Annotated in this window: 99 protein-coding genes and 2 pseudogenes; 62 read left to right on the top strand and 39 right to left on the bottom strand. The window is 69.1% G+C overall.

Annotated elements, in window-relative coordinates; translation table 11 throughout:
- The first annotated feature begins 378 nt into the window (after positions 1 to 378).
- The 3 genes from ACFSNB_RS08605 (at position 379) to ACFSNB_RS08595 (ending at position 1,204) form a co-directional block, all read left to right on the top strand.
- Entirely contained in the window at positions 379 to 558 is a 180-nt protein-coding gene (locus tag ACFSNB_RS08605; protein WP_377315763.1) for a hypothetical protein, read from the top strand.
- Positions 559 to 642: 84 nt separating this feature from the next.
- Complete coding sequence (locus ACFSNB_RS08600) at positions 643 to 924, top strand: BrnT family toxin (protein ID WP_377315762.1); 282 nt, start codon at positions 643 to 645, stop codon at positions 922 to 924.
- A complete protein-coding gene (locus ACFSNB_RS08595; protein WP_377315761.1) occupies positions 911 to 1,204 on the top strand; it encodes a BrnA antitoxin family protein in 294 nt (97 codons plus the stop codon). Before ACFSNB_RS08600 ends, ACFSNB_RS08595 begins: the two co-directional genes overlap by 14 nt.
- A 71-nt stretch (positions 1,205 to 1,275) precedes the next feature.
- Here the strand turns inward: ACFSNB_RS08595 and ACFSNB_RS08590 are convergent, their stop codons facing one another.
- Together ACFSNB_RS08590 and ACFSNB_RS08585 are read right to left on the bottom strand one after the other, a co-directional pair.
- Positions 1,276 to 2,106 (bottom strand): 2-oxoacid:ferredoxin oxidoreductase subunit beta, encoded by an 831-nt coding sequence (locus ACFSNB_RS08590; protein WP_377315760.1) that lies wholly within the window; start codon positions 2,104 to 2,106, stop codon positions 1,276 to 1,278.
- Position 2,107: 1 nt separating this feature from the next.
- On the bottom strand, positions 2,108 to 3,838 hold the full coding sequence (locus ACFSNB_RS08585) for a 2-oxoacid:acceptor oxidoreductase subunit alpha (protein WP_377315759.1): 1,731 nt from the start codon (positions 3,836 to 3,838) through the stop codon (positions 2,108 to 2,110).
- 341 nt (positions 3,839 to 4,179) lie between these two features.
- On the opposite strand from ACFSNB_RS08585, the gene ACFSNB_RS08580 reads away from it, so the two are divergent.
- The 3 genes from ACFSNB_RS08580 (at position 4,180) to ACFSNB_RS08570 (ending at position 6,457) form a co-directional block, all read left to right on the top strand.
- Positions 4,180 to 4,419 carry a YfhL family 4Fe-4S dicluster ferredoxin gene (locus ACFSNB_RS08580; RefSeq protein WP_377315758.1) on the top strand — a complete coding sequence of 80 codons (240 nt, stop codon included), beginning with the start codon at positions 4,180 to 4,182 and terminating at the stop codon, positions 4,417 to 4,419.
- 119 nt (positions 4,420 to 4,538) lie between these two features.
- Positions 4,539 to 5,174: a 2-hydroxychromene-2-carboxylate isomerase gene (locus tag ACFSNB_RS08575; RefSeq protein WP_377315757.1), complete on the top strand. Its 636-nt coding sequence runs from the start codon at positions 4,539 to 4,541 to the stop codon at positions 5,172 to 5,174.
- Between the two features lie 137 nt (positions 5,175 to 5,311).
- Positions 5,312 to 6,457 carry an FkbM family methyltransferase gene (locus tag ACFSNB_RS08570; RefSeq protein ID WP_377315756.1) on the top strand — a complete coding sequence of 382 codons (1,146 nt, stop codon included), beginning with the start codon at positions 5,312 to 5,314 and terminating at the stop codon, positions 6,455 to 6,457.
- A 245-nt stretch (positions 6,458 to 6,702) separates the two neighbouring features.
- Here ACFSNB_RS08570 and ACFSNB_RS08565 read toward each other — a convergent pair whose 3' ends face one another.
- A complete protein-coding gene (locus ACFSNB_RS08565; protein ID WP_377315755.1) occupies positions 6,703 to 7,470 on the bottom strand; it encodes a LexA family transcriptional regulator in 768 nt (255 codons plus the stop codon).
- Positions 7,471 to 7,556: 86 nt separating this feature from the next.
- On the opposite strand from ACFSNB_RS08565, the gene ACFSNB_RS08560 reads away from it, so the two are divergent.
- From ACFSNB_RS08560 to ACFSNB_RS08510, 11 genes are all read left to right on the top strand, one after another.
- On the top strand, positions 7,557 to 8,087 hold the full coding sequence (locus ACFSNB_RS08560) for a hypothetical protein (protein WP_377315754.1): 531 nt from the start codon (positions 7,557 to 7,559) through the stop codon (positions 8,085 to 8,087).
- Positions 8,038 to 8,610, top strand: a complete 573-nt coding sequence (locus ACFSNB_RS08555; RefSeq protein ID WP_377315753.1) for a hypothetical protein — start codon at positions 8,038 to 8,040, stop codon at positions 8,608 to 8,610. Before ACFSNB_RS08560 ends, ACFSNB_RS08555 begins: the two co-directional genes overlap by 50 nt.
- Entirely contained in the window at positions 8,607 to 9,218 is a 612-nt protein-coding gene (locus tag ACFSNB_RS08550; protein WP_377315752.1) for a hypothetical protein, read from the top strand. Before ACFSNB_RS08555 ends, ACFSNB_RS08550 begins: the two co-directional genes overlap by 4 nt.
- A 116-nt stretch (positions 9,219 to 9,334) precedes the next feature.
- A complete protein-coding gene (locus ACFSNB_RS08545) occupies positions 9,335 to 9,775 on the top strand; it encodes a hypothetical protein (RefSeq protein WP_377315751.1) in 441 nt (146 codons plus the stop codon).
- On the top strand, positions 9,775 to 11,106 hold the full coding sequence (locus ACFSNB_RS08540) for a KGGVGR-motif variant AAA ATPase (protein ID WP_377315750.1): 1,332 nt from the start codon (positions 9,775 to 9,777) through the stop codon (positions 11,104 to 11,106). Before ACFSNB_RS08545 ends, ACFSNB_RS08540 begins: the two co-directional genes overlap by 1 nt.
- On the top strand, positions 11,099 to 12,574 hold the full coding sequence (locus ACFSNB_RS08535) for a hypothetical protein (protein WP_377315749.1): 1,476 nt from the start codon (positions 11,099 to 11,101) through the stop codon (positions 12,572 to 12,574). The genes ACFSNB_RS08540 and ACFSNB_RS08535 overlap by 8 nt, the downstream gene beginning before the upstream one ends.
- A 147-nt stretch (positions 12,575 to 12,721) precedes the next feature.
- Positions 12,722 to 15,028 (top strand): tetratricopeptide repeat protein, encoded by a 2,307-nt coding sequence (locus ACFSNB_RS08530; RefSeq protein WP_377315748.1) that lies wholly within the window; start codon positions 12,722 to 12,724, stop codon positions 15,026 to 15,028.
- A 74-nt stretch (positions 15,029 to 15,102) separates the two neighbouring features.
- Complete coding sequence (locus ACFSNB_RS08525; protein WP_377315747.1) at positions 15,103 to 15,993, top strand: ROK family protein; 891 nt, start codon at positions 15,103 to 15,105, stop codon at positions 15,991 to 15,993.
- The gene (locus ACFSNB_RS08520; RefSeq protein WP_377315746.1) at positions 15,990 to 16,721 is read left to right on the top strand and encodes an HAD family hydrolase; all 732 of its coding nucleotides are present in this window, start codon (positions 15,990 to 15,992) and stop codon (positions 16,719 to 16,721) included. Before ACFSNB_RS08525 ends, ACFSNB_RS08520 begins: the two co-directional genes overlap by 4 nt.
- 122 nt (positions 16,722 to 16,843) lie before the next feature.
- Complete coding sequence (locus tag ACFSNB_RS08515) at positions 16,844 to 18,655, top strand: YXWGXW repeat-containing protein (RefSeq protein WP_377315745.1); 1,812 nt, start codon at positions 16,844 to 16,846, stop codon at positions 18,653 to 18,655.
- Between the two features lie 221 nt (positions 18,656 to 18,876).
- Positions 18,877 to 19,899 carry a hypothetical protein gene (locus ACFSNB_RS08510; protein ID WP_377315744.1) on the top strand — a complete coding sequence of 341 codons (1,023 nt, stop codon included), beginning with the start codon at positions 18,877 to 18,879 and terminating at the stop codon, positions 19,897 to 19,899.
- A 91-nt stretch (positions 19,900 to 19,990) separates the two neighbouring features.
- On the opposite strand, the gene ACFSNB_RS08505 is transcribed toward ACFSNB_RS08510, so the two are convergent.
- The 5 genes from ACFSNB_RS08505 to ACFSNB_RS08485 all read right to left on the bottom strand — a co-directional run bounded on the left by ACFSNB_RS08505 (position 19,991) and on the right by ACFSNB_RS08485 (position 24,279).
- Entirely contained in the window at positions 19,991 to 21,589 is a 1,599-nt protein-coding gene (locus ACFSNB_RS08505; RefSeq protein WP_377315743.1) for a hypothetical protein, read from the bottom strand.
- 233 nt (positions 21,590 to 21,822) lie between these two features.
- Positions 21,823 to 22,902, bottom strand: a complete 1,080-nt coding sequence (locus ACFSNB_RS08500; protein ID WP_377315742.1) for an AbrB family transcriptional regulator — start codon at positions 22,900 to 22,902, stop codon at positions 21,823 to 21,825.
- Between the two features lie 71 nt (positions 22,903 to 22,973).
- Positions 22,974 to 23,228 (bottom strand): protealysin inhibitor emfourin, encoded by a 255-nt coding sequence (locus tag ACFSNB_RS08495; protein WP_377315741.1) that lies wholly within the window; start codon positions 23,226 to 23,228, stop codon positions 22,974 to 22,976.
- Complete coding sequence (locus tag ACFSNB_RS08490) at positions 23,225 to 23,779, bottom strand: M4 family metallopeptidase (protein ID WP_377315740.1); 555 nt, start codon at positions 23,777 to 23,779, stop codon at positions 23,225 to 23,227. Before ACFSNB_RS08490 ends, ACFSNB_RS08495 begins: the two co-directional genes overlap by 4 nt.
- Positions 23,776 to 24,279 carry a hypothetical protein gene (locus ACFSNB_RS08485; protein ID WP_377315739.1) on the bottom strand — a complete coding sequence of 168 codons (504 nt, stop codon included), beginning with the start codon at positions 24,277 to 24,279 and terminating at the stop codon, positions 23,776 to 23,778. The genes ACFSNB_RS08490 and ACFSNB_RS08485 overlap by 4 nt, the downstream gene beginning before the upstream one ends.
- Positions 24,280 to 24,454: 175 nt before the next feature.
- Here ACFSNB_RS08485 and ACFSNB_RS08480 point away from each other — a divergent pair, with 175 nt between their 5' ends.
- A complete protein-coding gene (locus ACFSNB_RS08480; protein WP_377315738.1) occupies positions 24,455 to 25,171 on the top strand; it encodes an AraC family transcriptional regulator in 717 nt (238 codons plus the stop codon).
- 63 nt (positions 25,172 to 25,234) lie between these two features.
- Here ACFSNB_RS08480 and ACFSNB_RS08475 read toward each other — a convergent pair whose 3' ends face one another.
- Positions 25,235 to 25,885 (bottom strand): trypsin-like peptidase domain-containing protein, encoded by a 651-nt coding sequence (locus ACFSNB_RS08475; RefSeq protein WP_377315737.1) that lies wholly within the window; start codon positions 25,883 to 25,885, stop codon positions 25,235 to 25,237.
- A 206-nt stretch (positions 25,886 to 26,091) separates the two neighbouring features.
- Between ACFSNB_RS08475 and ACFSNB_RS08470 the strand changes: the two genes are divergently transcribed.
- Positions 26,092 to 27,027, top strand: a complete 936-nt coding sequence (locus tag ACFSNB_RS08470) for an alpha/beta hydrolase (protein ID WP_377315736.1) — start codon at positions 26,092 to 26,094, stop codon at positions 27,025 to 27,027.
- 14 nt (positions 27,028 to 27,041) lie between these two features.
- Here the strand turns inward: ACFSNB_RS08470 and ACFSNB_RS08465 are convergent, their stop codons facing one another.
- Positions 27,042 to 27,296, bottom strand: a complete 255-nt coding sequence (locus tag ACFSNB_RS08465; protein WP_377315735.1) for a hypothetical protein — start codon at positions 27,294 to 27,296, stop codon at positions 27,042 to 27,044.
- Between the two features lie 261 nt (positions 27,297 to 27,557).
- Here ACFSNB_RS08465 and ACFSNB_RS08460 point away from each other — a divergent pair, with 261 nt between their 5' ends.
- The 3 genes from ACFSNB_RS08460 (at position 27,558) to ACFSNB_RS08450 (ending at position 29,892) form a co-directional block, all read left to right on the top strand.
- Complete coding sequence (locus ACFSNB_RS08460; protein ID WP_377315734.1) at positions 27,558 to 28,367, top strand: cell envelope integrity EipB family protein; 810 nt, start codon at positions 27,558 to 27,560, stop codon at positions 28,365 to 28,367.
- A 34-nt stretch (positions 28,368 to 28,401) separates the two neighbouring features.
- A complete protein-coding gene (locus ACFSNB_RS08455) occupies positions 28,402 to 29,313 on the top strand; it encodes a hypothetical protein (RefSeq protein WP_377315733.1) in 912 nt (303 codons plus the stop codon).
- A gap of 132 nt (positions 29,314 to 29,445) precedes the next feature.
- Complete coding sequence (locus ACFSNB_RS08450; RefSeq protein WP_377315732.1) at positions 29,446 to 29,892, top strand: DUF2501 domain-containing protein; 447 nt, start codon at positions 29,446 to 29,448, stop codon at positions 29,890 to 29,892.
- Between the two features lie 92 nt (positions 29,893 to 29,984).
- Here the strand turns inward: ACFSNB_RS08450 and glk are convergent, their stop codons facing one another.
- From glk to ACFSNB_RS08435, 3 genes are all read right to left on the bottom strand, one after another.
- On the bottom strand, positions 29,985 to 30,944 hold the full coding sequence (glk, locus tag ACFSNB_RS08445) for a glucokinase (RefSeq protein WP_377315731.1): 960 nt from the start codon (positions 30,942 to 30,944) through the stop codon (positions 29,985 to 29,987).
- Positions 30,941 to 32,407, bottom strand: a complete 1,467-nt coding sequence (gene glgA / locus ACFSNB_RS08440) for a glycogen synthase GlgA (RefSeq protein WP_377315730.1) — start codon at positions 32,405 to 32,407, stop codon at positions 30,941 to 30,943. The genes glk and glgA overlap by 4 nt, the downstream gene beginning before the upstream one ends.
- A 101-nt stretch (positions 32,408 to 32,508) precedes the next feature.
- A complete protein-coding gene (locus tag ACFSNB_RS08435; RefSeq protein ID WP_377315729.1) occupies positions 32,509 to 33,474 on the bottom strand; it encodes an ABC transporter ATP-binding protein in 966 nt (321 codons plus the stop codon).
- A gap of 65 nt (positions 33,475 to 33,539) precedes the next feature.
- Between ACFSNB_RS08435 and ACFSNB_RS08430 the strand changes: the two genes are divergently transcribed.
- Positions 33,540 to 33,743 (top strand): zinc-finger domain-containing protein, encoded by a 204-nt coding sequence (locus ACFSNB_RS08430; protein ID WP_377315728.1) that lies wholly within the window; start codon positions 33,540 to 33,542, stop codon positions 33,741 to 33,743.
- Complete coding sequence (gene polA / locus ACFSNB_RS08425; protein WP_377315727.1) at positions 33,740 to 36,574, top strand: DNA polymerase I; 2,835 nt, start codon at positions 33,740 to 33,742, stop codon at positions 36,572 to 36,574. Before ACFSNB_RS08430 ends, polA begins: the two co-directional genes overlap by 4 nt.
- 58 nt (positions 36,575 to 36,632) lie before the next feature.
- On the opposite strand, the gene ACFSNB_RS08420 is transcribed toward polA, so the two are convergent.
- Positions 36,633 to 37,061: a hypothetical protein gene (locus ACFSNB_RS08420; protein WP_377315726.1), complete on the bottom strand. Its 429-nt coding sequence runs from the start codon at positions 37,059 to 37,061 to the stop codon at positions 36,633 to 36,635.
- Between the two features lie 115 nt (positions 37,062 to 37,176).
- Complete coding sequence (locus ACFSNB_RS08415) at positions 37,177 to 38,079, bottom strand: DUF1848 family protein (protein WP_377315725.1); 903 nt, start codon at positions 38,077 to 38,079, stop codon at positions 37,177 to 37,179.
- A 103-nt stretch (positions 38,080 to 38,182) separates the two neighbouring features.
- Here ACFSNB_RS08415 and ACFSNB_RS08410 point away from each other — a divergent pair, with 103 nt between their 5' ends.
- A complete protein-coding gene (locus ACFSNB_RS08410) occupies positions 38,183 to 38,644 on the top strand; it encodes a cupin domain-containing protein (protein ID WP_377315724.1) in 462 nt (153 codons plus the stop codon).
- Positions 38,645 to 38,665: 21 nt separating this feature from the next.
- Here ACFSNB_RS08410 and ACFSNB_RS08405 read toward each other — a convergent pair whose 3' ends face one another.
- From ACFSNB_RS08405 to pgmG, 4 genes are all read right to left on the bottom strand, one after another.
- Entirely contained in the window at positions 38,666 to 38,992 is a 327-nt protein-coding gene (locus tag ACFSNB_RS08405) for a hypothetical protein (RefSeq protein WP_377315723.1), read from the bottom strand.
- 378 nt (positions 38,993 to 39,370) lie between these two features.
- Positions 39,371 to 40,630 carry a tyrosine--tRNA ligase gene (gene tyrS, locus ACFSNB_RS08400; RefSeq protein ID WP_377315722.1) on the bottom strand — a complete coding sequence of 420 codons (1,260 nt, stop codon included), beginning with the start codon at positions 40,628 to 40,630 and terminating at the stop codon, positions 39,371 to 39,373.
- Positions 40,631 to 40,861: 231 nt separating this feature from the next.
- Complete coding sequence (locus ACFSNB_RS08395; RefSeq protein ID WP_377315721.1) at positions 40,862 to 42,544, bottom strand: methyl-accepting chemotaxis protein; 1,683 nt, start codon at positions 42,542 to 42,544, stop codon at positions 40,862 to 40,864.
- Positions 42,545 to 42,830: 286 nt separating this feature from the next.
- Positions 42,831 to 44,201 carry a phosphoglucomutase/phosphomannomutase PgmG gene (gene pgmG / locus ACFSNB_RS08390; RefSeq protein ID WP_377315720.1) on the bottom strand — a complete coding sequence of 457 codons (1,371 nt, stop codon included), beginning with the start codon at positions 44,199 to 44,201 and terminating at the stop codon, positions 42,831 to 42,833.
- A 202-nt stretch (positions 44,202 to 44,403) separates the two neighbouring features.
- On the opposite strand from pgmG, the gene ACFSNB_RS08385 reads away from it, so the two are divergent.
- The 3 genes from ACFSNB_RS08385 to ACFSNB_RS08375 all read left to right on the top strand — a co-directional run bounded on the left by ACFSNB_RS08385 (position 44,404) and on the right by ACFSNB_RS08375 (position 45,306).
- Complete coding sequence (locus ACFSNB_RS08385; RefSeq protein ID WP_377315719.1) at positions 44,404 to 44,655, top strand: type II toxin-antitoxin system Phd/YefM family antitoxin; 252 nt, start codon at positions 44,404 to 44,406, stop codon at positions 44,653 to 44,655.
- The gene (locus ACFSNB_RS08380; RefSeq protein ID WP_377315718.1) at positions 44,652 to 44,918 is read left to right on the top strand and encodes a Txe/YoeB family addiction module toxin; all 267 of its coding nucleotides are present in this window, start codon (positions 44,652 to 44,654) and stop codon (positions 44,916 to 44,918) included. Before ACFSNB_RS08385 ends, ACFSNB_RS08380 begins: the two co-directional genes overlap by 4 nt.
- Positions 44,919 to 45,012: 94 nt before the next feature.
- Complete coding sequence (locus ACFSNB_RS08375; RefSeq protein WP_377315717.1) at positions 45,013 to 45,306, top strand: YciI family protein; 294 nt, start codon at positions 45,013 to 45,015, stop codon at positions 45,304 to 45,306.
- A 21-nt stretch (positions 45,307 to 45,327) separates the two neighbouring features.
- On the opposite strand, the gene ACFSNB_RS08370 is transcribed toward ACFSNB_RS08375, so the two are convergent.
- Complete coding sequence (locus ACFSNB_RS08370) at positions 45,328 to 46,545, bottom strand: benzoate/H(+) symporter BenE family transporter (protein WP_377315716.1); 1,218 nt, start codon at positions 46,543 to 46,545, stop codon at positions 45,328 to 45,330.
- Positions 46,546 to 46,980: 435 nt separating this feature from the next.
- Between ACFSNB_RS08370 and ACFSNB_RS08365 the strand changes: the two genes are divergently transcribed.
- From ACFSNB_RS08365 to ACFSNB_RS08350, 4 genes are all read left to right on the top strand, one after another.
- A complete protein-coding gene (locus tag ACFSNB_RS08365) occupies positions 46,981 to 50,961 on the top strand; it encodes a Pls/PosA family non-ribosomal peptide synthetase (protein ID WP_377315715.1) in 3,981 nt (1,326 codons plus the stop codon).
- Entirely contained in the window at positions 50,958 to 51,203 is a 246-nt protein-coding gene (locus ACFSNB_RS08360) for a ribbon-helix-helix domain-containing protein (RefSeq protein ID WP_377315714.1), read from the top strand. The genes ACFSNB_RS08365 and ACFSNB_RS08360 overlap by 4 nt, the downstream gene beginning before the upstream one ends.
- Positions 51,200 to 52,669 (top strand): hypothetical protein, encoded by a 1,470-nt coding sequence (locus tag ACFSNB_RS08355; protein WP_377315713.1) that lies wholly within the window; start codon positions 51,200 to 51,202, stop codon positions 52,667 to 52,669. The genes ACFSNB_RS08360 and ACFSNB_RS08355 overlap by 4 nt, the downstream gene beginning before the upstream one ends.
- Positions 52,670 to 52,860: 191 nt before the next feature.
- Positions 52,861 to 53,526, top strand: coding sequence for a pyridoxamine 5'-phosphate oxidase family protein (locus ACFSNB_RS08350; protein ID WP_377315712.1), 666 nt, complete (start codon positions 52,861 to 52,863; stop codon positions 53,524 to 53,526).
- Between the two features lie 379 nt (positions 53,527 to 53,905).
- On the opposite strand, the gene ACFSNB_RS08345 is transcribed toward ACFSNB_RS08350, so the two are convergent.
- Positions 53,906 to 54,814, bottom strand: a complete 909-nt coding sequence (locus ACFSNB_RS08345) for a hypothetical protein (protein ID WP_377315711.1) — start codon at positions 54,812 to 54,814, stop codon at positions 53,906 to 53,908.
- A gap of 14 nt (positions 54,815 to 54,828) precedes the next feature.
- Entirely contained in the window at positions 54,829 to 55,815 is a 987-nt protein-coding gene (locus ACFSNB_RS08340; RefSeq protein ID WP_377315710.1) for a DGQHR domain-containing protein, read from the bottom strand.
- Positions 55,816 to 56,055: 240 nt separating this feature from the next.
- Between ACFSNB_RS08340 and ACFSNB_RS08335 the strand changes: the two genes are divergently transcribed.
- Positions 56,056 to 56,376, top strand: coding sequence for a type II toxin-antitoxin system RelE/ParE family toxin (locus ACFSNB_RS08335; RefSeq protein WP_377315709.1), 321 nt, complete (start codon positions 56,056 to 56,058; stop codon positions 56,374 to 56,376).
- A 7-nt stretch (positions 56,377 to 56,383) separates the two neighbouring features.
- Positions 56,384 to 56,689, top strand: coding sequence for a HigA family addiction module antitoxin (locus ACFSNB_RS08330; protein ID WP_377315708.1), 306 nt, complete (start codon positions 56,384 to 56,386; stop codon positions 56,687 to 56,689).
- Positions 56,690 to 56,747: 58 nt separating this feature from the next.
- Here ACFSNB_RS08330 and ACFSNB_RS08325 read toward each other — a convergent pair whose 3' ends face one another.
- The gene (locus tag ACFSNB_RS08325) at positions 56,748 to 56,978 is read right to left on the bottom strand and encodes a tautomerase family protein (protein WP_377315707.1); all 231 of its coding nucleotides are present in this window, start codon (positions 56,976 to 56,978) and stop codon (positions 56,748 to 56,750) included.
- The gene (locus ACFSNB_RS08320; RefSeq protein ID WP_377315706.1) at positions 56,978 to 59,599 is read right to left on the bottom strand and encodes a bacteriohemerythrin; all 2,622 of its coding nucleotides are present in this window, start codon (positions 59,597 to 59,599) and stop codon (positions 56,978 to 56,980) included. Before ACFSNB_RS08320 ends, ACFSNB_RS08325 begins: the two co-directional genes overlap by 1 nt.
- Positions 59,600 to 59,855: 256 nt before the next feature.
- Here ACFSNB_RS08320 and rpsF point away from each other — a divergent pair, with 256 nt between their 5' ends.
- The 5 genes from rpsF (at position 59,856) to dcd (ending at position 62,758) form a co-directional block, all read left to right on the top strand.
- Complete coding sequence (gene rpsF, locus ACFSNB_RS08315; RefSeq protein ID WP_377315705.1) at positions 59,856 to 60,284, top strand: 30S ribosomal protein S6; 429 nt, start codon at positions 59,856 to 59,858, stop codon at positions 60,282 to 60,284.
- Positions 60,284 to 60,559, top strand: coding sequence for a 30S ribosomal protein S18 (gene rpsR / locus ACFSNB_RS08310; RefSeq protein WP_465264562.1), 276 nt, complete (start codon positions 60,284 to 60,286; stop codon positions 60,557 to 60,559). The genes rpsF and rpsR overlap by 1 nt, the downstream gene beginning before the upstream one ends.
- Before the next feature lie 37 nt (positions 60,560 to 60,596).
- Positions 60,597 to 61,550: a hypothetical protein gene (locus ACFSNB_RS08305; protein ID WP_377315704.1), complete on the top strand. Its 954-nt coding sequence runs from the start codon at positions 60,597 to 60,599 to the stop codon at positions 61,548 to 61,550.
- Between the two features lies 1 nt (position 61,551).
- Positions 61,552 to 62,106, top strand: coding sequence for a 50S ribosomal protein L9 (gene rplI / locus ACFSNB_RS08300; protein WP_377315703.1), 555 nt, complete (start codon positions 61,552 to 61,554; stop codon positions 62,104 to 62,106).
- 100 nt (positions 62,107 to 62,206) lie between these two features.
- Entirely contained in the window at positions 62,207 to 62,758 is a 552-nt protein-coding gene (gene dcd / locus ACFSNB_RS08295) for a dCTP deaminase (RefSeq protein WP_377315702.1), read from the top strand.
- Positions 62,759 to 62,834: 76 nt separating this feature from the next.
- On the opposite strand, the gene ACFSNB_RS08290 is transcribed toward dcd, so the two are convergent.
- Entirely contained in the window at positions 62,835 to 63,368 is a 534-nt protein-coding gene (locus tag ACFSNB_RS08290) for a hypothetical protein (protein ID WP_377315701.1), read from the bottom strand.
- Between the two features lie 483 nt (positions 63,369 to 63,851).
- Here ACFSNB_RS08290 and ACFSNB_RS08285 point away from each other — a divergent pair, with 483 nt between their 5' ends.
- From ACFSNB_RS08285 to ACFSNB_RS08275, 3 genes are all read left to right on the top strand, one after another.
- Positions 63,852 to 65,678: a potassium/proton antiporter gene (locus tag ACFSNB_RS08285; protein WP_377315700.1), complete on the top strand. Its 1,827-nt coding sequence runs from the start codon at positions 63,852 to 63,854 to the stop codon at positions 65,676 to 65,678.
- Entirely contained in the window at positions 65,679 to 66,761 is a 1,083-nt protein-coding gene (locus ACFSNB_RS08280; RefSeq protein ID WP_377315699.1) for an ankyrin repeat domain-containing protein, read from the top strand.
- A gap of 144 nt (positions 66,762 to 66,905) precedes the next feature.
- Positions 66,906 to 67,352, top strand: coding sequence for a hypothetical protein (locus tag ACFSNB_RS08275; protein ID WP_377315698.1), 447 nt, complete (start codon positions 66,906 to 66,908; stop codon positions 67,350 to 67,352).
- Positions 67,353 to 67,437: 85 nt separating this feature from the next.
- Here the strand turns inward: ACFSNB_RS08275 and ACFSNB_RS08270 are convergent, their stop codons facing one another.
- Entirely contained in the window at positions 67,438 to 69,972 is a 2,535-nt protein-coding gene (locus tag ACFSNB_RS08270; protein WP_377315697.1) for an EAL domain-containing protein, read from the bottom strand.
- A 225-nt stretch (positions 69,973 to 70,197) separates the two neighbouring features.
- Between ACFSNB_RS08270 and ACFSNB_RS08265 the strand changes: the two genes are divergently transcribed.
- On the top strand, positions 70,198 to 70,974 hold the full coding sequence (locus ACFSNB_RS08265; RefSeq protein WP_377315696.1) for a response regulator: 777 nt from the start codon (positions 70,198 to 70,200) through the stop codon (positions 70,972 to 70,974).
- A gap of 305 nt (positions 70,975 to 71,279) precedes the next feature.
- Positions 71,280 to 72,062 (top strand): outer membrane protein, encoded by a 783-nt coding sequence (locus ACFSNB_RS08260; RefSeq protein WP_377315695.1) that lies wholly within the window; start codon positions 71,280 to 71,282, stop codon positions 72,060 to 72,062.
- Between the two features lie 110 nt (positions 72,063 to 72,172).
- Here the strand turns inward: ACFSNB_RS08260 and ACFSNB_RS08255 are convergent, their stop codons facing one another.
- On the bottom strand, positions 72,173 to 72,295 hold the full coding sequence (locus ACFSNB_RS08255; RefSeq protein WP_377315694.1) for a hypothetical protein: 123 nt from the start codon (positions 72,293 to 72,295) through the stop codon (positions 72,173 to 72,175).
- 524 nt (positions 72,296 to 72,819) lie between these two features.
- Here ACFSNB_RS08255 and ACFSNB_RS08250 point away from each other — a divergent pair.
- Positions 72,820 to 73,305 (top strand): hypothetical protein, encoded by a 486-nt coding sequence (locus ACFSNB_RS08250; protein WP_377315692.1) that lies wholly within the window; start codon positions 72,820 to 72,822, stop codon positions 73,303 to 73,305.
- Between the two features lie 36 nt (positions 73,306 to 73,341).
- Here the strand turns inward: ACFSNB_RS08250 and ACFSNB_RS08245 are convergent.
- Positions 73,342 to 73,515, bottom strand: a pseudogene (locus tag ACFSNB_RS08245) (transposase); the annotation flags it as partial.
- A 33-nt stretch (positions 73,516 to 73,548) separates the two neighbouring features.
- On the opposite strand from ACFSNB_RS08245, the gene ACFSNB_RS08240 reads away from it, so the two are divergent.
- From ACFSNB_RS08240 to ACFSNB_RS08215, 6 genes are all read left to right on the top strand, one after another.
- The gene (locus ACFSNB_RS08240) at positions 73,549 to 73,833 is read left to right on the top strand and encodes a ShlB/FhaC/HecB family hemolysin secretion/activation protein (RefSeq protein ID WP_377315690.1); all 285 of its coding nucleotides are present in this window, start codon (positions 73,549 to 73,551) and stop codon (positions 73,831 to 73,833) included.
- Between the two features lie 355 nt (positions 73,834 to 74,188).
- Entirely contained in the window at positions 74,189 to 75,367 is a 1,179-nt protein-coding gene (locus tag ACFSNB_RS08235) for a phosphoserine transaminase (protein WP_377315688.1), read from the top strand.
- A 69-nt stretch (positions 75,368 to 75,436) separates the two neighbouring features.
- A complete protein-coding gene (gene serA / locus ACFSNB_RS08230) occupies positions 75,437 to 77,017 on the top strand; it encodes a phosphoglycerate dehydrogenase (RefSeq protein WP_377315686.1) in 1,581 nt (526 codons plus the stop codon).
- Between the two features lie 193 nt (positions 77,018 to 77,210).
- Entirely contained in the window at positions 77,211 to 78,287 is a 1,077-nt protein-coding gene (tcuB, locus tag ACFSNB_RS08225) for a tricarballylate utilization 4Fe-4S protein TcuB (RefSeq protein ID WP_377315685.1), read from the top strand.
- Positions 78,277 to 79,029, top strand: coding sequence for a cobalt-precorrin-6A reductase (locus ACFSNB_RS08220; RefSeq protein ID WP_377315683.1), 753 nt, complete (start codon positions 78,277 to 78,279; stop codon positions 79,027 to 79,029). The genes tcuB and ACFSNB_RS08220 overlap by 11 nt, the downstream gene beginning before the upstream one ends.
- 337 nt (positions 79,030 to 79,366) lie before the next feature.
- Positions 79,367 to 79,519 carry a hypothetical protein gene (locus ACFSNB_RS08215; protein ID WP_377315682.1) on the top strand — a complete coding sequence of 51 codons (153 nt, stop codon included), beginning with the start codon at positions 79,367 to 79,369 and terminating at the stop codon, positions 79,517 to 79,519.
- Positions 79,520 to 79,602: 83 nt separating this feature from the next.
- Here ACFSNB_RS08215 and ACFSNB_RS08210 read toward each other — a convergent pair whose 3' ends face one another.
- From ACFSNB_RS08210 to ACFSNB_RS08170, 9 genes are all read right to left on the bottom strand, one after another.
- Positions 79,603 to 80,310 carry a hypothetical protein gene (locus ACFSNB_RS08210; protein WP_377315680.1) on the bottom strand — a complete coding sequence of 236 codons (708 nt, stop codon included), beginning with the start codon at positions 80,308 to 80,310 and terminating at the stop codon, positions 79,603 to 79,605.
- Positions 80,311 to 80,392: 82 nt separating this feature from the next.
- On the bottom strand, positions 80,393 to 82,624 hold the full coding sequence (gene parC / locus ACFSNB_RS08205) for a DNA topoisomerase IV subunit A (RefSeq protein ID WP_377315679.1): 2,232 nt from the start codon (positions 82,622 to 82,624) through the stop codon (positions 80,393 to 80,395).
- Positions 82,625 to 82,716: 92 nt separating this feature from the next.
- A complete protein-coding gene (gene recO, locus ACFSNB_RS08200; protein ID WP_377315677.1) occupies positions 82,717 to 83,409 on the bottom strand; it encodes a DNA repair protein RecO in 693 nt (230 codons plus the stop codon).
- 108 nt (positions 83,410 to 83,517) lie between these two features.
- Entirely contained in the window at positions 83,518 to 84,459 is a 942-nt protein-coding gene (era, locus tag ACFSNB_RS08195; protein ID WP_377315675.1) for a GTPase Era, read from the bottom strand.
- Positions 84,456 to 85,142 carry a ribonuclease III gene (gene rnc / locus ACFSNB_RS08190; protein ID WP_377315673.1) on the bottom strand — a complete coding sequence of 229 codons (687 nt, stop codon included), beginning with the start codon at positions 85,140 to 85,142 and terminating at the stop codon, positions 84,456 to 84,458. The genes era and rnc overlap by 4 nt, the downstream gene beginning before the upstream one ends.
- Positions 85,143 to 85,147: 5 nt before the next feature.
- Positions 85,148 to 85,891: a signal peptidase I gene (gene lepB, locus ACFSNB_RS08185; protein WP_377315672.1), complete on the bottom strand. Its 744-nt coding sequence runs from the start codon at positions 85,889 to 85,891 to the stop codon at positions 85,148 to 85,150.
- 200 nt (positions 85,892 to 86,091) lie between these two features.
- Entirely contained in the window at positions 86,092 to 86,496 is a 405-nt protein-coding gene (acpS, locus tag ACFSNB_RS08180; RefSeq protein WP_377315671.1) for a holo-ACP synthase, read from the bottom strand.
- Positions 86,493 to 87,251, bottom strand: a complete 759-nt coding sequence (locus ACFSNB_RS08175; protein ID WP_377315670.1) for a pyridoxine 5'-phosphate synthase — start codon at positions 87,249 to 87,251, stop codon at positions 86,493 to 86,495. The genes acpS and ACFSNB_RS08175 overlap by 4 nt, the downstream gene beginning before the upstream one ends.
- 56 nt (positions 87,252 to 87,307) lie before the next feature.
- Positions 87,308 to 89,461: a RelA/SpoT family protein gene (locus tag ACFSNB_RS08170; protein ID WP_377315669.1), complete on the bottom strand. Its 2,154-nt coding sequence runs from the start codon at positions 89,459 to 89,461 to the stop codon at positions 87,308 to 87,310.
- Positions 89,462 to 89,678: 217 nt separating this feature from the next.
- On the opposite strand from ACFSNB_RS08170, the gene motA reads away from it, so the two are divergent.
- The 4 genes from motA to ACFSNB_RS08150 all read left to right on the top strand — a co-directional run bounded on the left by motA (position 89,679) and on the right by ACFSNB_RS08150 (position 93,005).
- Positions 89,679 to 90,539, top strand: a complete 861-nt coding sequence (gene motA, locus ACFSNB_RS08165) for a flagellar motor stator protein MotA (protein WP_377315667.1) — start codon at positions 89,679 to 89,681, stop codon at positions 90,537 to 90,539.
- 49 nt (positions 90,540 to 90,588) lie between these two features.
- Positions 90,589 to 91,593, top strand: coding sequence for a flagellar motor protein MotB (locus ACFSNB_RS08160; RefSeq protein WP_377315666.1), 1,005 nt, complete (start codon positions 90,589 to 90,591; stop codon positions 91,591 to 91,593).
- 83 nt (positions 91,594 to 91,676) lie between these two features.
- Positions 91,677 to 92,105 carry an RDD family protein gene (locus ACFSNB_RS08155; protein ID WP_377315664.1) on the top strand — a complete coding sequence of 143 codons (429 nt, stop codon included), beginning with the start codon at positions 91,677 to 91,679 and terminating at the stop codon, positions 92,103 to 92,105.
- Positions 92,106 to 92,255: 150 nt separating this feature from the next.
- Positions 92,256 to 93,005, top strand: a complete 750-nt coding sequence (locus ACFSNB_RS08150; RefSeq protein ID WP_377315662.1) for an arginyltransferase — start codon at positions 92,256 to 92,258, stop codon at positions 93,003 to 93,005.
- 79 nt (positions 93,006 to 93,084) lie between these two features.
- On the opposite strand, the gene ACFSNB_RS08145 is transcribed toward ACFSNB_RS08150, so the two are convergent.
- Entirely contained in the window at positions 93,085 to 94,281 is a 1,197-nt protein-coding gene (locus tag ACFSNB_RS08145) for a multidrug effflux MFS transporter (RefSeq protein WP_377315660.1), read from the bottom strand.
- A gap of 77 nt (positions 94,282 to 94,358) precedes the next feature.
- Between ACFSNB_RS08145 and ACFSNB_RS08140 the strand changes: the two genes are divergently transcribed.
- Positions 94,359 to 95,345: an amidohydrolase family protein gene (locus ACFSNB_RS08140; protein WP_377315659.1), complete on the top strand. Its 987-nt coding sequence runs from the start codon at positions 94,359 to 94,361 to the stop codon at positions 95,343 to 95,345.
- A gap of 113 nt (positions 95,346 to 95,458) precedes the next feature.
- On the opposite strand, the gene ACFSNB_RS08135 is transcribed toward ACFSNB_RS08140, so the two are convergent.
- A complete protein-coding gene (locus tag ACFSNB_RS08135) occupies positions 95,459 to 96,502 on the bottom strand; it encodes an Mrp/NBP35 family ATP-binding protein (protein WP_377315658.1) in 1,044 nt (347 codons plus the stop codon).
- Between the two features lie 312 nt (positions 96,503 to 96,814).
- Here ACFSNB_RS08135 and hflK point away from each other — a divergent pair, with 312 nt between their 5' ends.
- The 6 genes and pseudogenes from hflK to ACFSNB_RS08105 all read left to right on the top strand — a co-directional run.
- Positions 96,815 to 97,951 carry an FtsH protease activity modulator HflK gene (gene hflK / locus ACFSNB_RS08130; protein ID WP_377315657.1) on the top strand — a complete coding sequence of 379 codons (1,137 nt, stop codon included), beginning with the start codon at positions 96,815 to 96,817 and terminating at the stop codon, positions 97,949 to 97,951.
- Positions 97,948 to 98,826 carry a protease modulator HflC gene (hflC, locus tag ACFSNB_RS08125; RefSeq protein ID WP_377315656.1) on the top strand — a complete coding sequence of 293 codons (879 nt, stop codon included), beginning with the start codon at positions 97,948 to 97,950 and terminating at the stop codon, positions 98,824 to 98,826. Before hflK ends, hflC begins: the two co-directional genes overlap by 4 nt.
- Positions 98,827 to 98,929: 103 nt before the next feature.
- Positions 98,930 to 100,441 carry a DegQ family serine endoprotease gene (locus ACFSNB_RS08120; protein ID WP_377315655.1) on the top strand — a complete coding sequence of 504 codons (1,512 nt, stop codon included), beginning with the start codon at positions 98,930 to 98,932 and terminating at the stop codon, positions 100,439 to 100,441.
- A 225-nt stretch (positions 100,442 to 100,666) separates the two neighbouring features.
- Positions 100,667 to 102,457: an acyl-CoA dehydrogenase gene (locus ACFSNB_RS08115; RefSeq protein WP_377315654.1), complete on the top strand. Its 1,791-nt coding sequence runs from the start codon at positions 100,667 to 100,669 to the stop codon at positions 102,455 to 102,457.
- Between the two features lie 86 nt (positions 102,458 to 102,543).
- On the top strand, positions 102,544 to 103,674 hold the full coding sequence (gene lptF, locus ACFSNB_RS08110; RefSeq protein WP_377315653.1) for an LPS export ABC transporter permease LptF: 1,131 nt from the start codon (positions 102,544 to 102,546) through the stop codon (positions 103,672 to 103,674).
- 22 nt (positions 103,675 to 103,696) lie between these two features.
- Positions 103,697 to 104,011: pseudogene (locus tag ACFSNB_RS08105) on the top strand (hypothetical protein); the annotation flags it as partial.

Below are 104,011 nucleotides of genomic sequence, written 5' to 3'. Positions count from 1 at the left end.
CGGTTCGCCCGCCGATACTCACGGCGGGCGGTTTCGGTCCAGGGCATCGATCTCTCTCCGTTTCGTCTCGCAACAAAACGGAATCACAACCCTCTGAAACCGCTCAACTCTTTTTGAGTTGGGCTCTGAGACGATAGGGGGGGCGGTTCAGCCCCGTCCTTACCGTCCCACAGTTTCCCAGCCCTTTCTTTTATTTTTTGAGTTTTGCGGGCCTCCTGTGCCTCGGCGCAAGGCCGAGGCGTCCCGGCTCGCCCCTCCGGTATCTCCCCGCAGGAAATATGTTATCCGCGTCCATTTCTGGGCGGACTCCAAGTAGGTCCAGCCCTCTTCTCCCGGCGGCGGCTCCACCTGCTTGATCGTAAGCTTGCGCGGATCCCAATGGGGAAGCTGCCCCTTGAGCGTATCACTCCTCAAACCAAAGGGTTCCAAGGGCCTTACGGCCCTTGGCGGGTGCGGGCAGAGCCCGCTTTTCCCTTTGTTTTGTTACTTCACGACGAACTCGGCATCGAGATCGGCGATGGCGGCGGCCTCGGCGCGGGGCTTGGCGAAGGGGATTGAGACGAAAGCCCAACAACGGAGTGTCCCCGCCCTTGATGCGGTCCCGGGCCGTCTATACATTGGCGTATAGACACGGGGGCGATTTTGCATTGGACATGGGATCGGGCGAAAGCCGAGACGAACAAGCGAAAACATGGGATTTCGTTCGAGTTGGCCGAACATGGCCTGGGCGATCCGCTTGCCGTCACCTTCCCCGACCCCTGGCCCGATGAAGAACGATGGCGAACCCTGTGCATGCCGGCCACCGGCCCCGCCGTCGTCCTGTTCGTCGTGCATACATGGCCGGACAATCCGGCCGTTCCAGGCCGCATCATCAGCGCCCGCGAGGCGTCACCCGCCGAAAGGAGAGCCTATGAAGAAGGGTAACCCTGCCCCCCTGCCCCCCGCCCTCAAGGCCGAACTTGAGGCCCTGGCCGCGCGTCCCGACCGAGAGATTGATTTGACCGACCCCGAATGCCCGCCGATGAGCGAAGCCGAGCTTGCCGCCGGAGGCATTCGCGGCGCGTTCTACAAGACCACCCCGATCAAGAAACCCGTTGCCCTGCGTCTTGATGCCGACGTGCTTGACTGGTTCCAGCGGCAGGGGCCGGGCTATCAAACCCGGATCAATGCGGCCCTGCGTGAATTCATGGCGCGGCACCGCTAAAAAGAAAGGGTTCCAAGGGCCTTGCGGCCCTTGGCGGGTGCGGGCAGAGCCCGCTTTTTCCCTTTGTCTGGTTACTTCACCACGAACTCGGCATCGAGATCGGCGATGGCGGCCGCCTCGGCGCGGGGCTTGGCGAAGGGGGCGCGGCTGCCCTTGAACAGCACGCCGATATTGAAGCCGGGATCGGTCATCAGCCGGCGCGCCGCCTGGGCCGGATCGGAGGTCGGCGGGAAGGCGGTGGGGCGGACGATGCTCTTCCAGTCGCGCTGTTCCTCGCGGAAGGTGATGCAGGGCGACATCACCGCGATGAACGAGAACCCGGGATGCCGGATCCCCTCGGCGATCAGCGACGCGGTGCCGTTGGGATCGCCCGAGAAGGCGCGGGCGATGAAATTCGCCCCCGAGGCCAGGGCGATCGCCAGCGGATGGAACGGGGTCAGGCCGGTGCCGCCGGGCGGGGCCATCGCCGAGGCATCCCAATCGGCCTCGGTGGTGGGGGACGGCTGGCCCTTGGTCATGCCGTAGACCCGATTGTCCATCACGATATAGGTCATATCGACGTTGCGGCGGCAGGCATGGAGGAAGTGGTTGCCGCCGATCGAGAAGCCGTCGCCGTCGCCGCCGACCACCAGCACGGTCAGATCGGGGCGGGCCAGCTTCAGCCCGGCCCCGACCGGCAGGGCGCGGCCGTGGATGGCGTGGAAGCCGTAGGTGTTGGTGTAGGCCGGCAGCCGCGACGAGCAGCCGATGCCGGAAATCACCGAGGTCTGGTGGGGCGCGAGGCCGAGATCGACGCAGGCCTTGGTGATCGAGGACAGCACGCCGTAATCGCCGCAGCCCGGGCACCAGACCGGCTTGACCTCGGAACGGAAATCCTTGGCGCTATAGGTATCGACCGTCATGTTACTTCCCCATCGCGGCAAGGCGGGCATGGATTTCCCCGGGGCGGATCGGCAGCGGGCCGGGGCGGCTGAACACTTCCGGCCGGGCCGGCAGGTCGTATTCCCCGCGCAGATAGCGGGTGAACTGCCCGAGATGGCTCTGTTCGACCACCAGGATGCGGGTGACGCCGTCCAGCGCGCGGGCCATGTCGTCGGGCCGGGTCGGGAACAGCAGGCGCGGCGCGACCAGCCGCACCGACATGCCCTGGGCGCGGGCGCGGTGGACCGCCTCGCGCGCGGCGCCGGTACAGGAGCCCCAGGTGATCACCGCGATCTCGCCGTCGCCGTCGAGGGTGGCCCAATGCGGGCCGTATTCCTGGAGCAGCAGCTTGCGCAGCCGCTTGTCGAGCTGGCGGGCATGGTCGGACGACTGGGTCGAGGGGGTGCCGGATTCGGCATGCTCCAGCCCGTCGGCGGTGTACTGGCAGCCGGGGGTACCGGGCAGCGGCATCGGCGAGACGCCGCTGTTGGTGACGGCATAACGCTTGAACACCTCGCCCTCGGCCGGGGTCTGGGCCAGCAGGCGGCGGGCGACGAACGGCGCCGCCGGGGTGGGGTCGATCACCGCGCGCGACTGGCCGAGCGACTGGTCGGACAGGACGATGCAGGGGGCCTGGGTCGCCTCGGCCAGCGCCACCGCCCACTGGGTGGTGAACAGACAGTCGGCGATCGATTGCGGCGCCAGCACCAGATGGGGGGCGTCGCCATGCAGGCCATAGAGGGCGATGTTGAGGTCGGACTGTTCCGACTTGGTGGGAATGCCGGTCGAGGGGCCGCCGCGCTGGACGTCGAGCACCACCAGCGGGGTTTCCGAGGCGACGGCGAGGCCGAGCGCCTCGGTCATCAGCGACAGACCGGGGCCGGCGGTGGCGGTGATGGCGGGATCGCCGCCGAACGAGGCGCCGATGCACATGTTGATCGAGGCCAGCTCGTCCTCGGCCTGGACGAACACCCCGCCGACCCGGGGCAGCGCGGTGCTGAGATATTCGAGCGATTCGGTCGCCGGGGTGATCGGGTAGGCGGCGCAGAAGCGGACGCCGCCGCGAATGGCGCCGAGGCCGGCGGCGTGGTTGCCGCTGATCGCCCAGCGGCCCTGATGGGCCTGGGGCGGCGGCAGGCGGCGGCAGGGCAGATCGAGCCGGGCGGCGATTTCAGCCCCCAGCCGCACCGCCGCGATCGAGGCCTCCAGCGCGTCGGCGCGCTTCTTCTTCAGCGACTTGCCCAGCACCTCGACCACCGCCTCGACCGGCAGGCCGATCAGGCTGGCCACGGCGCCGAGCGCGATCATGTTGGGACGGCCGCCGGGAATGGTCTGGGCCTGCTCCTTCATCGCCAGTTCGGCCATCCGGGCGCCGGCGCCGGCCAGCAGGTCGGGCACCGCGCCGGCGGCGGGGTCGGCGACGATCACGCTGTCGGCCGACAGCGGCAGCTCGGCGGCAAAGCGGACCACGTTCTGCCAATCGACCGCCAGCAGGATCTGATAGGTGTCATCGACCGAGGTGACCGGCTCGGCCGACAGGCGCAGCAGCGCCGCCGCCTCGCCGCCGCGGATCTGCGGCCCGGACGAGCGGCTGAACAAGGCGTAATAGCCGGCATGGGCCGCCGCATCGACCAGCATGTTGGCGGCGGTCATCACCCCCGCGCCACCGCTGCCGCACAAGGCGATCGAGACTGAACCTGAACTGACCGTCATGGATTTGCGTTCCTCGCTGTCTGGCCCCAAAGGCCGGGGCGCGAACGCTCACGCGCGCGTCTCCCCCGCCCCCGGGGGAAACCGCTGTGCGGTGACGTCGCCGGGACGGAGGAAACCGGGCCCTGGCTGGGGAGGGGTCATCATAGCGGGGCCTTCGGCCGCCCGCGAGCGGGATTTGCGCCGGAACGGCCATCCGCGCGCCGGAGTGGGAAAGAGATTGCCAAGCGGGCGGCTTCAACCAATCATATCGTCCGGGACCCCTGTAACGGCACGCCCGGCCCTGGCCCCGGCCGGCGGCAAGTCCGGGCGACGCCTTCCCCCGCAACCGAGAGGAACGTGCCATGTCCCTGAAGATCACCGACGACTGCACCGCCTGCGACGCCTGCGTGTCGAGCTGTCCCAATCAGGCCATCTCGGCCGGCGACGTGATCTATGTGATCGACGCCGCGCGCTGCACCGAATGCGTCGGCGCCGACGACACGCCGCAATGCCAACTGGTCTGCCCGGCCGATGCGATCGTCGCCGGCCTCAGCGAAAGCCGCGACGCCCTGCTCGCCCGCTATCACAGCCTGCACGGCTGATCCCGACCGGCGCCCCCCCGCTTCCGGGGGGCGCCTCCCCGGGCCAGGGTTCGGTTGTGCCGCCCCGCCCCGCCCGCTACCATCGGTCCCCCGCCGCATGCCCCCGCAGGGAGAGACCGATGCCCACCACCCTCGACCGCGCCGCCGCCAGTCCGGCCCCGATCGAATTCTGGTTCGATTTCAGCTCGCCTTACGCCTTCTTCGCCAGCCGCGAGATCGAGACGGTGGCCGAACGCCACGGCCGCGCCGTGCTGTGGCGGCCGTTCCTGCTCGGGGTGGCGTTCAAGACCACCGGGATGCAGGGCCTGACCACCACCCCGCTGCGCGGCGATTATGCCCGCCATGACTGGGACCGCCAGGCCCGGCGGCTGGGGGTGCGGTTCCGCCTGCCGCCGGGGCACCCGTTTGCCGCCCTGCCCCCCAGCCGGCTGTTCTACTGGCTGGAGGCGCGCGATCCGGCGGTGGCGGCGCGCTTCGCCAAACGCTGTCTCGACGCCGCCTTCATCGAGGGGATCGCCCTGACCGACGCCGAGACCACCGTCGCCGCCGCCGGGGCGATCGTCCCCTACCCGGCCGAGACCCTGATCGCCGCCGCCGCCGAGCCGGCGGTCAAGCAGCGGCTCAAGGACCGCACCGACGAGGCGTTGCGGCGCGGCATCTTCGGCTCGCCCTTCATGATCGCCGACGGCGAGCCGTTCTGGGGCGCCGACCGGCTGGCGATGCTCGACGAGTGGCTGGGCTGCGGCGGCTGGTGATCCCCACCGCTGCGTTAAGCCGTTCATTCATCTCCCACCGCGACGCGGCTAGGATCTGGCGCCAGCGAAGGCGCAGAAGCCGTCTTCGCGCGGGGCCGCCGCCCCGCCGTCCCGGTACAGAATGAACAGAGGCTGCGATGTCCGATCTTTCCTTCGCTCCGTCCCCCCCGGCGCCGGCCCCGGCGCTGCCGCTGCTGACCTCCGACGACGTCGTCGCGCGGATGAAGGCGCTGCCCAACGTGCGGTGCATCGTCACCCGGGTCGATCCGGCCGAGGCGGTGGTGGTGGTGCTGCCGCGGAATCTCGACCTCGCCACCCGGTTCTACGCCACCACCCACACCGTCCCGCCGCGCATCCTGCCGCTGGAGCCCGGGATCGAGCTTGGCGGCAAGATCCCCTGCCTGTTCAGCAACGGCGACCTGTGGGGCGAGGGCGGCTATGCCCCGACCTTCCTGCGCGCGCTGGAACTCGGCATCGCCGCCGAGGTGCAGATCGACTATGCCGCGATCCAGCCGGTGCTGCGCTTCTTCATCTCGACGCAGCCGTTCCCGGCCCAGTTCGTGATCGACAACATCGAGCGCATCACCCGCTGCTGCAACGCCCTGGCCGACCAGCACAGCCGCGACGTGTTCCTGGGCGGGATCAAATACCGCCTGACCGGCGACAGCGGCTTCATGCCCTTCTCCAACCTCCACCAGTATTTCCACGAACAGGTCCAGGTCGCCCCGGGCGATTTCGTCTATGAAGCCGGCATCTCGACCGGCGGCGAGGATCTGACCATCGAATTCTCGAAATCGGTCGGGCCGCTCGGCCGGGTCTACGCCTTCGAGGCCGACCTCGCCGTCATCGACCCCCTCGCCACGGCGCTGGCGCCCCGCCACAACGTCCGGCTCGAACCGGTCGGCCTGTGGTCGGAAGCCGCCACCCTGCCCTTCAATCACGGCGAACACGGCGACAGCCGGGTGCTGCGCCAGGGCGAGGGCAATGCCGTCTGCTCGCTGATCAGCCTTGATTCCCATGTCGCCGCCCAGCCCGAGCAACGCTGCGACTTCATCAAGTTCGACATCGAGGGCGCCGAGCCCGAAGCCCTGCGCGGCAGCGTCGAGACCCTGCGCCGCCTCCGCCCCAAACTGGCGATCTCGGTCTATCACGAGCCGTTCGAACAGTTCGTCGAGATCCTCGATTACCTAGTCAACCTCGACCTCGGCTACCGCTTCTACCTCAGCCACCACGCGCCCTACCGCTACGAAACCATCCTCTACGGACAGCCGCCGGCGGCCTGAGGCCTCAATCATTGGCGTTAAGTCGGGAGGGCTGCCGTCTGGCTCATCTCGGGTTTCGGGGGGATGTGTGGGCTCCGCCCACGCCCGCCAAGGGCCGCAGGCCCTTGGATCCCTTTCCTTGCCCTTCGCGCGGCAAACCCCCGCGCCCAAGCTGACAGGCCGGTCCGTGCCCGACACCCAATGGGTTCCAAGGGCCTTGCGGCCCTTGGCGGGTGCGGGCGGCGCCCGCCTGACGGCGCGGGGGCTCAGGCGACCTTGCGGCCGACCAGCCAGACGATCCGCCCGATCACCGCGACCTGCTCGGCCGGCCAGGACTGGGGCGGCCAGCGTTTGTTGTCGCTGATCACCTCGATGGTACGGTTGGGGCGGTTGACCGACAGCCGCTTGACCCACACCACGTCATCGACCCGCAGGGCATAGATCCCCTCGCGCGCCGGGTTGGTCTGCTCGCGGTCGATCAGCACCCAATCGCCATCGGACAGGGTGTCCTCCATGCTGTCGCCATCGACCCGCAGCAAGGCGAGGTGGGGCGGCACGGCGGCGGTGACCGCGCGCAGCCACTGCCGTTCGAACAATTGATAGCCCTCGGGCTCGGGCTGTTCCGGCAGCAGGCTGCCGGCGCCGGCCGACAGGCGGGCGTCGAAGCGGGGCACCGCGACGAATTCGGTCTGACAGATTTCGATCACCCCGTCGCGCAGGCTGGGCCGGGGCGCGGCGGGAGCCGGAGCGGGGGCGTCCTCCAGCCCCGGGGCGCGGACCAGCGCGCCGGACGGGAGCGGATCGGGCGGCGGCAGATCGAACAGGTCGAGCACCCCGCCGCCCAGCACGCGGGCCAGCGCGGCGACGGTGCTGACCCGGGGGTCGAGCGACTTGCCCTTGAGGATGTCGCGCACCGCCGTGTCGTTGAGACCGGCGGCGACCGCCAGCCCCTTCTGTTCGACGTGGCCGGTCTGTTCCATCAGCCGCCTCAGGCCGGCGGCGAGCCTCGCGGTGCGATCGGGGGAATAGGCCATTGGGCAACTATCCCATGCCGGTGGGGGCTTGGGCAGTGGGGATTTTTCCCGTTGACCTGATGGGATTTCTCCCATAGCAATGGGACATGACCCAACAACCTCCCCCCTCCCGCCCGGCCGGCGGCTTCGTCCTGATCCATCGCGACCTGATCGGCCACCCCCAGTTCCGCGGCAAGGACGACGAATATGCCGCGATCTGGCTGATCCTCCATGCCGCCTGGCAGCCCGGCAGCCGCCGGGTGGCCGGGCAGGCGGTGACGCTGGCGCGCGGGCAGGTCTGCATGCCGCTGGCCGGGCTGGCCCGGGCGTGGGAATGCGCCAAGGCCACCGCGCTCGGCCGGCTGCGCCACTTCGTCGCCACCGGCTTCGTCACCACCGAGGTCCGATCGGGCCTGACGATCATAACCATCTGCAAATACGACCTTTATCAGCTCGCCCCGACCGGGGTCCGACCGGCGCCCGACCGCGCCCCGACCGCCGCCCGACCGGGACTCAAAAGACTCCAACAAGGAAATGACGATCATGACCGAGAGGCGCCGCCCGCCCGCCGGGCCGGCTACGACCCCGATGCCAGCCGCCGCCGCACCCTTGCGGCATTTCCTGACCTCGCGGGCTGAGGCCCAGATCCTCGCCGCGCCGCTGCCGCCCGGGGTGGCGGCCGCCCTGCCCGCCGCGCTCGACGCGGCCGAGGCGGCGCTGGCCCCGGTGGCCCCCGCCACCCTGGCCGGGCTGATGCAGCGGCTGTGGGATGCCGGGGTGCCCCAGCCCCACCCGGTGACGCTGGGCGAGTGGCGGCGGCTGCTGTCGCCCTACCCCGCCGCCGCGCTGGCCGCCGCCTTCGACCGGGTGGCGCTGACCCATCGCTGGGCCGAGCCGCCCCGCCTCGCCGACGTCGCCCGCTGGCTGGAGGCCGAGATGGAGCGGCTGCACGGCTGGCACCGCCGGCTCGGCCTCGCCCGGCTGCGCGCCCGCCTCGACGCCCGCGACCGCGCCGAGGCCGAGGCCCGCCACCGCCGGCTCGAACGCTGGCGCGAAACGCTGGGGCCCGACCAGCGCGCCGCCCTGGCCGAGCTGCGCGCCCGCGTCGCCGCCGGTGAATCCGCCGTCGCCCTGCTCGTCCGCCCCGGAGACCGTCCATGACCCATCACCGCCCCGCCGCCACCCGCGAGACCACCTCGCTGCTGGCCCTGCTCGACTGGACCTACCGCCGCCAGCGCGCCGACGACGGCACCGACCCCGCCGCCGAGCTGGCCCGCCTCGCCGGCGGCCCCAGCCCGACCGCCCGCGCCCTCGCCGCCGCCCGGCTCGGCGCGGTGATCCCCTCCACCGCCGAACGCCAGCGCCCGGTGCTGCATCCCGACGCCGCCCTGGTCGCCGACACCGTCGGGCTGATGGATGACGGCCCCGGCCGCGCCCTGCTGGTCGCCCATGCCGGCGCCGGCACCCTGCCCGAATGGGGGGCCAGCCAGCACCTGGAGCCGGTGCTGCGCGACGGCGCCCCGCTGGTGGTCGAGGCCGAACGGATCGAGATCCGCTACCGCAACCGCACCCGCCGCGCCGTCGCGGTGTGCTATTGCCCGCTCCAGCTCTGGCCCGACGACAGTTGGGTGCGGATGCAGCGGGCCGAGTACAGCCGCTGGTTCCGCGCCCTCGAAACCCTGGCGCTGCTGCTGGAAAACGCCCCGCTGCGGCGCTGGCGGATCGACGGGCTCGGCGTTGTGGCCGAGCCCTGGAACAAAAGGGGGTAGAAAAGTGAACGAAAAATGCGGGCTCTGCCCGCACCCGCCAGGAGCCAGCGGCTCCTGGACCTGCTTCGGGGGGAGTCCGGTGGCGGCGCCTGTCGCAACAAGGGGTTTGGCGACGCGTGTCGAGATGGTTAGAGTTTTCGCCAGCGGAACTCAGACGGGAAACAGGCGTGAACGAGGATTATCCGGCAGCGGCGCTGCGTCATCTCCAGGACGCCGAAGCCCTGGCCCAAACCGGGCGTTTCGACAATGCCGGCCATCTGATCGGCTTCGCCGCCGAATGCGCGGCCAAGGCCGCTTGGCGTCGCCATTTCCCCGACGAAAAAATCAAATTCATCCATTTCCCCGAACTGCGTGACATCATCAGAAAAAAATTCAACGGGTTGAAGGACACGGCGCTACGGGCGTTCGTCCTCAGCCACCCCGATCTGCTGCCCGGTTGGGAGATTGATCTCCGCTATGCGCCCGAGGGGACCGTCGATCCGGATACCGTCGCCCTGTGGCATCAGCAGACCCGTCGCCTGATGCATGCCGCCGGTCTGAAACGGGAGACCCCCTGATGGCCGAGATCCTCTACGACGATGCCCTGCCGCTGTTCGCCGCCCGGATCCGCGACCTGCTGGGCGAGCGGAGTCTGATCGACAACCTGATCCTGCGCGACAGCGAAGGGCGGTTGACCTTCGTCCGTCTCGACCCGGCGGCGAACGAAACGGCACTGGCGGCGTTGCGCGGCGAGGTGGCGGCTCTGGCGCCCTATCTCGATCCCCAGCCGGTCGCCACTCCGGCCGATCTGTTCGACGACAGCCTGAACGATCCCGCCCTCGGGGTGATCGAGTGGATCGAGCATCCCGCCTTTTCCGGTTTCGTTCGCGTGGTCGAGCGCCGCATCGCCGGCCAGGACTGGCTGCGGCGGCCGTTGCCGCCGCAGGACGGCGTGCCGCCGGTGATCGTCTTCGCCAGCCATAAGGGCGGCGTCGGCCGCTCCACCGCGCTGGCCGTCACCACCGCCCACCTCGCCGCCACCGGCCGCAACGCCCTGGTGATCGACCTCGATCTCGAAGCCCCCGGCCTCGGCGGCATGCTGCTGCCCGCCGACCAGTTGCCCGAGTTCGGATTGCTCGATTTCTACGTCGAATCCGGCCTGCGCGCGATCGACCGGGCCTTCCTCGACCGGATGATCGCCCCCAGCCCGCTGACCTCCGGCCGGGGGCTGGTCCATGTCGCCCCGGCGGTCGGCCGGCGGAGCGAGAGCTATCCCGCCAACCTGCTGGGCAAGCTGTCGCGCGCCTACCTCGAAGAGGTCTCACCCGATCCCGCCGTGCCGCCGCGTGGTTTCCTCGACCGCACCCGGGTGCTGATCAAGGATCTGGCGGCGATGGGGCGCTATGACGCGATCCTGGTCGATGCCCGCGCCGGACTCAACGAAACCACCGCCGCCACCCTGCTCGGGCTGGGGGGGTGGAGCCTGCTGTTCGGCATCGACACCCCGCAGACCTTCCAAGGCTACCGTTATCTGCTCGCCTTTCTCGGCCGCTACCGCCCGGCGGTGGGCGACACCGGCGAGGACTGGCGCGGCCGGCTGCGGCTGGTCCATGCCAAGGCGGCGGCCAATCCCGATTCCTGGACCCATTTTTACGATCAGGCCTACGATCTGTTCGCCGAAACCCTCTATGACGAAGCCGGCGGAGCGGACGACGACGCGGCGTTCAATTTCGACCGCCACGACGCCGCCGCGCCGCACAAGGCGTGGCACATCCTGGCCGACACCACCTATGCCGAGTTCGATCCGCTGAGCCGCCCCGAAGTGCTGGGCAGCGAAGTGTTCCGCCGCACCTTCGCCGATCTGCTCGACGGCATCGATCGCCTGCTGGAGACCGCCCGCGATGTCTGACGCCGTCCTCGTCCTGCGCAGGGCGCTGACCGAGATCAACGTCACCGAACTCGGTTGGAAGGCCGCCGACACCCCCGATCCGGGGCAGATCTTCACCCCGGTCGATCACGATGGCGCGCTCGATCCCGACCGGGCGGTGGTGGTCGGCAATCGCGGCGTCGGCAAAAGCTTCTGGTCGGCGGTGCTGTCGCACCCGCAAACCCGGCAGGCGATCCACACCGCCTATCCCCGGCTCGGGCTGGACCGGACCGAGATCCGCCTCGGCTTCCATGAGCAGGCGGCCTCCGGCTTCGATGCCGGCCCGGCCCCCTCGGTCGCCAGTTTCGACAGCCTCGCCGCCGAGGGGATGGACCCGTTCGACCTCTGGCGCGGCGCGTTGCTGGCGGCGTTGCGCGAGGCCGGCGCGCCGGAACAGGGGCCGGCCGACCTCGACGGCCGCGACGCCCTGGCCCGTTGGGCCGCACGGGATCCGCTCGGGGTCGAAACCGCGCTGCGCCGCGCCGATGGCTGGTTCGCCGATCGGGGGCGGAAATTCGTGCTGCTGTTCGACGCGCTCGACCGGCTGGGCAAAAGCTGGGACCAAATCCGCCCCCGCACCGAGGCGGCCCTGCGCCTTGCCCTGCATCTGCGCGCGTCGCGGGCGCTGCGGGTCAAGCTGTTCCTGCGCTCCGACCAGTTCGCCGACCCGACCCTGTTCGCCTTCCCGGATGCCTCCAAGCTGCGCCAGGAATCGGTCTCGTTGGTCTGGCGCCGACGTGACCTTTACGGCCTGCTGTTCCAACGTCTGTGGAGCGGCCCGGCCGCGCGCGAAGCGCTGTTGGCGGTCGCCGGCCCCGATGCCCCCGCGAGTTGGCAGCGATCCGCTGACCTGCCGTTCTATCTGGCGAGCGATGAGGTCCTCCAGGCATTCCTGTTCTACCGGATCTGCGGTGAATACATGGGCGCCGGCCCCAGCAAGGGACGGACCTATTCCTGGCTGCACGACCATCTGAGCGACGCCGCCGGGGAAACCTCGCCGCGCAGCTTCCTGGCAGCCCTCACCCGTGCCGCCACCAACGCCCAGGGCGACAGCCGGGTTCTGACCTATAAGGACCTGCAAACCGGGGTACAGCATGCCTCGGCCACCCGACTTGACCAACTCAAGGAGGATTACGGCTGGATCCGGACCGCGCTGGAGGCGCTCGACGGCTTGCAGGTCCCGTCCCTGCCCGACGAGTTCATCGGCCGGTGGCGTGACCGGAACACGGTCGGCATGATCCTGAAGGAAGCCGGCTCATGGCTGTCACCGCTGTCGCTGGCCGACGACCCGGCCGACCCGGAAAGCCGGTTGCTTGAGGAACTGGTCAACATCAACGTGCTGGAACGGCGCAGCAACGGCAAGATCAACATGCCGGACATTTTCCGCGTCGCGGCGCGGATCAAGCGCAAAGGCGGCCTGCGCCCTCCCCCGTTGCCCGGCCGCCGCTGACCTTTCCCCCCGGGGTCCAGGGGCCTTGCGGCCCCTGGCGGGTCGCGGGCGGCGCCCGCGCGGGTCCGGGCGGAGCCCGGCGGATTTGCCCCGCCACCATCGCCTGCGATATCCTTCCGCTCCGGCGCGACCGACGGAGACCAGCCGGTGACTCAACACGACTCCCTCCCCAACACCGTCCTCCAGGCGATGCTCGCCAACGCGGTCGCGGCCCAGCGCGACGGCAACCTTGATCAGGCCGACGCCATCGCCCGCGCCCTGCTCGACCTTGCCCCCGCCCATGCCGAGGCGCTGACCCTGCGCGCCACCCTCGCTTTGCGCCGGCTCGATCCCGCCACCGCCGCCGCCCTGGCCGAGGCCGCCGCCGCCGCCGACCCGGCCGATCCCCAGCCGCGCCACGTTCTCGGCCTCGCCTGCCGGCTGCTCGGCCGGCCCGACCTTGCCCTCGACGCCTTCCGCGACGCCATCCGTCTCCGCCCCGACTGGGCCGAGCCCCATCACGGCCTCGGCCTCACCCTGCACGAACTGGCAAGAACCGACGACGCCGTCGCCGCCCTGACCGAGGCCGTCCGGCTCAAGCCGGAAACCGCCCTGACCCATTTCCATCTCGGCACCGCCCTGGCCGACCTCGGCAGGGGCGAGGCCGCCGTCGCCGCCTTTCGCGAAGCCCTCGCCCGCGATCCCGATTTCGCCGAGGCCCACAACAATCTCGGCACCGCCCTGCTCGATCTCGGCCATCACGACGAGGCCGCCGCCGCCTTCCGCGCTGCCATCGCCCTCAAGCCCGATTTCGCCGAGGCCCACAACAATCTCGGCAATGCCGAGACCCTGCGCGAGGACGACCACGCCGCCATCGCCGCCTATGCCACCGCGATCCAGCTCCATCCCGACCTGCCCCAGCCCCATCACAATCTCGGCAACGCGCTGCGCCGGGTCGGCCGCCCGCTCGACGCGCTGTGCGCCTTCGACGCCGCGATCGGGCTCAAGCCCGATTACGCCGAGGCCCATGGCGCCCGGGGCGCCGCCCTGCGCGACCTGCGCCGCTTCGACGAGGCGATCGAGTCCTACCGTCAGGCCGCCTTGCTCGACCCCGCCTACCAGATGCCGCGTCTGCACCTCGCCCTGATGCTGGTCCGCGCCGGCCGGGTGCGCGAGGCGATCGACCTGCTGGGCGACCAGATCGAGGATCAGCGCGGCGGCGAGGACCGGGACGACCTGTTCCGCGCCCTGATGTTCTGCGCCGCCAACCATGACGGGCCCGACGACGGCGTCGGCCGCCTGCTCGCCGAGGCCTTCGCCGCCGAGTTCGGCGGCCACGGCCCGCTCGCCCCCCGCGTCCCCGCCACCCCGGCCGAGGCGGAACGCCGGCTGCGCATCGGCTATCTGACCTCCGACCTGCGCCGCCACCCGGTCGCCATCAACCTGATCCCGGCGGTGCGCAGCCACGACCGCACCCGCTTCAGCCTGCATTTCTATTCCCTCGACCAGCGCGAGGATCTGTTCACCGACTGGTTCCGCCCTTTTGCCGACGGCTGGACCCTGGTGGCCGGGCTCGACAACGAGACCATCGCCCGCCGGATCGCCGCCGACGGGATCGACATCCTGGTGGTGCTGGCCAGCCGCTTCGACCTCAACCGGCCCGGAATCGCCGGCTGGCGGCCCGCCCCGGTCCAGATCAGCCTGTACGACGTCGGCACCACCGGGCTGGCCGAAATGGATTACATCCTGGCCGACCGCTGGCTGATTCCGCCCGGCCATCCTGAATATTTCAGCGAGCGGCCGCTGCGCCTGCCGCAATATTACGTCGTCGATCTGCCCGACATCCTGCCGCTGCCGACCCGGCCCCGCTCCGGGCCGCCGGTGTTCTGCTGCTTCAACAGCCCGGCCAAGATCGGACCCGCCACCCTGGCGGTGTGGGGCCGGCTGCTCGCCGCCCGCCGCGACGCCCGCCTGATCCTCAAATACATGCAGAACTACGCCTCGGACGGGCTGCGCGAGCGCATCTTCGCCGGCCTCGCCGCCGCCGGCGCCCATCCCGATCAGGTGGTGTTCTGCACCGAGCAAGACACCGCCGAGGCCTTCATCGCCCGTTACAACGACGCCGATTTCGCCCTCGATCCCTTCCCGTTCTCGGGCTCGACCACCTCGTTCCAGTCCCTCGCCATGGGGGTGCCGGTGATCACCTGGCCCTGGCCGCGCATGGTCAGCCGCTGGACCACCGCCATGCTGTCCCGGCTCGGGCTCGACCAGATGATCGCCAGCTCGGCCGAGGATTACATCGCCCGCGCGCTCGCCGCCTGCGATCAGGTCGAGCAGTGGCGCGGCCGGCGGATGGAACTCCGCGCCGCCGTCGCGGCCTCCCCCCTGGTCGCCGGCGAACGCTGGACCCGTCATCTCGAACGGCTCTACCGCGCGGTCTGGCGGCGGCATGTGTTGGGGGAGCGGCGATGGTGACAACAAACGCGGGCTTTGCCCGCACCCACCAGGAACCTGAGGTTCCTGGACCTCCCTGAAGGAAGGCGGCACTCATGCGGATCGGCATCGATCTCGGCGGCACCAAGACCGAGGCGATCGCTCTCGCGGCGGATGGAACCGAACTCTATCGGCGCCGCGTCGCCAGTGGGCGCGATTATCCCGCCACCATCGCCACCATTCGCGCCTTGGTCGCGGCGGTCGAAAGCGAGACCGGGCAAAAAGGGACGGTGGGGGTCGGGATTCCCGGCACCATCAGTCCGGCCACCGGGCTGGTCAAGAATGCCAACTCCACCTGGCTGATCGGGCATCCGTTTGATCGCGATCTGGCCCAGGCGTTGGGGCGGCCGGTGCGGCTGGCCAACGATGCCGATTGTTTCGCCCTGTCCGAGGCCAGCGATGGGGCCGGCGCCGGGGCTCGGGTGGTGTTCGGCGTCATCCTCGGCACCGGGGTCGGTGGCGGCATCGTCGTCGAGGGCAAGCTGCTCGGCGGGCCCAACGCCATCGCCGGGGAGTGGGGACATATCCCATTGCCCTGGCCCGAGGATGACGAGCGGCCGGGGCCGCGCTGTTACTGCGGGCGGCATGGCTGCATCGAGACCTTTCTGTCCGGGCCGGCCCTGGCCCGCGACGACGGGCGCGGGCTGACCGCCGCCCAGATCGCCGCCGAGCGGCCGGAAGGGGAGGCGCTCCGGCGCTATCAGGGGCGGCTGGCCCGGGCGCTGGGGCAGATCATCACCCTGATCGATCCCGAGGTGATCGTCCTCGGCGGCGGGCTGTCGCGGGTCGAGTCGCTCTATCGGGCGGTGCCGGAGCAATGGGGGCGCTGGGTGTTCTCCGACACCGTCGCCACCCGGCTGCTGCCGCCGCGTCACGGCGATTCCAGCGGGGTACGCGGCGCGGCCTGGCTGTGGGGCGCGGATGAAGGCGTGGAGGAGGGATCATGACCGATCGGGCCGGGGATTCGAGACCCTTCCCGCAGCCACAGGCCGTCATCTTCGACATGGACGGGCTGCTGTTCAACACCGAGGATCTCTACCGCGACGCGGTGATGGCCGCCGCCGCCGCAAGCGGGATCGAGCTGCCGCTGTCGGTCTATCTGTCGCTGCTCGGCCTGTCGGGCGAGGCGGCCCGGGACGCGCTGCGGGAGCGGTTCGGTCCGGGCTTCGCCTTCGACGCCTTCTGGGCGGCGGCGCGGCGCAATTTCGAGGAAACGCTCGATGACGCGCTGCGGCTGAAGCCCGGCGCGGTCGAATTGCTCGACGCCCTCGACGCCGCCGGCCTCCCGGCCGCGATCGCCACCTCGTCGCTGCGGGCCAGCGTCGATCATCACCTCGCCGCCTTCGGTCTCGACCAACGCTTCGCCGCGATCGTCGCCAAGGGCGATACCCCGCGCGGCAAGCCCCACCCCGACCCGTTCCTGAGCGCGGCGGCGCGGCTGGGAATCGAGCCGGCCCGCTGTCTGGTGCTGGAGGATTCCCACAATGGCGTGCGCGGCGCGGCCCGGGCCGGGATGCTGCCGGTGATGGTGCCCGATCTGCTGGCCGCCACCGCCGAAATGGAGGCGCTGTGCGTCGCCATCGTGCCGGATCTGCATCGGGTGCGCGCGCTGCTGTGGCCCGACGCCCCAGCCGGGCGCCCTCAAGACGCCACAAACAAACCCGATCGATCATAAAGAAACCGCAAAAGAGAGACAGGATCGATTAAGGTCAAGCGAGGGTGCAAATCCGCGCCGGCCGTTTCGGGCTGTTTTTTCCTGGCGGAAACCCGCCGTTCGTCCCCTTGGGGTTTTGTCCGATGATCAGACTGCGTTGCCTGCTGGCCCCCCTGCTGCTGGCCGCCCCGCTGGTGGTGCCCCCCGTGCTGGCCCCCACGCCGGCCCAGGCTCAGGAAATGGTCGAACTCGTCACCCAGTTCGAGCCGCCGCCGCTGCCCTATTACGAACAGCCGCCCTGCCCGGCGCCGGATTATCTGTGGACGCCGGGCTATTGGGCCTGGGGCCCCGAAGGCTATTACTGGGTCCCCGGCACCTGGGTCCAGGCCCCCGCCCCCGGATTTCTGTGGACTCCCGGCTATTGGAGCTGGAACCCCGCCGGTTATTATGTCTGGCATCCCGGCTACTGGGCGCCCGAGGTCGGCTATTACGGCGGCATCCCCTACGGCTACGGCTATGACGGGATCGGTTTCGTCGGCGGCGAATGGCGCGGCAACCGGTTCGCCTACAACATCGCCGTCGTCACCGTCAATCGGGTGGTGATCCACAATATCTACAACAACCCGACCGTGGTGATCCGGCCGCCCCGGCCCGACCATTTCCCCAGCTTCAATGGCGGCCCGCGCGGCATCAACGCCCAGCCGACCCCCGGTCAACAGGCGCTGTTCAGCCAGCACCGCCTGCCCCCCACCCCGTTCCAGGGCGAATTCGAACGCGGCGCGCGCAACAATCGGGCCAATTTCGCCACCGTCAACCAGGGCCAGCCGCCCCTGCCCGCCTTCGTTCCCCCCGTCCCCCCCGCGCCGCAGGCTCCGGTCCCCTCGCCGGCTCCGGTCCCGCCCCGGGCCCCCGCCGCCCAGCCCGCCCCAGTCCCCTCGCCAGCCCCGGTCCCCTCGCCAGCCCCGGTCCCGCCTCGGGCCCCCGCCGCCCAGCCCGCTCCGGTCCCCTCGCCCGCCCCGATTCCGCCTCGGGCCCCCGCCGCCCAGCCCGCCCCAGTCCCCTCGCCGGCCCCGGTCCCGCCCCGGGAGCCCGCCGCCCAGCCCGCCCCAGTCCCCTCGCCGGCCCCGGTCCCGCCCCGGGAGCCCTTCCAACGCCCGATCGACATCCAGCGTCAGCCTCAGCCGCCGGACCAGGGCCAACGGGCGATGGAAATGCAACGCCAGCAGCAGGACCAAGCCCAGCGGGCGCAGGAGATGCAGCGCCAGCAGCAGGAACAGGCCCAGCGGGCGATGGAAATGCAGCGCCAGCAGCAGGAACAGGCCCAGCGGGCGATGGAAATGCAGCGCCAGCAGCAGGAACAGGCCCAGCGGGCGCAGGAAATACAGCGCCAGCAGCAGGAACAGGCCCAACGGGCGATGGAGATGCAGCGCCAGCAGCAGGAACAGGCCCAGCGGGCGATGGAAATGCAGCGCCAGCAGCAGGAACAGGCCCAGCGGGCGCAGGAAATGCAGCGCCAGCAGCAGGACCAAGCCCAACGGGCGCAGGAGATGCAGCGCCAGCAGCAGGAACAGGCCCAGCGGGCGCAGGAAATGCAGCGCCAGCAGCAGGACCAAGCCCAACGGGCGCAGGAGATGCAGCGCCAGCAGCAGGACCAAGCCCGGCGGGCGCAGGAGATGCAGCGCCAGCAGCAGGAACAGGCCCAACGGGCGATGGAGATGCAGCGCCAGCAGCAGGAGCAGGCCCAGCGGGCGCAGGAGATGCAGCGCCAGCAGCAGGAGCAGGCCCGGCGGGCGCAGGAGATGCAGCGCCAGCAGCAGGAACAGGCCCAACGGGCGCAGGAGATGCAGCGCCAGCAGCAGGACCAAGCCCGGCGGGCCCAGGAAATGCAGCGCCAGCAGCAGGAGCAGGCGCGACAGGCACACCGTCCGCCCGAGGAGGAAGGCCGTCGTCCTTGACCCCCAGATCCCAAGCCGCGGTGAGAGACCCTCATCGCGACTTGGCGCGGCCCAGATGGGCCGGTCAGGAGGGCGCGACGGCCCAGCGGCGCTGGGTCCCCCCGCCCGGAGGAATTTCAGCGACGCGCCCTTTGCGCACGTGATAGGATGAGTTAAATCTTTTTGGTTGCGGCGCAATCGCTGAAGAAACGATCGCGCCGCCTGGAGCAGGAGGCCGCGCCATGCCGCCACCCCCGCCGACCAAATACGGTCCCGTCGGCCAGATCCAGAAAGTGACGGCCCCGCGCGGGCCTGCCGTTCATCTCCCGCCGCCGACCAGATTCGGCCCGGTCCCGAGGCCACCGGCCAGCCACGCGCCGCCCGGACCTGCCCCTCGTCCGCTCCAGCGCATGGTGAAAAAAGCAACGACGGCGGAGGAATATCAAAATAGCCTTGGCCCAATCCCCTCCCAGGTCGGGAAACGACTAATTATCGCCAACCAGTCGATCATTTATACTAGGGGCAAACTGTCCTACGGCGCAGCCAATATTCCCGCCCAGGTTCAGGCCTCCAACGGCATGAGCTATCTTGCCGCCACCGAAGCCACCACTTATGCCAGGATCATCCGATCAAAAATCGGCAACTCCTTTATTGATCAGCAGGCCCTGCAACACCCGGGTCTCAAGCCCCCCGAGGCGCAGCCGGTCGCGAAGATCACCGAGATCAACGACGCGGCGGCCCGGGCGATCGCCGCCCGGAAGTTCCGCGCCGGCGTTTGCGACGATTTCGCCTCGGTGGCCTTCTTTCATCTCAAGGAAACCGTCACGCCGGACACGGAAATCTATCGACTGTCGTTGCAGGTATCCGCGGATAGCTTCCATGCGGCCGTGATCCTGGCCGATCCGGGACTGGACGCCCAGGCTTTGCGAATATCGGACAGCGCCGTCGTGGTGGATGCCTGGCCGACCAGGGCCTTTGCGGTCCGCGTTGTGGACTGGAAATACAAAAACGCGGTCTTCACCATTTCCTTTAAAGGATCAGACCTCTCCTCCAAGAATTATCTTCACGATGTCCGTCAAGTATGGAAGGGAGCCTACTTCATCGACGGAGAGCCCTGCTATCGCCGATTCGGCGACGACCTCGCAGAGGACGGAAATACTTACGAAACCTATTTCAGGAACAAAGCAAAGCTGTTCCGGGATACACCGCATAAGTACAATGGGGAGACGTGGGGCCAGACGTGGGACGACGACACCTCACTATGACCGCCCCCTTGTGCTTTCAAAAAAAGGGGGGGGTCTGGGGCGCCAGCCCCAGGCGGGTTCGGGCGGCAGCCCGACGCCTCCCCCCGCCGGCTCAGCGTTCGAAATAGCTGTTATCGACCTTGGCCAGCGCCGAGCGGGCGTCCTGGATCCATTGTTCCGGCTTGCCCTTGGGCGGCATCGGCACCAGCAGCGAGACGGTCGAGAGCGGCCCATAGCGGCGTTCGAACTCGTGCAGCACCTTCATCTGCTCGCGCAGCATGGCGCCGGTGCCTTCGCAGATATCCTCGATCACGGTACGGAGCGCGCGGAAGAACACATCGACGCCGTAGGTCATGTCCTGAAGGATCGCCTGGCCCGGCCGCAGGATGAATTGCTCGGCGCCGTTGACCTGGGAGGCGAGCAGGCGTTCGACCCGGCCGATCTTGGCCTGCTGGGCCGACAGGGTCAGCATCTTGCAGCGGGCGCGGACGTAGCGTTCGACGTCCTGGGTGCTGAGCGAGCGGCTTTCGGTGCGGCCGTCACGGAAGGCCAGCAACGCGCGGCGTTCCTCCTGCGACAACATCGGGATCAGGTCGGCCACCTGCTTGGACAGGCCGCCCTTGCGCATCTCGGCCAGCAGCTGGGAGCGGGCGGCCCAGCGCGAGATCACCATCGCCCCGTCCTTGGGGGCGATGCCGCCGAACGAGAAATAGCGCCGGCATTTGGCGGCGACCGGGAACACCCCGTCGGCGAAGCTGGCGAACAGCTTTTCCATCACCTGGGTCTGCTTCATCTCGACGGCATAGGCCCAGCACACCGCCGCGACCTCGCCCTCGCTTTCGGTGAAGCGGACCTCGGCATTGACCTTCTCGTACAGCACCTGGACGGTGGTGGGGAAGGTTTCCGGCATGATGCGGTTGTTCTTGAGGAACGATTCGAACTTTTCCTTGCCGGAATCGTCGCCGAGGCCGAGCTGGGCCTGGACCAGGGTGCGGGCCAGCGCGTCGTTGACGTCGAGCCCGCCGAGATATTCGCCGATGGCGTATTCGGCGATGTCCTTGAAGCTGGCGAGCGGGTTGCCGTACTTGATCTTGGGCAGGCGGGCTTGGCGGGCGGCGGCCGAGGTGCGGAAGGCCTGCACCGCCGCCTGCGAGGTGGCGCGGTCGAGGCTGGCGACCCGGTTGGGATCGGCGATCGCGCTGAGGAACAGGTCGAGCGCGTAGGCGAACAGCCCCTGCCACAGCGGATTGGTGCTGAGGCGGTCGAGGGCGAGGAAGTCGCTCGGGCCGAACACCTTCTTGGTCGCCAGCGCGCCGAACAGGGCGTCGATGATCCGGGTCGACCAGGCCGAGGGGGTGTCGTTGTCGCGCCAGCTGAATTCCGGGGTGTGGTTGAGGCGCAGGAACAGCACGATCGCCTGGAGCCCGACCTTGGAATCCTTCGGCAGCGGGATCGCCGGCTTGCCGTTGGTGGCCAGTTCCAGCATCGCGTCCATCGTGCCGATGCCGTGCAGCAGGATCAGCCCCTTGGGGTTGACCAGCGCCGGATTGGTCAGCAGCTCGCTGGCGGCCATCCGGTTGGTGGCGGCGTCGGCCAGCACCTTGGCACCATCGAGGCCGAACCGGCTGAGCAACTGGGCGATACGCCGGTTCATCGCCTGCGCCGACGGCGGCAGGGCTGCGGAAGGGGCGGCGGCGGAAGGCTGACTCATGGTGTTTGACGGCCCGAGATGGTGAACGGTGCGGCTCCGCCCGGAGACGGAACGCGATCATGCCAGAAAAGACAAGCCGGATCTGTGGCGTAACGCAAGCGGCTTCGTCGGGGGGCGGCGTCGGCGCGGGCGGAGCGGGGCGGGCGACGGGGCATCGGGGACGGGCTTGCTCCCAGGAGACGAACGCCGATCTTGACCCCCGATTGGTCAATGCCGCCTTAACGCCGGGGCGATCAGGGCCGCTCCGGCGGCACGGGACGGTCGAACCGGCCGGCGATCAGCCGGGCCAGCCGGGGGCTGACCAGGATCACCACGATCAGCCGCAGGGTCTGCAACGCCATCACGAACGACAGATCGACCGGCAGGGTCGAGGCGATGATCGCGATCGAATCCGCCCCGCCCGGGCTGGTGGCTAGCAGCGCGGTCAGCGGATCGACCCCGATCAGCCCCGACAGCAGCAGGCCAAGCCCGGCGCACAGGGCGATCTGGAGCAGGATCGCGGCGGTGACGCGCGGCAAGGCGCGGGCGACATGGCCAAGGGTGGCGCGGGTGAAGCCGAGCCCGATCCGCCAGCCGATCAGGGCGTAGGACAGGGTCAGCAGCAGCGGCGGCAGCTCGGGGCGCAGGCCGAAGCCATCGCGCAGCAGGGCGGCCAGGGCCAGCGGCACCAGCATCGCCCCGGCCGGCAGGCCGCGCCAGCGCCCGCACAGCAGGCCGGCGCCAATCAGGGCGAGGGTCAGGCCGAAGGCGGGGCCGGGCCGGGCCAGCCAATCCTCGGCCACCGGGGGCGGCAGGGTGCCGCCGGCGCTCCAGCCGAGCAGGGTGGCGGTCAGCACCACCAGCACCACCCGCCAATATTGCATGAAGGCGACGAGGCGGGCATCGGCACCGCAGGCGCCGGCCATCAGGGTCATCGCGGCGGCGGCGCCGGGCGAGGAGCCCCACACCGCGACGGTGCCGGGCAGCACCCGCCAGCGCGCCAGCAGCCAGCCCAGCCCGGCGCTGACCGCGATCACCCCAAGGATCAGGGCCGCGAACAGCGGACCGTGGGCGAGCAGGTCGCGGCCGATGGCGGGATCGATCCCGGCGCCGATCATGGTGCCGACCACCGCCTGGGCGACCAGGAACGGCCAGCGGCCGACGCCGAGGCCGGCACCGGCCAGGGCGAACAGGATGCCGGCCAGCATCGGCCCCAGCATCCGCCCGGCCGGCAGGCGCAGGGCCTCGATCAGGACGGTCAGCAGCAGCGACAGGGCCAGCAGGCCGGCCCAGCGCGACCACAGCGGCGCACGGAAGAAAACGACGGAAGGCATCGCCGGGTTGTAACCTCAACCCAGCCGGAAATCCATCGCAGCCGCCGCGCCACAGGGGCTGACCCCATCGATCATCCCGTGATGAGCTTGAGCTCTTCCGGCATTGCCGACTCGGGCACCCGCATCACCTGTGGGGATCCATCACCATGGATCACCTCGATCTTATAAACAAAGCGATCCGGCGCGCCACCGGTCACCGAGGTGGGGGCGGCGGTCACAATCCGTTCGAGCGCGGCACGCTGAGCTTCGGTCAGGTCGGCATCGTCGCGTTCACGCCGGCGACGAATGCCTGCCACGCCACCTTGCCGTTCGATGACAACTTTCATGACGAGCCTCCAGAAACCACCACTCCAACCTCATTCCACGCCGCCGCAACCGCCTGGGCCGCGGCGTCATCGTAAACCTCCCCCGCCACCGAGATTGTGACCTCCGCACACTTAAGAAAATCAGCACTGGCGGGCAACGGCCGGGTCAGAGCCCGGTACCATATCTGCCCCGCCTTTTCCCAACTCGGACCGCCCAGATTCACGCACGCCAGATAGAAAGCCCGGTTGGGAATCCCGGAATTGATATGGACCCCACCGTCATCATCCTCGGTCTTTTTGTAATCTCTCATGTGAGCCGGCTGAGGATCGTCGCCCAGATCCGGATCGCCCTTGAATGCCGTCCCCGGCGCGCGCAGGTCGCGCAAGGCACGCCGCGTGGGGACCGGTACCAGCAATTCGTCGCCGAACAACCAGTTGGCCGCCTCACCGACCTCTTGACGCGCCCATTGTTTCGTCATGATGCCAAACACATCGGAAAAAGATTCGTTCAGCGCCCCGGTCTGACCGTGATAGTCAAGACGAGAGGAAAACTGCGTAATCCCGTGGCTCATTTCGTGCGCGACGACATCCAAAACACCGGAGAAATCAAAAAAAACTTACCGCCGTCGCCATCGCCAAAAACCATCTGATTGCCATTCCAGAACGCGTTTTCATATTGTCTGCCGTAATGAACCGACGAGGCCAGCGTCATCCCCAGGTTATCGACCGATTCCCGCCCAAAAACTTCCTTGAAAAATCTCCAGGTCAGCCCGGTATTACGGTAGGCGTTCTCCACGGACGGATCCGCGTTGTCGGGATCCCCTTCCGATTTAACCGTCCGGCTGTTGAGATCGTTGGTCTGCTCGCAATCCCGGATCACCCGCCGCAAGCCGGTACGCGCCCGGGTGGGTAAGCCCGACTGACGCAAGGCGGCATTTCTCGCCTGGGCAAATTGGGTGTTCAAATCGATGGTGTGATCGGCCGCCTCGGCAATCTCCTGATCCTGCGACTGTCTCAACCGCTCAAGCAGGAAATTGGGGATTACGGCCCGTTGGCACAACGTCATTGTCATCGTCCTGAAAAATTAGTTTCGCCTAATAATTGTTAAAATTATCGAACAAGTAACCATAACTCAACTCCGGCAGATGCAGAACCCCTCAAAAACAGGTTTAGACCGTCCTTCGACACCCAAATCAGGCGATGATGGCCCGGTCGATCCGCCCCAGGGCCGGCTCGACGGCGGGCCGGTGCGGGCGCTGGCCCGGCATTATCCCGACGGCCATCGCCTGCCGCCGCATCGCCATCCGCGCGGCCAGTTGATCCACGCCGCCAGCGGGGTGATGGAGCTGGCCACCCGCGACCGGATCTGGCTGATCCCGCCCGGACAGGCGCTGTGGGTGCCGCCCGGGATCGAACACCGGCTGCGGGCACGGGGAGCGGTGGAGCTGCGCAGCGTTTATTTCCATCCCGATGCCCTGCCCGCCGCCGCCCCGGATGAGCCGGCCTCGGTGCGGGTGTCGGCCCTGCTGGGCGCCCTGCTCGACCGCGCGGCGGCGATCGCCGAGGACCCGCCGCCGGACGAGCGCGACCGCCGCATCCTCGACCTGATCGGCTGGGAACTCGACTGGAGCGCAGCGACGCCCTGGTCGCTGCCGACCGGGCACGACCCAAGGCTGGCCCGGCTGTGCGCGGCGATCCTGGCCGACCCGGCCGACCGGCGCGGCCTCGCCGCCTGGGGGGAACAGGTCGGCGCCTCGGCCCGCACCCTGGCCCGGCTGTTCCGCGCCGAAACCGGGATGAGCTTCGATCTATGGCGGCGCCAGGCCCGGCTGTTGCTGGCGCTGCCCCGCCTTGCCGCCGGCGAGGCGGTCACCAGTGTCGCGCTCGATCTCGGTTATGGCAATCCAGGGGCCTTCGCCGCGATGGTCCGCCGCGCCACCGGGCAGCCGCCGCGACGGGGCTAGCCGAAAGGCTCCGCCTCTCGGCGCTCTCCGCGAAGGGCCACGGGCCCTTCGAACCCATGGGGGTCAGCGGAGGATCTCGGCCAGCCGGTCGGCGGCGACGAAGGCGCGGGCGAGGCCGCGGCGTTCGCCGGCCGCGCCGGGGGCCGACATTGTGCCCTCGATCCGCCGGGTGATCAGCCCGAGCAGGCAGAAGGCGACCGGATCGAACACCGGCGAGCCGGAATTGGCGTCAACCTCCTCGACCAGGGTCGGCATCCGGCTGGCCAGCGGCTCGGGCAGCAGGGTGGCGGGCAGCAGCCGGGGGGAAAAGCGCCGCGTCGGCGTCGCCACCGCCACCAGCGTCCCCACCGGCGGCAGGCGCGGGCACAGCGCCAGCGGCGGCAGCGCCCGCCGCTCCGGCGGCAGGGCGGCAGGATCGAGGCTGATCAGGCTGGCGTCGATCCCGTCCAGGTCGCCCTCGCGCCGGATCACCGCCGGCAGCCGCACGCCCGCCACCAGCACCGTCACCGGCCGCCCGGCCGGGCCGCGCCCCAGCACATGGGCGGCGGTCAGCACCCGCCCGTCGCCGAGATAGACCCCCGAACCGTTGGCCCGGGTCGCCGGATCGGCGGCGGCGCCGGGACCGACCCCGACCACATAGGCGCTGAACGCCTGCCCCCACGCCGGAGCGGCCAACAGCAGGACCGGAACGATGACGGCCAGACGCGAGATCATCGCCCGACTCCATCATCCGCCGCCGCGCATGTCCAATGGGTTCGAAGGGCCCCCGGCCCTTCGCGGAGAGCGCCGAGAGGCGGAGCCTTTCGGCCCCCCTGCCCCATTCTGTCCGTTTCGCCGCCGATTCTGTCCGAACCGGCGGCGAAACGGCCGGCGGCGCGGCCTATCCTCGGCCGATCCCTTCCCCACCGGAGCTTGCCCCGATGACCGATCCCATCCCCTTCACCCGCGCCGACATCACCGCCGAGATCGAGGGAATCCGCCTTGCCGGCTGGCTGTACCGCCCCACCCTGCCCGGCCCGCGCCCGGCGATCGTGATGAGTCACGGCTATGCCTGCGTCAAGGAACAGGGACTCGACCGCTTCGCCGCCTGCTTCGCCGCCGCCGGCTTCGCGGTGCTGGCCTATGACCACCGCAATTTCGGCCAGAGCGGCGGCAGCCCGCGCGGCGAGATCGACCCCCACCGCCAGATCGAGGATCTGCGCGGCATGGTCACCTGGATCGGCATGCAGGATGGGATCGATCCCACCAGGATCGGGCTGTGGGGCAGCAGCTACAGCGGCGGCCACGTCCTCGCCCTGGCGGCGATCGACCGCCGGGTCGGCTGCGTGGTGGCCCAGGTGCCGACCATCAGCGGCGGCGAGAGCTTCCGCCGCCGGGTGGCGCCCGGGGCGATGGCGGGTCTGCGCGCCGCCTTCGCCGCCGACCGCGCCGCCCGGCTGCGCGGCGAGGCCCCGGCGCGGCGGCGGGTGATCCCGGAAAACGGCGAGCCCGGCCTGTATGCCGACGCCGAGGCGGTGGCGTTCTGGGGCGCGGCGGCGGCGCTGTCGGACGGGCGGTGGGAAAACTCGGTCACCCTGCGCTCGGTCGAGCTGGCCGGCGAGTACGAGCCGGCGGCGCGGATCGAGCGGATCGGGCCGACTCCGCTGCTGATGGTGGTGGCCGACGCCGACACCGTCACCCCGACCGACCTCGCCCTCGCCGCCTTTCGCGACGCGGTCGAGCCGAAGCGGCTGTGTCTGATCCGGGGCGGCCATTTCGACCCCTACCAGCGCCGTTTCGCCGAGGCGGCGGGGGCGGCGCGCGCCTGGTTCCTCGCCCATCTCGGCGAGCCAGCGGCCGACGCCACCGGGGCCTGACCCGGCGGGACGACTCAGGCGGTGCGGCGGGGGGCGGTGGTGGGCAGGCGCTCGGCGGCCTGGACCATGGTGCGGAGCTGCTCGCGCGACAGCGAGCCCTCGGCACAGAGTTCGTTCAGCAGCGCGGTCAGCGCCTCGCCATCGAACAGGAACGGGCTGACGGCATCGGCGACGGCGACCGGCGCCGGGGCGGGCGGCGCGCTCCGGAGCGGAACGGCATGCACGATGCTGCTCACCACCGAAGTTTCCAGTGCGATCGTCAGCGCCATGCCTTACGTCCCCCTTTGTCGTCCGGGCAGACGCCATGCATCAGGCATGCCAGCGCCGCCCCCCCGCGCCGCCGGGCCGGGTTTCCCCGGGTTTCGCCCCGGTTTCGGCGGGGCGGCCCCGGTGGCGGCGGCGGGTGGGGCCAAACCGCAACCGTCCGGGCGGGCGGCAGTTCTTGCCGCACGGCGGGAAGGATCGACCGGTCTGGTCCCGCCCGGCCCATGGTGTATACTGACCCCTCACTTGTCCCCCCGGAGGAACGGATGAAACGGTTTCGTGGTTTGGCCCTGGCGGGGCTGGTCGCCGGGGGGTGCCTGTGCGCCGCGTGGGCCCAGGCCAATCCCGTCGATCTGGCCGCCCACCGCGCCACCTACCACATGAGCCTGTCCTCGTCGCGTTCGGGCAGCGGGATGGCCAATGCCAGCGGGACCTGGAGCTACGCCTTCCGCGATTCCTGCGACGCCTGGGTGACCGAGTTCCGTCTCGCCCTGACCTATTCCTATGCCGAGGGCGGTCAGGCCGACACCGTCACCGATTTCCTCGGCTGGGAATCCAAGGACGGGCTGCGCTACCATTTCCGGGTGCGGCAGTCGCGCGACGGCGAGGTCACCGACGAGGTCGAGGGCACCGCCCGGCTCAACGGTCCCGGCCAGGGCGGCGTCGCCCGCTTCACCCGGCCCGAGGTCCGGCAGATCCGCCTGCCCAAGGGCACCCTGTTCCCCACCGCCCACACCCTGCGCCTGCTCGCGCTGGCGGAACGGGGCGAACAGGCGCTGGCGCGGCCGCTGTTCGACGGCCAGGGCGACGAGGGGCCGTTCGAGACCAGCGCCCGCATCGGCCGGGTGATCACCACCCCGCCCGACGGTCAGGCCAACCCGCTGCTGGCGCCGCCGGCCTGGCCGATGCGGATGGCGTTCTTCCCGACCCGGGGCAGCAACCCGCTGCCGGATTTCGAGATGGCGCTGGTCTACCACGCCAACGGGGTGGCGCGGGACATCGAACAGATCTTTCCCAATTTCAGCCTGCACGGCAAACTTGAATCCATCGAGGCGCTGCCGCGGCCGCGCTGCTGACCCGGGGGCCGCCGCCCCCAGCCCGGAGAACGCGATGACCGCTCACCCCAGCGTCCCGCCCGAGGCGGATCCCGCCGCCCTGCGCGCCCGGCTCGCCGCCCTGCGCGCCGCCCCGGCCACCCCGCCCCGCGCCCTGGCCCAGACCCTCAACGAACTGTCCGGGGTGCTGTACGGCCTCAACCAGAGCGACGAGGCCGACCGTCTCGCCGCCGAGGCGGTCGGGGCCGCCCGCGCGGGGATGGCGGAAGATCCCGACGCCACCCGCTTCGTGCTGGTCGCGGCCGAGATCAACCATGCCGGCGGCCGGCTGCGCCAGGGCGCGATCGAGGACGCCGCCGCCGGGCTGGCCACCGCCGCCGACACCTTCCGCGCCGGCGGCGAGGCCGGCCGGCCGTTCCTCGGCGCGATGGTCGAGGCGCTGCACCGCGCCGCCCAGGCCTTCGCCGATTTCGAACGGTGGGATCTGGCGCTCGACATGCGGCGGCGGACGGTCGATCTGTTCGGCGAGACCCCGCCCGGGGCGGCGGTGCAGATCCTGGCCCTGACCCTGATCCAGTCGGCGGTCGGCCCCGGCCTCGACCCGGCCCGGGCGGTCAGCCACGCCGAGGAGGCCACCGGCCTCGCCCGCCTGCTGCGGCGCGAGGGCGGCGAGACCGACCAGGGGCTGCGGCTGCTGCTGGCCCAGGCGCTCGGCACCCTGGCCGGCTGCCGCCACCGCGCCGGACAGGATTCGAGCGGGCTGGAAGCGGCGCTGGAGGCGGTCGAGCTGCTGCATGCGCTGGTGCCGGACAACCCGCTGGCGGCGGTGCCGTCGCTGGTGGCGACGCTGGAAAGTTTGGGGGCGATCCTGGACTCGCTTGGTCTGGCCGAACAGGCCGCCTCGGTCGCCGGCCAGCTCGCCACCCTCCAGGACAGTCTTGCCCGGATGAACAGCGCGCCGGCCTGAAACAAAGGGGCTGGCGCCGGCCAAGGGGCGGGGCGCCCCTTGGCGATCCCCCCGGAGGGCCGGTCGGCCCTCCACCCTTGGTAACGTGTCGGGATGGTCCCGGCGCGACAGAACGACGGAAGGAAGACCACGATGCGGAATGGCGGTGCGGCGCTGGTGCTGGCGGCCTCGATCATTCTCGGCGGCGGGCTGGCGATGGCGCAGGGGCTGCCCGGCTTCGGCGGCAGCAGCAGCAACGGTGGCGGCGCGGCCTCGCCGCTCGGCCAGATGATCGGCAATCAGGCCGGGGCGCTGGTGGACAAGGCCCTGCCCGACGTCTCCGGGCTGGCGCTGCCCAACACCACCGGGCTGCTCGGCTACTGTCTCAAGAACCAGTTGCTGAAGCAGTCGGGCGCCTCGACCCTGCTCGGCCAGTTGAGCGGCCGCAACGACGTCCAGACCTCCAACGGCTTCCGCCTCGGCGAGCAGGGCCGGATCGAAACCGCCAACGGCGCGGTCTATTCGCTCGACGGCCTCAAGGACTCGCTGAAGTCGAAGATGTGCGACATGGTGTTCGACCACGCCAAGTCGCTGATGTAACCCCGACCGGCGGTGCCCCTGGCTCCCTTGAGAAAATCAAAGGGGGTCCGGGGCATCGCCCCGGCCGGGTGTGGGCGGGAGCCCACCTGCCGTTACTTGCCACCGACCAGCGCCGCCAACCCGACGAAGGCCGGCAGCGGATGACGGATCAACCGGGTGGGGATCCCGGCGAGATAGGACTGGAACCGCCCATGCGCCTCGAAGCGGGCGCGGAAGCCGGAGGCGCGGAAGGCCTCGGCCATCCGGGGCAGGATGCCGCCGGCGAGGAACACCCCGCCATGCGCCCCGAAGGTCAGGGCCAGATTGCCGGCCACCGTTCCCAGCATGGCGAAGAACAGCTCGACCGCCTCGCGGCAGACCGGATCGCTGCCGTCGAGGCCGTGGGCGCTGATCACGTCGGGGGTGCTGAACACCACCTGATGACCCGACAGCGCGCACAGCGCCTGATAGAGATTGACCAGCCCCTGGCCCGACAGCACCCGCTCGGCCGAGACATGGTCGAAGCGGGCGCGCAGCCAGTCGAGCACCGCCGCCTCGCGGTCGGTGGCGGGAGCCATGGTGACGTGACCGCCCTCGCCCGCCACGCCCTGCCAGCCGCCGCCGGGCAGCGGCACCAGCCCGGCGACGCCGAGCCCGGTGCCGGGGCCGAGCGCCACCAGCGGAAAGCCGGCCCGCGCCGTGCCGCCGCCGACCGTCAGCAGGTCGGCGGCGCCGAGATGAGGCGCGGCCAGGGCGACGGCGGCGAAATCGTTGACCGCGTCGAGCCGGTCGAGCCCGAGCGCGGCGCGGGTTTCCTCCAGCGAGAAGCGCCAGGGCGAGTTGGTCAGCGCCACCTCGTCGCCGTCGATCGGGCAGGCGATGGCGAAGGCGGCGCGATCGGGCACGGCGCCTTCGCCCGGCCCGGCGAGATAGGCCCGCGCCGCCTCGACCGGCGAGGGGTAATCGGCGCAGCGCAGCACCTCGGGCGCGCCGACGCTGCCGTCGGCTCCGACCAGGGCGAAGCGGGCATGGGTGCCGCCGATGTCGGCGACCAGTCCCGGGGCCAAGGTCACAGCCCGCGCTCGGCGATCAGGCCGGCATAGAGGTCCTGGTAATGCTGGGCGGCGCGGCTCCAGGAGAAATCCTGGGCCAGCCCGGCCTCGACGATGCGGCGCCAGCGGTCGGGATCGCGATAGAGCGACACCGCCCGCTCGATCGCCCACTGGAAGGCGCCGGCATTGGAATGCTCGAACACGAAGGCGTTGGCGCTGCCGTTGATCAGGGTGTCGTAGCTGGTATCGACCAGGGTATCGGCCAGCCCGCCGACGGCGTGGCCGACCGGCACGGTGCCGTAGCGGAAGGCGTAAAGCTGGGTCAGGCCACAGGGTTCGAAGCGGGACGGCATCAGCAGCATGTCGCCGCCGGCGATCAGGCGGTGGGCCAGCGGCTCGGAATAGCCGATATGCACCGCAACCTGATCGGGATGGGCGGCGGCGGCGGCGAGGAAGGCCTGTTCGAGGGCGCGGTCGCCGGTGCCGATCACCCCGACCTGGGCGCCCTGGGCCAGGATCGCCGGCAGCACCGCCAGCAGCAGGTCCATTCCCTTCTGCTCGGTCAGCCGGGTCACCACCACCAGCAGCGGGGTGTGCGGCTGGGGCTGGAGCCCCAGTTCATTCAGCAGCGCCGCCTTGTTGGCGGCCTTGCCGGCGGCATCGCCCGGCTTGAACACGCGGGCGAGATGGCGGTCGGTGGCCGGGTCCCACACCTGATAATCGGCGCCGTTGAGGATGCCGGTCAGCACCCCGGCCCGCCACGCCAGCAACCCTTCCATCCCGTAGCCGAAGGCCGGGGTCTGGATCTCGCGGGCATAACGCGGGCTGACGGTGGTCAGGCGGTCGGCGTAATAGATGCCGCCCTTGAGGAACGACAGGGTGTCGTAATATTCGAGCCCCTCGGGGGCGTACATGTCGGCCGGCAGGCCGAGCCGGGCCACCAGATCGGCGCCGTAGCGGCCCTGATAGGCGATGTTGTGGATGGTGAACACCGTGCCGGCGCGGCCGGGGGTGTTCCAGGCCTGGAGCCAGGCCGGGGCGAGGCCGGTCTGCCAGTCGTTGCAGTGGAGGATCTGCGGCCGCCAGTCGAGCGGGCTGCCCTCGCACGACAACGCCGCCGCCGCCCAGGACAGCAGGCCGAAGCGCAGCCCGTTATCGGGCCAGTCGCGCCCGGCGAGGTCGGTGTAGGGGCCGCCGTCGCGGGCGTAAAGGGCGGGACAATCGAGCAGCCACACCGTCACCCCGCTGTCGGGCATGCGGCCCTCGATCAGCACCACCTCGCTGCCGGTGGCGAGCGGATCGCCGAGGCGGGCCAGCTCGCGCCGGTCGGTGGTGGCCGACAGCGCGGCGGGATAGCCGGGCATCAGGATCCGCACCTCGTGGCCCGCCGCCGCCAGCGCCGCCGGCAAAGCGGACGAGACGTCGCCGAGGCCGCCGGTCTTGACCAGGGGAAAGACTTCCGAGGACGCAAACAGCACGCGCATGATCGTTTCCCTCCAGGACCCGCCACCGCCCTTGCCCGCAGGGTAGCGTGGATCGCGCCCCCGGTCGAGGGGCGGCTGGCCGGGCCGGCCGGCCGCCGCCGTCAACCGGCGCGCGACGAGGTCAGTTGCAGAAAGATGTCTTCGAGATCGGTCTGTTCGGTGGTGAGATCGACGATGCCGAGCCCGGCGGCGGCGATCTCGGCCAGGATCGCCCCCACCGCCACCTCGGACGGACGGTAGCGGATCACCATCCGCCGCCCCGGCCGCAATTCGGGGGCGAAGCGGGCCAGCGCCGGCGGCAGGCCGGCCGGGTCGAGGTCCCGGTCGAGCGTCAGCAGCAGGGTCTTGCCGTCGATCCGCCCCAGCAGCGCGGCGGTGGTGTCGAGCGCCGCCAGCTTGCCGTGGTTGATGATGGCGATGCGGTCACAGAGCTGCTCCGCCTCCTCCAGGTAATGGGTGGTCAGCAGGATGGTGACGCCCTGGGCGTTCATCCCCCGCACCGCTTCCCACAGATGCTGGCGCAGTTCGAGATCGACCCCGGCGGTCGGCTCGTCGAGCACCAGCACCGGCGGCGAATGGACCATCGCCTTGGCCACCAGCAGGCGGCGGCGCATCCCGCCCGACAGGGTGCGGGCGTAGGAATCCGCCTTGTCGGCCAGACCGACGATGTCGAGGATCTCCATCGTCCGCCGCTCGGCGCGCGGCACCCCGTACATCCCGGCCTGGACGTCGAGCAGCTCGCGCGGGGTGAAGAACGGATCGAGGTTGAGTTCCTGCGGCACCACCCCGATCGCCGCCTTGGCGGCGCGGGGGGTGCGGTCGATGTCGCGGTCCCAGATCCGCGCCGTGCCGGCGGTCTTGATCACCAGCCCGGCCAGGATGTTGATCAGGGTGCTCTTGCCGGCGCCGTTGGGGCCGAGCAGGCCGAAGAAGGCCCCGCGCGGCACGTCGAGGCTGACGCCGTCGAGCGCCCGCTTGCCGCCGCGATAGACCTTGGTCAGGCCGGTGACCGACACCGCCGCCGCCGGCAGGGCGGCGCGGGGGGGATGAGAGTCTGTTTGAACCATCGCCGCCAATGGGTATCATCCGGCCCTGTTCCTGTCCACCCGAGCCAGCATAGGGGATGCCGTCGATGCCCTCCTTCTCCGCGATTCCCCCGACCGAACCGGTCCGCGCCGCCACCAGCCCGGTCGCCTGCGACGGCGACGTCGCCCACGGGCTCGGCCATCCCCGGGTGTTCCTCGACCTGCCGCCGGGCGGCGAGGTGGTCTGCCCCTATTGCTCGCGGCTGTTCCTGTCGAGCGCCGCCGCCCCGGCCGAGGCGGCGGCATCTTGAGCGAGCCGACCGGGACGCCGCGCCATCTGGTCCTGATCGACGGATCGGGCTTCATCTTCCGCGCCTTCCACGCCCTGCCGCCGATGAGCCGGGGCGACGGCACCCCGGTCAACGCGGTCTACGGCTTCACCACCATGCTGCTGAAGCTGCTGGCCGACAGCGACGCCGACCATCTGGCGGTGGTGTTCGACAGTTCGCGCGCCACCTTCCGCCGCGAGATCTATCCCGCCTACAAGGCCCACCGCCCGCCGCCGCCCGAGGAGCTGGTGCCGCAATTCGCCCTGGTGCGCGAGGCGGTCGCCGCCTGCGACGTCGCCGGGATCGAGCTGGACGGGTTCGAGGCCGACGACCTGATCGCCACCTATGCCCGGCTCGGCCGCGAGGCCGGGGCGCGGGTGACGGTGGTGTCGTCCGACAAGGACCTGATGCAGCTGGTCGGGCCGCAGGTGGCGATGCTCGACCCGATCAAGAGCCGCGCCATCGATGAAGCGGCGGTGCGCGAGAAGTTCGGGGTCGGCCCGGAGCGGGTGGTCGATGTCCAGGCGCTGTGCGGCGACGCCACCGACAACGTCCCCGGGGTGCCCGGGATCGGCATCAAGACCGCCGCCCAGTTGATCGGCGAATATGGCGACCTCGACAGCCTGCTGGCCCGCGCCGGCGAGATCCGCCAGCCCAAGCGGCGCCAGACCCTGCTCGACCATGCCGAGATGGCCCGCCTGTCGCGCGAACTGGTGCGGCTGCGCGACGACGCCCCGCCGCCGCTGCCGCTGAGCGGGCTCGCGGTGCGGCCGCTCGACCCGGCCCGGCTCGGCGCCTTCCTGACCGAACAGGGCTTCCGCTCGCTGCTCGGCCGGCTGGAGCGCGACGGCGCCACCCCGGCGCCCCGCCCCGCCCCCCGCCCCATCGCGCCGCCGCCCGACGCGATCCATGCCGCCGCCCCCGCCGCCGAGGCCGCCCCGGCGGTCAGCCTGCCGCGCGACGGCTACCGCCTCGTCACCGACCTCGCCGACCTCGACCGCTGGATCGCCCGCGCCACCGAGGCCGGACTGGTCGGCTTCGACACCGAGACGGATTCGCTCGACGCGGTGCGGGCCAATCTGGTCGGGGTGTCGCTGGCGGTGGCCCCGGGCGAGGCCTGCTACATCCCGCTGCGCCACAGCGCCCCGGCCGAACAGGGCAGCCTCGATCTCGGCGGCGGCGACGCTGCCCCGGCCGCCGCCGGCCCGACCCTGCCGCCGGTGGACCAGATCCTCGACCGGCTGCGCCCGCTGCTGGCCGATCCCTCGGTGCTGAAGGTCGGCCACAACATCAAGTTCGACATGCAGGTGCTGGCCGGGCTCGGCCTGAATGTAACGCCGCTCGACGACACCATGCTGCTGTCCTACGTGCTCGACGGCGCCAGCCACGGCCACGGCCTCGACGAACTGGCCCTGCGCCATCTCGGCCACGCCACCATCCCCTATGCGGCGGTGTGCGGCAGCGGCAGGAAGCAGATCACCTTCGACCGCGTCCCGCTCGATCAGGCCCGCGACTACGCCGCCGAGGACGCCGACGTCACCCTGCGCCTGCACGCCCTGCTCAAGCCGCGCCTGCTGGCCGAGCGGATGAGCACGGTCTACGAGACGCTGGAGCGCCCGCTGGTGCCGGTGATCGTGGCGATGGAGCGGGAAGGCATCAAGGTCGATCGCGCCGCGCTGGCCGCTTTGTCCGAGGATTTCGCCCAGCGCCTCACCACGTTGGAGGCGCAGGTGATCGCCCTCAATGACGGCGAGGCGTTCAACCTCGCCTCGCCCCAGCAATTGGGCAAGGTGCTGTTCGAGCGGCTCGGCCTGCCCGGCGGCAAGAAGACCAAGACCGGCCAGTGGGCCACCCGCGCCGACATCCTGGAGGAACTGGCCCCGCTGCACGAGCTGCCGGCCCGCCTGCTCGACTGGCGCCAACTGGCCAAGCTGAAAAGCACCTACAGCGACGCCCTGGTTGCCCAGATCAACCCCGCCACCGGCCGGGTCCACACCAGCTTCTCGCTGGCCGCCACCACCACCGGCCGGCTGTCCTCGTCCGATCCCAACCTCCAGAACATCCCGATCCGCAGCGAGGAAGGCCGCAAGATCCGCCGCGCCTTCGTCGCCGAGCCCGGCCACCTGCTGGTCTCGGCCGACTATTCCCAGATCGAGCTGCGGCTGGTCGCCCACGTCGCCGGGATCCAGGCCCTCCAGGCCGCCTTCGCCAGCGGGGCCGACATCCACGCCACCACCGCCGCCGAGATCTTCGGCGTCGCCCCCGATCAGGTCGATGGCGCCCTGCGCCGCCGCGCCAAGGCGATCAATTTCGGCATCATCTACGGCATCAGCGCCTTCGGCCTCGCCCACCAGCTCGGCATCCCCCAAGGCGAGGCCCGGGCCTATATCGAGGCCTATTTCCGCCGCTATCCCGAGATCCCCGCCTACATGGAGCGGACCAAGGCCGAAGCGCGCGAGCACGGCTTCGTCCGCACCCCGCTCGGGCGCAAGGTGTTCACCCCCGGCATCCACGACAAGAACGCCGCCGCCCGCGCCTTCGCCGAGCGCGCCGCGATCAACGGCCCGATCCAGGGCGGCGCCGCCGACATCATCAAGCTGGCGATGGTCCGGCTGCCGGCGGCGCTGGAACAGGCGGGACTCAAGGCGCGGCTGCTGCTCCAGGTCCATGACGAACTGGTGCTGGAGGCGCCCGAGGCCGAGGCCGACGCCACCTGCGCCGCCGTCAGAGCGGTGATGGAGAACGCGGTGAGTCTGGCGGTGCCGCTGCTGGTCGAGGCCAAGGCCGCCGCCAGTTGGGGCGAGGCGCATTAAGTCGAGAGGCGCTGCCTCTCGACGCTCTCCGCCCAGGGCCACAGGCCCTGGGAACCCGTTACTCTTCCGGGCGCAGCAGCCAGCCCTTGTCGGTCTTGAGGAACTTGTATTCGCGGTTGACGATGTGGCGGCGTTCGCCCTTGCTGAAATCGCCGTAGGTCTGCCGCACCACGATCGGGCCGCCGATCATGGTGGCCAGGCTTTGCAGCGCCTCGCCGGCATCGTTGGGCTTGGCCGGATGCAGCACGTCCTCGACATATTCCTGGTACGACTTGTTGAAGACGATGTCGTATTCGACGATCGCGGTGTAATGGCTGTCGTCAACCTTGTAGCCATTGCTCTGCTTGATCGCATCGTAGCGCAGCAGCTCGTTGTCCTGAAGCTGCTGCCGCACCGCGTCCTCGACCGCGCCGCTGCCCGGCTTGTCGGAGCAGGCCGCCACCGCCAGCACCGCCGCCGCCACCATCATGGTACGCCACCGTGCCATGCCCCGCCCTCCCGTTTGGTTGTCGCCTGACTTTACCCGCGTCGCGCCCCCAATGCCGCCAATTTTTGGGGTCCAGGGGCCTTGCGGCCCCTGGCGGGCGCGGGCGGAGCCCGCATCACAGCAGCAGCCGGGGCCCCTCCCCGTCCGCCACCGGCAACGGCCCGAGACATTCACTCTCCGGCGCGGCCCGGAACACCGCCCCCGAGCGGTTGACGGCATAACAGAAGGCGCAGCCGCGCGGGCAGGTGTCGTAGGCGCCGATGTCGCGGCTGTCGGCGCAGCCGCAGCCGGGGCGGTTGGGCCGGGGCCGCGCCGCCACCGAGCGGGGCCGGCCCCAGGCGGCGGCGACCCGTTCCAGCCGGCGCGGGTCGATGCAGGACGCCGCCGGCAGCCCGCTGGCCGCCACCAGCGCCGGCTGGCAGCACAGCGCCAGCCGCATCCCCCGCGCCGCCGCCAGCCCGGCCAGTTCGGCCAGCAACGCCTGCTTGGCGGCGGGGGGCGGGTCGCTCCAGCCCTCGCCGAGCTGGGCGAGCCGGCGCTCGACCTTGCGATAGAAGGTGGCGAACGACACCACCACCTCGTCACAGGCCCCCTCCAGCGCGGCGGCGAGGGCGGCGAAACGGTCACGATGCCATTCGGGCGGGGTGCGCGGGCCGATCAGCACCGGGTCGTAGCGCCACACCAGCGCCTCGGGGCCGTGACGGGCGGCCAGGGCGCGGAAGGCGGCGATCCGCCGCGCCGGGTCGCCGCCGCGTTCCAGCGGGGCGGGATAATCGGTCAAAGTGTGCTGGAGCACGAACGGCAGGCCGGCGGCGCGCACCGCCTCGAACCCGGCCTCGAAGCGGGCGGGATCGCGGCTCCAGAACACGTAGCCGTCCACCCCGACCCGCAGCGGCACCGCCGCCACCCCGCCGCCATACGGATTGACCACCAGCGCCCGGCCGGCGCGGAAACGGGCGAGGAACCACTCGGCGTGATAGGCCGGGATGTCGCTGCGGTAGCTGGCCGAGATGATCATCCCGCCAGGGTAAGACCGCCGCCGGCCGAAGGGAACCGCTGTCGGGGGCCGGGCGCCGCCATGCTATGCTGGGGCCGGTTCGCGCCGAGGACGGAGGCCCGCCTTGCCCAAGATCGATCCCAACGCCCTGCCGGTGCTGACCGGCACATCCTATCCCCCGCCGCATGACGCCCCCTGCGCGGCGCGGCGGGTGCAACGGCTGGCCGCCGCCGGCGGGCTCGGCCAGTTCGGAGTCAATCTGGTGGTGCTGCCGCCGGGCAGTTGGTCGAGCCAGCGCCACTGGCACAGCGCCGAGGAGGAATTCGTCTATGTGCTGGCGGGGGAACTGACCCTGGTCGAGGACCAGGGTGAAACCCTGCTGCGGGCCGGCGACGCCGCCGCCTTTCCCGCCGGCGGCAACGGCCACCACCTGCGGAACCTGTCGGACGCCGAGGCCCGTTTCCTCGCCATCGGCAGCCGGATCGACGCCGATCACGGCGAATATCCCGACATCGACCTCGCCTTCGAACCCGACCGCTACCGCCAGGGACCACGCTACCGCCGCAAGGACAGTGGGGCCGGCTGAAACGCCGCCCCGCCGCCCGGGTCAGGCCCCGCCGGGGCCGGGGCGGGACTCGCCGCCCTGGCCGGCCTCGGCCGCGCCGAGCCGGTGCAGGTCGGCGGCGATGCCGTTGAGCAGCGACAGCTCGACCTCGTCCACCGCGCCGGTGTCCAGCCGCCACGCCACCAGCCGCGCCAGCTTGATCGCCAGTTCGCCCAAATGCTCGGACGGCGTTTCCGCCAGTTGCAGAATCATCAGCACGATCCGATCGACCGTCTGGCGGATTTCCTCGTCCTCGCCGCCGGGCTTTCCTTCGAACCGCCGCACCAGGGCGTCAAGAATCGTGACGCTTTCATTACTGAAATATGACATTTCCCCCATCACCTCTTTTCCATCCGGCCCGCAGCCCCCCCCGCGACACTCGGGCGCAACCATCTATCGCAAATAGACCGCTTGTTCGCCAGCGACAAAATAACGCATTTGTTTTGTTTTTGTGTGAAAATGAGATACGCTTTTGGTATTGAAAACTTACTTTACAGATAACCAAAGGTTGCCGCTATTGTGATTTGAGATGATCTTTGGTCATCAAAATTCAAATGATAAACAACCAAATTCCTTGACCAGCCCACCCCACTCGCCCGGAATCCGGCGCCGCCGCATTATTTCGCGACAAAAAGGCGCCCCACCCCGTTCCGGCGCGGACAGGCGGGGCGCGGGGAGACCGGGGCGGCGGCGCCGCCCCGATCCGCGTCAGCGCACCGCCACCAGGGCGTGGCGTTTCCGCCCGGCCGACAGTTTGATCCCGCCCGCGCCGGCCAGATCGGCCAGGGTCAGGCACCGCCCCGCCTCGGCCACCGCGACGCCGTTGACCCGCGCCCCGCCACCGGCGATCAGGCGGCGGGCCTCGCCCTTCGACGCCGCCAGCCCCGCCCCCACCAGCAGATCGACCAAGGCGAGGCCGGCCGCCAGCTCGGCCCGCGCCACCGCGACGGTCGGCAGCCCCTCGGCCCCGCCGCCGGCCTCGAAGGTCAGCCGGGCGGTTTCGGCGGCGGCGCGGGCCGCCTCGGCGCCATGCACCAGCGCGGTGACGTGATCGGCCAGGATCTTCTTGGCCGCGTTGATCTCGCTGCCGCCGAGCGCGGCCAGCCGGGCGATTTCGTCCAGCGGCAGTTCGGTGAACAGCCGGAGGAAGCGGCCGACATCCTCATCCTCGCTGTTGCGCCAGAACTGCCAGAAGCCGTAGGCCGACAGGCGCTCGGGGTTGAGCCACACCGCCCCGCCCGCGCTCTTGCCCATCTTGACCCCCGAGGCGGTGGTCAGCAGCGGGCAGGTCAGGCCGAACAGCGCGCGCCCGTCGATCCGGCGGCCCAGCTCGACCCCGTTGACGATGTTGCCCCACTGGTCCGATCCGCCCAGCTGCAACACGCAGCCGTGGCGGCGCGACAGCTCGACGAAATCGTAGGCCTGGAGCAGCATGTAATTGAATTCAAGGAAGGTCAGCGCCTGTTCGCGGTCGAGGCGCTGCTTGACCGAATCGAAGCTCAGCATCCGGTTGACGGTGAAATGGCGGCCGAAATCGCGCAGGAAGGCGATGTAGCCCAGCCCGTCGAGCCAGTCGGCATTATCGACCAGCACCGCGTCGCCCGGGCCGGCGCCGAAGCGCAGCAGGCGTTCGAACACCCGGCGGATGCCGGCGATGTTGGCGGCGATGCGGGCATCGTCGAGCATCGGCCGGGTGGTGTCGCGGAAGCTCGGGTCGCCGATCCGGGTGGTGCCGCCGCCCATCAGCACGATCGGCCGGTTGCCGGTGCGCTGCAACCAGCGCAGGGCCAGGATCGACAGCAGGTGGCCGGCATGCAGGCTGTCGGCGGTGGCGTCGAACCCGACATAGGCGGTGACCGCGCCCCGGCCGAAGGCGGCTTCCAGCCCCGCCCGGTCGGTGCATTGATGGAGGAAGCCGCGCTCGGTCATCACGCGGAGGAAATCGGATCGGCTGTCAGGGGTGCCCATGCGGGGTCTCCGAAGAGGCCGCAGGCCGGAGACCCTGCCACTGAGACACCTGCCGCCGACCGTGCGGCGGTGGGGATGTGTCAGTCCATGACCATCGACGCCGCCCTAGGGGGACGGCGCGTAATACCGGCGCGACGGGGCAGGCATCCTGGTCATGCCCCGGACCATAGACCCTCCGGCGCGGCGGCGGCAAGGCCGATCCGCCCCGCCCGCCGCGCCGGAGGGCGGAATTCAGCCCCCCTGACGGACCCCGGCGATGAAGGTGCCGACCTCGCCGCGCATCTGGTCGCATTGCTGGCGCAGCCGGCCCGAGGCGTCGTGGACGGCGCGCGAGATGCGGCGGGTGTCCGCCACCGCCTCGGTCACCTCGGCGATGGTGCGGGTGACCAGACCGGTGCCGGCCGCCGCCTCGTGGACGTTGCGGGTGATCTCGCGGGTGGCGGCGCCCTGCTGCTCGACCGCCGCCGCGATGGTGGTGGTCGAATCGCGGATGCTGTCGATGATGCCGGCGATCGAATCGATCGCCCCCACCGCGACGCCGCTGGCCTGCTGGATCGCGGCGATCTGCTCGCCGATCTCCTCGGTCGCCTTGGCGGTCTGGTTGGCGAGATGCTTGACCTCGCCCGCCACCACGGCAAAGCCCTTGCCGGCCTCGCCGGCGCGGGCCGCCTCGATGGTGGCGTTCAACGCCAACAGATTGGTCTGGGCGGCGATGTCGTTGATCAGGTTGACCACCGCGCCGATCCGCTGCGCCGCCTCGGCCAGCCCGCGCACATGCTCGCTGGTGCGGCCGGCCTCGGCCGAGGCGTCGAGCGCGACCTTGGCCGAGCCGCCGACCTGCCGGGCGATCTCGCCGATCGAGGCGGTCAGTTCCTCGGTGGCGGCGGCGACGGTCTCGACGTTGCTCGAGGCCTGTTCGGCGGCGGCGGCGACGGTGACGGCGCGGTCGGCGGTCAGTTCGGCGGCGCGGGCCATCCCGGCGGCGTCGGTTTCCAGTTCGACCGCCGCCTTGGCCACCACGTCGAGCGCGGCGCCGGAAGTGGCATCGAACTCGCGCGCCAGCGCGCCGATGCGCAGGGCGGACTCGGCGTGGGCGCTCTGCTCGGCGGCGCGGGTGGCGGCCAGATCGCGGCTGTCGATCAGGCGGCGGCGCAGGGTTTCCAGTGCCTCGGCCATCTGGCTGACCTCGTCATGGCCGCCATCGGCGACGATCGGCCGGTCCAGGGCGCCGTCGGCCAGTTCCAGCAGCCGTTCCGACTGGTGATGGACCCGGCGGCCGATGCCGCGCGCCACCCACAGCCCGACCGCCACCGACAGCGCCAGCGCCGCCAGCCCGGCCAGGGCGATCCACACCAGCGCGGCGCGGGTTTCGGCGGCGACGTCATCGACATAGACCCCGGTGCCGACCATCCAGCCCCACGGCGCGAAGCCGGCGGCATAGCCGAGCTTGTCGGACGGCTTGCTCTCGCCCGGCTTGGCCCACTGGAAGGCGACGAAATCGCCGCCCCGCTTGGCCGCCGCGATCAGTTCGGTGATGGTGTGGACGCCGTTGACGTCAACCGTGTCCTTCAGTTGGTAGGTGCCCTCCAGCTCGGTCTTGACCGGGTGGACCTCCAGCTTGCCGTCGTAATCGTAGACGTAGAAATATTCGTTGCCGGCGAAGCGGATCGCCCGCAGCGCGTCGCGGGCCAGCAGGCGGGCCTGCTCCTCCTCCAGCCGGCCGGCGGCAACCTCGCCCTGCAACGCGCCGGCGACGCTGATCGCCACCTCGGTTGCGCTCTTGATCTGGATCCGGTGGGCGGCGTCGATCTTGGCGTGGACGATGGTCAGGGATAAAACAGCGATAAGGATGATCGCCGCGGCCGAAAGTATGGGCATCAGCATGATCTGCTGACGGAGGGACAAAGCCTTCATTTCACCGGATTCCTTGGACCTGTAACTCTGGTCTCTGCTGTATCGCCGGCCTTGAACGCCTGCGCGATCTTTGGGGGGGACCGTAACAGCGGGGTTGACGGGGCGTCAACGGCGTTCGCGCCGCCTTGTCTGTGGCGGCGCTCACATCGAAGCGGCGGCAAGATAGCAGGCTCGGGTCAACACCGGGTGTGAATTTGCCGCGCGCCCGCACCCCGCCGGCCGCGCCCCGCCCCGCCCGGACGGGCGGGGCGGCGGTGTCGGACGGGCGGCCGGACGGGCGGGAAAGTCAGGGCGCGGCGATGCCGCTTTGCGCCAGTTGGGCGGCGAGGTCGGCCTTGACCCGGACCAGCCCGGCCGGGCTCGACGCCTCGCAGCGGGCGACCAGCACCGCCTGGGTGTTGGAGGCGCGCAGCAGCCACCAGCCGTCGGCGGTCGGCACCCGCACCCCGTCGATGCCCTGATAGGGCTGGCCGGCGGCGTCGAGCCGGGCCCGCACCTCGGCCACCACCGCCTGCTTGCGGTCCTCGGCGCAGTCGAAGCGCAGTTCCGGGGTGTTGACCCGCACCGGCAGCCGGTCGCGGCGGTGGGCCAGGGTCTCGGTCGTGCGCGCCACCAGCCCGATCAGCCGCACCGCCGCGTACAGCGCGTCGTCGAAGCCGTAATAGCGGTCGGCGAAGAACAGATGGCCGCTCATCTCGCCGGCCAGCAGGGCGCCGGTCTCGGCCATCATCGTCTTGATCAGCGAATGGCCGGTCCGCCCCATCAGGGCGCGGCCGCCGAGGCGGGTGACCTCGTCGAACAGCACCTGCGACGCCTTGACGTCGGCGATCACGGTGGCGCCGGGATGGTCCTTCAGCAGGTCCTCGGCCAGCAGGGCCAGGATCTGGTCGCCCCACAGGATCCGCCCCAGCCCGTCCACCACCCCGAGCCGGTCGCCGTCGCCGTCGAAGGCAACGCCGAGATCGGCGCCCTCCGCCACCACCCGCTCGCGCAGATCCTCGAGGTTGGCCGGCACGGTCGGGTCGGGATGATGGTGGGGAAAGCTGCCGTCGATCGCGGTGTAGAGCAGGATGTGCCGCCCCGGCAGCCGCGCCGTCAGCGCCTCGACCGCCGCGCCGGTGGCGCCGTTGCCGCAATCCCACACCACCTTCAGCCCGCGCGCCCCGTCGTAATCGAGCGCCAGCCGCTCGACATATTCGTCGAACACCGGATCCTCGACCGCCGAGCCGGCCCCCTCGACCAGCCGGCCCTCGGCCAGACGCGGCGCCAGCGCGGCGATGGCGGGGCCGAAGAACGGCTTGCCGCCCAGCACCATCTTGAAGCCGTTATGGTCGCCCGGATTGTGGCTGCCGGTGACCATGATCGCCCCGTCGGCCTCGCGCGCCTTGGCGGCGTAATACAGCATCGGCGTCGGCCCCAGCCCGATCGACCGCACCCGGCAGCCGGCCGCCACCAGCCCCTCGGTCAGCGCCGCCGCCAGTTCGGGCGAGGACAGCCGCCCGTCGCGGCCGACACAGACCTCGTGCCCGCCCTGCTCGCGCACCACGCTGCCGAACCCCTGCCCGATCGCCCGCGCGTCGGCCGGGAACAGGGTGGACCCGACGATGCCCCGGATGTCGTATTCGCGCAGAATGGTCGGATCAAACTGATGCGGCATGAAGCCCTCCCCTGGATCAACTGACCCGGATATAGCGCAACAGGGGGCGGGGCGGCCACAGGGGTGAGAAAAAATCGCGGGCGCTGCCCGCACCCGGCCCCGGGCCGCAAGGCCCTTGGATCCCGTCGATGGTCGGGGGGGGCAAACGCTTGCGGCTCCGGAGGCGTACATATATATGTACAGGTCAACCCAGGAGGACCGGATGGCGCACGCCACCTACACCGAGTTCCGCCAATCACTCGCCCGCTTCATGGATCAGGTGTGCGATTCGCGCGCGCCGCTGACGGTCACGCGACAGAAAGGGCGCTCCGTCGTCGTCCTGGACGAGAGCGAATATGACAGCCTGATGGAAACCATCCATCTGCTGCGCAGCCCGGCCAATGCGCAACGCCTTACCACCGCCATCGCGCAGCTGGACGCCGGCCAGGGCCGCGAACGCGACATCGTTGAATGAAGCTGGTCTGGGCCGAGCCCGCCTGGGAGGACTACCTGTCCTGGCAGGCGGAAGACCCGGAAATGGTCCGAAAGATCAACGAGCTGATCAAGAATGCGCGGCGCGATCCCTTTCGGGGGCTGGGCAAACCCGAACCCTTGAAGGGCGCCCTCAAGGGATGGTGGTCGCGACGGATCACCGGCGAGCATCGCCTCGTCTACCGGGTGTCGGGGACGGGCGAGACTCAAGCCCTCGAAATCGCTCAATGCCGCTATCATTACTGAAAACGGGGGAAGGGCCCCTGGCCCTGCGGGGGGATCACCCAGGGGCGCCCGGCCCCTTGGCCGGCTTGCCCCACTTTCGACCGGAGTCGTACCGATGCTGTACCTGATCCAGGTGACCTACCTTCGCCCGCTGGCCGAGATCGACGCCCAGCTCGACGCCCACCGCGCCTTTCTCGCCGAGCATTTCGCCGCCGGCCGCTTCCTGCTGGCCGGCCCGCAGGAGCCGCGCGTCGGCGGGGTGATCCTGGCGCGCGGCGAGTCGCGCGCGGAGATCGAGGCGATCGTCCACCAGGATCCCTTCCTGCTGACCGGGGTGGCCTCGGCCCAGATCACCGCCTTTCGTCCCAACCGCAAGGCCGAGGACATCCCCGACGGCTGGCTGGACTGACGCCGGGACCGCGAACCGTTGTCATCCCGCGCGGGGGATTGCGCCGTCCCCCCGGGAGCGGCGGGGCAGCCGTCCCCGGATCAGTCCGTCGGCGACAAGACCGCCGCACATTCCCCAGAAGGCGGAGCCGACGCCGAAGAACGACACCCCGGACGCGGTGATCAGGAACGCCACCAGACCCGCTTCACGCCGGCTTTCATCGTGCATGGCTCCGGCCAGGCCGCCAGCAAGTGCTCCCAGCAGGGCGAGACCGGCGACCGCCGTGACCAAGGGGACGGGAAGCAGAATGAACAGGCTGACCACGGTCGTGCCGAAAGCGCCGACCAGGAGGTACAGGCTTCCGCACGCCACCCCTGCGACATAGCGACGTTCGCGCTCCGGATGACATTCCGGGCCGGTGCAAATCGCGGCGGTGATCGCCGCCAAATTGATTCCGTGAGCGCCGAACGGCGCCAGCAACAGTGACCACAGCCCGGTGGTGGTCACCAGAGGCGAAACCGGCACGCTGTAGCCCGCGGATTGGAGGACGCCGACACCGGGAGCGTTTTGCGAGGCCATCGTCACGAAGCAGAGCGGCAGGCCCAGGCCGACCACGGCGGACAAGGTGAAACTTGGGCTCGTCCATTGCGGCTCCGCCAGGGAGAGCGACAGGGACGCCCCATCGAGCAGCCCCAGGGAGGCCGCCACGCACAGCCCCGTCGCCAAGGCGAGAACCACGGCATATCGAGGCAACAGGCGCCGCCCGACCAGATATCCGGCGACAATGGGCAGAACCAACCCCGACGCCTGCTCCAGCGACAAGAACAGGCCGATCCCGAAGCGAAAAAGCACGCCGGCCAACATGGCGGCGACCAGACTCTTGGGCAGCCACGCCATCACCCGCGAAAACAGGTTGGTCACCCCCAAGCCGGCAATGAGCAGCGCGGACACGATATAGGCGCCAAGCGCTTCCGCATAGCCATACTGGCCAAGGGAACTCACCAGCAATGCCGCTCCTGGCGTCGACCATGCGGTTATCACCGGGGCCTTGAAGCGCAGGCTGAGATAGATGCCGGTTATGCCGCTCCCCACGGACACCGCCCAAATCCACGACGACACCTGCGACGGGCTGAGGCCGCCGGACTTGGCCGCCTCAAAGATGATGGCCGCCGGCCCCGCATAGGAGACGGCCACGGCGATAGCGCCGGCCGCCAGGGCGGACAACGACAGGTCGCGGGTGAGGGATCGAACCAACGACATCACGATCTCGGAGAGACGCAGGCGACGGCGATCAATTGCCCAACACCATTTTAGGTTGGCTTTCGAGCGTCATCACGCCTCCATTTTACTAACTGATAACAAATAAAAACATGACTTGGCTTTATTAGGTAGCATACGCAGCATTCGACAACAACAAAAATTAGCTGTATATTGTAAATATTGTATTTTTTCACGTCGTGAAATTTTGTTCCACGCCTTTTGAGCCAAAACGGATCGGCAGCGGATTGGGCCGGGCCCCGAGGGAATTGACTCCGGGGCCGCGAACCGGTCTCCCCCCGCGCGGGTGATTGCGCCCGGCCCTGCCCCCCCTTATAGTGTCGGGGCATCCCTTCGCCGCCGACGCCAGGGGCCGGACGCCCCAATCCGGGGCCGCCGCCCGGGCCCCCGCCCCGTCGCCGGCCTTATCGGACCATCATGACCCAGGTTTCCCCCTCCGCGCCCGCCTGCCTGACCGGCCCTCGCGATCCGTCCCTGATTCGCGACGAGCGGCTCGACGAGATCTTTGCCGCCACCGTCGCCCGCACCCCCACCGCCCCGGCCGTCACCGGCGGCGACGTCACCCTCGATTACGCCACGCTGGCCGAACGGGCCGGGCGGATCGCCGCCGCCCTGGTCGCGCGCGGAATCGGGCCGGGCGCCTTCGTCGGGCTGTGGATGACCCGCTCGCTCGACCTGCATGCCGCCCTGCTCGGCATCCTCCAGAGCGGCGCCGCCTACATCCCGTTCGACGCCGAGGCGCCGTCGGGCCGCGTCGCCGAATGCCTGGAGGATTGCGCCGCCGCCGCGATCCTGGTCGATGCCGACACCCAGGGACGGATCGAGGCCCCGCTGCCGGCCGAGACCCTGCGCGCCGCCGAATTGCTCGACCGCCCGGCCGAACCGCCGCCGGCCCCGCGCGCCCGGGGCGGCTCGGCCGAGGATCCGGCCTATCTGATCTACACCTCGGGCTCGACCGGCAAGCCCAAGGCGGTGGTGATCCCGCACCGCGCCATCTGCCACTTCCTGCGCGCCGCCAACCAGGCCTATGGCATCACCGCCGCCGACGTGATGTTCCAGGGCGCCTCGGTGGCGTTCGATCTGTCGCTGGAAGAGATCTTCGTCCCCTATCTGGTCGGCGCCCGGCTGTGGGTGGCCGGGCCGCGCACCCTGGCCGAAACCGAGCGTCTGCCCGACCTGCTGGAGCAGGCCGGCGTTACCGTGATCGACACCGTGCCGACCCTGCTCGCCTTGCTGCCGCGCGACGTGACCACGCTGCGGCTGATCCTGCTCGGCGGCGAATCCTGCCCGCCGGCCCTGGTCGAGCGCTGGAGCCGGCCCGGCCGCCGCCTGTTCAACACCTATGGCCCGACCGAGGCGACGGTGGTCGCCACCGTGGCCGAACTGGCCCCGGGCGACGTGGTCACCATCGGCGCCCCGATCGCCAATTATGTCTGCTACGTCGCCGACGAGGCGCTGGCGCCGGTGGCGCCGGGCCAGACCGGCGAATTGCTGATCGGCGGCCCCGGCATCGCCGCCGGCTATCTCGGCCGGCCCGAACTGACCGCCACCAAGTTCATCGCCAATCCGTGGGACCAGGACGGCGCCGCCCCGCTGCTGTACCGTTCGGGCGACGCGGTCAGCGTCACCGAGGCCGGCACCCTCGCCTTCCACGGCCGGATCGACGATCAGGTCAAGATCCGCGGCTTCCGCGTCGAGCTGGGCGAGATCGAATCCCGCCTCGCCGCCGCTCCCGGCATCGCCCAGGCGGCGGTGGCGCTGCGCCGCGACGACGGCACCGAGCGGCTGGTCGCCTTCGTCGTCGCCGCCGCCGACGCCCCGCCGCCCGATCCCGCCGCGCTACGGGCCGGGCTGCGCCAGGGCCTGCCGCCCTACATGGTGCCGGCGCTGGTCCAGCCGGTCGCGGCGCTGCCCCGGCTGGTGTCGGGCAAGGTCGATCGCAAGGCGCTGGCCGCCCTGCCGCTCGACGCCGCCCCGGCCGAGGAGCAGGAAGCCCCCGCCACCGCCACCGAGGCCAAGCTGCTGGCCGCCGCCCAGGCGGTGTTCCCCGGCCAGTCGATCCCGTTCGCGGCCGATTTCTTCACCGATCTCGGCGGCCATTCCCTGCTCGCCGCCCGCTTCGTCTCGGCGGTGCGGCAGGATCCGGCCCTGGCCAGCCTGACCCTGACCGAGATCTACGCCACCCGCACCCTGCGGGCGATGGCGGCGCTGCTCGATTCCCGCGCCAGCGCCACCGTCCGCGACCTGTCGTTCGAACCGCCGCCGCTCGGCCGCCGCCTGCTGTGCGGGCTGGCCCAGGCGCTGGTGATGCCGCTGATCCTGACGCTGACCACCCTGCCCTGGCTCGGGGTGTTCGTCAGCTACATGCTGCTGTCGGGCGACGAGGCCGGACTCGGCCGCGAGATCGTGGTGCTGATGCTGACCTACGCGGTGATCAACATCGGCACCATCGTCGGCTCGGTCGGGCTGAAATGGCTGGCGATCGGCCGGACCAGGCCCGGCCGCTATCCGCTGTGGGGCCTGTATTATTTCCGCTGGTGGCTGGCGCAGCGGGTGGTCAACGTCGCCCACATCAAGTGGTTCCAGGGCACCCCGATCATGGGGGTCTATCTGCGCGCGCTGGGCGCCCGGGTCGGCAGCGACTGCAACATCGGCGAACTGGAAGCCGGCGCCTTCGACCTGATCAGCATCGGCCAGGGGGTGGTGATCGGCGGCAAGGTCAAGTTGGCCAATGCCGAGGTGATCGGCAACGAGCTGGTGATCGGCACCATCGAGATCGGCGACCAGTGCCATGTCGGCACCTCGGCGGTGGTCGGGGCCGACACCAAGCTCGGCGCCGACAGCGAACTGGGCGACATGTCGGCGCTGGCCGCCGGCACCCGCACCGGCCGGGCCGAGCTGTGGACCGGCTCGCCGGCGCGGCGGCGCGGCCCGATCGATCTCGACGGCCAGCCCGAGCCGGCTCATGCCAGCCGCCCGCGCAAGGCCGCCCTCAGCCTGTTCTATCTGGTGATGCTGGTGGTGCTGCCGCCGATCAGCCTGATCCCGATCTTCCCCGCCTTCACCCTGTTCGAAAGCCTGAGCGACGTGTTCGCCGGGGCCGGACAGCGCGATTACCTCACCATCCTGCCGCTGCTGGCCTGGCCGACGGCGATGGCGCTGATCGTGCTGACCATGCTGCTGCTGGCGCTGGTGCGCTGGACGGTACTGCCGGTGGTCACCGCCGGACGCTATTCGGTCTATGGCGGCTTCTATGTCCGCAAATGGATCGTCGCCCTGGCCACCGAGCTGATGCTGGAAACCCTGTCCTCGCTCTACGCCACCGTCTACATGCGGCTGTGGTACCGGCTGATGGGGACCAGGATCGGCCGCGACGCCGAGATTTCCTGCAACCTCGCCGGCCGCTACGACGTCACCGAGATCGGCGAGAAGAGCTTCATCGCCGACGAGGTGATCCTCGGCGACGAAACCGTCCGCCGCAACTGGATGGATGTCGAGCCGGTGCGGATCGGCCCCCGGGTGTTCGTCGGCAACGACGCGGTGATCCCGCCCGGCACCGAACTGCCCGAGGGCACCCTGATCGGCATCAAGTCGCTGCCGCCCGACAACGATCAGATCCAGTCGGGCGACACCTGGTTCGGCAGCCCGCCCTTGAAGCTGCCGGTGCGCCAGCGGTTCGATTCGATCGGCGCCGCCTGGACCTACGAGCCGCCCTGGTGGCGGCGGGCGTGGCGCGCCCTGTTCGAGGCCTTCGCGGTGTCGCTGCCGACCATGCTGTTCATCACCTTCGGCATCCTGTCGGTCGAGGTGATCGACCACTGGATCGCCCTGCACGATTACGGCGTGGTGGCGGTGTTGTTCTGCGCCGCCAGCGTGGCGATCTCGGTCGGGCTGACTCTCTGCGCCATCACCGTCAAATGGCTGATGATGGGGGTCTACCGCCCCACCGCCAAGCCGATGTGGTCGTGGTGGGCGCTGCGGACCGAGGCGGTGGCGGTGATGTATTGGGGCATGGCCGGCAAGGTGATGCTCGACCATCTGCGCGGCACCCCGTTCCTGCCCTGGTTCCTCCGCCTGTTCGGCTGCCATATCGGCAAGGGCGTGTTCATGGACGCCAACGACATCACCGAGTTCGACTGCATCCATGTCGGCGATTACTGCGCCATCAACACCGCCTCGGCGCTTCAGACCCACCTCTACGAGGACCGGGTGATGAAGGTCGGCGTGGTGCGGATGGGCCAGGGGGTCAGCATCGGTGCCGGCTCGACCGTGCTCTATGACACCCATGTCGGCGATTTCGCCCGCATCGGCCTGTTCACCATCGTGATGAAGGGCGAATCGATCCCGCCGCACAGCGCCTGGGAAGGCGCCCCGGCCCAGCCGGCCGCCGCGCCGTGACCGCCGCGCCGGGCCGGATCCGCAAGGGCTCGGTCACCATCGCCGGCCATCCCAGCAGCGTCACCCTGGAGGTGGCGTTCTGGGACGAGCTGCGGGCGATCGCCGCCCGGCGCGGCGTTTCGCTCAACCTTTTGGTGACCGAGATCGATTCGACCCGCTTCGGCCCGGACGAGCCGGTCTCGCTCTCCGCCGCGCTCCGGGTGTTCGTGCTGGCCGAGGCCAAGCGGATGGCGGGGGGATGACCCCGCCGGCGCCCGACCCCGAGCGCCGCTATCGCCGCCGCCTGCTGCCGCTGGCCCTGCTGGCGGTGGCGGCGGTCAAGCTGGCCCTGCTGCTGGCCCTCGGCCCCACCCGGTTCGAGGACAGCGCCCTCTATCTGCGCATCGGCCAGTGGGTGCTCGACACCCCCGGCTGGTGGCGGGCGGGCGAGTGGACCGCCGCGTCCACCCCCGATCTGCTGTTCCGCCCCTATGGCTATCCGCTGCTGATCGCCGCCGCCCGCACCCTGGCCGGTGCCCAGGCGCCATGGCTGCTGGTCCTGCTGCAATCCGCCGCCAGCCTCGGCGTGCTGGCGCTGTTCGGGCGGGTGCTGCCCCGGCTGGTGGCGTCGGTGCCGCTGCGGCTCGGGCTGGTGCTGCTGTGCGGCCTGTCCGATTTCCTGCTGTTCGATCTGGCGATCCTCAGCGACAGCCTGCATGCCAGCCTGATGCTCGCCGCCCTGCTGCCGATCGTCGCCCGCCTCGCCGATGGCGCCGATGGCCCGGCACCGGGCGCCCGTTTCGCCGTCGCGGTCGGGCTGGCCTGGGCGCTGGCGATGACCCTGCGCGACACCGCGTGGTACCACGCCGTGCTGCCGCTCGGCGGCCTGCTGCTGCTCGGGGCGGTCCGCCGCCTCGGCCCCGCCGCCACCGGCCGGCTGGCCCTGCTGGCGGCCGGGCCGATCCTCGCCTGCTATCTCGGCGTCACCGGCTGGAACCAGCTCCGCACCGGCCATCCGTTCTTCAGCCTGACCGGCGGCATCAACTGGCTGTGGCCCAGCGTCAATCTGCGCGATCGCGGCCTCGCCGATCCGTTCGCCTGCGCCGACCCGGTCTGCGCCGCCGCCCGCGCCCTGCCGGTCGAGCACGGCATGGCGGCGGTGCAGAACCTCGCCACCGCCATCGCCAACCGCGAGGGAACCGACCCGCTCGCCTTCGGCCGGCTGACCTTCGCCCATTTCCTCGCCACCGTGCGGGCGCATCCGCTCGCTTATGCCGCCACCGTCGCCGCCAACCTCAATTACGGCGCCCTCGCCCATCTGAGCTTCGACCCGCTGTTCAATCTCAACGAGGCCCTGCGCCTGCATCAGGCCGGCGGCCAACGCTGGATCGGCGCGGCGCGCGAGCAATGGCTGGCGGTGCGCCAGGGCCGGCTCGACCACCTGCCCGCGCTGCTGCTGCAAAGCCTGCTGGAGGTCGCCGCCCTGCTCGGCTTCACCATTGCGCTGGTCGTCGCCCCGCTGCTCGCCGCCCGCCGCTGGCGCTCCGAGCCCGGCCCCGCCGCCGCCGTGCTGTTCTGCTGGGCCGGCGGCACGCTGTTCCTGCTCAGCTACGCCATGCTTCACCTCGAAACCCGCCATGCCCTGCCGACCGTGCCGCTGTGGCTGGCCCTGTTCGGCTACGCCGCCCAGCGGATTCTCGCCCGCGCCCGATGCGCCACGCCGGCCTGAGCGATCCTGAGCGATCAAACTGACCCGAACGGTAAAAAAGCCGCCGACAGGGTCGTTTCCGGTGCGTTTGCCGGAGCGCCGCCGACGGAAACCCCCGCCGCCGCCGCTGGCACGGCGCTTGCTCCATCCCCTCACCGCCGGCCGTGCCCGTCGCGTGGCCGCGCCCGTTCCTTTTCACGGAGACCGTTCCGATGAGTGACGACACGTCCGCTTCCGCCGCGCCGAGCGAGCGCACCCGGGTCAAACGCTATCACTGGCTGGCGCGCTACGACCGCGCCACGGTCGAACAGATCCTCGACGCCACCCCGCTCGCCCATGTCGGCTGCCAGATGGACGGCGTGCCGTTCGTCACCCCCACCTTCTTCTGGCGCGAGGGCGACCGGGTCTATTGGCACGGCTCGGCGGCCGGGCGGATGTTCAAGGTGCTGGAAAGCCAGGATGTCTGCTTTACCGTGTCGATGCTCGACGGGCTGGTGCTGGCCCGGACGTCCTATAATTTCAACTGTAATTTCCGCTCGGTGATGATCCTCGGCCGCGCCAGCCTGATCACCGACCCGGCCGAGAAGGAGGCCCACCTCCGCACCTTCGTCAATGGCCTCGTCCCCGGCCAGTGGGACCGCCTCCGCCCCCCGACCGAAAAGGAAATCGCCGTCACCGCGCTCGCCTCGATGTCGATCGACGAGGCCTCCTGCAAGGTCCGCGTCGGCCCGCCCGAGGACGACGAAGCCGACTACGCCTTCCCCGCCTGGGCCGGCGTGATCCCGATCCGCTATCAGGTCCTGCCGCCCGAGCCCGATCCCCGCAACCTCCCCGGCCTCGAAATGCCCGAGGACGTGCTCAAATTCACCCTCGGCTGAGATAACAACAACAATCCCTCTCTCGGAAAGCACCTCGACGCGGGCCATTGGCCCGCGTTTCTTTGGCTTGAAGGGAGGGAGGAAAGAAAAACGCGGGCTCCGCCCGCACCCGCCAGGAGCCAGCGGCTCCTGGACCTGCTTCGGTTGTCGGGAGACCCTGCCGGCCTTCAGCTTGGGCGCTCGCGGATGGGGGGAAGACAGGAAGGCGTCGCCCCCATTAGAGCCACGACCGCGAAACCGTTACGATGGCGGCGCCGACCAAAACACTCCGATCCGGCTATCCTAAATGACAGAAAGGGGCCGAAAGCTATCAGTCAGCCTTCCGGCGAGCGCTCCGAAAAGTGCCGTAGATAGCTACGCCCAGTCAACGGCAACATCCCTAATTTGAGGCGAGGCTTTTCAAAATTTGCTTTGATCTCTGTGAGGCTTGCCCGATCGCACCAGCGAGTGTCTCGCACAGCACAGCGATCACGCACGGGTCTAGATCGCACAATAGCCCTCTTCGCTGGCACAAAAACAAATGGGCCGCTTTCGGATTTCCCACAAGCTTCTTAAAGTCAGACGCTCTTGTCTCCCCGATCGGGCCATAATAATCCACTCGCTTGTAATTCCACTCATTTCGTATCGCACTCGGAGAGTAAATCTCTTTCTCCATTACGGAGATATAGTATTTAGCGTCTACCCAATCATAACCATTAAAAATATTACGTATGACGTACAAGGCATTTTGCCACGCAGCTACATGCGGCCGAGTACCAACTGCTTCAAATACCAGCTTACCGGCGTGGATTCGCCCAACAAAATTTGTATGCCCAGCCCCAAAAAAAGCAGAATAATGATCGCCAGCAGCCTTTGCCGCTAACATATCGAGTTCGCGCTTGGTAAAGCTGGTTGAGCTCTTGTCGTTAATCTTATTTAATTCTATACAGGCAAAAAAAGCGCAATAGTAAGCGGTTACAAGAAGCCATGCGGTTGACGGCGATGAATTCTTCATATTTACTAGAGTGTCGTACTGACATTTGACGCGTTGAGCGCCCATGAAAAAATCAGAGACACGAGCCGCAGCAAGGGCCGGGCTATCATTTCGTACTATTCCCCCAGCCAACTCAAATACTTCAAACGAACTGCTCGCGGAAATTCGAACAACCAAAGATGGGTCGTTTAAAATAGCATATTTCAACGATGAGTTGAACGTCAGCTTGTCGAACTCAATACCACCAGCAACGCGAATCAAACTCGCAAGCTTGGATGTACAAGCGGTCGCAAGCACTTCGGCACAGCGGTTCATGTCGGGGCCATCTGTTAAAATAAGTCTGCCGGGATCTTCGACCTCTTATCCACTTCAATCTTATCAAGAAGGTCGCGCTCAAGGTTCGTGATTGCCTCCTCGTTCGTTCCAGTATGATGCTCAAAGTTAATTCTCAGCAATGCTTCAAATACGTACTGAAATGTCTCGGCCTTATAATTCCCCCGCAAAAGAAGCGCGCTTTCGCATGCTTTCTCAAAAACTCTGAATATTGCCTGAAAAAACGCGGATTGAGTAATTTTCTGAGGCTGATCCGCCTCCAGAAGATTTACATGCACGCCAGAGACGTAATTTTTGAGCAATGCCTTCTTCTGATTATAATCCAAGTCTTTCAGACGATCCCCTGGGAGGATCTTGTTCATCGCTAGTTCAAAAGGGACGTGGGAGAGGTAGCCGGGCCCCCGCTGCTCAGCGCTAAGCCTACCGCATAACGGAGAATCTGGCTCTGTATTTAGGTCTTTGAACAAACGCAGCCGTATGTCGTCAATAGAATCCTGCTTCACCAAGAATTTTGTTAGTTCGATGCGAAGCGTACGCGGCACGCCCTTAGCTGTAGAGTTGATGTCAATAAAGTATTGAACCTCGTCTGTAAGAGATAGTCCAGATATTATACATACCGGAAGGACCACATTAATGCCCTGAGGGCTTGTAGAAGCGATATGAGCGCCATATAAACGATGCTGTCCATCGATGACCAAAAGCGATCCGGGTTCGTCACTGATTTCTAACTCGCCGGTTGACGAATCGTAAATCGCAGGAAAATTGTTCTGGACGCTAAGGATGATCGCGCCAGGGATGATTCGATCCTCAAGGTATTTCGCTATACGGCGAGCCCGTGGCGCATCGAGTTGCCGCTGAAAACCTTCATGTGGATTTGATGCGACGCGTTCAACTCGACAAAGGGGAAACAATGTTTTGGCGTCAAGAGCTGTCAAGAAAAAGCCCGAATTGACTCTGCTGAGATCGAAGGCCTTGAGCTTCACTGGTACCCCCGTGTGCCGAAAACGCATATGCTACACTTAAGCGCTATGCGTTTGAAATAGCAAGCTGAGTTAGTGCAACTCCATCCGATGGAGAAATATCCGAAACCTGCCTGGTCCGCTTTCTGTGATGTCGGTAATCTCACTGAATGCCTGCCATGAGCGCAAAGCCGTCGCAACGATGGCGACGGAGGGAAAGCGTGGCAGCTTGACCCTTACAAATTTCGTAACCCATACTGCGCCATGACGATCAAGACCTATGCCGACAAGCGCAGCGCCAGCTTCGCCGCCGGAGGCCGGGTTCGGGAGTTCCAGGCATTCGAGCGGCAAGCGGCCAAGGCCTTGACCAAGCTGAACGCGGCGGCCCGGTTGATCGAGTTGCGCAACCCGCCCTCGAACCGTTTCGAGGCCTTGGGCGGCGATCGCAACGACCAGTACAGCATTCGCATCAACGACCGCTGGCGGGTTTGCTTTCGTTGGGTTTTCACCGAGTCGCCGGAAGGGCGCGATCCGCTGTTGGTTCCCGGCGACGCCGTGGATGTTGAAATCGTCGATTACCACTGAGGCTCCCATGTCGATTCCCGCCACCGACAATCTGCCACCGATCCACCCGGGCGAATTCCTGCGCGACGAACTGGACGCGCTGAGCCTGAGCGCGCGACGGTTTGCCGCGCATATCCAGGTGGCCCCCAACGCGGTCACCGCGATCCTCAAGGGCCAGCGCGGCATCAGCGGTCAGATGGCGTTGCGGCTGGGACAGGCGTTCGGCACCGGCCCGGATTATTGGATGCGCCTTCAGGACCTCTACGAGGTAAAACGCGCCCGCGCCGAAATGCAGGATGTCCTCGCCAGCATCCCCCGCCTCGGCGCCGACTGACTCCCATCAAAGGGTTCCAAGGGCCCTCGGCCCTTGGCGGGCGCGGGCAGAGCCCGCATCACGTCTCCTCCCGCCCGGTCCCATCGCGGCCAAAGCCGGGACCGAAGCGGTCACTGTGCAACTCGCCGCCGGTGGCCCAATTGTCGCGGTCATATTCCTCGATCAGCACCGTGACCCACTCGGCCGGCACATCCAGCGAGTCCGCCACCGCCCGGGTGACGGCGGCGGCGAGGCGGCGCTTGGTTTCGACCGGGCGGCCGCGCCCGATGCGGATCGACACCACCGGCATCAATACACCCCCTGCGAATTGAGGAACCGGGCGGCGGCGCGGTCTTCGGTCTGGCTGTGATCGACCAGCCAGTCGCGCAGGAAGCCTTCCATCTCGCCCCGTTCCCGCCCCCGGGCATGACCGATCTCGGCGCGGATGGTTTCGATCTGGTCGATCAGGCGGCGGTGCTCGGCGCGGTGGGCCTGGAACTGCGGGTATTGGTGCCGCACCATCAACTGTTCCTCCTCGCCGAAATGGAACAGGGCGTAGTCGCGCAGCCGGCCCAGATCGTCGTCGAGCCCCGCCCCGGCCGGTTCGGTTTCCAGCCGGCCGAGCACGCTGTTGCTGATCTCGACCAGCCGGCGGTGATGGCCATCGACCCGGCGCACCCCGACGGCGTAGCCCTCGCTCCAGCGCACGCCGATTTCGGCCCGGGGCGGCGGCTCGCCTCCACCCGGCAGCGGGCCGCGCCGGCTGGCGCTTTCGAACAGCTTCCACCGCACCGAGGGGATATCCGCCAGTTCCGCCGCCGGCAGCAGCAGCAGTTCGCCCGCCTCCAGCGCCCGCACCGCCAGCGGCAGCGCCGCACCGGGCAGCACCGCCTCCTCGCCGAAATGGGCGCCGGGGCCGAGGCTCTCGATCAGGCCGTCGCCCTGCCAGCGTCCGATCGCCCCGCTCAGGATCAGCGCCACCGTCGCCGCCGGCAGCGTCACCGCCTCGCCCGCCGCCACCGGCCGCCGCTCCGCCGCCTGGGCGATGCGGTTGAGCCGCCGCGACGAGGCCACCTCGCCCAGCAGCACGGTGCGGCCGAGGAACTCGCGCCGTTCCTGCAAGCGCGTCATCACCGGGAACAGGTCGTTGCCGGCGACGAACGCCTGATAGAGCGAACAGGGGATCGCCAGGGCGCGGACGAAGCTGACCGCGCGATAGGTCTCGCCCACCGCCGCGCCGAACAGGCCGGGCATCTCGCCCAGCAGCGCCCCGGCCGACAGCAGCGAGCGCGGCCCGCGCTCGGCCGGCAGCATCTCGACGCAGCCCGACAGCAGCAGGTAGATCGCCGGCGGCACCCCTCCCTCCTTGATCAGGATGGTGCCGGGATTGAAGGTCGCCACCCGGTTGTTGAGCAGCACCCGGATCTGGTGGCGGGGAATGCCGGGGAAATAGCTTTCCAGCGCGTCGCAGGCGAACGGCCAGATGAAATCGTGGTTGGAGGGGATCAGCACGTCCACCGTGCCGAACGAGGCGGTCGAGCCGATCGCCTTCTGCGCCCTGGTGGTGCGGTGGGCGGTGTGGGCCAGGATGATCTTGTCCGAGGCATCGTCGCGGAAATCATAGGCGTCGCCGTGAATCATCCCGCCGCCGACATCGATCTTCTTGAGGTCGGCCGGTTCGAGATAGGCCGCCGCCACCCGCTCGTACAGCGCGGCGCTGATCCCCGGCCCGTTGGGGTCGTCGGTGACGAAGCCCCGCAGCACCGACAGCCGGCAGATGTCGGCGAGATGGGCATAGGTGCGGTAGCCGTCGGGGCCGAGGGCGCGGAAGTGGAACACGCTGGTCTCGACCGGATGCGGCGACGGCACCGGCCTCACCTCCAGCCCGTCGATCGAACTCCAGCGGTTCTCCGCCAGCGGCTGCCAATCGAACCAGGCGGTGAAATCGGCCTCGCCGATGCCGAGCAGCGCCGACAGCTTGCGCGCCACCGCCGCCTGCACCAGCGGGGTGGCGAAATATTTCAGCCGGTGGTCGGCCCGCATCAGCGCGGTCAGCCCGGCGAAATGGTCGTCGTGGCAATGGGTGTGGAACAGCCCCTCGACCTCGTTGAGGCCGATCCCCAGCGCGTTCAGCGAATGCAGGATGTTCGGCCCGGCATCGACCAGGAAGATCCGCCCCTGATACATCACGATCGCCGCCATCGACGGCCGGTCGATGTCCCAGCCGTCGCCCTCGCCGGAATGGACCACGGCGAAATATTCCCGCTTCAGCAGATGGTCGGCCAGCGGATAGGGCGGCTCGTAGCCCTCGGACGGCGGCAGGTTGAGATCGACCACCGTGCTCTCGCCCCCGGCGCTGATCTGGAACACGTTGAACAGCAGCCGGCGCAGGGTGACGCCGGGGCGGATCTCGACCGGCTCGTCCCCCACCACCCGGGTATCGAGCAGTTCCTCGGGCGGACGGATCCGGCCGAAGGCGAAGCGGGTCTTGAGCCGCATCTGCTCGGCGGCGGCGGCGGGATCGGCTCCGGCGGCGATCAGCTCGGCCTCGCTGATCAGGCCGTAATTGCCGCGATGGATGTAGCGCATCTGCGCCGCCACCTGCTCGGCGCTGCCCAGCAGCAGCGGCCGCGCCCCGGTGTTGCCGGGATGGCCGGGCACGATCATCCCCTGGCGATAGAGCATCTGGAGCACCGGGAACTCGGCCAGATTGCAGACATGGCCGTTCTGCACCAGCGCGTCGGACAGCAGGATGGCGTTGGGGCCGGTCTCGAACGGCACGCCGCCCTGCTCGGTCGAGGCGACCAGCCCGCGCCGGATCAGGTGCTTGACCGCGTCGGCCGGGCAGCCGCACAGCAGCGCGAGCCCGGCCGCCGGCGCCTCGATCCACCACACCCCGGGGGTCACCTCGATCTTGCGTAAGGCCGGCATCGCGGTTTCTCCCCGTCCAGGCGTTCACTTTCCATTATGAAGGGTTCCCGGGCGGGGAAAACCGGCGAATCGGGGCGCGCCGTGATCAAACCCCCGCTTTTTTGTGACGGAAAAAAAGACGGTCCGAGGTTGCATCGCCGGACGGGTCGTGTATAGTCCGCGCCTTCTAACCCTTGCCGACTCCTTTCGAGGGGCCGGCTATGCCTGCTTGCCCATCCTGGGCAAAGAGGGAAGAGAAAAGCCAGAAGGGGTTCTTATGGCACTCTATGAAAGCGTGTTCATCGCGCGCCAGGACATTTCCGCCCCCCAGGTGGAAGCCCTGACCGAAGAATTCTCCAACATCATCGTCCAGGGCGGTGGCTCGGTCTCCAAGAAGGAATTCTGGGGCCTGCGCAACATCGCCTACCGGGTCAAGAAGAACCGGAAGGGCCACTACGTCCTGCTCAACATCGACGCGCCCGCCGCCGCCATCAAGGAGATGGAACGGCAGATGTCGATCAACGAGGACATCCTGCGCACCCTGACCGTTCGGGTCGAGGCGCTCGAGGAAGGTCCGTCGGCGATGATGCAGTCCAAGAACAGCCGTGACGACCGCCCCCGCCGCGGCGACGGCGAGGATCGTCCCCGCGGCGAGCGTCCGCGGCGTGAGGATCGTGACTCCCGTCGTAGCGAAGGAGGCGAATGATGGCCGAGGAAAAGACCATGGACCGTCCGCGTCCCGCCGCCGGCAGCCAGCCGCGCCGCCCGTTCTTCCGCCGCCGCAAGACCTGCCCGTTCTCGGGCGAAGGCGCGCCGAAGATCGACTACAAGGACGTCAAGCTGTTGCAGCGCTTCATTTCCGAGCGCGGCAAGATCGTGCCGTCCCGTATCACCGCCGTCTCGGCGAAGAAGCAGCGCGAACTGGCCCAGGCCATCAAGCGCGCCCGCTTCCTCGGCCTGCTTCCCTACGTGGTGAAGTGAGGATCGCCAGGATGCACCTGGGGATGGCCGGGTCGCCGTGACCGGGACGGTGGGGATCGCGCTGGCGGCCGGATTGCTGTCGGCGCTGATGTTCCTGTCCCTGTCCGAAGGCCTCGCCATCGGACTGCTGCTGACCTACCTCGCGCCCTTGCCGCTGCTGATGGCGGGACTGGCGCGGGGCGCGGCGATGGCCGTGCTGGCCGGGGCGGCGGCGTGTCTCGCCATCGCCCTGGTTTCGGGCGGCCTGGCCGCCCTGCCCTTCGGGCTCGCCGTGGTGGCGCCGGTGGCGGTGATCGTCCGCCAGGCCCTGCTGTGGCGGACCGACGGGTCCGGCGCGGTGGAATGGTACCCGCCCGGCCTGTTGCTGGGCTGGCTGTCCGCGATGGCGGTGACCCTGATCGGCCTCGGCGCCGCCCTGATTTCCGGCCAGGCCGGACTGGGCAGCGGCGGGCTCGAACGCTGGATCGCCGCCAGTGTCGGCCACGGCCTCGACCTGCTGGCCCCCACCCTCGACGCGCCCCAGCGTCAGGCGGTGGCCGATGGCTGGGTGCCGCTGTTCCTCGCCCTGGTCGGGGGCTCGTGGCTGGTGATGATCCTGGTCAACACCATCCTGGCCCAGGGCCTGCTGGCGCGATGGGGCCACAACCGGCGGCCGACGCCGGCCTATGCCCGCGAACTCGATCTGCCGACCTGGCTCGGCGGGTTGCTGGTCGCGGCGGCGGCGGCCGGGGCGCTGGCCGAGGGCGATTTCGCCTATCTCGGCCGCAACGTCGCGGTGGTGGTGCTGGTTCCCTTCGCGCTGTCCGGTCTGGCGGCGGTGCATCTGTGGGCCGCGGCGCGGCCCAACGCGAGGATGATCCTCGTGGCGGTTTACGGGGTTGTGTTCCTGGCCTCGGCATGGGTGCTGCTGCCCATCGCCGGACTGGGACTGGTAAGGTTCGTGACGCGATTCCGCCCGGCCGGCGACAGCGGCGGCGGAAAGGAGAAATGAAATGGAAGTCATCCTGCTCGAACGCATCGAGAAGCTGGGCCAGATGGGCGACGTGGTCAACGTCAAGCCCGGCTTCGCCCGCAATTTCCTGCTGCCGCAGAAGAAGGCGCTGCGCGCCTCCAAGTCCAACATGGACTACTTCGAGAAGCAGCGTGTCCAGCTTGAGGCCCTGAACCTCAAGCGGCGTGAAGAAGCCCAGGCGGTCGCCGACAAGATGACCGGCCTCAATGTGCTGATGGTCCGTCAGGCCGGCGAGAGCGGCCAGCTCTACGGTTCGGTGTCCGGCAAGGACGTCGCCGACGCGATCAAGGCCTCGGGCTTCACCGTCGAGCGCCGTCAGGTCGCCCTCGACAACCCGATCAAGACCCTCGGCCGCTACGCCGTCCGCGTCGCGCTGCATCCGGAAGTCGCGGTCACCGTCACCGTCACCGTCGCCCGCTCGCAGGAAGAGGCCGAACGCGCCCTCGCCGCCGAGGAAGAGGTCGAGGAAGAGGTGATCGAGGAAGAGATCGTCGAGGAAATCGAGATCGACATCGACGCCGAGCAGGCCGAGTAATCTCGGACACCGGCCGGCGTCGCGCCACGAAGGTCCCGCCGGCCGGCCCGTCTGTTCGGGCCGGCCGCGTCTTTTTTGTTTTGCTGGGAGAGACACCGTCATGGCGGTGATGCCGGACAGCTGGATCCGCGAACAGGCCCACCGGGGCATGATCGAGCCCTTCACCGAGAAGCTGCAACGCGACGGGGTGATCTCCTACGGCCTGTCCTCCTACGGCTACGACGCCCGGGTCAGCCGCGAGTTCAAGATCTTCACCAACGTCGATTCGGCGGTGGTCGATCCCAAGCAGTTTTCCGCGGCGAGCTTCGTCGATCGCGAGACCGACGTCTGCGTCATCCCGCCCAACAGCTTCGCCCTGGCCCGCACGGTGGAATATTTCCGCATCCCGCGCGACGTGCTGGTGATCTGCCTGGGCAAATCGACCTATGCCCGCTGCGGCATCATCGTCAACGTCACCCCGCTCGAACCCGAATGGGAAGGGCATGTGACGCTCGAATTCTCCAACACCACCCCGCTGCCGGCCAAGATCTACGCCAACGAAGGCGCCTGCCAGTTCCTGTTCCTCAAGGGGGAAAGCCCCTGTGAGGTATCGTACCGCGACCGCGCCGGCAAGTATCAGGGACAGCAGGGGGTCACCCTGCCCCGGCTGTAAGCCGTCGGGGAAAAAGCGCAGGGCGCTGCCCTGCACCCGCCAAGGGCCGCAAGGCCCTTGGAACCCATGCTTTTTTTCATTTTTCGGCATTCCCGGCACCAGCGAGCACCATAAGCTGGACCGGAAGCAACCAGAATTTTGAATAGGCGCTGGGCGCGTCCCAATACCACCCAATGAAGATAACATCCCAGCCCAGGTGCCAGACTGCGGAAACGCACGGGAAGTTTTTCCCAAAAAGGACCAGGACAACATCAATGATTACAGCATAAAATAGACAGCCAAGAGTAATAATAAAAGCAACAATGGCGACAAAACCTTTAATAAAGGTAACGAAAAGCCATTCGTTTTTTTCATCGCTCCCCGAAGGAACAGTAACATTTTTGCTTTCGATCGCCACCAGAGATGAGGGAGGCGAAGGACTAGCCTGCGAGGTCGATGGAATTTGACTAACAACTGGAGCAACAGATACTCCGGAACCCTTTTCTTGCTGCCGTCCAAAATCACCATATAACAAGCTTATTAAGCCAACGACCAGCATCGGAATTGTTAAAATATAATAAATTGAACGCAAAGGCGCATCCCGAATTTCCCTCATCACGTACTTCCACATGACCAGGCACACCACTTAAAATTCATGTATTGGCTATATGCTCCCATAGCGTGTTCGTGACAAGAGCTTTCCCAACGAAACGTGACGAAGCACTCACCCGTGAACGATCTTGACCGCCAAGGCCTCAAGATCCGCGTGCCCCGCTCATCCCTGTGCCAAGTACCGCCAAAGTGTGAGCCAGCTCCACGTGGATGCAGGGATCCGGTCTGCATATACGCTTCGGGGGGGGCGTGGATCAGGTCCGCGCATAACGGAAAGGACGACAGCCGCTCGCCCCGCCAATCCGAGAGGAACCAAAAAAGGAGGGGTTCGGGGAGCCTGCTCCCCGAGCGGGTCTGGGCGGCAGCCCGGCCGCAGGCACATTTTTTGCCGCGAAAGTGGGCCTGGACGCTTTAGCCGGGCGGGGATCTGTTGTTATTGTGGCGGGACGTTCCGCTCGGCCTCACCCCCCACCCGAGAGCCTGCCCCACAATGATCGAATCCATGAACGTCGCCATCCTGATCGTATCGGGTCTGGTGGCGCTCAGCATTTTCTCCAGTCTGCTCAGCACCCGCATCGGCGCGCCCCTGCTGCTGGTGTTCCTCACCGTCGGCCTGCTGGCCGGCGAGGACGGCATCGGCCACATCCATTTCGACGACGCCCGCACCGCCTATCTGATCGGCAGCGTCGCCCTGGCGGTGGTGCTGTTCGATTCCGGTTTTCACACCGGGATCAAGGCCTTCCGCGCCGCCGCCTTTCCCGCCCTGGCCCTGGCCAGCGTCGGCGTCGCCGTCACCACCCTGGTGGTCGCCCTGCCCGCCCATTACGTGCTCGATCTCGGCTGGATCGAATCCGCTTTGCTCGGCGCGATCGTCAGTTCGACCGACGCGGCGGCGGTGTTCTTTCTGCTGCGGGTCGGCGGGCTCAACCTGCGCGAGCGCGTCCGCGCCACGCTGGAGGTCGAATCCGGCAGCAACGATCCGATGGCGATCTTCCTGACCCTGGCCCTGGTCGGATTGCTGGCCGGCACCGGTCACGCCGGCGGGCATGGCTGGGCCGGGGTCGGCATCCTGTCCGACTTCTTCACCCAGTTCGGTGTCGGCGCCCTGGCCGGGATGGCCGGCGGCGGGCTGATCGTGCTGGCGGTCAACCGGATGGGGTTCGAACGCGGATTGCAGCCGCTGGCGGCGCTCAGTCTGGCGATGGTGGTGTTCGCCGCCACCGGGGCGATCGGCGGCAGCGGCTTTCTCGCCGTCTACATCGCCGGCCTGATCGCCGGCAACGCCCGCATCGCCGCCCCCGAGACGATGCGCCGGTTCCAGGAAGGGCTGACCTGGCTGGCCCAGATCGCGATGTTCCTGACCCTCGGCCTGCTCGCCACCCCGTCGGAATTCCCGCCCTACCTGCCCGGCGCGCTGGCGGTGGCGGCGGTGCTGATGCTGGTGGCGCGGCCGCTGGCGACCTGGCTGTGCCTGCTGCCGTTCGGATTCAAGCGTAACGACACCACCTTCATCGCCTGGGTCGGGCTGCGCGGCTCGGTGTCGGTGCTGCTGTCGATCGTGCCGATGGTCGCCGGCCTGCCGCACGGGCGCGAATATTTCACCGTCACCTTCCTGGTGGTGCTGCTCAGCCTCTCGTTGCAGGGCTGGACCATCGGCCCGGTCGCCCGCTTCCTCGGTCAGGTGGTGCCGCGCCGGATCGGCCCGGTCGAACGGGTGGAGCTGGAAATTCCCGGCGCCCGCCACGAGTTGGTGGCCTATCGGGTGGTGGCGGATTCGCTGGTGGCGCGCGGCCAGCGCCTGCCGCCCTGGGCCGAGCCTTCGCTGGTGCTGCGCAACGGCCGCACCTTCGGCGGCTTCGCCATCAACGCGCTGCGGCCGGGCGACACCGCCTATCTGTTCGCCCGGCCCGAGCGGGTGCCCCACCTCGACCGCCTGTTCGCCAGCCCGGCGCCGCTGGCCGAGGCCGATCACCGCTTCTTCGGCGATTTCGCCATCGCCCCCGCCACCCGGATGAAGGACGTCGCCGCCTCCTACGATCTGGTGCTGCCGCCCGAGGATCTCGGCCAGACCGCGGCGGAATGGCTGGCGCGGCGGCTGGGCTATCCGCCGGGGGTGGGCGACCGCGTTCCGCTCGGCGAGATGGAACTGATCGTCCGCGCCCTCGATTGGGACGATTCGATCTCGGAAATCGGTCTGGCGATCGAGGCGACGGCGGTGGACCGCCCGCGCCTGCCGCTGTTCCAGAGCCCGTCCGAGCTGAAATCGATGCTGCGCCGGCTGCTGCGCCGCCGCCCGCCGGCCGACGGCCCGAGCGAAAGGAGCCCGTGAATGCCGCCCTCCCCGCTGTGGAAGATCGCCCCCGCCGCCGTGGTCGCCCTGGCCCTCGGCCTCGGCTGGTGGCGCCTGTCGGCCCCGCCCGCGCCCCCGCCGGCCGCGCCGGCCGCCCCGGCCGCCGCCCCGGATGCCCCCCCGGCGGCCATCGAGCCGCCCCCCGCCCCCGCCGCCGAGGAACCGGCACCGCCGCCCGCCCCGGCGCCCCAGATCGCCACCCTGCCGCCCACCGTCTGGCCCGAGCGCGGCGGCGGCGCGGTGGCGTTCGCCCGGGTCCAGACCGCGCTCAATCAGGCGGCCGCCGGCCGCGCCGCCGAGCCCCTGCCGCCGGGAGACCGGCTGGAAATGCTGGGCGAGGCGCTGCGCCGGATCGAGCAGGGCGACGCCGCCGCCGCCCAGCGCGCCCTCGACGCGGCCGATCGGGCGATCGCCCGCCGCCTGCCGAGCGAGGCGCGGATGACCCGCGACCCGGCCCAGGCCGCGCGCGAGGAATGGCTGGTCAGCTACCTCGAACTGCTGCCGCCGCCGCCGCGCCGGGGCGGCGACGCGCTGACCAACGCCTTCGTCCGCCTCGCCATCACCCTGCGCCGGGCCGACGCGGTGCTGCTGGCCGACCTGCTGCCCCGCCTCGCCGGCTATGATCTGGTCGCCCGGCGCGGCCCCGGCGGCCGCTTCGACGGACGCTTCCTCCGCCTGCCCTGCCGCGTCGCCGCCAGCCAGCGCCCCCGGCTGGAAGCCGCCGCCCGCGCCCTCGGCCAACTCGCCGGCCCGCTGACCGACTGCCCGGTGCCGGCGGCCCAGACCGCCGATTTCGCCAAGCTGGAGAGCTTCGCCCGCGACCCCGCCGCCGCGCTGGCCCGCCAGCCCGGCCCGACCCCGCCGGCCCCCGACGGACTGCTGTCCACCCCGCTGATCGAGGCCGCCGCCCACGCGCCCTTGACGGTGATCGAGGCCGCCCTGGCCACCGGCGGCGACCCCGCCCGCAGCGACGCCACCGGCCGCACCGCGTTCCATTACCTCGGACTGAACCCGACCCTGTCCCCCGCCGACCGGGCCAAGGCGGTCAAGCTGCTGTTCTGAGAAAAACGCGGGCTCTGCCCGCACCCGCCAAGGGCCGCAAGGCCCTTGGAACCCATTGATGGTCGGGAAACGGCTCCCGGGGGTCTGGCCGGACTTTGTCTTTACGAAACAACAAGGGACGACATCAACCAGACGGAGGGAATCATGGCTGACGATTACATCCCTTCCCTACGATCGCTCATCATACAATCCAAAAACAATGCTTTTCGCAGAGCCGCCTTCTTTTATTATTCTGACAGCTTGTCAAGACTGACCGCTGCTGTTTGCAGCTTCGCCGCCGGCCTCTTCACTTCGAACAAGGACACCCTGAATTCGATCACCGGAAACGGGAATACCGAATTCTATCTGTCGCTCTTGTCTTTCGCACCAGCGGCCATCCTGGGATGGGTTGGCCTCTACAATCCCGGCATGGCTTCGAAATGGCAGTGGCAGCGTTATTTTGGCTTGATCGCGCTTCAGCGCAGGCTTGATTACGAAGGAGCCTCCGAAGCCGAGATCAGCGCCGAACTCAGCCGGATGGAGCGGCAGCAATTGGCGAGCTGGACTCCGTTCAACTGGAAGGAAAAGACCAAAAAGCCCGAGCCGAACTGAACGGCATCCAGATTTCCCGACCATCGACGGGATCCAAGGGCCTTGCGGCCCTTGGCGGGTGCGGGCAGAGCCCGCTTTTTCGTCCTTACTCCTCCCCGACCGCGTCGGGCAGCAGGTTGCGATCGAACAGGCTGATCAGGTCCTCACCCGAGACCGGGCGGCTGATCAGGAAGCCCTGGACCTCGTCGCAGCCGCGCTGGCGCAGGAACAGGGCCTGGGCCACCGTTTCGACTCCCTCGGCGATCGCCTTGAGGCGGAGGTTGTGGGCCAGGGTGATGATGGTCGAGACGATCGAGGCGCCCTCTTCCGCCACCTGTCCGTCATCGCTGAAGATGTCGTTGACGAACGAGCGGTCGATCTTCAGCGCGTCGATCGGCATCCGCTTGAGGTAGCTGAGGCTGGAATAGCCGGTGCCGAAATCGTCGATCGAGATCCGCACCCCCATCGCCCGCAGGTCGCGCAGCACGCCCGCCACCTCATCGACCCGCTGCATCAACACCGATTCGGTCAGTTCCAGTTCGAGCAGGTGCGGCGGCAGGCCGCTGTCGCGCAAGGCGCGGCCGACCACCGCCGGGATATCGGTCTCGTGGAACTGGAGCGCCGAGACGTTGACCGCCACCCGCACCGGCGGCAGGCCGAGATCGCGCCATTGCTGGCACTGGCGGCAGGCCTCGCGCAGCACCCATTCGCCGATGTCGGAGATCACCCCCATGCTCTCGGCCAGCGGGATGAACTCGGCCGGCGGCACCAGTCCGGCCTCGGGATGGTGCCAGCGCACCAGCGCCTCGACCCCCGACATCCGGCCGCTGACCAGATCGACCTTGACCTGATAGGCGAGGCGGAACTCGTTGCGCCGCACGGCGTGGCGCAACGCCGCCTCCATCGCCAGCCGTTCGAACGAGCGGGCGTTCATCGTCGGCGAATAAAGCTGGAAGCCGTTGCGGCCGAGATCCTTGGCCCGGTACATCGCGGTGTCGGCGTTCTTGACCAGCGCCTCGACCCCCGGCCCGTTGTCGGGATGGATGGCGATGCCGATCGAGGCGGTGACGTACAGTTCATGCCCCTCGACCAGCACCGGCTGGCGGATCTGGGCCAGCAGCCGCTCGGCCAGCCGGGCGGCGGATTCGATCTGATCGACCTGGGGCAGCAGGATGGTGAATTCGTCGCCGCCGAGGCGGGCCACCGTGTCGCCCTCGCGCACGCCCTGGCCCAGCCGGCGGGCGGTCTCGATCAGCACCTGATCGCCGATGCCGTGGCCGAGCGAATCATTGATCCGCTTGAACAGATCGAGGTCGAGGAACATCACCGCGAGGTACTGGCCATGGCGCGAGGCGTTGGCCACCGCCAGCTGGAGCCGGTCGGTGAACAGCCGCCGGTTGGGCAGCCCGGTCAGCACGTCGAAGAAGGCGAGGTTCTTGATCCGCTCCTCGGTGCGCTTGCGCTCGCTGATGTCGCTGAACACGGCGGCATAGCGCACCACCTCGCCGTCCTCGTCGCGGAGGACGTCGATGCTGAGCCATTCCGGATAGATCTCGCCGCTCTTGCGCCGGTTCCAGATCTCGCCCTGCCAATGGCCGTGGCTGGTCAAGGCGAGGAACAGGTCGCGGTAGAACGCCTCGTCCTGGCGGCCGGAGGCGAGCAGGCGCGGATTGCGGCCGATCGCCTCCTCGGGGGCATAGCCGGTGATGTGGGTGAAGGCGGGGTTGACGAACTCGATCTCGAACGCGGTGTTGACGATCATCACCCCGTCGAGCGAGGCGTCGATCACCCGCCGCGCCAGCCCCAGTTCCTGCCGCGCCCGCAACAGCGCCTCGTCGCGGTCGAGCAGCGCCTCGTGCAGGCGGTGGACATATTCATATTGCAGCGCGGCCAGGATGTCGGCGAAGGACAGCAGGCCGATCCGCCGCCCGTCCGGCTCGGTCACCAGCAGATGGCGGATGCCGTGGGCTTCGAGCAGGGCGCGGGCGGCGAGCAGGCTTTCGTCGGCGCCGATGGTCCGCACCGGCCGGCTGGCCACCGCGTCGAGGGTCGCGGGCAGCGGCCCGTCCCGGCCGATCAGCCGCACCACGTCGCGCTCGGTGACGATGCCCGGCACCCCGTCGCCGGCGACCACCAGGGCGGCGTCGGCCTGGGCCTGATCGAGCCGGGCCACCGCCTCGGCCACCCCGAGCCCGGCCGGCAGCGCCAGCAACGGCCGCCGCAGCGCCGAACGCACCCCGTGCAGCATCAGGAAATGCTCGACCCCGTGGCGCAGCACCACCTCGCTCTGGCCGATCAGGCCGATGGCGCGGCCGCTGTCATCGACCACCACCAGATGGCGCACCCGCTCCAGCCGGAACAGCACCCCGGCCTCGCCGACGGTGGCGTGATGGGGGATGGTCTTGAGCGGGGCGCTCATCACCCGCTCGATCGGCTGGTCGAGCGCGGCCGGATCGGCGAGGTCGAGGGTCAGGGCGTCGTGCTCGGTCCAGATCCCGACCGGGCGGCCGGGCGCGCCGACCAGGATCGCGCCACGCCGGGCCTGGGCCATCCGCCGCGCCGCCTCGCGCACCGGAATCTCCGGCGGGCAGGTCAGCGGGTCGGCCTGAAAGATGCGGGTGATGCTCTGGTCCAACGGCAAGAACCGCCTCTCGCTCCCGGGACCGACGGCGGTTGGCCGGTTGGACCCTATCGGGTTAATACTGGAGCATAGTTTCGCTGAACCCGTCCCCGGGTGCAACAGTGGACGCAGGCGGCCCCCCTCGGCGGACGGGGGGAGGCAAAAAATGGCGACCGTCCGGTTCGGCTCGGCTACACTGCCGAGGCGGAGGCCGGGGGGCGGCCCGGACGGCAAGGAGAGAGACCCATGAGCGGCAAGGCGGCAAGCGAGGTCGTCGAGCAGCTGCGCGCCGAATTCCTCGACGAGGTGATCGAGACCATCCAGCGATTCGAAGTGGCGTTCGACGCCGCCGGCCACGGGCGCGGCACCCTGCCCCCGCTGATCCTGGAATGCCGGCGCGCCGCCTTCAGCTTTCGCGGCCAGGCCGCCAACCTGTCGCTGCACCGGCTGGCGGCGGTGGCGCACCGGCTGGAGGAATACCTGTCCCAGGTGCCGGCGGTGCCGCCGCCCCGGCTGTGGGACGACCTCAACGCCTATTTCGAGCTGATCCAGACCCTGGCCGCCGGGCGCGGCGCGGCCGAGGTGGCCGAGCCGGCCCGGCTGGTGCGCTCGCTGCCGCCCCGGCTCGGCTTCGAGCTGGCCGACATCGAGATCCGCGCCGTCGAGGTGCTGCTGGTGATGCCGCACGGCACCCAGACCCGCTATGTCGAGCGCGAGCTGCAACAATGCGGCTATCGGGTGTCGGTGATGCCGGATTCGCTCCAGGCCTTCGCCGCGGTGGTGCAGACCCGGCCCGATCTGGTGATCATCTCGGCGATGATGCCGGAACTGGACGGGATCGACCTCGCCCTCGCGCTGTCGGCGATGACCTCGACCCGCAACATCCCGCTGGCGGTGATCACCAGCCTCGACCGCGACGACGAGGCGCTGCAATTGCTGCCGCGCCGGATCCCGGTGCTGTTCAAGGGGCCGAGCTTCGGCGACGATCTGTTCCGCGCCCTCGACGACCTGTTCCTGATCTGACGCCCCGCCCGCGGCGGACCGGAAAGACTTCCCCCTCCCCCCTCCCTTCGGCCCGGGGCGGCGCCCCCCCTGGGGGCGCGGGGGTGACGCGCCCTATACTCGGGCCATATTCGCCACATCCGTATCTTTCTATCCCGATTCTGTCAGGGCCAGGATCGCCGATTGCGGCTCCTTTTTCAGCGGAATAAGGTCCTCCGATATTTTTTTTCAGATCACTTGCCCTGGTCATGGCGAGCGGGCGCCCCGCCGTCAGCAGCGGGGGACGCGGATGACGCCGTCACCGGGGTTGGGGGGACCACATCGATATGGCAAACCAGAAATTCTTCATCGGCCCGAGGCCGACCATCGCGCTCGCCCTGGCCGTGCTGGCCTGCCTGCCCGGCGTCGCGGCCCGGGCCGACCAATGGGACGGGTGGTTCATCGGGGTCAATGCCGGCGCCGCCCTGGCCGACACCAGCTACCACACCGGCCCGGATGACCGGAGCTGGTTCCATACCCAAGGCTATACCGCCGACATGTGGAACAGGGACCGCTACGGCGATTCCCGTCCCAGCCCGGTCGGCGGCCTGTCCGTGGCGTACAACACCCAGGTCGATTGGTTCGTTTTTGGGGGCGAGCTTGGCCTCAATGGGCTCGATGCCGACCTCGGCCACACCGGCACCCATCGCTATACCAACAACACCCACAAGTACACCATCGAGCAACGGGCCGAGGCCAGCGGGCTTGCCACCCTGCGCGGGCGCGTTGGCATCGCCTTTGACGATTCGCTGCTGTCGCTGACCGGGGGCCTCGCCGCGACCTGGCTGGAAACCGGGTTCGATTATCGCGACGATTACACGGGGATGGGCCAATACCACGCCTCGAACATGAAACGGCAGCTCAAGCTGGGGCCGACGATCGGGCTGGCCTATGAATACATGCTGCCGGAGGATTTCGTCCTGAAGGGGGAATACAGCTACGTCGATCTGGGCCGGAGCACGGTGTCGGGGCTGGTGATCGCCGGCGACGGCACCAAGATCGCCGACATGCACAGCACCTCCGCGCTGTCCCTCAACATCCTCATGATCGGGATCGAGAAGAAGTTCTGACCGGCCGGGGCGGGGCTGGGGGTGAATCAAGCCCCCTGCTTCCGCTCATGGGGCGATGATGCGGTTAACATGCGTTCCTTTGTCCTGCACCCTGGACTGTTCAACGCTGATCAGGTACCGGCATAGGCCAGGATGAGATCGAGGTTGAGGCCGCCGGCCCAAAGGGCCTGAGCGACGTTGTTGACGCCGTTTTTGCGGAGAATGTTGAGGGTGACGCAGCGGGCACGGGCCATGATGCCGGGGTTTTGGCGAATGCGGCTTGCGTCCTCGCCGCAAGTGACATCGCGGACCCAATGGTTCCGGTTCTCGATGCCCCCAGAGCTCGCGGATGGCAGCGGTCCAGGTTGCGGCCGGAAGGTCTGTGGCGCAGGGGAGATAGATGGCGACCTTGCTGTAGACCGGTGGCGGCGGAGCGCAACAGGGTGCGACGAGTGACGCGGATGACGGTTTTGACGAAGGGCTGCCACTCGGTGTCGGCCAGGGCGTCGCCGACGGGGGCGGTGGCGGCAATGGCCGAGGCCGCATCAAACAGGGCGGATTGGCTGGCCTTCACCTGGACCAGCAGATGATTGCCCGCCTGCGTTCATTATACAGACTACGCCTGCTCAGGATGCTGCCATAATTCGACGAATCGAAGCCCTCCCCACCGCATCCCCTTTCACCTGTGCAGAGCATTGTTCTGCCGCTCTTGGAATGCGGGAGATCACGCTTCCCGACAATCTTCAGGACGAATTTATAAAATTAAAGGATTTAAATGATGGATTACAGCCGTTGCTGCAATAATTTTCGGCGTATCCGTCACATAATAGCTTGCGCAACCGCGGTTTTAATGGCTTTATTAATTACAAAAGTATCCGGAATTTCATATTTCACAGAGAAGTTTTTACATAAATGGCTTCATGATCTCTTGATAATATTTGCGCTCTTATTTTTTATTTGCGTAGTTTTACTAGTGCGCGGACGATTTTCTCGGGCGATGTGGCCAGTGATAATTGGGGTGGCACTCGCATATGCGTGCTCTGCCCTATCCTATGCTGGATATTTTTATGTGTTCAATGAATACTGGTTTGTAGGCAGCGGCGTGTTTTCGTCTTTGCTGTCAAATGCACTTGTCATACTGATAATAGCGCCATTTGCCTCCATGAGTTGGGCTTTTGGGGCAATATTTGGCTTTCTTTTCATTGTGATAAATAAGATTTTATGCGAATTAAAGCAGCTCCCCCGGGGGCATGATTTTCTATAATCTGCGACATATCTCAGAGGCTGGCTCGGAATCGTTTTACGCGATTTTCATTCGCGCCAATCTCCTTTTGAGCATCTGGCTGATTGCGATCATGAGGATCGCCCGGGCCGATTCAATCGTCGCCTCGACATCTTTGGCAAGGCGACGATTCCTGTTCAACCAAGCGATGGTCCGTTCGACGACCCAGCGCCGGGGCAACAGAACAGCACCCGCAGTTCCAACGCCTTCGCCGGCACGATAGCGGTGCCGTTCGGCTGGTGGACCCTGTCGGCGGGGCGCAGCCTGTCGGAATACCTCCAGGTCATCGACGACAACACCCAGCTTTACGGCCGTTCGGCGAGCTGGAACGTCACTCTCGACCGGGTGATCGACCGCGACGCCACCACCCGCACCGTCAACGACATCGAGCGGTTGAACGCGAGCTTCGGCCTCAACATTCTCCGCAAAAACGGCGTCAACAACTTCCCCCAGGCCCTTTGGGCCGGCGGCCTCAACCTCGATCTCATCCTGGCCCATGCCGGTATCTGATCAGCATTGAACAGCCCTGGGATCTCCCGGGAAATTCAGGAAATCCGTTCTGCTTTGGGCCAATGGGCAGAAGGACTGCCCGGAATAGCCTCGCCACGCCCCCCGGCTGCCAGCCCGTTGTTTCCATCCCCGGCCGAGGCGGCGCCCACCTTCCGGTTGCCACATCCCTCCGTCGGAAAAAGGGTCGCGTGCGGCGGGCGGGAGCCTCGGACCCAACCGGACCAATCGAACCCCCGGCCACCGCCGGAATGACGGAAATGTCACATTGACGGCCTTCGCGCCGCCCTCCTACACTCCGGCTGGGCCACGGCCCCCCAAAGGGCCGCGTCCCTTCTGCGAGGGAGGGTTTTTTCGCATGACCGATTTTCCGCGGCCGGGCGTTCGGCCGAATAATCCCAATTTTTCTTCCGGCCCCTGCGCCAAGCGCCCCGGCTGGACCGTCGAGGCGCTGGCCGATACCCCGGTGGGGCGGTCGCACCGCGCCAAGATCGGCAAGGCCAAGCTCGAAGAGGTGATCAACCGCACCCGCGCCGTGCTCGGCATTCCCGACGATTACCGCATCGGCATCGTCCCCGCCTCCGACACCGGAGCGGTGGAAATGGCGCTGTGGTCGCTGCTCGGCGCCCGGGGCGTCGATGCCCTGGCCTGGGAAAGCTTCGGCGAGGGCTGGGTCACCGACATCGTCAAGCAGCTCAAGCTGCCGGGCGTGCGCGAGATCAAGGCCGGGTACGGTGAACTGCCGGACCTGTCCCAGGTCGATTTCAACAACGACGTCGTCTTCACCTGGAACGGCACCACCGCCGGCGTGCGGGTGCCCAACGGCGAGTGGATCAAGGACGACCGCGCCGGTCTGACCATCTGTGACGCCACCAGCGCGGTGTTCGCGATGGACCTGCCCTGGTCCAAGCTCGACGTCGTCACCTGGTCGTGGCAGAAGGTGCTGGGCGGCGAAGGCGCGCACGGCATGCTGGTGCTCGGCCCGCGCGCGGTCGAGCGGCTGGAATCCTACAAGCCGGCGTGGCCGCTGCCCAAGATCTTCCGCATGACCAAGGGCGGCAAGCTGATCGAGGGCATCTTCAAGGGGGAGACCATCAACACCCCCTCGATGATCGCGGTCGAGGACCAGATCGACGCCCTCAAATGGGCCGAGAGCCTGGGCGGGGTCAAGGCCCTGATCGCCCGTTCCGAAGCCAATCTGGCGGTGGTGCAGGCGTGGCTCGACGCGTCGGACTGGGCGGCGAACCTCGCCACCGTGCCGGCCACCCGCTCCTGCACCTCGATCTGCCTGTCGATCAAGGCGCCGTTCTTCCACAAGCTGTCGGCCGAGGACAAGGCGGCGGCGGCCAAGAAGATCGTCTCGATCCTCGACAAGGAGAAGGTGGGCTACGACATCGGCGCCTATCGCGACGCCCCGCCCGGCCTGCGCGTCTGGGGGGGCGCCACGGTCGAGACCGCCGACGTCAAGGCGCTGCTGCCCTGGCTCGACTGGGCCTTCGCCCAGGTCAAGGCCGAGTTCGAAGCCAAGGCCGCCTGATCAACCTGTCCCGGCGCGGGCGCCCTTCCCCCGGGGAAGCGGCGCCCGCCCATTCCTCGGGGGAAATTGATGCCTAAAGTCCTGATCAGCGACAAGCTGAGCCCGGCCGCGATCCAGATCTTCAAGGATCGTGGCATCGAGGTCGACGTCAACACCAGCCTGTCGCCCGACGAGCTGAAGGCCGCGATCGGCCAGTATGACGGCCTCGCCATCCGCTCCAACACCAAGGTCACCGCCGAGGTGCTCGCCGCCGCCACCAACCTCAAGGTGGTCGGCCGCGCCGGCATCGGCGTCGACAATGTCGATGTCCCCGCCGCCACCGCGCGCGGCATCGTGGTGATGAACACCCCGTTCGGCAATTCGATCACCACCGCCGAACACGCCATCGCGATGATGTTCTCGCTCGCCCGCCAGATTCCCCAGGCCAATGCCAGCACCCATGCCGGCAAGTGGGAGAAGTCGAAGTTCATGGGCGTCGAGCTGACCGGCAAGGTGCTCGGCATCGTCGGCTGCGGCAATATCGGCGCGATCGTCGCCGACCGCGCCCAGGGCCTGCGCATGCGGGTGATCGCCTATGATCCGTTCCTGTCGGCCGAGCGCGCCAAGGAGCTCAATGTCGAGAAGGTCGAACTCGACGAGCTGTTCCCGCGCGCCGACTTCATCACCCTGCACACCCCGCTGACCGAGGCCACCCGCAACATCATCGACGCCAAGGCGATCGCCAAGATGAAGAAGGGGGTGCGGATCATCAACTGCGCCCGTGGCGGCCTGATCGTCGAGGAAGACCTCAAGGCGGCGCTGGAATCCGGTCAGGTCGCCGGGGCGGCGCTCGACGTGTTCAAGGTCGAGCCGGCCAAGGAAAACGCCCTGTTCGGCCTCGACAATGTGGTGTGCACCCCGCATCTCGGCGCCTCGACCTCGGAAGCGCAGGAGAACGTCGCCCTCCAGGTCGCCGAGCAGATGGCCGACTACCTGCTGACCGGCGCGGTGACCAACGCCCTCAACATCCCGTCGGTGTCGGCCGAGGACGCGCCCAAGCTGCGCCCCTACATGGTGCTGGCCAATCAGCTCGGCTCGTTCGCCGGCCAGCTGACCGAGCACGGCATCCGCGAGGTGGTGATCGAGTATTGTGGCCATGTCGCCACCCTCAACACCAAGCCGCTGACCGCGATCGTGCTGGAAGGGCTGCTGAAGCCGCTGACCGAGGCGGTCAACATGGTCAACGCCCCGGTGGTGGCCAAGGAACGCAACATCAAGGTCTCGACCGTCAAGACCGAGAGCTTCAGCGACTACAATACCCTGCTGCGGGTCACCGTCACCACCGACGTCCGGACCCGCGCCGTCGCCGGTACCCTGTTCGGCGGCGACAAGCCCCGCGTGGTCGAGATCAAGGGCATCGCGATCGAGGCCGAACTCGGCCCCTACATGCTCTATGTCACCAACCAGGACAAGCCGGGCTTCATCGGCGCGCTCGGCTCGCTGCTGGGCCAGCATGGCGTCAACATCGCCACCTTCCATCTCGGCCGCGCCGCCGCCGGCGGTGACGCGATCCTGCTGACCCAGGTCGATCAGCCGCTCGACGCCGACCTGCTCGAAAAGGTCCGCGCCCTGCCGCAGGTGGTCCAGGCCAAGAGCCTGACCTTCGCCTGAGCGTGACGGGACCCGCCCCCGGGGGGAATGCCCCCCGGGGGCGGGTTTTTTCGGGCTCTGCCCGAACCCGCCAAGGGCCGCAAGGCCCTTGGATCCCCTCGATGGTCGGGCACCGCCGGCGCCAAAGTGACGGGTTCCAAGGGCCTTGCGGCCCTTGGCGGGTGTGGGCGGAGCCCACCGAGCGAGGCAACGGATGGCGATCGATCCGGTGCGGGCCGAGGCGCGGCGGCTGCTGACGCTGTGCAACGTCTGCAAGTACTGCAACGGCTATTGCGAGCTGTTCCGTGCCGCCGAGCGGCGGCGGGACTTTGCCGATGCCGAGTTGGATTACCTCGCCCATCTCTGCCACAACTGCCGCAATTGCTGGCAGGCCTGCCAATACGCGCCGCCGCATCCGTTCGCAGTCAACCTGCCGCGCGCTTTGGCCGAGCTGCGGCTGCGCTCGCAACGGGATCTCGCCTGGCCCCGGCCGCTGCCCGGGCTGGGGCTGGTGGTGCTGGCCGCCACCCTGTTGCCGCTGCTGCTGACCCTGGCGCTGGTGCCGCCCGAGCTGCTGTTCGCCAGCCATTTCGGGCCGGGGGCGTTCTACCGCGTCATTCCATGGGGGGTGATGAGCCTCGCCGCCGCCTTGCCGCTGGGCTGGTCGCTGCTGGCGCTGGCGCAGGGGGTGGCGCGGCTGTGGCGCGACGGCGGGGTCAGGCTGCGCGACGTGCCGGCGCGGGTGGCGCTGGCGGCGCTGGCCGACGCGGTCAGCCTGCGCAACCTGTCGGGCGGCGGCGCCGGCTGCGACGAGGGCGACGGCACCCTGTCGCAGCGGCGGCGCCGGCTGCATCACCTGCTGGCCGGCGGGATGGCCGCCTGTTTCGCCGCCACGGTCGTGGCGACCTTCTATCACCATGGGCTCGACTGGCCGGCGCCCTATCCGTGGCACAGCGCGCCGGTGCTGCTCGGCACGCTGGGCGGGTTCGGGCTGATGGCCGGGGCGCTCGGGCTGCTGGCGCTGCGGCACGGCGCCGATCCCGGGCCGGTGGCCCCGGCGGCGGCGGCGGCCGACCGGCTGCTGCTGGCCCAGATCCTGGCGGTGGCGGCCAGCGGCCTTGCCCTGCTGCTGTTGCGCGACGGGCCGGCGATGGGCATTCTCCTCGCCCTTCACCTCGGCACGGTGCTCGGCCTGTTCGTCGCCCTGCCGCACGGCAAGTTCGCCCATGCCCCCTATCGCGCCGTCGCTTTGCTGCGCGCGGCGCTGGAACGGTCCGACCATGCGTCCTGAGATCCTGATCCTCGGCGGCACCACCGAGGGCTACGCCCTCGCCGCCGCCCTCGCCGACCATCCCCGCTTCACCCCGGTCTCGTCGCTGGCCGGCCGCACCTCGTCGCCGCGCCTGCCGGCGGGCGAAAGCCGGATCGGCGGCTTCGGCGGGCCGGAGGGACTGGCCGCGTGGCTGCGCCAACGCGGCACCGCCGCCGTGGTCGATTGCACCCACCCCTTCGCCAGCCGGATGGGCTGGAACGCCGCCACCGCCTGCGCCGGGCTCGGCCTGCCACTGCTGCGGGTGGAACGGCCGGCGTGGCGGCCCGGTCCGGAGGATGCGTGGGACGAGGTCGATGAGTGGGATCAGGCGGTGGAACGCCTCGCCGCCCTGGGGGCGCGGCGGGTGCTGCTGGCGCTGGGGCGGCAGGACCTCGCCCCGTTCGCCGCGCTTGATCGGGTGTGGTTCCTGATCCGCTCGGTCGAGCCGCCCGAGCCGATGCCGCCATTCGCCCAGGCCGAGATCCTGCTGGCGCGCGGCCCGTTCAGCGCCGAGGACGAACGCGCCCTGCTGGCGGGGCGACAGATCGACGCGCTGGTGTGCAAGAACAGCGGCGGCAGCGCCACCGACGCCAAACTGGCGGTGGCGCGGGAGCTGGGGGTGCGGGTGGTGATGCGCCGCCGCCCGCCCCGGCCCGCCACCCCCACCGTCGCCACCGTCGCCGAGGCGCTCGACTGGCTGGCGCGGACCCTGGCGGACTGAATCCAGCCCCTTATTGGGCTGCCGCCCAAACCTGCTTGGGGCGATGCCCCAAACCCCCTTTGATTCTCTTGATGAAAACAGGGGAGGTCTGGAGGCGACAGCCTCCAGGCGGGGGGCGGGGCGGCAGGCGTCCGAACCAACGATGCGGCACGCGGCCTCGGGTAGCAACAACCCCGCTCGTTTTGCATAGGCGGTATAGAACGAAGGTAGTAATTTTTTTCTTATCCCCGGCCGGATCCCCTTGCGGCGGGTGCGAGGCGCAATCACTTCTTTATTAATTGGAGCGATGATAGACAGCAGGCGAACCCCCTGCTGCGCAAAGAGAGGAGACTCCTCCATGCGTATCGAACCCATCCCGGAACACCTGGTGTTCACCGTCAGCATGATCCTGGCGCTCAACGGCCTCAACCTGTTCACCGCCCCCGCCTCGGCGATCGAGAACGCGGTGCAACGAGCGGAATCGATGATCCGCGCCGGCCGGAGCTGTTGACGACACCGCCCCGCCCTCATTGATGAAATCAAAGGGGGTCCGGGGCATCGCCCCGGTCGGGTGCGGGCGGAAGCCCGCCAAACTCACTGCCGACGAAAGCGTTCGCAGTCGCGGGCGTGATCGGCGAGGAAATGGGCCAGATCGGCGCGCGGCCCGCCGCCGAGCAGCAGGGCCAGCCGGACCGGGCGTTGATGCCCGGCCCCGGCGGCCAGGGTGAAGAACGGCAAGGCATTGTCCGGGGTCAGCACGAACGGAGCGCGGCCGTCACGCAGCAGCAGGTAATTGATCAGCAGCACCCCGGTCCGGTGGTTGCCTTCGACGAACAATTGCGGCTGGTGGATGATTTCGAGGAACAGGCCGGCGGCGAGGCTCCACACCTCCTGACCCCGGTTGCGCTTGTACCATTCGACCAGGGTGCCGATGCCGCCGCCGCCCTGCTGGCTGTAGAAGCGTTCGCGTGTCGCGGCGAGATGGCCCTGATGGGCCGCCCGCGCCGCCGGGTCGGGGCCGCACAGCACCAGGGCGTTGAGGTCGAGCAGGGATTCCGAATGGCCGGGGCTGAACGGGTCGAGTCCCTCGGCCAGCCAAGCCTCGATCAGACGGTAGCCGTCGATCATGTTGGCGATCACCCCGTCCTCGACCGGTTCGAGGTGGCTGCCCAGCACCGCGTTGATGCGGTCGATGTCGGCCTGGAACGCCCGCAGCGCCCGTTCGATCGCGGCGTAATTGAGCCCGGCCCCGGCCGGGTCGGGCCGTTCCCTCCGCTGCTCGCTCTGCGTCTGCCCGCTCATCGCCGCTGTTGTTCCTGACCGCGCTCTCTGGGGTAGATGGGGGGCGGGCCGCCGTTTGCCATCCCCGGCGGCCCGAAGATGTTCAACCGAAGCGGTTGCTGCGCGGGAAGCCGTTGGGCGGCAGCCGGCCGACCGAGGCGCGCTTGCCCAGCCACAGGGTCAGGTCGGTCTCGGTGCGGGTGCGCTCGCCCAGGCTCCAGCTCAGGCCGTCGGCCAGGGTGAACAGCTTGATGTCGGCGGTGCCGCCGTCGCGGTACTTCTGGAGGATCACCCCGCGTCCCCGGGTCATGTCCGGGATCTCGTCCAGCTTGAACACCAGCAGCTTGCGGTTGTCGCCGAGGATCGCCACCGCGTCGCCGGCCACCGGCAGGCAGAAGCGGGCGCGTTCGCCCTCGGCCACGCTCAGCACGCTCTTGCCGGCGCGGGTCTGGGCCACCACGTCGTTTTCCTGGACGATGAAGCCGCGCCCGCCGTCGCTGGCCAGCAGCAGGCGGCGGCCGGGCTGGTGGACCATCACGGTGACGATCTCGGCCTCGGGGGCGAGGTCGATCATCAGCCGGATCGGCTCGCCCTGGCCGCGCCCGGACGGCAGCCGGTCGCCGGACAGGGTGAAGAAGCGCCCGTCCGAGGCCAGCACCAGGATCTTGTCGGTGGTCCAGGTCGGCAGAGCGAGGCGGAACTGGTCGCCTTCCTTGAATTTCAGCCCGTCGGCATTGTCGACATGGCCCTTCAGCGCCCGCACCCAGCCCATTTCCGACAGCACCAGGGTGATCGGCTCGCGCTCGATGCAGGCCTCGGGGGGGACCTCCAGCGCCACCGGGGCCTCGGCCAGCTCGGTGCGGCGGCGGCCGAGCGCGGTGGCGCCGCCGAACGCCTTGCGGGTCTCGGCGATCTCCTTGCCGATCGCCTTCCAGCATTTCTTCGGATCGGCCAGCAGCGCTTCCAGCCCGGCCTTCTCCTTCGACAGGGCGTCATGCTCGCGGCGGATCTCGATTTCCTGCAACTTGTTGAGGCTGCGCAGCCGCATGTTGAGGATCGCCTCGGCCTGGATCTCGGTCAGGCGGAACCGCTTGATCAGCGCCGCCTTGGGATCGTCGGCGGTGCGGATCAGGTGGATCACCGTGTCGAGGTCGGCATAGACGGCGAGGAAGCCGTCGAGCACCTCCAGCCGGTGGGCGATCTTGTCGAGGCGGAAGCGCGAGCGGCGCTCCAGCACCTCCAGCCGGTGGGCGAGGAAGGCGGCCAGCACCTCCTTGAGATCCATCACCCGCGGCACCGACTGGGCGTCGAGCACGTTCATGTTGAGGGGAACGCGGACCTCAAGGTCGGTCTGGCGGAACAATTGCTCCATCACCAGCGCCGGCTCGACGGTGCGGTTGCGCGGCTCCAGCACGAGGCGGACATCCTCGGCGGATTCGTCGCGGATGTCGCCCAGCAGCGGCAGTTTCTTTTCGCCCAGCAGCTCGGCGATCCGCTCGATCAGCTTGGCCTTCTGGATCTGGTAGGGGATCTCGGTGACGATGATCTGGTAGAGGCCGTGCGACAGCTTCTCGACCGTCCAGCGGGCGCGCAGGCGGAAACCGCCCTTGCCGGTGCGGTAGGCCTCGGCGATCGCGGCGCGGTCCTCGACCAGCACCCCGCCGGTGGGAAAGTCCGGCCCCGGCATCCGCGCCACCAGATCGTCCACCGCGCAATCGGGATGGGCGATCAGCCAGTCGAGCGCGTCGCAGATCTCGCCGACATTGTGGGGGGGAATGCTGGTGGCCATGCCGACCGCGATGCCGGCGGCGCCGTTGGCGAGCAGGTTAGGAAAGGCCGCCGGCATCACCACCGGCTCTTCCTCGCTGCCGTCATAGGTCGGGCGGAAATCGACCGCGTCCTGGTCGAGCCCTTCCATCAGCGCCATCGCCACCGGGGTCAGCTTGGCCTCGGTGTAACGCATCGCCGCCGCGTTATCGCCGTCGATGTTGCCGAAATTGCCCTGGCCCTCGACCAGCGGATAACGCACCGCGAAATCCTGCGCCAGCCGGACCATGGTGTCATAGACGGCGACGTCGCCATGGGGGTGGTACTTACCGATCACGTCGCCGACGACGCGGGCGCATTTCTTGAAGCCGCCCTCGGGGTCGAGCTTCAACTGGCGCATCGCGTAAAGCAGGCGGCGATGCACCGGCTTCAGCCCGTCGCGCACGTCGGGCAGCGAGCGCGAGACGATGGTGGACATCGCATAGGCGAGATAGCGCTCGCCCAGCGCTTCGGCCAGCGGCGTCGGCCGGATCTCTCCGGTCGGGGCGGGGGCGGCGTGTTTCGGCATCAAGTTCCTCGGCGTAGTCAGAACAAAAACAACAACAGTGGGCGCTGCCCACACCCGCCAGGGGCCGTAAGGCCCCTGGACCCCGTTCCCTTTTAAAAGCGATCGACCAGGCGGGCGCGGGCGGGGGGAAGCGGGCCGGCATGGCGGTCGAGAAAATAACCGGTCAGGCGCAGGGCGTCACGGATCTCCGCCACAGAGCCTTCGCCGCCCCGGGTCAAAAACGGCGGCAGCGGCAGCAGGCGATCGCGCCAGGGCTCCCCCGCCGCCCGCGACACCGCGCGGCCGGTGCGGGGGCTGACATAGGCGAGGTCCTCGACCGTGCCACTGACGGCACAGGCCGACAGGTCGAGACCGAAGCCAAGATCGCGCAGCAGCGCCAGTTCGAAATGAACATAGACGCTGGCCCAGGATTCGGCCGGCAGGGCATCGAGCAAGGCGGCCAGGGCGGCGAAGGCGGCGGGCTGAGGCGCCCGCTCCGGCAGGGTCCGCTCGGCCAGGGCACACCCGGCGGCGAGGGCCGCCAGCCGCCCGGCATCGCCCAGCGCGGCGGCGGCATGGGCGGTCACCAATTCGACCTTGAGCGTCCCCATCTGCTCAGGCAGCCGAGCCCGCCACCACAACCGAACCCGATTGCCGACCTGCACCACCCCGCGCCGTTCGCGGGAGGCGATGCCATGCACCAGCCCGACGACCCGCCCATGCCCTTGGGTCAGACAACTGACGATCCCGGCATGCTCCCCGTGCCGGCGTACCGCGAGCAACAGGGCTTCGTCGTCCCATTCCATGCCGCCTCCGCCCAAGCTGAAAGACGCCGGGGGCGCATTCCCACCGAAGCAGGTCCAGGAGCCGCTGGCTCCTGGCGGGTGCGGGCAGAGCCCGCATTGTTTTTACCGTCAAACGTCGTAATCGAGCCCGATTTCCGAATAGGAATCGCGCTTTTCGCTCCAGTCTTCCCGCACCTTGACATGCAGGAACAGATGGATTCGCCGCTCCAGCAGCTCTTCCAGCTCGGCCCGCGCCGCCGCCCCGATCGCCTTGATCTGGCGCCCGCCCTTGCCGAGGACGATGGCCTTCTGACTGTCGCGCTCGACATAGATCACCTGATCGATGCGGGCGGAGCCGTCCTCGCGCTCCTGCCAGCGTTCGCTTTCGACGTGCAGCGAATAAGGCAATTCCTGATACAGCGCCAGAAACGCCTTCTCGCGGGTAATCTCCGCCGCCAGCAGCCGCTGGGGCAGATCGGAGACCTGATCCTCGGGGAACATCCACGGCCCCGGCGCGACCAGCCCGGCCAGATGGGTCAGCAGATCGCCCACCCCGTCCCCGGTCAGCGCGCTGACCATGAACACCGCCGAGAACAGCCCCTCGGCATGCAGGTCGGCGGTCAGGCTCAGCAGCTTGTCGCGGCGGATCAGATCGATCTTGTTGAGCACCAGCACCACCTGCCGCCCGGCTTCCTTGAGCTGGGCGATGATGGCGCGGGTGTCGTCGTCGAGGCCGCGCTGGGCATCGACCACCAGACAGACATGCTCGGCATCGGCGGCGCCGGTCCAGGCGGCGGCGACCATCGCCCGCTCCAGCCGCTTGCGCGGCTGGAAGATGCCGGGGGTGTCGGCCAGGATCACCTGGGCGGCGCCGACCAGGGCGATGCCGAGGACGCGGAAGCGGGTGGTCTGGACCTTGGGCGACACGATCGACACCTTGGTGCCGACCAGGGCGTTGACCAGGGTCGATTTACCGGCATTGGGGGCCCCGACCACGGCGACGAAGCCGCAGCGCGGCGTCTCGCCGCCAGCGGGGGCCACGTCGGTCGGCGGGGTCTCACACTCACTCATTCCATCACCTTCTTCAACAAAGCGGCGGCGGCGGCCTGCTCGGCCACCCGCTTCGACGGGCCGCGGCCGCTGGCCTCGGCCAGCCCGGCGACCACGACCGCCACCTCGAACACCGGATCGTGCGGCGGGCCTTCCGCCGCCACCACCCGATAGGCCGGCAGGGCGCGGCCGCGCCCCTGGGCCCATTCCTGCAACGCGGTCTTGGCGTCCTTGGGGGGCGCCGCCGTCTCTTCCATCTGTTCCGACCACTGGCCGCGCACGAAGGCGGCGGCGACCTCGTAGCCGGCATCGGCGAACAGCGCGCCGATCACCGCCTCGCAGGCATCGGCGAGGATGCCCTGGTTGCTGCGGCCGCCGGCCTCCTCGTCGCCCCGGGCCATCGCCAGATGGGGGCCGAGGCCGATCCGCTCGGCGACGCGGGCCACCGCCTCGCGCCGGACCAGGGCGGTGAAGCGCCGGGCCAGCGCCCCTTCCGGCTCGTCAGGATAGCGCCGGAACAGCATGTCGGCCACCACCAGACCGAGGACGCGGTCGCCGAGGAATTCCAGCCGCTCGTAATCGGGCTGGCGGCCCTTGCCGCGCCGGCCGTGATCGACGCTGGGATGGGTCAGGGCCTGGGTCAGCAGGTCGGGGCGGGCGAAGCGATGGCCCAGCGCCGCCGACAGGGGATGATCGGGCTGCATCGGCGCTACTCGATCTTCTGGAACAGGCGGGAATAGCGGATGCCCCACGGCCAGCGCCACACTTCCCACAGCGCGGCGCTGCCGTCGCCGGAGAAGAACAGGATCTCGGCGCGGCCGACCAGATTCTCGGCCGGGACGTAGCCGACCTCGGTCAGGAAGCGCGAATCCGCCGAATTGTCGCGGTTGTCGCCCATCATGAAGTAATGGCCGGGCGGGACGACATATTCCATCGTGTTGTCGGCCGGGCCGTTGTCGCCGAGGAACTCGATGATGCGGTGCTGGCGGCCGTTGGGCAGGGTCTCGATGTACTGGGGGGCGCGGATGATGTTGCCGTCGCGGTCGCGGTCGATGAAATCCTCGATCCGGTCGCGCTTGACCGGGGCGCCGTTGATGTGGAGCAGGCCGTTGATCACCTGGACGCGGTCGCCGGGCAGGCCGATCACCCGCTTGATGTAATCGACCTTGTTTTCGGTCGGCTTTTTGAACACCACCACGTCGCCGCGCTCGGGCACCCGCTCGAACAGCCGGCCGCCGCTGGGGCCAAGGCCGAACGGCATCGAATAGCGCGAATAGCCGTAGGCGTATTTCGACACGAACAGATAATCGCCGATCAGCAGCGACGGAATCATCGAGCCGGAGGGAATGTTGAACGGCTCGAAGGCGACGGTGCGGATCACGGCGGCGATCAGCATCGCGTAGATGATGGTCCGGATCGTCTCGACCATCCCGCTGGATTTGCCTCTGGACATCAAACAAACCGCCTAAAGCTTTGAAGAAAGAGGACGAACCGGTCGGATCGCCCCAAATCGGCCGCGCCGATCAAGCCAGCAGCCGACCGGCAAGTCAAGCCGCGTGGATGCCGGGGACCCGAACGGGGGCCGGCTGCGGGGCTGCCGCCCCGGTCTCCGCCCGAGGCGATGCCTCGGACTCCCTTTTCTTTCGGGCATGGTCAGGCGGGGACGGCGGAGAGAATCACCGTCGCCTCGGCCAGCGGGAATTCGTCGGTCATGGCGAGGTCGATCCGGGCGGCGTGGCCGGGCGGAACAAGCGCGGCCAGCCGGGCGGCGGCGCCGCCGGTCAGGGCGAGGCCAGGACGGCCGGCGCCGAGATCGACCACCCCGATGTCGCGCCAGAACACCCCCTCGGCGAAGCCGGTGCCGAGCGCCTTGGCACAGGCCTCCTTGGCGGCGTAACGCTTGGCGTAGGTGGCGGCGCGCAGGGATTCGGTGCGGGCCTCGGCGCGGGCGCGCTCGACCGGGGTGAACACCCGGTCGAGGAAGCGGTCGCCGAAGCGGGCGATCGAGCGTTCGATCCGGCGGATGTCGATCAGGTCGTTGCCGAGGCCAAGGATCACCGCGCCGGCTCCACCGGCAGCGGCCGCACCGCGTCCATCAGCCCGCGCATCCGGCCGATCGCGGCGTCAAGCCCGGTGAACACCGCCTCGCCGATCAGAAAATGGCCGATGTTGAGTTCGGTGATGGTCGCGATCGCCGCCACCGGCAGCACGGTATCGAAACCGAGGCCGTGGCCGGCATGGCATTCGAGCCCGAGCGCCTCGGCATGGGCGGCGGCGCGCACCACCCGTTGGAGTTCGGCCTCGCGCGCCGGGCCGGCGGCGGCGTTGCAATAGGCGCCGGTATGCAGCTCGACCACCGGGGCGCCGATGGCGCGGGCGGCGTCGAGCTGGACCGGCTCGGGCTCGACGAACATCGACACGCGGATGCCGGCGGCGATCAGGGGGGCGAGCAGTTCGCGCAGCGCCTCGCGCCGGCCGGCGACGTCGAGTCCGCCCTCGGTGGTGCGCTCCTCGCGCCGTTCGGGCACCACGCACACCGCGTGCGGCCTCAGCCGGGCGGCGATCGCCACCATTTCCGGGGTGGCGGCCATCTCCATGTTGAGCGGCAGGGCGATCTCGGCGCGCAGGCGTTCGATGTCGCGGTCGGTGATGTGGCGGCGATCCTCGCGCAGATGGGCGGTGATGCCGTCGGCCCCGGCGCGGGCGGCGGCGGCGGCGGCGCGCACCGGATCGGGATGGGCGCCGCCGCGCGCGTTGCGCAGGGTGGCGACGTGATCGATGTTGACGCCGAGGCGAAGACGACGGGGGGTCATCTCGGGCAAAGCTCCAGTCGGGGATAGGAACGGAAACGGCGGGGCGGGGGCGGGGCTCAGTTGCGGGCGCGCTCGACCGAGCTGATGGTCGGGGTGGCGCGCAGGGCGGCGATGACGTTGGTCAGGTGTTTGACGTCCCGCACCTCGATGTCGATGATCATCTCGAAGAAATCGTTGGTCCGGTTGGTGATCTTGAGGTTGGTGATGTTGCCCATGTTCTTGGCGATCACGGTCGAGACCGCGCCGAGCGCCCCGGGTTCGTTGGTGACGACCAGATCGATCCGGCCGACATGGGCCTTGTCGTCGGCATCGTCCCAGGCGACGTCAAGCCAGCGTTCGGGCTGATCGACGAATTGTTCGAGATTTTCGCAATCGATGGTGTGGATCGTCACGCCGCGGCCGGTGGCGACGATACCGACGATGCGGTCGCCGGGCAAGGGGTGGCAACAGCCGGCGAAATGCATCGCCATGCCGGGGATCAGCCCCTTGATCGGCATCGCCCCGGCCTTGTCGCGGCGCTCGGGCGGGCGGCCCTTCAGCGCGACGACATTGTCGGGACGGAGCTGGGCCGCCTTGGCCTTCAGCTCGGGGAACACCGAGACCAGCACCTCGCGCGCCGACAGCAGGCCCTCGCCCACCATCGCCACCAGATCCTCGACCGTGGCGGCCTTGTGGATCTTCAGCACCCCGTCGAGCGCCTTGTCGGTGGCGTCGTAGCCTTCCTGGCGGAAGGCGCGGGCCAGCATGCCGCGCCCCAGCTCGACATATTGGGTGCGCTGCTGGGTGCGGACGAAGCGGCGGATGCGGGCGCGGGCCTTGCCGGTGACGACGAAGCGTTCCCAGGTCGGGTTGGGGGTCTGCGCCTTCGAGGTGATGATCTCGACCTGATCGCCGTTCTGAAGCTCGGTCCGGAGCGGCAGGATGCGGCCGTTGACCTTGGCGCCGACGCAGGTGTCGCCGATCTGGGAATGGACGGCATAGGCGAAATCGACCGCGCAGGCCCCGCGCGGCAGGGCGATCAGGTCGCCCTTGGGGGTGAAGCAGAACACCTGATCCTGGAACATCTCGAGCTTGGTGTGCTCAAGGAATTCCTCGGGGTTCGAGGCGTGTTCGAGGATGTCGAGCAGCTCGCGCAGCCAGCGGTACTGGCGGCCGTCGGTCGGCTTGGCCGAGCCCTCGCGCTTGTATTTCCAGTGGGCGGCGACGCCGAGTTCCGACACCTCGTGCATCTCGTGGGTGCGGATCTGGATCTCGATCCGCTGGCGCTCGGGCCCGAATACCCCGGTATGCAGCGAGCGGTAGCCGTTGGGCTTGGGGACCGAGATGTAGTCCTTGAAGCGGTTGGGCACCATCGGATATTTCGAATGGATCACCCCCAGCGCGCGGTAGCAATCCTCGACCCCGTCCACCCCGACGCGGAAGGCCATGATGTCGGACAATTGCTCGAAGCCGACATTCTTGCGCTGCATCTTCTGCCAGATCGAGTAGGGGGTCTTTTCCCGCCCCGACACGGTGGCGTTGATCCCGGCCTCGGTCAGGATCTTGCGCAGTTCCTCCAGGATGCGGCCGATCAGGTCGCCGCCCTGCTCGCGCAGGAAGCCGAGCCGCGCCACGATCGAGGCGCGCGCGTCGGGATGAAGCTCGGTGAAGGCGAGATCCTCCAGCTCCATCTTGATTTCCTGCATGCCGATGCGCTCGGCCAGCGGGGCGTAGATCTCCATCGTCTCAAGCGCGATGCGGCGGCGCTTGTCGGGGTTCTTGATGTAATGCAGCGTCCGCATGTTGTGCATGCGGTCGGCCAGCTTGACCAGCAGGACCCGGATGTCCTCGCTCATCGCCAGCACCAGCTTGCGCAGATTCTCGGCCTGCTTGTTGTGGTCGGATTGCAGCTCGATCCGGTTGAGCTTGGTGACGCCATCGACCAGCCGGGCGATCTCGGCCCCGAACAGGCGTTCGATCTCCTCCAGCGTCGCCGGGGTGTCCTCGACGGTGTCGTGCAGCAGGGCGGTGATGATCGAGGCGAAATCGAGCCGGTAGCGGGTCAGGATGCCGGCGACTTCGATTGGATGCGAGAAGTAGGGATCGCCCGAGGCCCGCAATTGCGAGCCATGCATCTTCATCGCGTAAACATAGGCACGGTTGATCGCATCCTCGTCCGCGGCGGGATCGTAGGACTTGACACGTTCCACCAGTTCGAACTGGCGCATCATGCTGGGGCAGACTCCTTGCGCGGCCGGTCGGGCGACACCACCTCTGGCCCAAGTTTGACCGCCGCGGCGGCGGCGGAAAAGAGGAAACCGCGCAACCCGGCCCCCTTTTTTCACATCCCGTGCGTTGACATGGGACGGCGGTAAGGAATTATTGCAGACTTTCGGGCAGATTGGGCTACCACCCGTCTAAGCGCAAGCGGGGGACCAGGGGAAATCCATGTTCGCGATCATCGGCATCATCGTGATCTTCGTCAGCGTGATCGGCGGATACGCCGCGCCTGGCGGTCACCTCGACGTGCTGTTCCAGCCGTTCGAATGGGTCATCATCATCGGCGCCGCCGTCGGCTCGATGCTGATCGGCAACCCCAAATCCATCATCACCGGCATCGCCGCCAACATCGCCTTGATCTTCAAGGGGCCGCATCACGGCAAGGACGATTACCTTGAGATGCTGTCGATGATGTACGCGGTGTTCAAGCTGGCCAAGACCAAGGGCGATCTGGCGCTCGAAAGCCACGTCGAAAAACCCGACGAAAGCCCGCTGTTCGCCAAGTTCCCCAAGTTCAACGGCGACCACCACATCCGCACCTTCCTGTGCGACTATCTGCGGCTGCTGACCCTCGGCACCAGCAACGCCCACGAGCTTGAGACCATCATCGACGGCGAGCTTGAGGCCCACCACAAGCACTACCACGAGATTTCCCACGCCGTGAACCTGATGTCCGACGCGATGCCCGCCCTCGGCATCGTCGCCGCGGTGCTCGGCGTGATCCACACCATGGGCTCGATCACCGAGCCGCCCGAGGTGCTGGGCCACCTGATCGGCGCCGCGCTGGTCGGGACCTTCTCGGGCGTGCTGATCTCCTACGGCTTCGTCGCCCCGATCGCCCGCAACATGCAGTTGTGTTTCGATTCGGACCACTATTATCTGCTGGCGCTCAAGCATGGGCTGCTCGGCCACATGCAGGGCTACGCCCCGCAGGTGTCGATCGAATTCGCCCGCAAGATCCTGCCCGACGAACTGCGCCCGACCTTCCAGGAACTGGAAGAGACGGTGACCAACCTGCCGCCCGACTGACCGGTCGCCCTCCCCTCCTCCCCCTCCCCCCCGATAGAGGCACGCGACCATGGCCGAAAGCGGCGGCAACCCGATCATCATCAAGCGGATCAAGAAAGGCGGCGCCGGCCATCACGGCGGCGCCTGGAAGGTCGCCTACGCCGATTTCGTCACCGCGATGATGGCGTTCTTCCTGCTGCTGTGGCTGCTCAACGCCGTCACCGAGGAGCAATTGACCGGGGTGTCGAACTATTTCGCCCCGACCATGGCCTCGGACAGCACCAACGGCGCCGGCGGGGTGCTGGGCGGCCAGACCATCGGCGAGGGCGCCCAGGTCAACCAGACCTCCTCCCCGGCCCTGGTCCAGTCGCTGCCGCCCTCCTCGCTCAGCCAGGACGGCAACGACCTCTCCACCCCGGTCGAGCCCCAGGCCAGCCCCGACCAGCCCGGCAGCCCCGGCAGCGAGCAGGGCCAGCAGGGTCAGGGCCAGCAGGGCACGATCAGCGAGGAGCAGTTCAAGGAAACCATGGCCAAGCGCGAGCAGCAGCGTTTCGACAAGGCCAAGGAAGTGTTGCAGAACGCGGTCAAGGGCATCCCCGAGCTGAAGCAGTTCCAGGGCAGCATGCTGGTTGACAACACCCCCGAGGGGCTGCGGATCCAGATCACCGACCAGGAGGGGCTGGCGATGTTCCCCTCGGGCTCCAGCGCCCCCTATGGCCACACCCGCGCCATGCTCGACATGGTGGCGCGGGTGATCAAGCAATTGCCCGACAACCGCATCTCGATCTCCGGCAACACCGACGCGGTGCCGTTCCGCGATCCCTCCGGCTACACCAACTGGGAATTGTCGGCCGACCGCGCCCTCGCCTCGCGCCGGATCCTGGTCGCCGCCGGGGTGCCGGAAAACCGCATCGACCGCGTCGTCGGCCGCGCCGACCAGGACCCGCTCGACGCCAAGGATCCCAAGGCGGTGCGCAACCGCCGCATCAGCATCATCCTGCTGCGCGACAGCGATCTCGGCCCGACCGACTCGAAGACCCTGTCGGTGCCGATGACCCGGGGGAGCAAGCCCTGACCGAGCCGCGTCCCCTGCCCGGGCCGCTGCCGGACCGGCTGGCCTGGGACGATCCGTGGCGGTACCCGATTTACTATCTCGGCGTGACCCCGCGCCGGGTTTATGCTTACTGTCTCGATCTGGCGGTGGTCGGGCTGCTGTGGCTGATGGCCCTGGTCGCCGCCGTGATCGTCGGCGCCCTCAGTTTCGGCCTGCTGTGGCCGCTGCTGGCGGTGCTGCTCGGGCTGGTGCCGCTGGCCTATCACGTCGTCACCGTCGCCGGGCCGCGCGCCGCCACCTTCGGCATGCGCATCGCCGGCCTCCGGGTGATGTCGGTGCGGCCGGGCGCCGAGGCCAACGCCGGCCATCCCGCCTGGTGGCAGGCGCTGGCCCATGGCGCCGGGTTCTATCTGTCGGTCGCCGTCACCGGCAGCCTGATTTTGCTGGTGACGCTGTTCAATCCCCGCCGCCGCGCCCTGCATGACTGGCTGGCCGGGGTGGTGGTGGTCAACGATCCGGCCGGCTGGCGCTGAGCGCCGTTCCGGCGGTTTTTGACCGCTCCCCCCAGACGAAGGTTTGCAGCGGCGCCGGGGATCCCCATATCGGGGTCAGCGGGCCGACGATCCCGGCGGCGCCAAGGCAGTCCCCGCGTGGGAAGAGGATCGCTTTCCGGAATCGAGACGATGGATCATTTCCCTCTCAAGCGACCACATTTCTTCTTCACCACCGCGCCGCTGCCCTGCCCCTACGTGGCCGGGCGGCTGGAGCGCAAGATCGTCACCGAGCTGAACGGCCCCGACGCCGACGGCCTGCACGAGGCGCTGTCGCGCGCCGGCTTCCGCCGCAGCCACTCGATCGCCTACACCCCGGCCTGCCCCGGCTGCGCCGCCTGCATCCCGGTGCGGATCGTCGCCGACCGCTTCACCCCCAGCCGCACCATGCGCCGCATCGCCCGCGCCAACGCCGAGCTGGTCGCCCGCAAGGTCCCCGCCCGCGCCACCGCCGAGCAATACCGCCTGTTCGCCCGCTACCAGGAATCCCGCCATGCCGGCGGCGACATGGCCCTGATGGGGTTCTACGATTACCGCTCGATGGTCGAGGACAGCCCGGTCGATACCTTCCTGATCGAGTTCCGCCAGCCCGACGGCACCCTGGTCGCCACCTGCCTCGCCGACCGGATGCGCGACGGGCTGTCCGCCGTCTACAGCTTCTTCGATCCCGATCTGCACCACCGCAGCCTCGGCACCCAGGTGGTGCTGTGGCTGATCGAACGCTCGCGCGAAATCGGGCTGCCCTACGTCTATCTCGGCTACTGGATCGCCGACAGCCGCAAGATGTCCTACAAGGCCCGCTTCCAGCCGCTCGAAGCCTTCGGGCCGGAGGGATGGCACGCCTTCGAGCCCGCGCCGCCGCCGGCCGCCACCCTCGACTGAGGAAACTTCGGCACGCCGAGCCAAGGGGCGGGGCGCCCCTTGGCGATCCCCGCCCGAGGGCCGAAGGCCCTCGACCCAATTAGCGGCGCGAGGGGGTGAGGCCGAGCAGCAGCCAGGTCGCCAGGGCGAACAGGGCAATCTGGCAGGCCATCGGCAGGGCGGTGCCGTCGTGGATCAGGCCGGACAAGGCGCCGGCGAGCGCGCCGATCAGGAATTGTAGGATGCCGAGCAGGGCCGAGGCGGCCCCGGCGGCGGTCGGGAACGGCTGCATCGTCATCGCGGTGACGATCGGGAACAGCAGGCCAAGGTTCGACAGGCTGACCAGCAGCAGGGCGAAGAACAGCGGAAAGCCGCCCCAGCCGGTCCAGGCGCAGGCCACCAGCCCGAATCCGCCCGCCACCGCCACCAGACTCGCCAGCCGCAGCAGCGGCGCGGCGGCGCGGTGCTGCAACAGCCAGCGGCTGGCCAGCGCGCCGCCATACAGCACCAGCGACACCGCTCCGAACAGCAGGCCGAACCGGCCCGGCGGCACGCCATAGACGGTGATGAACACCAGCGACGAGCTGGTGATGTAGCTGAACAGCATCCCGAACGAACAGCCCAGCGCCAGCGCCGGGGCCAGGAAGGCGCGCCGGCTCAGCACCCAGGCGTAGGTGCGCAGCAGCCCGGCCGCCGGACGGGTGGCGGCGGGGGACAGCGTCTCCGGCACCAAGGCGGCGGTCAGGACGAAGCTGGCGGCGCCGATCGCGGCGATCGACCAGAAGATCGGCCGCCACCCCACCGCCTCGAACAGCAGCCCGCCCAGCACCGGCGCCACCACCGGGGCGATCCCGCCGATCAGCATGGTCAGGGCGTAGAAGCGCGCCGCCTCGGCCTCCTCGAACAGGTCGCGCACGATCGCGCGCGGCACCACCGACCCGGCCGAGCCCGCCACCCCCATCACGAAGCGGGCCGCCAGCAGCAGTTCAATCGAGTCGGTCAGGGCGCACAGGATCGAGGACAGGGTGAACAGCAGGCAGCCGGCCAGCAGGGGCAGGCGGCGGCCGATCCGGTCGGCCAGACTGCCCCACAGCACCTGTCCCGCCGCCAGCCCGAGCAGGAACACCGCCAGCGTCATCTGCACCGTGCCGACCGGGCAGGACAGCTCGGCGGCGATGGCGGGAAAGGCCGGCAGATACATGTCGATCGCGAACGGACCGAACGCCGAGGCCAGCCCCAGCGCCCAGGCCAGCCGCACCGGATCGGGCGCCGGGCCCCCCACCGTGGTCTGCGTCACCGGATCCCCTTTCCCCGCGATGGCCGGAGGCGGCATTATAGCCGGCCCCCGCCCGCCGCCAACCCCGCCGGAGCCCGATGAACGCCCCCGCCGTCACCGACTGGCACGCCCACTGGATCCCGCCCGAGGCGCTGGCGCTGCTGGCCGGCCGCGCCACCCCGCCCTGCCTGATCCGCGACGGCGCCGCCCGCCGCCTGCGCCTGCCCGACGGCCGCGCCCCGGCGGTCAAGGAGGCCCAGCTCGACCTCGACGCCCGCCGCGCCGCGCTCGACCAGGCCGGGATCGACCGGCAAGTGCTGTCGCTGGCGGTGATCGCCGGGATCTTCCCCGCCGCCCTGCCGCCGGACCTCGAACAGGCGGTGGCCGAGGCGACCAATCGCGGCTTCGCCCGCCTTGCCCGCGAATCCGGCGGCCGCTTCGGCGGGCTCGCTTTGCTGCCGACCGCCGACCCCGACCGGGCGGCGCGGCTGCTGGCGATCGCGGTGGAGGAGCAGGGGCTGGAGGGCGGCATGCTGCCGGCCGACGCCTTCGCCGACGATGCCACCGCCGACCGCTTTCGCCCGGTGCTGGCGGCGGCCCACCGCCTGCGCACCCAGCTCTTCGTCCATCCCGGCCCGATCTCCGGCCGCCCCTGGCCGGCGGGCGGCGACGACCCGCTGGCGATGATCCGCCGCCGCGCGGTCGGGTTCCAGGACAGCCTGACCGCCGCCGCGATCACGCTGGATTACACCGGCCTGCTTGATCCCTACCCCGAGGCGCGGATCCGCCTCGCCAACCTCGCCGGCACCCTGCCGCTGCTGGTGGAACGGATCGCCCTGACGGCGGAACGGATGGGCCTGCCGCCGTCACGCGCCGACGGCCGCCCGCGCCACATCCTGGCCGATACCGCCTCGTTCGGCGCGGCTTCGCTGACCCTGGCCGCCCGCACCCTCGGCGCCGACCGGCTGGTGTTCGGCAGCGACTGCCCGGCGCTGACCCTCGACCCGGCCCGCGCCGCCGTCGCCGGGGCCGACCTCACCGCGACCGAGCGCGATACCCTGCTGCGGGGGGAGGCTCTCGCCTGAGCGCCAAGGGGCGCGCCCCTTGGCAATCCCGCGAAGGGCCACCGGCCCTTCACCCGTGGGATCCAAGGGCCTTGCGGCCCTTGGCGGGGGTGCGGGGGCGGCGCCCCCGCGTTTCAGGCCTTGGGGGCGACCTCGGCCCAGACCTTCTCGGCGATGGCGCGATAGGCCCGCGCGTGGGGGCCGTCGGGCTGGGCCAGCACGATCGGATTCCCCTCGTCGCCGCCCTGGCGGATGGCGATGTCGAGCGGCACCTCGCCCAGGAACGGCACGCCCAGGCGTTCGGCCTCGGCCCGCGCCCCGCCATGGCCGAACAGATGGGCCTCGTGGCCGCAGTTGGGACAGACGTAGCTGCTCATGTTCTCGACGATGCCGAGCACCGGCACCTCGACCTTGCGGAACATCACCAGCGCCTTGGCGGCGTCGATCAGCGCGAGGTCCTGCGGGGTCGAGACGATCACCGCCCCGGCCAGCCGGGCGCGCTGGGCCAGGGTCAGCTGGGTGTCGCCGGTGCCGGGGGGCAGATCGACCACCAGCACGTCGAGCGGACCCCAGGCGACGTCGCGCATCAATTGCTCGACCGCGCCGGCAACCATCGGGCCGCGCCACACCACCGGGGCGTCGGGCGGCACCAGGAAGCCGAGCGACATGCAGGCCAGCCCGTGGCGGTAAACCGGCTGGAGCGCCGCCGCCTCTTCCGGCTGGCCCTCGATCCCCAGCATCAGCGGCAGCGACGGCCCGAACAGATCGGCGTCGAGCAGGCCGGTGGCCAGCCCCATCGCCCGGAAGCTCAGCGCCAGATTGACGGCGGTGGTCGATTTGCCGACCCCGCCCTTGCCCGAGGCCACCGCGATCACCGCGCCGATCTGGCCGAGCAGCCGGGGCGGCGCCGCCGGCTCGGCCGGGGCGGCGCGCTCGGCGGTCAGCACCGCCGTCACCGCGACGATTCCGGGCACGGCGCGCACCGCCGCCTCGGCCGCGGCGCGCAGCTGTTCCAGCGCGGGGGCGGTTTCGGGGGTGGCGGCCAGGGTGAAGGCGACCTTGCCGCCGCGCAGGCTGAGCCCACCGACCCGGCCGCTGGCGACGATGTCGCCGCCGCCATCGGGATCGGCCAGGGTGGCGAGGGCGCGCAGGATCTGGGCTTCGGTCGGGTCGGCCATGACGTCTCCGGTACAGGGGGAAGGCCCGCCGGGGCGGGCCAAGGCTGCCGGGGCGGCCCGCCCCGACCCGTCAGATATGCCACCCGCGACCGGCGTTGCAAAGACCCCGGCCGACCGCGCCGGGGCGCCCGCCCCCGGTCCCCGCCCGACTTTTCCGGGCCGAGCCGCGTTGCACCTTGCGGAATCCTCCCCTATCTTCCCCCGGAAAGGGAGCCGGCTCCGGCCGCGCCCCCCTTCTGGTTCGACCCAGCCGGCGGCCGGCGCGGCGGTGACGGCGCCCGGCCCGACTTTGGCGCAGAAGAGGATAACTGGATGGCTTGGAATCCGCGCGGCGGCGATGGCGGCGGCCCCTGGGGCAGCGGCGGGGGCAGCGGAGGCGACGGCGGCGGCCCGTGGGGCCGTCCCGGCGGCGGCCCGGGCGGTGGTCAGGGCCCCGACATCGACGAGTTCATCCGCCGTGGCCAGGAGATGCTGCGCCGCGCCATGCCGGGCGGCGGCTTCGGCGGCCGGGGCGTCGCCACCCTGGCGGTGCTGGCGGCGCTGGCCGCCTGGGCCGCCACCGGCATCTACAAGGTCAGCCCCGACGAGCAGGGCGTGGTGCTGCGCTTCGGCAAGTGGATCGACACCACCGAGCCCGGGCTGCATTACCGCCTGCCCTACCCGATCGACAGCGTGCTGCTGCCCAAGGTCACCAAGGTCAACCAGCTCCAGATCGGCTACCGCTCGGCCGGCGATCCCCGCATCGAGCGCACCGCGATCAGCCGCAACGTCCCCGAGGAAAGCCGGATGCTGACCGGCGACGAGAACATCGTCGAGGCCGATGCCGCCGTGTTCTGGCGGATCAAGGACGCCGGCAAGTTCCTGTTCAGCGTGCGCGACCCCGAGATCACCGTCCGTCTCGCCGCCGAAAGCAGCCTGCGCGAGGCGATCGCCCGCAACCCGATCCAGGCCGCCCTGTCCGACAAGCGCGAGCTGATCGCCCTTCAGGCCCAGCAGGAACTGCAACGCCTGCTCGACAGCTTCGACGCCGGCATCGAGATCCAGCAGGTCCAGTTGCAGAAGGTCGATCCCCCCGCCGCGGTGATCGACGCCTTCAACGACGTCCAGCGCGCCCGCGCCGACCAGGAACGCGCCCGCAACGAGGCCGAGGCCTACCGCAACGACATCATTCCCCGCGCCCGCGGCGAGGCCGAACGGCTGGTCCAGGAGGCCCAGGCCTATCGCGAGCAGGTGGTCAACCTCGCCCAGGGTGACGCCAAGCGCTTCCTCGCCGTGCTCGGCGCCTACAAGCAGGCGGAGGACGTCACCGCGCGCCGCCTCTACATCGAGACCATGGAGGAGGTGGTGAAGAAATCGACCCGGATCGTGATCGACCCGGCCGCGCGCGGCGCCCAGGGGGTGGTTCCCTACCTGCCGCTGCCTGAGCTGAAGAAGGGAGGCGCGAAATGATCCGCGCCCTGCCCTACGCCGCCGCCGCCGCGATCCTGGCGCTGATCCTCGCCGCCTCGTCGCTGTTCGTGGTCGATCAGACCGAGCAGGCCCTGGTGCTGCGCTTCGGCGCCCACCGCGCCACCATCAAGGATCCCGGCCTGCACGTCAAAATCCCGTTCATCGAGGACGTGGTCCGCTACGACAACCGGCTGCTGTCGCTCGATCCGCCCGACGAGCAGATCATCCTCGGCGACCAGAAGCGCATCGTGGTCGATACCTTCACCCGCTTCCGCATCGCCGACCCGCTGAAGTTCTATCAGGCGGTGCGCAGCGAGAGCCAGGCCCGCACCCAGTTGTCCCAGATCGTCTCCTCGGCGATGCGGCGGGTGCTCGGTCAGGTGATGCTGCCCTCGCTGCTGTCGGACGAGCGTTCCGGCATCATGGGCCAGATCGAGAAGGAGGTGGCCGAACGCGCCAGCCGTGAACTCGGCCTCCAGATCGTCGATGTCCGCCTGCGCCGGGCCGACCTGCCGGAGGAAACCAGCCAGTCGATCTACGACCGGATGAAGTCCGAACGCGAGCGGCAGGCCAAGGAGGCCCGCGCCCAGGGCTATGAATGGTCGCAGCAGATCCGCGCCCGCGCCGAACGCGAGCGCACCGTGCTGCTGGCCGAGGCGCAGCGTCAGGCCCAGATTGAGCGCGGCCAGGGCGACGCCGAAGCCAACCGGGTCTATGCCGAGGCGTTCGGCAAGGATCCGCGCTTCTTCAACCTCTATCGCTCGCTCCAGGCCTATCGGGACTCGCTCGGCGACGGCAACACCACCCTGGTGCTGTCGCCCGACAGCGAGTTCCTGCGCGTGCTCAACGCCGGGCCGGGCGGGGCGCGCCAGTAAGCCGGACCGGCGGCGCGGCCCCGGCCGCGCCGCCGTGCCCCGTCACGTCCGTTCGGGCCGGCCCGTCGGTTTTCCGCGTCCCTTTTCAGGAGGGTTTCGACCGGTGTTCATCTCCCGCCCTTCCCCCACCGCCGCCCGCCCGGGCCGGCTCGCGCCGCTGGCGCTGGCGCTGTTCGGCCTGGTGGTGCTGCTGCTGCCGGGGGCCGCCCCGGCCGCCCCGGTACCGGACAGCTTCGCCAATCTGGCGGAAAAGCTGCTGCCCAGCGTGGTCAACATCTCCACCACCCAGACCGTGCGCAATCCGCACGGGGCGATGGAAATGCCGCAATTCCCGCCCGGCTCGCCGTTCGAGGAATTCTTCCGCGACTTCATGGAACGCCAGCAGGGCGGCGACGACCGCCCGCACAAGGCCAATTCGCTCGGCTCGGGCTTCATCATCGACCCGGCCGGCTACATCGTCACCAACAACCACGTCATCGCCGACGCCGACGAGATCAGCGTCAAGCTGCATGACGACAGCGTGTTCCAGGCCACCGTGGTCGGCCGCGACCCCAAGGTCGATCTGGCCCTGCTGAAGATCGATCCGGGCAAGAAGACCCTGGTCCCGGTCGCCTTCGGCAATTCCGACGAGGCCCGGGTGGGCGACTGGGTGCTGGCGATCGGCAATCCGTTCGGCTTCGGCGGCACCGTCACCACCGGCATCGTCTCGGCCCGCGCCCGCGACATCAACGCCGGCCCCTACGACGATTTCATCCAGACCGACGCCCCGATCAACCGGGGCAATTCCGGCGGGCCGATGTTCAACATGAAGGGCGAGGTGATCGGCATCAACGCGGCGATCATCTCCCCCTCGGGCGGCTCGATCGGGATCGGCTTCGCCATCCCCAGCGCGCTGGCCACCCCGGTGATCGACGATCTGCGCAAGTACGGCAAGGTCCATCGCGGCTGGCTGGGGGTGCGGATCCAGTCGCTCGACGCCGACATGGCCGAGGCGATGGGCCTGCCGGATTCGCACGGGGCGCTGGTGGCCTCGGTCGATCCGAACGGCCCGGGCCAGAAGGCCGGGCTCAAGAACGGCGACGTGGTGCTGCGCTTCGACGACCGCGACATCCCCGAGATGCGGCGCCTGCCGCGCGTGGTGGCCGCCACCCCGATCGGCAAGAAGGTCGAGATGGTGGTGTGGCGTGACGGCAAGAAGGTGACGCTGGGCGCCACCGTCGGCGAGATGCCCGAGGATCCGGCCGAGAAGCTGGCCCGGACCAAGGGCGGCAAGGACAAGCCGGCCCAGCCGCGCGAGGGCAGCCAGGCGATCCCCGGCACCGGCCTGACCGTGGCCACCCTGACCCCGCCCCTGCGCGAACGCTTCGGGCTGGGCGAGGATTCGAACGGGGTGGTGGTAACGGAGATCAAGGGCGACAGCGCGGCAGCCGAGAAGGGCCTGCGCCCGGGCGACCTGATCATCGAGGCCGACCACAAGCCGATCCGCGCCCCGCAGGAGCTGGCCAAGGCGGTCGAGGACGGCCGTCGCGCCAACCAGCGTTCGCTGCTGCTGCGGGTCGAGAACCCTCAGCAACTGCGCTACATCGCCCTGCCGCTGGGCGAAGCCAAGCGGTAACGGCCGTCACCGGCGGGCTGCCGCCCGCCAACCCGCCCGGGGCGATGCCTCCGGACCTCCCTTTTTTTTCAAAAAAGAAGGGGGGCCGGGGCCTCGCCCCGGGCGGGTGCGGGCGGCAGCCCGCCGCTTTGCCACCACACCCCCCTTCCGTTGTTGCGCTTGACGCGAGGACCCGTTTCGCGGCCAATCTGCACTGCAACATCCAACCAGAACCGGGAGACCTTCATGCCCACCTTCGTTCCGCCGGTCCGCGACATGCAGTTCGTCATCGAGGAGATCGGCGCGCTCGACCGCATCGCCGCGCTGCCCGGCTATGGCGAGGCGACCCGCGATCTGGTGGCGGCGGTGCTGGAGGAAGCCGGCCGCTTCGGCGCCGGCGAGCTGGCCCCGCTCAACCCGGTCGGCGATCGCCAGGGCTGCCGGCTCGACGCCGGCAAGGTCCGTCTGCCCGACGGCTTCGCCACCGCCTATGCCCGCTTCGTCGAGGGCGGCTGGAACGCCGTCGCCTTCGATCCCGAATTCGGCGGCCAGGGCCTGCCCTGGCTGGTCGCCACCGCCGTGCAGGAGGTCTGGCACGCCGCCAACATGGCGTTCGGTCTGATCCCGATGCTGACCCAGGGCGCGGTCGAGCTGCTGTCGCTCCATGGCGACCCCGATCAGAAGGCCCTGCTGTTGCCCAAGCTGGTCAGCGGCGAATGGACCGGGACGATGAACCTCACCGAACCCGGCGCCGGTTCCGACCTCGGCGCCCTGCGCACCCGCGCGGTCCGGGACGGCGACCACTACCGCATCACCGGCCAGAAGATCTTCATCACCGCCGGCGAACATGACGCCGCCGCCAACATCGTCCATCTGGTGCTGGCCCGCCTGCCCGACGCGCCCCCCGGCCCGAAGGGGATCTCGCTGTTCGTGGTGCCGAAATTCCTGGTCAACGCCGATGGCAGCCTGGGCAAGCGCAACGACGTCACCTGCCTCAAGCTCGAACACAAGCTCGGCATCCATGGCAGCCCGACCTGCGTGATGGCCTTCGGCGAGGACGAGGGGGCGATCGGCACCCTGGTCGGGCGCGAGAACCAGGGCCTCGCTTTGATGTTCACCATGATGAACAACGCCCGCCTCGCCGTCGGCCTTCAGGGCGTCGCCGTCGCCGAGCGCGCCGCCCAGAAGGCGGTCGCCTATGCCCGCGAGCGGGTGCAGGGGGTCGCCCCCGGCCGCGACGCCCCCGGCCCGATCCTGCACCATCCCGACGTCCGGCGGATGCTGATGACCCAGCGCGCCCTGACCGAGGCCGGCCGCGCCCTGACCTATTTCACCGCCGCCCAGCTCGACCTCGCCCGCCACGCCCCCGACAAGGCCGAGCGCGCCGCCGCCCACGCGCTGGTCGATCTGCTGATCCCGGTGGTCAAGGGCTGGGCCACCGCCAACGGCGTCACCGTCGCCGATCTCGCCGTCCAGGTGTTCGGCGGCATGGGCTATGTCGAGGAATCCGGCGTCGCCCAGCATCTGCGCGATGCCCGCATCGCCCCGATCTACGAGGGCACCAACGGCATCCAGGCAATGGACCTGATCGGCCGCAAGCTGATCCGCGACCAGGGCGCGGCGATGGACGCCCTGCTCGCCGCGATCGACACGACCCTGGCCGAACTGGCCGCCCGGCCCGACGACGCCGACCTCGCCCCGGTCCGGCACGGTCTCGCCGCCGGTCGCGCCGCCCTGGCCGACAGCGTCGCCCTGATCCTGCGCGCGCAGGCCGGCGACCCCGCCTTCGCCGGGGCGGTGGCGACGCCGTTCCTCGACCTGACCGGGGTGGTGGCCGGCGGCTGGATGGCGGCGCGGATGGCGCTGGCCGCCACCCGCCGCCTCGCCGAGGGGGCCGAGGACCAGGCCTTCCTCGCCGCCAAGCGCACCACCGCCCGCTTCTACGCCGAGCAGATCCTGCCCCGCGCCGGCGGGCTGGCGGCGATGGTCGCCGCCGGCGCCGCCAGCGTCACCGCCCTGCCGGCCGACCTGTTCTGAGCCGCCCGGCCGCTTTCTCCCCCCGCCGCAAGGCGGGGGTGAGTTTCGCTGTTCGCCGTCGCGGGGGATGTCTATAATCCCCCGCGATGTCGCAAATCACACGCTATATTCTGCGCCAGCTCGCGGTGGGGATGCTGTTCGTCTCCCTCGCGCTGGCGGCCATCCTCTGGTTGACCCAGTCGTTGCGATTCATCGAGATGATCGTCAACAAGGGTCTGTCGGTGCTCGCCTTCCTTGAACTGACCCTGATGCTGATGCCGGGCTTCCTGGTGGTGATCCTGCCGGTGTCGCTGTTCGGGGTGGTGCTGTTCACCTACAACCGCCTGATCGCCGACCGCGAACTGGTGGTGCTGCGCGCCGCCGGCCTCAGCCATCTCGCCCTGTCGCGCCCGGCCCTGCTGCTGGCCGGGACGGTGGTCGTGCTCGGCTATCTGCTGACCTGCTGGCTGATCCCGCTGACGGTGCGCGACTTCCACCAGATGCAATGGACCATCCGCAACGACATCGGCACCGTGCTGTTGCAGGAAGGGATGTTCAACAAGTTCGGCGACGGCCTGACCATCTATGTCCGCGCCCGCACCCCGGCCGGCGAGCTGACCGGCATCCTGGTGCATGACCAGCGCAACCCGCGCCGGCCGGTGACGATCATGGCCGAGCGCGGCGCCCTGGTGATGACCCCGACCGGCCCCCGGGTGCTGATGGTCAACGGCAACCGCCAGGAACTGCCGCCCGGCACCGGCCAGCTGTCGCTGCTGCATTTCGACAGCTACACCGTCGATTTCGACACCGCCAAGACGGTCAAGGGCGAACGCTTCCGCGACGCCCGCGAACGCGGACTCGACGAATTGTGGGCGGCCGATCCGAACGAACTGGGGCCGAACGAATATCGCCGCTTCCGGGTCGAGCTGCATTCGCGCCTGACCTCGCCGCTCTACGCCCTCGGCTTCACCCTGGTCGCCTGCGCCATCCTGCTGACCTCGGGCTTCAACCGGCGCGGCCAGATCGCCCCGATCCTGACCGCGGTGGCGGCGATGGTGGGGATCCAGGCGGTCGCCCTCGGCGCCTCCAACCTCGCCACCGGCAATCTGGCCTTCGTGCCGGCGATCTATCTGGCCGCCCTGATCCCGATCGCCGCCGGTGGATGGCAGCTGGTCCGCCCGCCCTGGCCGGTCCGCCGTCCGCGTTCCGTTGTTGCCCCCGTGCCCCCCACCCTGTAGAAGCCGGCCCGAGATCTCCGAGGTGACCTTGTCCCGCCCCCCGCTGCTGCTCGCCCTGCTCGCATCGACCACCGCCCTGACCGGGGTGGCCTGGGCCGATACCGAGTCCGGTCAGGCCTATCCCGAAGTCGGCTCGTGGGGCCAGGCCTGGGGCGACGACGAGGCCGCCCCGTCTTCCGCCGCGCCCGTGCCCGTCGCCCCATCTCCCGTCGCCCCATCTCCCGTCGTCCCGTCTCCCCTCGCCGCGCCGCGCCCGGCCGTCCCCGACGCGCCGCTCGGCAGCCGGCTGCGGCCCGAGGTCGCGGCGGCCCCCGCCCCCCGCGCCGCGCGCACCGCC

Origin of the sequence: Phaeospirillum tilakii (assembly GCF_042683125.1) — a bacterium.
Lineage (GTDB): Bacteria > Pseudomonadota > Alphaproteobacteria > Rhodospirillales > Magnetospirillaceae > Phaeospirillum > Phaeospirillum tilakii.
Note: the sequence above shows the minus strand (reverse complement) of the source record. Positions and strands in the feature narration are given on the sequence as shown.

Excerpts from the sequence above, each read along its gene's own strand:
- ACFSNB_RS08210 (WP_377315680.1), bottom strand. The coding sequence starts at position 80,310 with ATGAGCGGGCAGACGCAGAGCGAGCAGCGGAGGGAACGGCCCGACCCG.
- ACFSNB_RS08285 (WP_377315700.1), top strand. The coding sequence starts at position 63,852 with ATGAACGTCGCCATCCTGATCGTATCGGGTCTGGTGGCGCTCAGCATT.
- ACFSNB_RS08560 (WP_377315754.1), top strand. The coding sequence starts at position 7,557 with ATGACCCAACAACCTCCCCCCTCCCGCCCGGCCGGCGGCTTCGTCCTG.
- motA (WP_377315667.1), top strand. The coding sequence starts at position 89,679 with ATGTTCGCGATCATCGGCATCATCGTGATCTTCGTCAGCGTGATCGGC.
- ACFSNB_RS08395 (WP_377315721.1), bottom strand. The coding sequence starts at position 42,544 with ATGAAGGCTTTGTCCCTCCGTCAGCAGATCATGCTGATGCCCATACTT.
- ACFSNB_RS08465 (WP_377315735.1), bottom strand. The coding sequence starts at position 27,296 with ATGGCGCTGACGATCGCACTGGAAACTTCGGTGGTGAGCAGCATCGTG.
- ACFSNB_RS08505 (WP_377315743.1), bottom strand. The coding sequence starts at position 21,589 with ATGAGTCAGCCTTCCGCCGCCGCCCCTTCCGCAGCCCTGCCGCCGTCG.
- ACFSNB_RS08135 (WP_377315658.1), bottom strand. The coding sequence starts at position 96,502 with ATGGCCGACCCGACCGAAGCCCAGATCCTGCGCGCCCTCGCCACCCTG.
- ACFSNB_RS08215 (WP_377315682.1), top strand. The coding sequence starts at position 79,367 with ATGCGTATCGAACCCATCCCGGAACACCTGGTGTTCACCGTCAGCATG.
- ACFSNB_RS08355 (WP_377315713.1), top strand. The coding sequence starts at position 51,200 with ATGACCCCGCCGGCGCCCGACCCCGAGCGCCGCTATCGCCGCCGCCTG.
- pgmG (WP_377315720.1), bottom strand. The coding sequence starts at position 44,201 with ATGCCGCATCAGTTTGATCCGACCATTCTGCGCGAATACGACATCCGG.
- ACFSNB_RS08550 (WP_377315752.1), top strand. The coding sequence starts at position 8,607 with ATGACCCATCACCGCCCCGCCGCCACCCGCGAGACCACCTCGCTGCTG.
- ACFSNB_RS08375 (WP_377315717.1), top strand. The coding sequence starts at position 45,013 with ATGCTGTACCTGATCCAGGTGACCTACCTTCGCCCGCTGGCCGAGATC.
- ACFSNB_RS08450 (WP_377315732.1), top strand. The coding sequence starts at position 29,446 with ATGCGGAATGGCGGTGCGGCGCTGGTGCTGGCGGCCTCGATCATTCTC.
- rpsR (WP_465264562.1), top strand. The coding sequence starts at position 60,284 with ATGGCCGAGGAAAAGACCATGGACCGTCCGCGTCCCGCCGCCGGCAGC.
- ACFSNB_RS08405 (WP_377315723.1), bottom strand. The coding sequence starts at position 38,992 with ATGTCATATTTCAGTAATGAAAGCGTCACGATTCTTGACGCCCTGGTG.
- ACFSNB_RS08350 (WP_377315712.1), top strand. The coding sequence starts at position 52,861 with ATGAGTGACGACACGTCCGCTTCCGCCGCGCCGAGCGAGCGCACCCGG.
- ACFSNB_RS08565 (WP_377315755.1), bottom strand. The coding sequence starts at position 7,470 with ATGGCCTATTCCCCCGATCGCACCGCGAGGCTCGCCGCCGGCCTGAGG.
- hflK (WP_377315657.1), top strand. The coding sequence starts at position 96,815 with ATGGCTTGGAATCCGCGCGGCGGCGATGGCGGCGGCCCCTGGGGCAGC.
- rnc (WP_377315673.1), bottom strand. The coding sequence starts at position 85,142 with ATGCAGCCCGATCATCCCCTGTCGGCGGCGCTGGGCCATCGCTTCGCC.
- serA (WP_377315686.1), top strand. The coding sequence starts at position 75,437 with ATGCCTAAAGTCCTGATCAGCGACAAGCTGAGCCCGGCCGCGATCCAG.
- ACFSNB_RS08325 (WP_377315707.1), bottom strand. The coding sequence starts at position 56,978 with ATGCCGGTGGTGTCGATCCGCATCGGGCGCGGCCGCCCGGTCGAAACC.
- rpsF (WP_377315705.1), top strand. The coding sequence starts at position 59,856 with ATGGCACTCTATGAAAGCGTGTTCATCGCGCGCCAGGACATTTCCGCC.
- ACFSNB_RS08345 (WP_377315711.1), bottom strand. The coding sequence starts at position 54,814 with ATGAACCGCTGTGCCGAAGTGCTTGCGACCGCTTGTACATCCAAGCTT.
- ACFSNB_RS08175 (WP_377315670.1), bottom strand. The coding sequence starts at position 87,251 with ATGACCCCCCGTCGTCTTCGCCTCGGCGTCAACATCGATCACGTCGCC.
- ACFSNB_RS08140 (WP_377315659.1), top strand. The coding sequence starts at position 94,359 with ATGAACGCCCCCGCCGTCACCGACTGGCACGCCCACTGGATCCCGCCC.
- ACFSNB_RS08370 (WP_377315716.1), bottom strand. The coding sequence starts at position 46,545 with ATGTCGTTGGTTCGATCCCTCACCCGCGACCTGTCGTTGTCCGCCCTG.
- ACFSNB_RS08495 (WP_377315741.1), bottom strand. The coding sequence starts at position 23,228 with ATGAAAGTTGTCATCGAACGGCAAGGTGGCGTGGCAGGCATTCGTCGC.
- ACFSNB_RS08265 (WP_377315696.1), top strand. The coding sequence starts at position 70,198 with ATGAGCGGCAAGGCGGCAAGCGAGGTCGTCGAGCAGCTGCGCGCCGAA.
- tcuB (WP_377315685.1), top strand. The coding sequence starts at position 77,211 with ATGGCGATCGATCCGGTGCGGGCCGAGGCGCGGCGGCTGCTGACGCTG.
- ACFSNB_RS08490 (WP_377315740.1), bottom strand. The coding sequence starts at position 23,779 with ATGAGCCACGGGATTACGCAGTTTTCCTCTCGTCTTGACTATCACGGT.
- ACFSNB_RS08385 (WP_377315719.1), top strand. The coding sequence starts at position 44,404 with ATGGCGCACGCCACCTACACCGAGTTCCGCCAATCACTCGCCCGCTTC.
- ACFSNB_RS08460 (WP_377315734.1), top strand. The coding sequence starts at position 27,558 with ATGAAACGGTTTCGTGGTTTGGCCCTGGCGGGGCTGGTCGCCGGGGGG.
- ACFSNB_RS08555 (WP_377315753.1), top strand. The coding sequence starts at position 8,038 with ATGCCAGCCGCCGCCGCACCCTTGCGGCATTTCCTGACCTCGCGGGCT.
- glgA (WP_377315730.1), bottom strand. The coding sequence starts at position 32,407 with ATGCGCGTGCTGTTTGCGTCCTCGGAAGTCTTTCCCCTGGTCAAGACC.
- ACFSNB_RS08335 (WP_377315709.1), top strand. The coding sequence starts at position 56,056 with ATGACGATCAAGACCTATGCCGACAAGCGCAGCGCCAGCTTCGCCGCC.
- ACFSNB_RS08455 (WP_377315733.1), top strand. The coding sequence starts at position 28,402 with ATGACCGCTCACCCCAGCGTCCCGCCCGAGGCGGATCCCGCCGCCCTG.
- ACFSNB_RS08575 (WP_377315757.1), top strand. The coding sequence starts at position 4,539 with ATGCCCACCACCCTCGACCGCGCCGCCGCCAGTCCGGCCCCGATCGAA.
- ACFSNB_RS08260 (WP_377315695.1), top strand. The coding sequence starts at position 71,280 with ATGGCAAACCAGAAATTCTTCATCGGCCCGAGGCCGACCATCGCGCTC.
- ACFSNB_RS08520 (WP_377315746.1), top strand. The coding sequence starts at position 15,990 with ATGACCGATCGGGCCGGGGATTCGAGACCCTTCCCGCAGCCACAGGCC.
- ACFSNB_RS08475 (WP_377315737.1), bottom strand. The coding sequence starts at position 25,885 with ATGATCTCGCGTCTGGCCGTCATCGTTCCGGTCCTGCTGTTGGCCGCT.
- parC (WP_377315679.1), bottom strand. The coding sequence starts at position 82,624 with ATGCCGAAACACGCCGCCCCCGCCCCGACCGGAGAGATCCGGCCGACG.
- hflC (WP_377315656.1), top strand. The coding sequence starts at position 97,948 with ATGATCCGCGCCCTGCCCTACGCCGCCGCCGCCGCGATCCTGGCGCTG.
- ACFSNB_RS08365 (WP_377315715.1), top strand. The coding sequence starts at position 46,981 with ATGACCCAGGTTTCCCCCTCCGCGCCCGCCTGCCTGACCGGCCCTCGC.
- ACFSNB_RS08515 (WP_377315745.1), top strand. The coding sequence starts at position 16,844 with ATGATCAGACTGCGTTGCCTGCTGGCCCCCCTGCTGCTGGCCGCCCCG.
- ACFSNB_RS08540 (WP_377315750.1), top strand. The coding sequence starts at position 9,775 with ATGGCCGAGATCCTCTACGACGATGCCCTGCCGCTGTTCGCCGCCCGG.
- tyrS (WP_377315722.1), bottom strand. The coding sequence starts at position 40,630 with ATGGGCACCCCTGACAGCCGATCCGATTTCCTCCGCGTGATGACCGAG.
- ACFSNB_RS08435 (WP_377315729.1), bottom strand. The coding sequence starts at position 33,474 with ATGGTTCAAACAGACTCTCATCCCCCCCGCGCCGCCCTGCCGGCGGCG.
- ACFSNB_RS08420 (WP_377315726.1), bottom strand. The coding sequence starts at position 37,061 with ATGGCACGGTGGCGTACCATGATGGTGGCGGCGGCGGTGCTGGCGGTG.
- ACFSNB_RS08150 (WP_377315662.1), top strand. The coding sequence starts at position 92,256 with ATGGATCATTTCCCTCTCAAGCGACCACATTTCTTCTTCACCACCGCG.
- ACFSNB_RS08115 (WP_377315654.1), top strand. The coding sequence starts at position 100,667 with ATGCCCACCTTCGTTCCGCCGGTCCGCGACATGCAGTTCGTCATCGAG.
- ACFSNB_RS08170 (WP_377315669.1), bottom strand. The coding sequence starts at position 89,461 with ATGATGCGCCAGTTCGAACTGGTGGAACGTGTCAAGTCCTACGATCCC.
- ACFSNB_RS08525 (WP_377315747.1), top strand. The coding sequence starts at position 15,103 with ATGCGGATCGGCATCGATCTCGGCGGCACCAAGACCGAGGCGATCGCT.
- ACFSNB_RS08595 (WP_377315761.1), top strand. The coding sequence starts at position 911 with ATGAAGAAGGGTAACCCTGCCCCCCTGCCCCCCGCCCTCAAGGCCGAA.
- dcd (WP_377315702.1), top strand. The coding sequence starts at position 62,207 with ATGGCGGTGATGCCGGACAGCTGGATCCGCGAACAGGCCCACCGGGGC.
- era (WP_377315675.1), bottom strand. The coding sequence starts at position 84,459 with ATGAGTGAGTGTGAGACCCCGCCGACCGACGTGGCCCCCGCTGGCGGC.
- ACFSNB_RS08255 (WP_377315694.1), bottom strand. The coding sequence starts at position 72,295 with ATGGCCCGTGCCCGCTGCGTCACCCTCAACATTCTCCGCAAAAACGGC.
- ACFSNB_RS08535 (WP_377315749.1), top strand. The coding sequence starts at position 11,099 with ATGTCTGACGCCGTCCTCGTCCTGCGCAGGGCGCTGACCGAGATCAAC.
- ACFSNB_RS08590 (WP_377315760.1), bottom strand. The coding sequence starts at position 2,106 with ATGACGGTCGATACCTATAGCGCCAAGGATTTCCGTTCCGAGGTCAAG.
- ACFSNB_RS08250 (WP_377315692.1), top strand. The coding sequence starts at position 72,820 with ATGGATTACAGCCGTTGCTGCAATAATTTTCGGCGTATCCGTCACATA.
- ACFSNB_RS08510 (WP_377315744.1), top strand. The coding sequence starts at position 18,877 with ATGCCGCCACCCCCGCCGACCAAATACGGTCCCGTCGGCCAGATCCAG.
- lptF (WP_377315653.1), top strand. The coding sequence starts at position 102,544 with ATGTCGCAAATCACACGCTATATTCTGCGCCAGCTCGCGGTGGGGATG.
- ACFSNB_RS08415 (WP_377315725.1), bottom strand. The coding sequence starts at position 38,079 with ATGATCATCTCGGCCAGCTACCGCAGCGACATCCCGGCCTATCACGCC.
- ACFSNB_RS08380 (WP_377315718.1), top strand. The coding sequence starts at position 44,652 with ATGAAGCTGGTCTGGGCCGAGCCCGCCTGGGAGGACTACCTGTCCTGG.
- ACFSNB_RS08570 (WP_377315756.1), top strand. The coding sequence starts at position 5,312 with ATGTCCGATCTTTCCTTCGCTCCGTCCCCCCCGGCGCCGGCCCCGGCG.
- ACFSNB_RS08290 (WP_377315701.1), bottom strand. The coding sequence starts at position 63,368 with ATGTGGAAGTACGTGATGAGGGAAATTCGGGATGCGCCTTTGCGTTCA.
- recO (WP_377315677.1), bottom strand. The coding sequence starts at position 83,409 with ATGGAATGGGACGACGAAGCCCTGTTGCTCGCGGTACGCCGGCACGGG.
- ACFSNB_RS08220 (WP_377315683.1), top strand. The coding sequence starts at position 78,277 with ATGCGTCCTGAGATCCTGATCCTCGGCGGCACCACCGAGGGCTACGCC.
- ACFSNB_RS08500 (WP_377315742.1), bottom strand. The coding sequence starts at position 22,902 with ATGCCTTCCGTCGTTTTCTTCCGTGCGCCGCTGTGGTCGCGCTGGGCC.
- ACFSNB_RS08330 (WP_377315708.1), top strand. The coding sequence starts at position 56,384 with ATGTCGATTCCCGCCACCGACAATCTGCCACCGATCCACCCGGGCGAA.
- ACFSNB_RS08485 (WP_377315739.1), bottom strand. The coding sequence starts at position 24,279 with ATGACAATGACGTTGTGCCAACGGGCCGTAATCCCCAATTTCCTGCTT.
- ACFSNB_RS08430 (WP_377315728.1), top strand. The coding sequence starts at position 33,540 with ATGCCCTCCTTCTCCGCGATTCCCCCGACCGAACCGGTCCGCGCCGCC.
- ACFSNB_RS08470 (WP_377315736.1), top strand. The coding sequence starts at position 26,092 with ATGACCGATCCCATCCCCTTCACCCGCGCCGACATCACCGCCGAGATC.
- ACFSNB_RS08585 (WP_377315759.1), bottom strand. The coding sequence starts at position 3,838 with ATGACGGTCAGTTCAGGTTCAGTCTCGATCGCCTTGTGCGGCAGCGGT.
- ACFSNB_RS08580 (WP_377315758.1), top strand. The coding sequence starts at position 4,180 with ATGTCCCTGAAGATCACCGACGACTGCACCGCCTGCGACGCCTGCGTG.
- ACFSNB_RS08320 (WP_377315706.1), bottom strand. The coding sequence starts at position 59,599 with ATGCCGGCCTTACGCAAGATCGAGGTGACCCCCGGGGTGTGGTGGATC.
- ACFSNB_RS08160 (WP_377315666.1), top strand. The coding sequence starts at position 90,589 with ATGGCCGAAAGCGGCGGCAACCCGATCATCATCAAGCGGATCAAGAAA.
- ACFSNB_RS08275 (WP_377315698.1), top strand. The coding sequence starts at position 66,906 with ATGGCTGACGATTACATCCCTTCCCTACGATCGCTCATCATACAATCC.
- ACFSNB_RS08280 (WP_377315699.1), top strand. The coding sequence starts at position 65,679 with ATGCCGCCCTCCCCGCTGTGGAAGATCGCCCCCGCCGCCGTGGTCGCC.
- ACFSNB_RS08605 (WP_377315763.1), top strand. The coding sequence starts at position 379 with ATGGGGAAGCTGCCCCTTGAGCGTATCACTCCTCAAACCAAAGGGTTC.
- rplI (WP_377315703.1), top strand. The coding sequence starts at position 61,552 with ATGGAAGTCATCCTGCTCGAACGCATCGAGAAGCTGGGCCAGATGGGC.
- ACFSNB_RS08235 (WP_377315688.1), top strand. The coding sequence starts at position 74,189 with ATGACCGATTTTCCGCGGCCGGGCGTTCGGCCGAATAATCCCAATTTT.
- lepB (WP_377315672.1), bottom strand. The coding sequence starts at position 85,891 with ATGTCCAGAGGCAAATCCAGCGGGATGGTCGAGACGATCCGGACCATC.